Annotated in this window: 94 protein-coding genes, 4 pseudogenes and 1 riboswitch (1 of these 99 only partly in view); of the genes and pseudogenes, 33 read left to right on the top strand and 65 right to left on the bottom strand. The window is 73.5% G+C overall.

All coding sequences use genetic code 11. From position 1 onward, the window contains the following. Window positions 1-29 precede the first annotated feature (29 nt). The 3 genes and pseudogenes from ACOBQU_RS32645 to ACOBQU_RS32635 all read right to left on the bottom strand — a co-directional run bounded on the left by ACOBQU_RS32645 (window position 30) and on the right by ACOBQU_RS32635 (window position 3629). Window positions 30-1153 (bottom strand): annotated as a pseudogene (locus tag ACOBQU_RS32645) (glycosyltransferase family 4 protein). A 363-nt stretch (window positions 1154-1516) separates the two neighbouring features. Further along, on the bottom strand, window positions 1517-2935 hold the full coding sequence (locus tag ACOBQU_RS32640; protein ID WP_423632137.1) for a HEAT repeat domain-containing protein: 1419 nt from the start codon (window positions 2933-2935) through the stop codon (window positions 1517-1519). A gap of 301 nt (window positions 2936-3236) precedes the next feature. Next, window positions 3237-3629 carry an ankyrin repeat domain-containing protein gene (locus ACOBQU_RS32635; protein ID WP_423632135.1) on the bottom strand — a complete coding sequence of 131 codons (393 nt, stop codon included), beginning with the start codon at window positions 3627-3629 and terminating at the stop codon, window positions 3237-3239. A 478-nt stretch (window positions 3630-4107) separates the two neighbouring features. Between ACOBQU_RS32635 and ACOBQU_RS32630 the strand changes: the two genes are divergently transcribed. Both ACOBQU_RS32630 and ACOBQU_RS32625 read left to right on the top strand, forming a co-directional pair. Continuing rightward, window positions 4108-4302: a hypothetical protein gene (locus tag ACOBQU_RS32630; protein WP_030560547.1), complete on the top strand. Its 195-nt coding sequence runs from the start codon at window positions 4108-4110 to the stop codon at window positions 4300-4302. A gap of 66 nt (window positions 4303-4368) precedes the next feature. After that, window positions 4369-5945 (top strand): annotated as a pseudogene (locus ACOBQU_RS32625) (hypothetical protein). A gap of 135 nt (window positions 5946-6080) precedes the next feature. On the opposite strand, the gene ACOBQU_RS32620 reads toward ACOBQU_RS32625, so the two are convergent. After that, window positions 6081-7580 carry a PLP-dependent aminotransferase family protein gene (locus tag ACOBQU_RS32620; RefSeq protein ID WP_423632132.1) on the bottom strand — a complete coding sequence of 500 codons (1500 nt, stop codon included), beginning with the start codon at window positions 7578-7580 and terminating at the stop codon, window positions 6081-6083. Window positions 7581-7810: 230 nt separating this feature from the next. Between ACOBQU_RS32620 and ACOBQU_RS32615 the strand changes: the two genes are divergently transcribed. From ACOBQU_RS32615 to ACOBQU_RS32600, 4 genes are all read left to right on the top strand, one after another. Then, entirely contained in the window at window positions 7811-8509 is a 699-nt protein-coding gene (locus ACOBQU_RS32615; protein WP_423634856.1) for a YczE/YyaS/YitT family protein, read from the top strand. Continuing rightward, window positions 8506-9273: a glycerophosphodiester phosphodiesterase gene (locus ACOBQU_RS32610; protein ID WP_423632130.1), complete on the top strand. Its 768-nt coding sequence runs from the start codon at window positions 8506-8508 to the stop codon at window positions 9271-9273. Before ACOBQU_RS32615 ends, ACOBQU_RS32610 begins: the two co-directional genes overlap by 4 nt. Before the next feature lie 43 nt (window positions 9274-9316). Next, window positions 9317-10687: an MFS transporter gene (locus ACOBQU_RS32605; RefSeq protein WP_423632128.1), complete on the top strand. Its 1371-nt coding sequence runs from the start codon at window positions 9317-9319 to the stop codon at window positions 10685-10687. A 256-nt stretch (window positions 10688-10943) separates the two neighbouring features. Further along, window positions 10944-11318 (top strand): RNA polymerase-binding protein RbpA, encoded by a 375-nt coding sequence (locus ACOBQU_RS32600; RefSeq protein WP_030360404.1) that lies wholly within the window; start codon window positions 10944-10946, stop codon window positions 11316-11318. Window positions 11319-11425: 107 nt separating this feature from the next. Here ACOBQU_RS32600 and fxsA read toward each other — a convergent pair whose 3' ends face one another. From fxsA to ACOBQU_RS32580, 4 genes are all read right to left on the bottom strand, one after another. Beyond that, window positions 11426-11986, bottom strand: a complete 561-nt coding sequence (gene fxsA / locus ACOBQU_RS32595) for an FxsA family membrane protein (protein ID WP_423632126.1) — start codon at window positions 11984-11986, stop codon at window positions 11426-11428. 66 nt (window positions 11987-12052) lie between these two features. Next, window positions 12053-12853 (bottom strand): polyprenol monophosphomannose synthase, encoded by an 801-nt coding sequence (locus tag ACOBQU_RS32590; protein WP_423632124.1) that lies wholly within the window; start codon window positions 12851-12853, stop codon window positions 12053-12055. Window positions 12854-13398: 545 nt separating this feature from the next. After that, window positions 13399-15030 (bottom strand): amidohydrolase, encoded by a 1632-nt coding sequence (locus tag ACOBQU_RS32585; RefSeq protein WP_423632122.1) that lies wholly within the window; start codon window positions 15028-15030, stop codon window positions 13399-13401. A gap of 163 nt (window positions 15031-15193) precedes the next feature. Then, a complete protein-coding gene (locus ACOBQU_RS32580; RefSeq protein ID WP_423632120.1) occupies window positions 15194-15634 on the bottom strand; it encodes an Lrp/AsnC family transcriptional regulator in 441 nt (146 codons plus the stop codon). A gap of 346 nt (window positions 15635-15980) precedes the next feature. Between ACOBQU_RS32580 and ACOBQU_RS32575 the strand changes: the two are divergent. Continuing rightward, window positions 15981-16447: pseudogene (locus tag ACOBQU_RS32575) on the top strand (hypothetical protein). A gap of 27 nt (window positions 16448-16474) precedes the next feature. Here the strand turns inward: ACOBQU_RS32575 and ACOBQU_RS32570 are convergent. Together ACOBQU_RS32570 and ACOBQU_RS32565 are read right to left on the bottom strand one after the other, a co-directional pair. Continuing rightward, on the bottom strand, window positions 16475-17566 hold the full coding sequence (locus tag ACOBQU_RS32570) for a phosphotransferase family protein (protein ID WP_423632118.1): 1092 nt from the start codon (window positions 17564-17566) through the stop codon (window positions 16475-16477). Window positions 17567-17626: 60 nt separating this feature from the next. Beyond that, window positions 17627-18754, bottom strand: a complete 1128-nt coding sequence (locus ACOBQU_RS32565) for a hypothetical protein (RefSeq protein WP_423632116.1) — start codon at window positions 18752-18754, stop codon at window positions 17627-17629. A gap of 540 nt (window positions 18755-19294) precedes the next feature. Between ACOBQU_RS32565 and ACOBQU_RS32560 the strand changes: the two genes are divergently transcribed. Further along, entirely contained in the window at window positions 19295-19996 is a 702-nt protein-coding gene (locus ACOBQU_RS32560; protein WP_423632114.1) for a hypothetical protein, read from the top strand. On the opposite strand, the gene ACOBQU_RS32555 is transcribed toward ACOBQU_RS32560, so the two are convergent. Then, window positions 19959-21131, bottom strand: coding sequence for an acyl-CoA dehydrogenase family protein (locus tag ACOBQU_RS32555; protein WP_423632112.1), 1173 nt, complete (start codon window positions 21129-21131; stop codon window positions 19959-19961). The two genes, ACOBQU_RS32560 and ACOBQU_RS32555, sit on opposite strands and share 38 nt — an antisense overlap. Before the next feature lie 486 nt (window positions 21132-21617). Between ACOBQU_RS32555 and ACOBQU_RS32550 the strand changes: the two genes are divergently transcribed. After that, complete coding sequence (locus ACOBQU_RS32550; protein ID WP_423632110.1) at window positions 21618-22883, top strand: glycoside hydrolase family 18 protein; 1266 nt, start codon at window positions 21618-21620, stop codon at window positions 22881-22883. Between the two features lie 79 nt (window positions 22884-22962). Here the strand turns inward: ACOBQU_RS32550 and ACOBQU_RS32545 are convergent, their stop codons facing one another. After that, window positions 22963-23643: a TetR/AcrR family transcriptional regulator gene (locus tag ACOBQU_RS32545; RefSeq protein WP_423632108.1), complete on the bottom strand. Its 681-nt coding sequence runs from the start codon at window positions 23641-23643 to the stop codon at window positions 22963-22965. A 165-nt stretch (window positions 23644-23808) separates the two neighbouring features. On the opposite strand from ACOBQU_RS32545, the gene ACOBQU_RS32540 reads away from it, so the two are divergent. Genes ACOBQU_RS32540 through ACOBQU_RS32525 form a run of 4 tightly spaced genes read left to right on the top strand, consistent with a single transcriptional unit; the run spans window position 23809 to window position 26314 of the window. Further along, on the top strand, window positions 23809-24423 hold the full coding sequence (locus tag ACOBQU_RS32540) for a DUF6230 family protein (protein ID WP_423632106.1): 615 nt from the start codon (window positions 23809-23811) through the stop codon (window positions 24421-24423). Then, complete coding sequence (locus ACOBQU_RS32535; protein WP_423632104.1) at window positions 24414-25376, top strand: DUF6114 domain-containing protein; 963 nt, start codon at window positions 24414-24416, stop codon at window positions 25374-25376. The genes ACOBQU_RS32540 and ACOBQU_RS32535 overlap by 10 nt, the downstream gene beginning before the upstream one ends. Window positions 25377-25406: 30 nt before the next feature. After that, window positions 25407-25922: a hypothetical protein gene (locus tag ACOBQU_RS32530; RefSeq protein WP_423632102.1), complete on the top strand. Its 516-nt coding sequence runs from the start codon at window positions 25407-25409 to the stop codon at window positions 25920-25922. After that, complete coding sequence (locus ACOBQU_RS32525; protein WP_423632100.1) at window positions 25895-26314, top strand: hypothetical protein; 420 nt, start codon at window positions 25895-25897, stop codon at window positions 26312-26314. Before ACOBQU_RS32530 ends, ACOBQU_RS32525 begins: the two co-directional genes overlap by 28 nt. Here ACOBQU_RS32525 and ACOBQU_RS32520 read toward each other — a convergent pair. Further along, window positions 26292-26438: an SCO1431 family membrane protein gene (locus ACOBQU_RS32520; protein WP_423632099.1), complete on the bottom strand. Its 147-nt coding sequence runs from the start codon at window positions 26436-26438 to the stop codon at window positions 26292-26294. The two genes, ACOBQU_RS32525 and ACOBQU_RS32520, sit on opposite strands and share 23 nt — an antisense overlap. A 256-nt stretch (window positions 26439-26694) precedes the next feature. Between ACOBQU_RS32520 and ACOBQU_RS32515 the strand changes: the two genes are divergently transcribed. Continuing rightward, the gene (locus ACOBQU_RS32515; RefSeq protein ID WP_423632097.1) at window positions 26695-28185 is read left to right on the top strand and encodes a M1 family metallopeptidase; all 1491 of its coding nucleotides are present in this window, start codon (window positions 26695-26697) and stop codon (window positions 28183-28185) included. 62 nt (window positions 28186-28247) lie between these two features. Here the strand turns inward: ACOBQU_RS32515 and ACOBQU_RS32510 are convergent, their stop codons facing one another. Then, window positions 28248-29624 carry a peptidase C39 family protein gene (locus ACOBQU_RS32510; RefSeq protein ID WP_423632095.1) on the bottom strand — a complete coding sequence of 459 codons (1377 nt, stop codon included), beginning with the start codon at window positions 29622-29624 and terminating at the stop codon, window positions 28248-28250. 251 nt (window positions 29625-29875) lie between these two features. On the opposite strand from ACOBQU_RS32510, the gene ACOBQU_RS32505 reads away from it, so the two are divergent. The 3 genes from ACOBQU_RS32505 to ACOBQU_RS32495 all read left to right on the top strand — a co-directional run bounded on the left by ACOBQU_RS32505 (window position 29876) and on the right by ACOBQU_RS32495 (window position 35081). Then, complete coding sequence (locus ACOBQU_RS32505) at window positions 29876-30586, top strand: uridine kinase family protein (RefSeq protein ID WP_423632093.1); 711 nt, start codon at window positions 29876-29878, stop codon at window positions 30584-30586. A 472-nt stretch (window positions 30587-31058) separates the two neighbouring features. Beyond that, on the top strand, window positions 31059-32948 hold the full coding sequence (locus tag ACOBQU_RS32500; RefSeq protein WP_423632091.1) for an AAA family ATPase: 1890 nt from the start codon (window positions 31059-31061) through the stop codon (window positions 32946-32948). Between the two features lie 162 nt (window positions 32949-33110). Then, window positions 33111-35081, top strand: a complete 1971-nt coding sequence (locus ACOBQU_RS32495) for a sensor histidine kinase (protein WP_423632089.1) — start codon at window positions 33111-33113, stop codon at window positions 35079-35081. Between the two features lie 38 nt (window positions 35082-35119). On the opposite strand, the gene ACOBQU_RS32490 is transcribed toward ACOBQU_RS32495, so the two are convergent. Further along, the gene (locus tag ACOBQU_RS32490; protein WP_423632087.1) at window positions 35120-35290 is read right to left on the bottom strand and encodes a hypothetical protein; all 171 of its coding nucleotides are present in this window, start codon (window positions 35288-35290) and stop codon (window positions 35120-35122) included. 187 nt (window positions 35291-35477) lie between these two features. Here ACOBQU_RS32490 and ACOBQU_RS32485 point away from each other — a divergent pair, with 187 nt between their 5' ends. Continuing rightward, the gene (locus ACOBQU_RS32485) at window positions 35478-36227 is read left to right on the top strand and encodes a response regulator (RefSeq protein WP_423632085.1); all 750 of its coding nucleotides are present in this window, start codon (window positions 35478-35480) and stop codon (window positions 36225-36227) included. Window positions 36228-36401: 174 nt separating this feature from the next. Here the strand turns inward: ACOBQU_RS32485 and ACOBQU_RS32480 are convergent, their stop codons facing one another. The 10 genes from ACOBQU_RS32480 to ribD form a co-directional block, all read right to left on the bottom strand. Further along, window positions 36402-37469 (bottom strand): hemolysin family protein, encoded by a 1068-nt coding sequence (locus tag ACOBQU_RS32480; protein ID WP_423632083.1) that lies wholly within the window; start codon window positions 37467-37469, stop codon window positions 36402-36404. Then, entirely contained in the window at window positions 37466-38821 is a 1356-nt protein-coding gene (locus ACOBQU_RS32475; protein WP_423632081.1) for a hemolysin family protein, read from the bottom strand. Before ACOBQU_RS32475 ends, ACOBQU_RS32480 begins: the two co-directional genes overlap by 4 nt. Window positions 38822-39028: 207 nt before the next feature. After that, complete coding sequence (locus ACOBQU_RS32470; RefSeq protein WP_423632079.1) at window positions 39029-39481, bottom strand: PH domain-containing protein; 453 nt, start codon at window positions 39479-39481, stop codon at window positions 39029-39031. A 20-nt stretch (window positions 39482-39501) separates the two neighbouring features. Beyond that, window positions 39502-40350 carry an ATP phosphoribosyltransferase gene (gene hisG, locus ACOBQU_RS32465; protein ID WP_423632077.1) on the bottom strand — a complete coding sequence of 283 codons (849 nt, stop codon included), beginning with the start codon at window positions 40348-40350 and terminating at the stop codon, window positions 39502-39504. 108 nt (window positions 40351-40458) lie between these two features. Then, on the bottom strand, window positions 40459-40731 hold the full coding sequence (locus ACOBQU_RS32460; protein ID WP_423632075.1) for a phosphoribosyl-ATP diphosphatase: 273 nt from the start codon (window positions 40729-40731) through the stop codon (window positions 40459-40461). A gap of 35 nt (window positions 40732-40766) precedes the next feature. Further along, entirely contained in the window at window positions 40767-41252 is a 486-nt protein-coding gene (ribH, locus tag ACOBQU_RS32455; RefSeq protein ID WP_423632073.1) for a 6,7-dimethyl-8-ribityllumazine synthase, read from the bottom strand. Window positions 41253-41291: 39 nt separating this feature from the next. Further along, window positions 41292-42620 (bottom strand): bifunctional 3,4-dihydroxy-2-butanone-4-phosphate synthase/GTP cyclohydrolase II, encoded by a 1329-nt coding sequence (locus ACOBQU_RS32450; protein WP_423632071.1) that lies wholly within the window; start codon window positions 42618-42620, stop codon window positions 41292-41294. Further along, entirely contained in the window at window positions 42617-43222 is a 606-nt protein-coding gene (locus ACOBQU_RS32445) for a nicotinamide mononucleotide transporter family protein (RefSeq protein ID WP_423634855.1), read from the bottom strand. The genes ACOBQU_RS32450 and ACOBQU_RS32445 overlap by 4 nt, the downstream gene beginning before the upstream one ends. A 44-nt stretch (window positions 43223-43266) precedes the next feature. Continuing rightward, window positions 43267-43881: a riboflavin synthase gene (locus tag ACOBQU_RS32440; RefSeq protein WP_423632070.1), complete on the bottom strand. Its 615-nt coding sequence runs from the start codon at window positions 43879-43881 to the stop codon at window positions 43267-43269. A 2-nt stretch (window positions 43882-43883) separates the two neighbouring features. Continuing rightward, the gene (gene ribD / locus ACOBQU_RS32435) at window positions 43884-44948 is read right to left on the bottom strand and encodes a bifunctional diaminohydroxyphosphoribosylaminopyrimidine deaminase/5-amino-6-(5-phosphoribosylamino)uracil reductase RibD (protein WP_423634853.1); all 1065 of its coding nucleotides are present in this window, start codon (window positions 44946-44948) and stop codon (window positions 43884-43886) included. A 222-nt stretch (window positions 44949-45170) separates the two neighbouring features. After that, window positions 45171-45301, bottom strand: a riboswitch (FMN riboswitch). 242 nt (window positions 45302-45543) lie between these two features. Here ribD and ACOBQU_RS32430 point away from each other — a divergent pair. Then, window positions 45544-47874: a chitinase C-terminal domain-containing protein gene (locus ACOBQU_RS32430; protein WP_423632068.1), complete on the top strand. Its 2331-nt coding sequence runs from the start codon at window positions 45544-45546 to the stop codon at window positions 47872-47874. Window positions 47875-48056: 182 nt separating this feature from the next. Here ACOBQU_RS32430 and ACOBQU_RS32425 read toward each other — a convergent pair whose 3' ends face one another. Further along, window positions 48057-49223: an ROK family transcriptional regulator gene (locus ACOBQU_RS32425; RefSeq protein WP_423632066.1), complete on the bottom strand. Its 1167-nt coding sequence runs from the start codon at window positions 49221-49223 to the stop codon at window positions 48057-48059. A gap of 122 nt (window positions 49224-49345) precedes the next feature. Between ACOBQU_RS32425 and ACOBQU_RS32420 the strand changes: the two genes are divergently transcribed. The 6 genes from ACOBQU_RS32420 to ACOBQU_RS32395 all read left to right on the top strand — a co-directional run bounded on the left by ACOBQU_RS32420 (window position 49346) and on the right by ACOBQU_RS32395 (window position 61352). Beyond that, window positions 49346-50608, top strand: a complete 1263-nt coding sequence (locus ACOBQU_RS32420; protein WP_423632064.1) for an MFS transporter — start codon at window positions 49346-49348, stop codon at window positions 50606-50608. A gap of 269 nt (window positions 50609-50877) precedes the next feature. Further along, on the top strand, window positions 50878-56682 hold the full coding sequence (fxsT, locus tag ACOBQU_RS32415; RefSeq protein ID WP_423632062.1) for an FxSxx-COOH system tetratricopeptide repeat protein: 5805 nt from the start codon (window positions 50878-50880) through the stop codon (window positions 56680-56682). Between the two features lie 4 nt (window positions 56683-56686). Beyond that, complete coding sequence (locus ACOBQU_RS32410; RefSeq protein WP_423632060.1) at window positions 56687-57985, top strand: hypothetical protein; 1299 nt, start codon at window positions 56687-56689, stop codon at window positions 57983-57985. Further along, window positions 57982-59040 carry a hypothetical protein gene (locus ACOBQU_RS32405; RefSeq protein ID WP_423632058.1) on the top strand — a complete coding sequence of 353 codons (1059 nt, stop codon included), beginning with the start codon at window positions 57982-57984 and terminating at the stop codon, window positions 59038-59040. The genes ACOBQU_RS32410 and ACOBQU_RS32405 overlap by 4 nt, the downstream gene beginning before the upstream one ends. 150 nt (window positions 59041-59190) lie before the next feature. After that, a complete protein-coding gene (locus tag ACOBQU_RS32400) occupies window positions 59191-60567 on the top strand; it encodes a uracil-xanthine permease family protein (RefSeq protein WP_423632056.1) in 1377 nt (458 codons plus the stop codon). A gap of 101 nt (window positions 60568-60668) precedes the next feature. Then, window positions 60669-61352 carry a DUF5995 family protein gene (locus tag ACOBQU_RS32395; protein ID WP_423632054.1) on the top strand — a complete coding sequence of 228 codons (684 nt, stop codon included), beginning with the start codon at window positions 60669-60671 and terminating at the stop codon, window positions 61350-61352. 32 nt (window positions 61353-61384) lie between these two features. Here the strand turns inward: ACOBQU_RS32395 and ACOBQU_RS32390 are convergent, their stop codons facing one another. Both ACOBQU_RS32390 and ACOBQU_RS32385 read right to left on the bottom strand, forming a co-directional pair. After that, window positions 61385-63079, bottom strand: coding sequence for a flavin monoamine oxidase family protein (locus tag ACOBQU_RS32390; RefSeq protein ID WP_423632052.1), 1695 nt, complete (start codon window positions 63077-63079; stop codon window positions 61385-61387). A 47-nt stretch (window positions 63080-63126) separates the two neighbouring features. Further along, a complete protein-coding gene (locus ACOBQU_RS32385) occupies window positions 63127-63924 on the bottom strand; it encodes a carbon-nitrogen hydrolase family protein (protein WP_423632051.1) in 798 nt (265 codons plus the stop codon). A gap of 362 nt (window positions 63925-64286) precedes the next feature. On the opposite strand from ACOBQU_RS32385, the gene ACOBQU_RS32380 reads away from it, so the two are divergent. After that, window positions 64287-64892 (top strand): Repetin, encoded by a 606-nt coding sequence (locus ACOBQU_RS32380; protein ID WP_423632049.1) that lies wholly within the window; start codon window positions 64287-64289, stop codon window positions 64890-64892. A 75-nt stretch (window positions 64893-64967) separates the two neighbouring features. On the opposite strand, the gene ACOBQU_RS32375 is transcribed toward ACOBQU_RS32380, so the two are convergent. The 7 genes from ACOBQU_RS32375 to rpe form a co-directional block, all read right to left on the bottom strand. Next, on the bottom strand, window positions 64968-65423 hold the full coding sequence (locus tag ACOBQU_RS32375; protein ID WP_030360443.1) for an Lrp/AsnC family transcriptional regulator: 456 nt from the start codon (window positions 65421-65423) through the stop codon (window positions 64968-64970). Window positions 65424-65462: 39 nt separating this feature from the next. Then, the gene (locus ACOBQU_RS32370; RefSeq protein ID WP_423632047.1) at window positions 65463-66956 is read right to left on the bottom strand and encodes an amino acid permease; all 1494 of its coding nucleotides are present in this window, start codon (window positions 66954-66956) and stop codon (window positions 65463-65465) included. A 413-nt stretch (window positions 66957-67369) separates the two neighbouring features. Further along, on the bottom strand, window positions 67370-68812 hold the full coding sequence (locus tag ACOBQU_RS32365; RefSeq protein ID WP_423632045.1) for a GuaB1 family IMP dehydrogenase-related protein: 1443 nt from the start codon (window positions 68810-68812) through the stop codon (window positions 67370-67372). A 202-nt stretch (window positions 68813-69014) separates the two neighbouring features. Beyond that, the gene (locus ACOBQU_RS32360) at window positions 69015-69401 is read right to left on the bottom strand and encodes a barstar family protein (protein WP_423632043.1); all 387 of its coding nucleotides are present in this window, start codon (window positions 69399-69401) and stop codon (window positions 69015-69017) included. 32 nt (window positions 69402-69433) lie between these two features. Further along, window positions 69434-69877 (bottom strand): ribonuclease domain-containing protein, encoded by a 444-nt coding sequence (locus tag ACOBQU_RS32355; protein WP_423632041.1) that lies wholly within the window; start codon window positions 69875-69877, stop codon window positions 69434-69436. Window positions 69878-70031: 154 nt separating this feature from the next. Then, on the bottom strand, window positions 70032-71084 hold the full coding sequence (locus ACOBQU_RS32350; RefSeq protein ID WP_423632039.1) for a sugar-binding transcriptional regulator: 1053 nt from the start codon (window positions 71082-71084) through the stop codon (window positions 70032-70034). 109 nt (window positions 71085-71193) lie between these two features. Further along, a complete protein-coding gene (gene rpe, locus ACOBQU_RS32345; RefSeq protein WP_423632037.1) occupies window positions 71194-71880 on the bottom strand; it encodes a ribulose-phosphate 3-epimerase in 687 nt (228 codons plus the stop codon). Window positions 71881-72186: 306 nt separating this feature from the next. Here rpe and ACOBQU_RS32340 point away from each other — a divergent pair. Continuing rightward, window positions 72187-74252 (top strand): annotated as a pseudogene (locus tag ACOBQU_RS32340) (MMPL family transporter). Window positions 74253-74397: 145 nt separating this feature from the next. Here ACOBQU_RS32340 and ACOBQU_RS32335 read toward each other — a convergent pair. Further along, entirely contained in the window at window positions 74398-75825 is a 1428-nt protein-coding gene (locus tag ACOBQU_RS32335) for an RsmB/NOP family class I SAM-dependent RNA methyltransferase (RefSeq protein WP_423632035.1), read from the bottom strand. Between the two features lie 211 nt (window positions 75826-76036). Then, the gene (gene fmt, locus ACOBQU_RS32330; protein WP_423632033.1) at window positions 76037-76969 is read right to left on the bottom strand and encodes a methionyl-tRNA formyltransferase; all 933 of its coding nucleotides are present in this window, start codon (window positions 76967-76969) and stop codon (window positions 76037-76039) included. Between the two features lie 522 nt (window positions 76970-77491). On the opposite strand from fmt, the gene ACOBQU_RS32325 reads away from it, so the two are divergent. Beyond that, window positions 77492-78031, top strand: coding sequence for a hypothetical protein (locus ACOBQU_RS32325; RefSeq protein WP_423632031.1), 540 nt, complete (start codon window positions 77492-77494; stop codon window positions 78029-78031). A gap of 232 nt (window positions 78032-78263) precedes the next feature. On the opposite strand, the gene ACOBQU_RS32320 is transcribed toward ACOBQU_RS32325, so the two are convergent. Then, window positions 78264-80414, bottom strand: a complete 2151-nt coding sequence (locus ACOBQU_RS32320) for a primosomal protein N' (RefSeq protein ID WP_423632029.1) — start codon at window positions 80412-80414, stop codon at window positions 78264-78266. A 237-nt stretch (window positions 80415-80651) separates the two neighbouring features. On the opposite strand from ACOBQU_RS32320, the gene ACOBQU_RS32315 reads away from it, so the two are divergent. Continuing rightward, window positions 80652-81818 (top strand): helix-turn-helix domain-containing protein, encoded by a 1167-nt coding sequence (locus ACOBQU_RS32315; RefSeq protein WP_423632027.1) that lies wholly within the window; start codon window positions 80652-80654, stop codon window positions 81816-81818. Between the two features lie 902 nt (window positions 81819-82720). Here the strand turns inward: ACOBQU_RS32315 and ACOBQU_RS32310 are convergent. After that, a complete protein-coding gene (locus tag ACOBQU_RS32310; RefSeq protein ID WP_423632025.1) occupies window positions 82721-83476 on the bottom strand; it encodes a hypothetical protein in 756 nt (251 codons plus the stop codon). A gap of 35 nt (window positions 83477-83511) precedes the next feature. Between ACOBQU_RS32310 and ACOBQU_RS32305 the strand changes: the two genes are divergently transcribed. Both ACOBQU_RS32305 and ACOBQU_RS32300 read left to right on the top strand, forming a co-directional pair. Continuing rightward, complete coding sequence (locus tag ACOBQU_RS32305; RefSeq protein WP_423632023.1) at window positions 83512-84489, top strand: hypothetical protein; 978 nt, start codon at window positions 83512-83514, stop codon at window positions 84487-84489. 32 nt (window positions 84490-84521) lie between these two features. After that, on the top strand, window positions 84522-85646 hold the full coding sequence (locus ACOBQU_RS32300; protein ID WP_423632021.1) for a hypothetical protein: 1125 nt from the start codon (window positions 84522-84524) through the stop codon (window positions 85644-85646). Window positions 85647-85710: 64 nt separating this feature from the next. On the opposite strand, the gene metK is transcribed toward ACOBQU_RS32300, so the two are convergent. The 13 genes from metK to pyrR all read right to left on the bottom strand — a co-directional run bounded on the left by metK (window position 85711) and on the right by pyrR (window position 100544). Then, window positions 85711-86919, bottom strand: coding sequence for a methionine adenosyltransferase (gene metK, locus ACOBQU_RS32295; protein ID WP_423632019.1), 1209 nt, complete (start codon window positions 86917-86919; stop codon window positions 85711-85713). Between the two features lie 294 nt (window positions 86920-87213). Next, window positions 87214-88557 (bottom strand): bifunctional phosphopantothenoylcysteine decarboxylase/phosphopantothenate--cysteine ligase CoaBC, encoded by a 1344-nt coding sequence (coaBC, locus tag ACOBQU_RS32290; RefSeq protein WP_423632017.1) that lies wholly within the window; start codon window positions 88555-88557, stop codon window positions 87214-87216. Window positions 88558-88667: 110 nt separating this feature from the next. Beyond that, window positions 88668-88940: a DNA-directed RNA polymerase subunit omega gene (rpoZ, locus tag ACOBQU_RS32285; protein WP_003982715.1), complete on the bottom strand. Its 273-nt coding sequence runs from the start codon at window positions 88938-88940 to the stop codon at window positions 88668-88670. 26 nt (window positions 88941-88966) lie between these two features. Further along, window positions 88967-89530, bottom strand: a complete 564-nt coding sequence (gene gmk / locus ACOBQU_RS32280) for a guanylate kinase (protein WP_423632014.1) — start codon at window positions 89528-89530, stop codon at window positions 88967-88969. Between the two features lie 67 nt (window positions 89531-89597). After that, entirely contained in the window at window positions 89598-89924 is a 327-nt protein-coding gene (locus ACOBQU_RS32275; RefSeq protein WP_423632012.1) for an integration host factor, read from the bottom strand. 431 nt (window positions 89925-90355) lie between these two features. After that, a complete protein-coding gene (gene pyrF / locus ACOBQU_RS32270) occupies window positions 90356-91198 on the bottom strand; it encodes an orotidine-5'-phosphate decarboxylase (RefSeq protein WP_423632010.1) in 843 nt (280 codons plus the stop codon). After that, entirely contained in the window at window positions 91195-92301 is a 1107-nt protein-coding gene (locus ACOBQU_RS32265) for a quinone-dependent dihydroorotate dehydrogenase (RefSeq protein WP_423632008.1), read from the bottom strand. Before ACOBQU_RS32265 ends, pyrF begins: the two co-directional genes overlap by 4 nt. A gap of 204 nt (window positions 92302-92505) precedes the next feature. Then, on the bottom strand, window positions 92506-95823 hold the full coding sequence (gene carB, locus ACOBQU_RS32260) for a carbamoyl-phosphate synthase large subunit (protein WP_423632006.1): 3318 nt from the start codon (window positions 95821-95823) through the stop codon (window positions 92506-92508). Continuing rightward, complete coding sequence (carA, locus tag ACOBQU_RS32255) at window positions 95816-96973, bottom strand: glutamine-hydrolyzing carbamoyl-phosphate synthase small subunit (RefSeq protein WP_423632004.1); 1158 nt, start codon at window positions 96971-96973, stop codon at window positions 95816-95818. The genes carB and carA overlap by 8 nt, the downstream gene beginning before the upstream one ends. After that, on the bottom strand, window positions 96970-97569 hold the full coding sequence (locus tag ACOBQU_RS32250) for a hypothetical protein (RefSeq protein ID WP_423632002.1): 600 nt from the start codon (window positions 97567-97569) through the stop codon (window positions 96970-96972). The genes carA and ACOBQU_RS32250 overlap by 4 nt, the downstream gene beginning before the upstream one ends. Continuing rightward, on the bottom strand, window positions 97566-98852 hold the full coding sequence (locus tag ACOBQU_RS32245) for a dihydroorotase (protein WP_423632000.1): 1287 nt from the start codon (window positions 98850-98852) through the stop codon (window positions 97566-97568). The genes ACOBQU_RS32250 and ACOBQU_RS32245 overlap by 4 nt, the downstream gene beginning before the upstream one ends. 5 nt (window positions 98853-98857) lie before the next feature. After that, window positions 98858-99835 carry an aspartate carbamoyltransferase catalytic subunit gene (locus tag ACOBQU_RS32240; RefSeq protein WP_423631999.1) on the bottom strand — a complete coding sequence of 326 codons (978 nt, stop codon included), beginning with the start codon at window positions 99833-99835 and terminating at the stop codon, window positions 98858-98860. Between the two features lie 139 nt (window positions 99836-99974). Beyond that, on the bottom strand, window positions 99975-100544 hold the full coding sequence (gene pyrR, locus ACOBQU_RS32235; protein ID WP_423631997.1) for a bifunctional pyr operon transcriptional regulator/uracil phosphoribosyltransferase PyrR: 570 nt from the start codon (window positions 100542-100544) through the stop codon (window positions 99975-99977). A 249-nt stretch (window positions 100545-100793) separates the two neighbouring features. Between pyrR and bldD the strand changes: the two genes are divergently transcribed. Next, the gene (bldD, locus tag ACOBQU_RS32230; protein ID WP_016638847.1) at window positions 100794-101294 is read left to right on the top strand and encodes a transcriptional regulator BldD; all 501 of its coding nucleotides are present in this window, start codon (window positions 100794-100796) and stop codon (window positions 101292-101294) included. 217 nt (window positions 101295-101511) lie between these two features. On the opposite strand, the gene nusB is transcribed toward bldD, so the two are convergent. The 13 genes from nusB to ACOBQU_RS32165 all read right to left on the bottom strand — a co-directional run bounded on the left by nusB (window position 101512) and on the right by ACOBQU_RS32165 (window position 114406). After that, a complete protein-coding gene (gene nusB / locus ACOBQU_RS32225) occupies window positions 101512-101943 on the bottom strand; it encodes a transcription antitermination factor NusB (RefSeq protein WP_423631994.1) in 432 nt (143 codons plus the stop codon). Between the two features lie 2 nt (window positions 101944-101945). Further along, on the bottom strand, window positions 101946-102512 hold the full coding sequence (efp, locus tag ACOBQU_RS32220) for an elongation factor P (protein WP_289953504.1): 567 nt from the start codon (window positions 102510-102512) through the stop codon (window positions 101946-101948). A 51-nt stretch (window positions 102513-102563) separates the two neighbouring features. Further along, window positions 102564-103670, bottom strand: coding sequence for an aminopeptidase P family protein (locus ACOBQU_RS32215; protein WP_423631992.1), 1107 nt, complete (start codon window positions 103668-103670; stop codon window positions 102564-102566). Window positions 103671-103847: 177 nt separating this feature from the next. Beyond that, window positions 103848-104792 carry a Pro-rich N-terminal domain-containing protein gene (locus ACOBQU_RS32210; RefSeq protein WP_423631990.1) on the bottom strand — a complete coding sequence of 315 codons (945 nt, stop codon included), beginning with the start codon at window positions 104790-104792 and terminating at the stop codon, window positions 103848-103850. A 157-nt stretch (window positions 104793-104949) separates the two neighbouring features. Beyond that, a complete protein-coding gene (aroB, locus tag ACOBQU_RS32205; RefSeq protein ID WP_423631988.1) occupies window positions 104950-106038 on the bottom strand; it encodes a 3-dehydroquinate synthase in 1089 nt (362 codons plus the stop codon). Then, window positions 106035-106553: a shikimate kinase gene (locus ACOBQU_RS32200; protein ID WP_423631986.1), complete on the bottom strand. Its 519-nt coding sequence runs from the start codon at window positions 106551-106553 to the stop codon at window positions 106035-106037. The genes aroB and ACOBQU_RS32200 overlap by 4 nt, the downstream gene beginning before the upstream one ends. Next, window positions 106550-107734, bottom strand: coding sequence for a chorismate synthase (aroC, locus tag ACOBQU_RS32195; RefSeq protein ID WP_423631984.1), 1185 nt, complete (start codon window positions 107732-107734; stop codon window positions 106550-106552). The genes ACOBQU_RS32200 and aroC overlap by 4 nt, the downstream gene beginning before the upstream one ends. A 138-nt stretch (window positions 107735-107872) precedes the next feature. Continuing rightward, entirely contained in the window at window positions 107873-108703 is an 831-nt protein-coding gene (locus ACOBQU_RS32190) for a shikimate dehydrogenase (protein WP_423631982.1), read from the bottom strand. Beyond that, the gene (gene mltG, locus ACOBQU_RS32185) at window positions 108700-110349 is read right to left on the bottom strand and encodes an endolytic transglycosylase MltG (protein WP_423631980.1); all 1650 of its coding nucleotides are present in this window, start codon (window positions 110347-110349) and stop codon (window positions 108700-108702) included. The genes ACOBQU_RS32190 and mltG overlap by 4 nt, the downstream gene beginning before the upstream one ends. Window positions 110350-110474: 125 nt before the next feature. Next, on the bottom strand, window positions 110475-110948 hold the full coding sequence (gene ruvX, locus ACOBQU_RS32180; RefSeq protein ID WP_423631978.1) for a Holliday junction resolvase RuvX: 474 nt from the start codon (window positions 110946-110948) through the stop codon (window positions 110475-110477). Then, entirely contained in the window at window positions 110948-113617 is a 2670-nt protein-coding gene (gene alaS, locus ACOBQU_RS32175; RefSeq protein WP_423631976.1) for an alanine--tRNA ligase, read from the bottom strand. Before alaS ends, ruvX begins: the two co-directional genes overlap by 1 nt. After that, window positions 113617-113970 carry a DUF6167 family protein gene (locus tag ACOBQU_RS32170; RefSeq protein WP_423631974.1) on the bottom strand — a complete coding sequence of 118 codons (354 nt, stop codon included), beginning with the start codon at window positions 113968-113970 and terminating at the stop codon, window positions 113617-113619. Before ACOBQU_RS32170 ends, alaS begins: the two co-directional genes overlap by 1 nt. 7 nt (window positions 113971-113977) lie before the next feature. Then, entirely contained in the window at window positions 113978-114406 is a 429-nt protein-coding gene (locus ACOBQU_RS32165) for a DUF948 domain-containing protein (protein ID WP_423631972.1), read from the bottom strand. Window positions 114407-114625: 219 nt separating this feature from the next. On the opposite strand from ACOBQU_RS32165, the gene ACOBQU_RS32160 reads away from it, so the two are divergent. After that, a protein-coding gene (locus tag ACOBQU_RS32160; protein ID WP_423631971.1) for an ATP-binding protein crosses the window boundary here: on the top strand, window positions 114626-115343 show its start. It continues 1505 nt past the right edge of the window; 718 of the gene's 2223 nt are visible here — the first part of the coding sequence; it begins with the start codon at window positions 114626-114628; its stop codon lies beyond the right edge, outside the window.

Genomic DNA, 115343 nt, shown 5'->3' with positions numbered 1-115343 from the left:
CACCACGCCCCCGCGCTGCGTCTCCCGTGTCATGCGGCCACCGCCGTCCGCTCGGCGAGCACCTCTTCGTAGTGGCCGATGAGTTGCTCCCCCACGGCGTCCCAGGTGCGGTCCTCGACGGCGGCGCGTCCGGCGGCCCCGTACGCCGCCCGCAGGCCCGGGTCGGCGGCCATCGCCCAGACGGCGTCCCGTAGGGCGGCGGCGTCACCCGGGGGACGAGGCTGCCGGTGCGCCCGGGCACCACGAGGTCCAGCGGGCCGCCGACGGCGGGCGCGACCACCGGCACACCGCTGGCCATGGCTTCCTGCACGGTCTGGCAGAACGTCTCCAGGGGGCCGGTGTGCACGAAGACGTCCAAGGAGGCGAAGATCCGGGCGAGTTCGTCCCCGGTGCGGCGGCCGAGCAACCGGGCGCCGGGCAGCGCCATCCGCAGGGCGCCGTCGCTCGGCCCGTCCCCGACGACGACCACCCGCACCCCGTCGAGCCCGCACACTTCCGACAGCAGCTCGACGTGCTTCTCCGGAGCGAGGCGGCCGACGTAGCCGACGATCAGCTCGCCGTCCGGGGCGAGCGCGCGGCGTACCTCCGGATCCCGCAGTTCCGGCCGGAACCGCCGCGTGTCGACGCCGCGCGGCCACAGCCGCACCCGGGGCACGCCGTGCGCCACCAGGTCGGTGAGCGCGGCGGTGGACGGCGCGAGGGTGCGGTCGGCGGCGGCGTGCACGGCCCGGATGCGCCGCCAGGCGGCGGCCTCGCCGATGCCCATGTACGTGCGCGCGTAGCCGCCGAGGTCGGTCTGGTAGACGGCGACGGTGGGGATGCGCTGGCGCGCGGCGGCGGCCATGCCCCGCACGCCGAGCACGAACGGGCTGGCCAGATGGACGAGTTCGGCCCGGTGGGCGTTCAGCGCCCCGGCCAGGCGGCGGCTCGGCAGGGCCACCCTGACCTGGGGGTAGCCGGGCAGCGGCAGTGAGGGGACGCGGACGACGGGGCAGGGCGCCTCGTCGCCGGACCCGGTACCGGCCCCGGTGGCGGGGGCGACGACGAGGGGGTCATGGCCCCGGGCCACGAGCTGTCGCGCGGTCTGCAGGGCGCAGTGCGACACGCCGTTGACGTCCGGCGGGAAGGATTCGGTGACGATGACGACACGCATACCGCTGTTGTCGTCAGACGGGGCGTGCCCACGTCAACGTGGATCTTTCGAGACGAGGAACGTCCCATGAGCGTTGCGCTCCGCGGTGCCGCCGTACGCAGCGGTGCCGCCGTACGGAGCCGGGGCGCACGCGCCGGGCCGCTTGCCGCCGCTGGGCCTGCTCCCATCGCCGTACGCCGTCGGACCGCTCACCGCTCCCTCCGCGCCTGCCGCCGCCCGCCATCGCCCGCTGCGGGCGTGCGCCCGCCGCACCGCCACCCGGCGGCCACGGCGGGCGCACGAGGGGCACCACAGCGGGCACGAGGGACACGAGAGCTCTGTCGGCGTTCAGGCCGACGGGCACACCGCCCCGCCCCCGCGGCCTCACACCGCTGGCGCGTCCGGCCCGATCCGGTTCCGCACCGCCGACTGCACGTCGTCCTCCTCGGCGGGGTCGGCGGCGAGCCTGCGCAGTTGGGCGACGACGCGGGCGTCGCCGGTCTCGGCGTGGCGGGCGGCGACCTCGCGGGTGGACTCCTCGCAGTCCCAGAGGCACTCGACGGCGAAGCCGGAGGCGAAGGAGGGGTCCGTGGCGGCGAGCGCGCGGGCGGCGCGGCCGCGGAGGTGGGAGGAGGCGGTCTCGCGGTAGACGTGGCGCAGGACGGGGGCCGCGCAGGCGATGCCGAGGCGTCCCGCGCCGTCGACGAGCGGCCACAGGGCGGGCGCGTCCGGTCCGGCGCCGCGCACCGCCTCCCGTAGCGCGGCGAGGACCAGGGCGCTGTCCTGGGCGCCGCCGCGGCAGGCGAGGACGCGCCCGGCGGCGGCTCCGAGGGCGTCGGGGCGCCCGGCCCACTGGCGGGCCCGCTCGACGGCGGCGACGGAGCGCATCCGCTCGAAGGTCTCGGCCGCGACGTCCACGACGGCGGGGGACGGGCTCTGCGCCGCCTCTTCGATGAGGTCGAGCGCGTCGGGGTCGTGGGTGTCGGCCAGGTAGCGCAGGGCCGTGCCGCGGGCTCCGTCGGCGCCGTGCCGGGCGGCGGCGACGATCTCGGGGCGGTCCTCGGGTCCGGCGACGGCGCCCAGGCAGCGGGCGGCGGGCACGTGCAGGGCGGCGCCGCGCTCCAGGCCTTCCTGGGCCCAGGCGAGCACGGCCGCCACGCTCCAGCCGGGGCGCGGCCCGGATGGCTCCATCTGGCGCTGCCAGCGGTCGAAGGAGCCGCGCTCGCGGGCGGCCCGCACCCGGGCTCCGACGCCGGGGCGCGGGTCGTCGGCCCACAGTCGCCAGGGCCGGGGTTCGAAGGCGTCCCGCACGGCGGCGGCCAGGGCGGCCTCGCCCTCGGGGTCGTCGGGGAACCGGGCGAGCACGGGGGCCGCGAGGTCCCGCAGGCCCGCGTCGTCGTCGCGCAGCGCCAGCTCGTCCAGGGCCCAGGCCCAGTTCGCTCCGGACGCGGCGTACCTGCGCAGCAGCCGCAGGGCGTCGAGGCGGTCGTAGGACGCGAGGTGGCCGAGGACGGAGAGCGCGAGACCGGTGCGGCAGTCCTCCGTGACCAGGGCGTCCTCGGGGTCGAAGAGGTGGCGCTCGATGGCGTCGAGGTCGCCGTTCAGGTCCAGGTACAGGCGGGCGTAGTACAGCGAGCGGTTCTCCACCTGCCAGTCGTGCCGCGGGTCGTTCAGCACGCAGTGGTCGAGGGCGGAGAGCGCCTCGGGCCGGGGTGCGGTGAGCGCGTGCAGCGTGCCGTCGCCGCGGCCCCGCTGGAGCAGGCCGAGCAGCGTGCCACTGGGCGCTATGACCGGTTCGAACATGGGAAACACAGCCTCACATCAAGCGTCGACGCAACCGGGGATCTCAACTACCTGGCCGTGCGCCAACACGTCGGGCCGCCCGCCGTCTCTTGCTTGCTGAAGACCATTTTCCTCTGCCTCTCGTCGATGGCTCGGGGGATCCCGGACGCCAGGTCCGGGGCCGAGCCGCTCACGGCCGTGCGCTGCGGCAACTTCTGCCCCGACGTCGCGTCCGTGAATCACGTCGTCATGATGACCCAGCGGTTCCGCCCGCCGCGACCACATTTCCGGCGCCCCCGTCGCACCAGGTCGGCTACCCCGCTCAGGCGGCGCCGAACAGCGTGAGCAGCTCCGCCTTGCCGAACATCCGGGCGGTGTCGATGGCCGACGGCTGCCCCGCGGCCGGATCGGCGCCTCCGTCGAGCAGGGCCCGGACCACGTCGTCGGCGCCCTTGAAGACGGCTCCCGCGAGCGGCGTCTGGCCCTTGTCGTTGGCCCGGTTCGCGTCGGCGCCGCGCTCTAGGAGGGCGCGGACGGCGGCCGCGTGCCCGTGGTAGGCGGCCAGCATGACGAGCGTGTCCCCGTTGTCGTTGGTGAGGTCCGCGGAGACGCCCGCGTCGACGTACGCGGCGAGCGCCTGGGCGTCGCCGGTGCGCGCCAGGTCGAAGATCCTGCCCGCCAGCTCCACGACCTCGGGGTCGGGGGCTTCGCTCATCGTGCTGACCGCCTTTCGCGCTGCTTGGTGGACCGTGCTGTCCGGTGGTTCGTGCCGCTCAGTGACCCGTGCCCTACGGAGGGCCGTGCCGTCCCGCCGCCGCTCCGTACTGCGGCCGTACGAGTGAACCGACAGGGTACTGCCCGTCACGGCACCTGACCGACCGCGTGCACGGCGAAGCCCACACCGGGCGGAACGGGCCCCTCCGCCCCCCTGCCACCGTCTCGGCCACTCCCGCGGCCGCCAGCCCGGCACGCCGTCACGACCGCCACCCCGCCCCGGCCGTCACCCCGCCACCGCCGCCGTCACTGCTGTCACCGCTGCCACCCAGACACCCCGCCGCCGTCAGCCCGGACACGCGGAGCCATTAGGGGAAATATCGGGGATTTCCCCCATTTGCACCTCATTCCATATGGATACATGCTGTGAGCCTGGAAGTACTGATGGTGACTGTCCCCCTCGATCAGGAGAAACTCCCATGGTCCTGTCCATCTCCGGTGTCGTGCTGCTCGGCATCATCGTCTTCCTCTTCTTCCGCAAGGACGGGCTGAAGGCGTCCCACGCGCTGGTCTGCGCCCTCTTCGGCTTCTTCCTCGCGGGCACCGCCATCGCGCCGAGCATCAAGGCGGGCAGCGCGAGCCTCGCGAGCCTGCTCGGCGGGATCAAGTTCTGACGGTCGCCGACCGCCGACCCCTCACCACCAGGAGACCGACGTGGCCCGGCGCCCCCTCCCCGCATCCTGAGCACCGGCACGGCCCAGATCGCCCGGGGCCGGGAGCACCTCACCCGCAGCCGTGAGCTGGCCCGGTCGGCCGCGGACAGCGCCACCGACGTCCTCCATCCGCTCATCACGATCACCCGCGGACTGCGCCGCCTCGCCGGAGCCGGGCGGCGCAAGTGGGCGGCGACCCCCAAGGACCGCCGCGGCCCGCTGCTGTTCCTGGTGGCGTCCGTGATCCTCGTCGTCGCCCTCATTCCGTACGGTCCGCTGCTCGCCGTCATCAGCCTGATGGCGGCGGCGGCCTGGACCGGCCGGGAGCGCCCCGCGCCGGAGCCCACCGGCCCGGACGACGACCAGGTCCAGCGCCTGAGGTCCCTCTACGAGGCGCTGGTTCCGTACTTCTCCGTGCCGGAGGACCCGAGCCCGCTCTTCGCCCACGGCGGCGACTGGGAGCAGGCCTTTCCCGCGTACGAGTTCGACGACACGGGCCGGGTCTCCCATCTGGTGGTGCGCTACCCCGCGTACTTCACCGACGGCGAGCCAGCGTCCCGCGCGCGCATCGAGCAGTTGCTGCACGCCAAGTCGGGGCGCGGCCGCGAGTACCACTTCGCGTGGGACGAGGAGGGCAACGCGCTCACGGTGACGCTGCTCCCCCGCTGCCCACCGACATCGCCGCCCAGCGGTTCGTCACCTCCCCTGGCGAGACCGTGCTCGGCTTCACCGACCCCACCGCCGTCCAGCGCACGCTGCCGGTGACCGACGGCGAGGAGCAGCGCGACGTGCCCCCCGTGGTGTGGCGCACCGGCCCCCGCTCGACCGAGCCGCACCTGCTGGTCCTCGGCCAGCCCGGCAGCGGCACCACGACCCTGCTGCGCTCCCTCGCCCTCCAGGCCCTGCGCCACGGGGACGTCCTCGTCATCGAGGGCAGCGGCACCGGCGACCACGCGTGCCTCACCGGGCGCGACGGCGTCCTGGGGGTGGAGTGCGGGCTCTCCGGAGCGCTGACCAGCCTGGAGTGGGCCGCCCATGAGACGGAGCGGCGCCTGATCGCGGCGAACCGCGCCCGGCAGGCGGGCCACCCGCCGCCCGACGACATCAGACGCCCCCTGTGGATCCTGCTCGACCGCCCCGGCACTCTCGGCCACCTGGCCGCCGCCGACGGGCACCGCGACCCGCAGTCGCTGCTGTCCGTGCCGCTGCGGCACGGACGCGCCGCGGGCGTCACCGTCGTCGTCGCCGAGCAGTTCGACGCCCTGGACACCCTCAGCGACACCGTGCGCCAGCACACCCGCGCCCGGGTCGTCCTCGGCCCGGCCACGCCCGACCAACTGGACGCGGTCCTGGGCGCCCAGCCAGCCGCGCCACCCACGGCCCCCACGGCGGACCTGCCCCCAGGCCGCGGCTACGCCCGGCTCGGCGCGGGCCCGGTGCTCCGCCTCCAGGTCCCAGCGACCCCGGACCCGTACGACGACGCGACGAGCGAGGCGCACCGCCGAGCGGTCCTCGACCTGCTCCCGGAGCGCTCGAACCCGGCCGACGGCCCCCTCGCGGGGGCGCCGGAGCTCAGCGAGGAAGCGGCGGTCGCCGAAGGGTGACACCCGCCCCCGTACGGCACCCCACGGGCCCGCACAGCACGCCGCCCACCCCCGTACGGCACCAGACGTCCCCGCACAGCGCGCCACGCGCACCCACACGGCACGCCACGGGCGTGCGCCGCGCGGCGCACGCCCTCAGGCCACGAACGAATGCGTCGACTGCACCCCGGCGCCCGCCCCCGACTCAACGAGGCGCGCCGCCGCCGCGAGCCGCACGGCTGCCTCGTCGGCGACGGCCCCGCCGACCGTGAACGGCAGCCGCACATAGCCTTCGAAGGCGCCGTCCACGCCGAAGCGGGGCCCGGACGGCACCCGGACGCCGACGCGCTCGCCGACCTCGGCGAGGCGCGAGCCGGACAGGCCGCCGGTGCGCACCCACAGGGTCAGGCCGCCGCGCGGCACCTCGAACTCCCAGTGGGGCAGCTCCCTGCGGACGGCGGCGACCAGGGCGTCGCGGTTGTCGCGGGCCTGGGCCCTGCGGACGTCGACGGCCTCGCGCCAGCCGCCGGTGTTGAGCAGCCAGTTGACGGCCAGCTGCTCCAGGACGGGGGTGCCGAGGTCGGCGTACGCGCGGGCGGCCACCAGGCTGCGGATCACGTCGGGCGCGGCGCGCACCCAGCCGATGCGCATGCCCGCCCAGAAGGCCTTGCTCGCCGAGCCGACGGTGATGACGGTGGCGCCCGCGGGGTCGAAGCCGCAGACCGGGCGCGGCATGTCCACGTCGTCGTCCAGGCGCAGCTCGCTCATGGTCTCGTCGACGACGAGGACGGTTCCGGCGGAGCGGGCGGCGTCGACGAGCCCCCGGCGCTGGTCCTCGTCGGCGAGGGCACCGGTCGGGTTGTGGAAGTCGGCCACTACGTAGGCGAGGCGTGGCGCCGCGTCGCGCAGCACCTGCCGCCAGCGCTCCAGGTCCCAGCCGCCGAGCCCCTCGGACATGGCCACGGGCACCAGGCGCGCGCCCGCCTCGCGCATGAGCTGGAGGATGTTGGCGTACGACGGCGACTCGACGGCGATGCGCTCGCCGCGGCCCGCGAAGAGGTGGCAGATGGCGTCGATGGCGCCCATCGCGCCGGTGGTGACCATGATCTGCTCGGGCATGGTCGGTATGCCCCGCGCCGTGTAGCGCTCGGCGAGCATGGCGCGCAGGGCGGGCAGGCCCGCGGGGTAGTCGCCGTGGGTGTGGGCGTACGGGGGCAGCTCTTCGAGGGCGCCCTGGACGGAGCGGGTGAGCCAGGGCTCGGGTGCGGGCAGGGCCGCGCAGCCCAGGTCGATCATGGAGCCGAGCGCCTCGGGCGGCAGGGGCTCCAGGCCCCGCGCGGGCAGGGGGTTGCCCGCCGGTACGGCCGTCCAGCTGCCCGCTCCCCTGCGTGACTCCAGGAACCCCTCGGCGCGCAGCGCCTCGTAGGCGGCGGCGACGGTGGTGCGGCTCACGGACAGCGCGACGGCCAGCTCCCGCTCGGCGGGCAGGCGGGCGGCCACCGGGACGCGTCCTTCCAGGACGAGCAGCCGGATGCCGTCGGCGAGGGCGCGGTAGGCGGGCGGGCGGCGGGTGCCCGGGCCCGCGGGGCGCGGCTGCTGGGAGGTGAGCAGCCGGGCGAGCTGGGCCGATCCCACCGCCGATGTCCACTGAGCCATGATCCCAGTCCACCTTCATCGAATTGGCCATGGTTGGCGTCGTACGCCAAGCCACAGAGTGTCATGCGTCAGTCCACTACCACCACTGGGGGTATCCCTTGTCCACGGCGAAATCCGGCCCTTCGACCCCGCCGGATCCGGCAGACCCGGTGGATCCGGCGGACCCGGTGGATCCGGCCACGTCGGCGGACCCGGTCGCGCCAGCGGACCCGGCCGCGTCGGCGTCCCCGGTGCCAGAGGGCTCGGCGGCCCCCACGGAGCGGCCCGCGGCGCCGCGTCCCGGCGGCCGGAAGCTGCCGCGCCGCCTGACGCAGCTGTACGTGGGCCTCGCCCTGTACGGCGCCAGTTCGGCGCTGCTGCTGCGCTCGGGCCTCGGCCTGGAGCCGTGGAACGTGCTGCACCAGGGCCTGGCCGAGCGGACCGGGATGTCGATCGGCGTCGTACTGATCATCGTGGGCGCGGCGGTGCTGCTGCTGTGGATCCCGCTGCGGCAGCGGCCGGGCCTCGGCACGGTGTCCAACGTCTTCGTCGTGGGCCTCGCCCTGGACGGCACGCTGGCGCTCGTCCCGGACGCCCACGCCCTGGGGGTGCGGATTCCCCTCATGGTGGCGGGCATCGTCCTGAACGGCGTGGCGACCGGCCTGTACATCGCGGCCCGGTTCGGCCCCGGCCCGCGCGACGGCCTGATGACGGGGCTCCACCAGCGCACCGGCCGCTCCATCCGCCTGACGCGCACGTGCGTGGAGGTCGCGGTGGTCGTCACGGGCTTCGTGCTCGGCGGCACGCTGGGCGTCGGCACGGTCCTGTACGCGCTGACCATCGGGCCGCTCGCCCAGTTCTTCCTGCGTCTGTTCACCGTGCCCGCGCCGTCGGCCGGTGGCGCGGTGGCCGCCGGGGCGCCATCGCGGCGGGTGATACTTCAGCGGTGACCACGCGCGTACGCCATCCCTATCTCGACCATCCGGGGCCGCTGGCCTTCGCCCACCGCGGCGGGGCGGCGGACGGCCTGGAGAACACCGCCGCCGCGTTCCGGCGCTCCGTAGAGGCGGGCTATCGCTACGTAGAGACGGATGTGCACGCCACCGCGGACGGTCACCTCGTCGCCTTCCACGACGCCACGCTGGACCGGGTCACGGACGCCACGGGCCGGATCGCGGACCTGCCGTGGAGCGAGGTGCGCCGGGCGCGGGTGGCGGGCAGCGAGCCGGTGCCGCTCTTCGCGGACCTCCTTGAGGAGTTCCCCGACGTGCGCTGGAACGTGGACGTGAAGGCGGAGCCCGCGCTGCTGCCGCTGCTCGATCTGATCGAGCGGACCCGCTGCTGGGACCGGGTGTGCGTGGGCTCGTTCTCGGAGGGCCGGGTGGCGCGGGCGCAGCGGCTCGCGGGCCCCCGCCTTGCGACGTCGTTCGGCACGCGCGGCGTCCTCGGCCTGCGCCTGCGCTCGCTGGGCGTCCCCGCCACGCCCCGGATCTCGGCGGTGTGCGCCCAGGTGCCGGAGTGGCAGTCGGGCGTCCGGGTCGTCGACCACCGCTTCGTGCGCACCGCCCACGCGCGCGGCCTCCAGGTGCACGTGTGGACCGTCAACGAGGCGGACCGCATGCACGCCCTGCTCGACCTGGGGGTCGATGGCATCATGACGGATCACATCGAGACGCTGCGCGAGGTGCTCAAGGACCGGGGGACCTGGGTCTGACCGCCGACGGCGGCGGACCACGGGGAAGACGAGGGGTCACCGGTTGAGCACCGACACCGTGCGCGCGTCCGCGCCACGCGATCCGCAGGAGCCGCGGGAGGCCGCACGGCGCAGGCACGAGCAGCGCGGCTGGTACGTCTACGACTGGGCCTGCTCGGTCTACTCGACGAGCGTCCTGACCGTGTTCCTGGGGCCGTATCTGACGGAGGTCGCCAAGGCCGCGGCGGACGCGGATGGCCATGTGCACCCGCTGGGCATCCCCGTGCGGGCCGGTTCGTACTTCGCGTACGCGGTGTCGCTGTCCGTGGTGGTGTCGGTGCTGGTGATGCCGCTCGCGGCGGCCGCCGCCGACCGCACGGGGCGCAAGAAGCCCCTCCTCGGGGCGGCCGCGTACGTGGGCGCCGGGGCCACCGCGGCCATGTTCTTCGTCGCGGACGGCCGCTACCTCCTGGGCGGACTCCTCCTGATCGTCGCGAACGTGGCGCTCGCCGTGTCGATGGTGCTCTACAACGCCTATCTGCCGCAGATCGCGGAGCCCGAGGAGCGGGACGCGGTCTCCTCGCGCGGCTGGGCCTTCGGGTACGCGGCCGGGGCCCTGGTCCTGGTGGCGAACCTGGCCCTGTACCTGGGCCACGACCGCTTCGGGCTCTCCGAGGGCACGGCCGTGCGCATCTGCCTGGCGTCGGCGGGCCTGTGGTGGGGCGCGTTCACGCTGGTGCCGCTGCGGCGGCTGCGGGACCGGGGCGGGCCCGCGGCGGCCGGGCCCGGACAGGGACACGGCTGGCGGCAGCTGGCCGCGACGGTCCGCGACATGCGCCGCCACCCCCACACGCTCGCCTTCCTGCTGGCGTACCTCGTCTACAACGACGGCGTGCAGACGGTGATCACGCAGGCGTCGGTGTACGGCTCTCAGGAACTGGGCCTTGGGCAGTCGACGCTGATCGTGGCGGTCCTGCTGGTGCAGGTGCTCGCGGTGGCGGGCGCGCTGGCCCTCGGCAGGCTGGCGCGGGACCACGGGGCGAAGCGCGTGATCCTGGGCTCGCTGGTGGCGTGGACGGTGACGATCGGCGCCGGGTACTTCCTCCCGGCCGGGGCGCCGGTGTGGTTCTTCGTGCTCGCCGCCGGGATCGGGCTGGTGCTCGGCGGGACGCAGGCGCTGTCCCGCTCGCTCTTCTCCCATCTGGTGCCGCCGGGCAAGGAGGCGGAGTACTTCTCGGCGTACGAGATCAGCGACCGCGGCATGGCGTGGCTGGGCCCGCTGATCTTCGGCCTGACGTACCAGCTCACGGGGTCGTACCGGGACGCGATCGGCTCCCTGGTGGCCTTCTTCGTGATCGGTTTCGCGCTGCTCGCGCGGGTGCCGGTGCGCCGGGCGGTGCGGGCCGCGGGCAATCCCGTGCCGGACCGGATTTAACATCGGGCGGCGCGGGCCGGTAGTGTACGCCTTTGGCCTGCCAGGCGGACCGTTACTGCGCGCTGAGCACGCGGAAACGCGGAGTGACATCTGCTGCCAGATGTGACAAACCGGGCGCCTGTGGGTACAACAAGGGGCGGCATACGACGGCGACGCATGACCCGGAACGGGAATCTTTACCGCCGACCGGACGTTGTCCGGATGACGACGACAGCGACACCTGTCCTGTGGGCGACAAGCCCGGGAGGCACGATTCATGAGTGAGCGAGCTCTTCGCGGCACGCGCCTCGTGGTGACCAGCTACGAGACCGACCGCGGCATCGACCTGGCCCCGCGCCAGGCCGTGGAGTACGCATGCCAGAACGGACATCGTTTCGAGATGCCGTTCTCGGTGGAGGCGGAGATCCCGCCGGAGTGGGAGTGCAAGGTCTGCGGGGCCCAGGCACTTCTCGTGGACGGCGACGGACCGGAGGAGAAGAAGGGCAAGCCCGCGCGCACGCACTGGGACATGCTCATGGAGCGCCGTACGCGCGAAGAGCTGGAGGAGGTCCTTGAGGAGCGCCTCGCGGTTCTTCGCTCCGGTGCGATGAACATCGCGGTGCATCCGCGGGACAGCCGCAAGTCCGCCTAGGCGCGCGGCGATTCAGCAGTACGACGAGGGCGGGCCCACTGCGTTGCAGTGGGCCCGCCCTCGTCGTGTCGTCACCGGCAGGGGCCGAGCCCGTCCGGCGGTCGCCGTCAGCGGGGAAGCTGGGGGTCGTCCGGGCGCGGGCCGCGCGGGGGCTGGTCGTCGCGGATGACCTCGCCCTGCACCACCTTGCCGTCAGACTGCCGCATGCGGGCCTGCTGGAAGGCGTCCCCCAGGCCGCCCAGCTTCCGCTCGACGGCCCGCTCCGCGGACCGGCTGAGGGCCCTCTGCAGCGGCGGCACGAGCAGCAGCAGCCCGAGGGCGTCGGAGATCAGGCCCGGCAGGATGAGCAGCAGGCCGCCGAGCATCGTCAGGGCGCTGCCGCCGCCCTGGTCGGGCGCGGGGGCGAGCCCGCTCTGCTGCTGCCGCAGCGCCTCGCTCAGGTTCCTGAACGCGCGGCGACCGGCCCGCTTGATGACGTACGAACCGAGCACCAGGCCGCCCACGAGCAGCAGAAGCACCGTGACGCCGCTGGTCGCGCCCGCCACGAGGGTCAGCAGCCAGATCTCCAGGACCAGCCACGCGGCGACGCCGAGGGGCAGGAACCTGAGGGCGCGGGAGCGCCGGGGCCGGGCGGGGGTCGTGAAGGGAGGCGGTGCGCCAGTCGTCATGCTCCCAGTGTGCCTGGCCCCGCCTCAGACCGGGATAAGCGGGGTGATCAGGAGCGAGCGGGGCGATCAGCGGGGGTCGGCGGGCCTGCGGCCGATGACCTTGCCGACGCGCTCCCCCACACCCCACGCCGTGACCCGCCACAGCGCCTCGGCGACGATGTCCCGGCTCATCTTGCTGTCGCCCAGCTCCCGCTCGACGAAGGTGATGGGCACCTCCACCACGTGGTAGCCCGCCTTCACGGCGCGGCGGGCCAGGTCGACCTGGAAGCAGTAGCCCTGCGAGGCCACGTCGCCGAGGCCGAGGCCTTCGAGGGTCTCGCGCCGGAACGCGCGGTAGCCGCCGGTGACGTCACGGATCGGCACGTCGAGCAGGAGCCGGGAGTAGGTGCTGCCGCCGCGGGAGAGGAACTCGCGGGACCTGGGCCAGTTGACGACGCGCCCGCCGGGCACCCAGCGCGAGCCGAGCACCAGGTCGGCGCCCTTCAGGGCGGTGAGCAGGCGCGGCAGCTCCTCGGGCTGGTGGGAGCCGTCGGCGTCCATCTCGACCAGGACGCCGTAGCCGTGCTCCAGGCCCCAGGAGAAGCCCGCGAGGTAGGCGGCGCCCAGGCCCTCCTTGCCCTTGCGGTGCAGCACATGGACCTGGTCGTCGTCGCCCGCCAGCTCGTCGGCGATCTTGCCGGTGCCGTCGGGGCTGTTGTCGTCGGCGACCAGGACGTGCGCCTCGGGCACGGCGGCGCGCACCCGGCCGACGATGGCCTGGATGTTCTCCGCCTCGTTGTAGGTCGGGATGATCACCAAGGCCTGGCCGAGCGGGCCGAACTGCCGCCCCGCCTCCGCTGCTCCGCTGGTCCCGCCGCCGTTGCTCACTACTGCCCCTTCGTTCGTACGCAGGGGACCACCATAGTGGCCCGGGCCTGGGCGGTTGCGCCGCCACGGGCGTCGGGGGACCGGGCGGGCGCCGCGCGCGCAGGAGCGATCCTGCGGGTCGGGGCCCGGCACCCTTCGGGCCGGCCTGGGAACCGCTGGCTGCGGGTCGACCGAGAGCCGTTGTCTACTGAGCGTCCGGGCCCCACCCGGGTCGCACCGCCCCGAGCTCGCGAGGAGCAGGAGGGACGCCCTGTCCGGCGGTGACGTTCCCGCCTCCGCGTCGCAGGCACTGGACCTGGCTCCCTGTGGCGGTGCGCCGGTGCGGCACCCCGCCCGTGACCCAGCGGCGTTCGACGACCGCGTGGAGGGCTCGCCGGTCAGACGTCCTGTGGTGGACGCGGCCGAAACTACCCGTCGACGGCCGCCGTCTGTCAATAGCCCTCTGACCTGCGGTGCCGTCGTAGATCAGCAGGTCAGTGGCAAGGGGGCGGGGGCGGTGCGACGCGCCGCGTGGGCCCGTTCGGAGCCGCCCCGCCCCCGCCCGGTCACTCGTCCGGCCCCACGTAGACGGTGCGTCCGCCGACCACGGTGCGCAGGCAGACCGGCAGGTCGGCGCCGGGCGTGAGGTCGGGCAGGCCGGGGGTGCCGGAGCGCGGGTCGGTGGACCAGCGGGCCACCCGGTCGTCCGGCGTCTGCACGAGCAGCTCGCCGGTGCGCCACACGGCGTAGTCCGCGGGGGCGCCCGGCACCAGGACGCCCGCGTCGTCACGGCCGATGGCGCGCCAGCCGCCCCGGGTGTGGGCGGTGAACGCGGCGCGCACGGACACGCGGTGCTCCGGAGTGCGGTGGAAGGCCGCGGCGCGGACGGTGCCCCAGGGGTCGAGCGGGGTCACGGGGCTGTCGGAGCCGAAGGCCAGCGGCACCCCGGCGCGCAGCAGGGCCGCGTACGGGTTGAGGGTGCGGGCCCGCTCGGCGCCCAGGCGCTCGGCGTACATGCCGTCGCCGCCCCACAGCGCGTCGAAGGCGGGCTGCACGGACGCGGTGAGGCCGAACTCGGCGAACGCGGCGACGGTCTCGGGAGTGAGCATCTCGGCGTGCTCGACGCGGTGGCGGGCGGCGCGGACGCGGGCCAGGCCGACCGTGTCGGCGGCGGCGCGCAGGCCCTCGATCACGGCGGTCACGGCGGCGTCGCCGATCGCGTGGAAGCCCGCCTGGAGCCCGGCCCCGGCGCAGGCGACGACGTGGTCGGCGACGTCCGCGGCGGTCAGGTAGGTGTTCCCGGTGGCGTCGGCGTCGGCGTACGGCTCGTGCAGCCAGGCGGTGTGCGAGCCGAGCGCGCCGTCCACGAACAGGTCACCGGCGGCGCCCGCGGCGCCGAGGTCCCGCGCGCGGGCGACGCCGTCGGCGCCCCGCTCGCCCCAGTAGCCGACGACGCGCGGGCCCGCCTCCTCGGCGGCGAGGCGCAGCAGCGCGGTGAAGTCGTCCTCTCCGGAGATGGTGGGCCCCGCGCACTCGTGGACGGAGCCGATGCCGAGGGACGCGGCGCGGCGGAGCGCGGCGCGCTGGGCCTCGGCGCGCTGGAGCGGCGTGAGGGCGCCGTGGGCGGCGTCCCGGACCAGGTGGTGGGCGTCGGCGGTCAGCGGCCCGTCGGCGGCGAACCCGGCCGCGTCGGCGACGCCCGGCACCAGGTCGAGGAGCGCGGTGCTGACGACGGCGGAGTGGACGTCGATGCGCGACAGGTACAGCGGACGTCCGCCGGTGGCCTCGTCCAGCTCCGCGCGCGTGGGCGGCCGTCCGCCGGGCCAGCGGGCGGCGTCCCAGCCGTGGCCGAGCAGCACGCGGTCGTGCGGGCGCGCGGCGGCGTACGCGCGCACGAGGGCGAGCGCCTCGTCCAGGGTGCGGGCGCCGGAGACATCGAGTCCGGTCAGGGCGAGACCGGTGCTCGTCGTGTGCACGTGCGCGTCCGTGAACGCCGGGGTGACCAGGGCGCCGTCGAGGTGGACGACCTCGTCGACGCCGTCGGCGAAGGCGTCGGCGGCACCTTCGGAGCCGACCCAGGCGACCTGGCCGCGTTCGATGACCATCGCGGTCGCGAAGGGGTCGGCGGGGCTGTGGACTTCTCCGCCGCGCAGCAGGACGGTGCGCTGTCCGCTGTCGGGGGTGTGGCGCTCGCTCATGGGGAACAGTCTCGCGCCTGGGCGGGGGCGGCAGGTCGCCGGGGGTGGCCCGGGGCGCCCGCGCGGCGGAAGGCGGCGCGGGACGCGGCGTCAGCTCCAGGGCGGCAGGGCCCTCGTACGGAGTGAGTCAGATCCGGGGCCGCCGGGCCTCGTACGGAGTGAGTCAGATGCGGGGCGGCCGGGCCTCGTACGGAGTGGAGAGGACCACCGTCGTGTGCGTGGACACCCCGGCGAGCGAGCGCAGCCGGGCCAGGAGGTTCTCCAGCTCGTGGGGGGTGGCGACGCGGACCTTCAGCAGGTAGTTCTCGGCGCCCGCCACGCTGTGGCAGGCCTCGATCTCGGGCACGCCCGCGAGGCGCTCGGCGATGTCGTCGGGGGCGCTGGGGTCGAACGGCTTCACCGCGATGAACGCCGTGAGCGGCAGGCCCACGGCCTCGGGGTCGACGACCGCGGCGTACCCGCGGATCACCCCGCGCTGCTCCAGCCTGCGCACCCGCTGGTGCACGGCCGACGTGGACAGGCCCGTGGCCTTGCCCAGGTCGGTGTAGCTCATCCGCCCGTCCTTGACGAGCAGCTCCACGATCTGTCGGTCCAGCTCCTCCATGCGCAGAACCTACAGTGCCCTTGATCCCCACGGGTACTTGAGTGACGTCGAGCGAGCCTGAAGAACCGTTCCGGCGCCCCGCGCACGGGCCCACGGCCCCCCGAAGGGCGGCCCCGCCCTTCCGTAGGGGGCGTTCCACCGGAGCGTCCCGTACGCCACCGCGCGCGGGCTCCGCGCTCCGGCGGCGCCCCGGGCGCGGCGGCACCTTCACCCGGCATGTGACGAACGCCACATACAGCTGGCCGTGTCCGTAGAGATGCCGCGATTACCCGAAGGACCGGGCGGGAAGTGCTTGCTGTGGTCGAGGCCGCAGTGCCTTGTCGGCCCACCCGAGGGGGAGATTTCCATGCAGAACCTGAAGCGCCCCGGTCGTTCCGCGCGCCGCAAGCAGCAGTCCGTCGAGCTCGAGCCCGCGCCGGAGGGCGTCGAACCCGTCGACGCGCTCCAGGCGTCCGACGCCACCGCCGACGACGAGTTCGACCTCTACGACACCTTCGAGATGTACCGCGTGACCTGCCCGGACTGCGGGCAGCCCATCGCGCTGCTCGCGGACGAGGACATCCTGCCCGAGCACGCCCTGTGCCCCACTCCGTGGAACCCCTTCGGGCTCACCGTCTGCGCGGGCACGGGCCGCGCGGCGTCGGAGGCCGAGTCCGCCGACGAGTCCCCCTGCTCCAGGAGCAGGACACGGCCCTGCTGCTCACGCTGCCCCAGGGCCTGGACTGGCGCACCCAGCCGTTCTCGCACGTGGGCGGCCCCGGTTCGCGCCCGATCCGGGTGCCCCGGCAGCAGCCGCGCCGCGCCGCGGCCTGACCGCCCGTCACCTCGCGGTTCCCCGCCTCACCAGTAGTCGCCGCGCACCATCGCCGCGAGGCTGGCGCGGTGCGGGATCAGCGCGTCGGGGTCGTCCGGCGGCGTCACCTCCCCGAAGTGCACCTGGCGGTGGGCGACGCGCAGCATGACGATCGCGTGCCGCAGCGCGGCGTACAGGGTGAAGAAGTCCATGGCGCGCGGCCGGTGGCCGGTCAGCTCCGCGTACCGCTCCTCGACCCGGTCGCGGCGCAGGAAGTCCGGCAGCCCCGGCTGCCCCAGGCTCACCGTCAGGTCCTGGAAGAACCGGTGCAGGTACACGGTCCAGCCGAGGTCCACCTCGCGCGGGCCCGTGCAGGCCATCTCCCAGTCGAGGACGGCCACGGGTTCGAACCCGGCGTAGACGACGTTGCCGACGCGGGCGTCGCCCCAGTTGACCACGGTCTCGCCGGGGTCGCAGGGCCACAGCTCCTCGACGCGGGCGAAGGCGCTCTCGATGAGGGGTGAGCGCGGCAACCCGGTCACCACCCAGTCGTAGTAGGCGCGTTGGGCCGTGACGTGGCGGCGCAGCGGGTCGCCCTGGCCCGGGAGGTCCAGGAACGCGGCGCGGTCGAGGGGCGCCTGGTCGTGCAGGCGCGCGAGGACGCCGATCGTCGCGTCCTCCAGGCGCGTCCGCTCGGCGTCGCTCGCGGCGTGCAGCCAGTTGCCCTCGTACGTGTACGGCAGCACGTCCGGCGGCACCCGGCCGAAGGCGCGCTCCATGACGAAGAACGGCGCGCCGAGCGGCCCGGGGTCCTCCTCCAGCCAGAGCACGCGCGGCACGGGCACATCGGTGTGCTCGGCGACCAGGCGCATCGTGCGGTACTGCCGGGGCATGTCGTACACGGGGAAGACCGTGTACGCCGCCGGGTCGGCCGCCAGTCGCAGCACGCAGGCCCGGGCGGGCGGCCGGGGGTGGTCGACGGTGAACAGCAGGGTCTCGCTCGACATGCCGTTGGCCGCGGGCACGGACACGTCCACGGCCCGCGCGCCGGGCAGCTTCGTGCCGAGCCAGGCGGTGAGGCGGCGGGCCAGCTCGTCGGGGTCCCGGGTGGTGGTGCGGGGCCGGGGTGCCGTGGCCATGTGCGCGCTCCTCTCGGGGCGGCCCGCGGGCGCCGCGGGGCCGTGTGGCGGCGCGTGCGGTCAGGGCGCCACCGCGTCGAAGCCGGTGAAGCCGCTCGGGTCGTGGCGGCCGAAGGTGCCGTGCTCGAACACCCCGTGGCCGACGCGGCCGTCGAGCGTGCAGCGCGCCGCGTGGTCGGTCACGCCGTACCCGGCGAGGGGGTGGGCCGCCGGGTCCGACAGGTCGTAGGCGCGGCGGTCGCACCAGGACCGGCCGCGCCAGGTGCCGTGCTGCCAGTCGTCGGCGGGCGGATAGCCCGCGCCGACGGCGAGCGGCAGGGAGGTGAGAACCTCGACGCCCAGCTCCAGCGGCTCGCGGCCGTCGGGGCCGGTGAGGTGGACGACGGCGCTCCGCGGCTGCCGGGTGCCCCGCCGGTAGCTGATGTCGGCCCGCGGCCAGCCCAGTTGGCGGTCGCGGTGGCCGGGGCGGACGAGGGTGGCGTCGTTCAGGGTCCGGTAGCCGTCGGCGTCCTCCTGGACGATGACCATCAGGAAGCGGTCGTCGAACCGCACCGGGCACCAGATCCAGTGGAACCCCTCGGTGGCGAACTCCTCGGCCAGGCGCCCGCCGTCCTCACCGGGCAGGGGTCGCACGCCCCAACTGCGGTCACGGGTCGCCGTCCAGCGGTCCGCGGTGACCGGTAGGGTGTCACCGCCGACGCGGATCGTCCCTGCGCAGCGGCCCGCCTGCACGAAGCGGCGGCCTTCGAGCGTGAGGCGGCCACCGCGGCGCTGGACGTGGTGCGGCTCCCACAGCGCCGGGAAGTCGGCGGTCCAGGTGAGGTCGTACGCGAGCGAGTCGGCGTCGTCCGGGTCGGCGGCGCAGCTGAGGCGCAGCGTCCGCAGCGGTTCGTCGACGGCGATGCGCAGCGGGCCGACCGCCAGGTCCGTACGGTCGTCGCCCAGCGCGTCGGACGCGCGTACGGCGTGCACCGTATCGCCGATGCGCAGAGTGGCGTACGCGTCGATGACACCGGTGTTCGGATAGACACCCAGACCGAGGACGAGCAGGGCGCGGCCGTCGTGGTCGAAGACCTGGAAGATACAGCGGTCGTAGGCGTTGCGGTCGCCGGTGGCGACGTGCTTCATCGACAGCGGCACCTGGTGGACGGGGTACTCGTCGAGCGGCACGGGACGGTCGTCCGGCACGGCACACCTCCCCGGGAGCAGGGCAGTTGACGGCGCCCGGGTCTTGCGGCGCGCAGTTGACGGTACGTCAGATGCCGTGCCGGGGCCATACGCGTGCCGGGTCCGCGCCCCCGGCTCGCCCCGGTTTTGTCCGAGCCCCTCGCGCGCGGCGGCGCGGGCGCGGTGCGGCGCGCGCGGCCCGCGGCGGCGCGGCCTGAACTCACGCTCGATTCGACCCGATGGTGACCTGCTCGCGGTGGCGCGCGTTGGCCGGACATGACGACCCCCACACATGCTCCGTCAGGCCACCGCAGGCGGGCGCTCACGTCAGGTCCCGGTTCCGCAGAATCGGTTCCTCGCCCGTCCCAGTATTCACCACAGCCGCCGTACGCACAGTCGCCTCCCTATGCCCCGCAGCCGCAGCCGTCCCCTCCCCCGCCCCAGCCGACCCAGCCCCAGGACCCGCCGATCTACCGGGCCCTGCTGCGCCACTGGGCCGAGCGCGGCCGGACGCTGCCGGGCCGCCAGGACCCGGAGTGGGTGCGCCTCGCGGAGCCCACCGTGCGGACGGGTCAGTTCGGCGGGCGGTTCGGGATGGCCCGCGAGCCGTGGTTCGGGGACCGGCGCGCGACGCCGTTCGGCGAGGGGCAGGGGGCCTTCGGCGCGGGCGGGAGCGGCGGCGGGCAGGGCACGTACGGCGCGGGGGGCAGCGGACAGAACGCGTACGGCGGCGACAGGGGCAGCGAACAGAGCGCGTACGGCAGCGGCGGGCAGAGCGCGTACGGCGGGCCCGTCACCGGCTCGTACCGCCCCGGTGACGGCGGGGGCGCCTTCGACACCGGCGGGGGCGGGCAGCCGTACCAGGCGGGCGGCGGCGGGCAGTTCGGGCCGCCCCGGGAGACCTCGTTCGCGCCGGGCACGGGCCCCGCGCGGCACCCGGGCGGCGGGGACACCGGCTACGGCGAGCGCCGGGACGCGCCGCCCGCCGCGGGCGGGGAGGCGGCGCTCGGCGCGGGCGGGGACACCACGTACAGCGCGGGCGGGGACAGCGCGTACGGCGCGGGCCGCGACGGTCGGTACGGATCGCCCCGCAGGCCCCTGGCCGACCCCGCCCGGGACGGCCGCCACGAAGGGCGGGCCGAGCCCCGGCCCGCCCCGGAGTCCGTCCCGGACACCACGTTCGGCTTCCGGCTGCCCTCTCCGGAGAGCGGTCCGGACCCGCGGGTCAGCGCGAGTCAGGACCAGCGAGGTGACGGGCGATGACCATCCGCTGGATCTGATTGGTGCCCTCGACGATCTGGAGCACCTTGGCCTCGCGCATGAACCGCTCGACGGGGAAGTCCGCGGTGTAGCCGTAGCCGCCGAGGACCTGTACGGCGTCCGTCGTCACCTTCATCGCGGCGTCCGTGCACAGGAGCTTGGCCATGGCGGCCTGCTTGGAGAACGGCCTGCCCGCGTCCCGCAGCCGGGCCGCCGCCAGATACAGCGCCCGTCCGGCCTCGATCTGCGTCGCCATGTCGGCGAGCATGAAGCGCAGGCCCTGGAAGTCGGCGATGGGGCGGCCGAACTGCCGCCGCTCCTTGGCGTACCCGAGCGCCGCGTCGAACGCCGCCTGGGCCACGCCGATCGCGCACGCCGCGATCCCGAGCCGCCCCGAGTCAAGGGCGGAGAGCGCGATCGCGAAGCCCTGCCCCTCGTCGCCGACGCGCCGGGCGTCCGGCACCCGTACGCCGTCGAAGTGGAGCTGCGAGGTGGGCGAGCCCTTCATGCCCATCTTCTTCTCGGGCGCGGCGGCGCTCAGGCCCTCGGCGTCGCCCGGCACCAGGAAGGCCGTGACGCCGTGCGCGCCCTCGCCGCCGGTGCGGGCGAGGACGGTGTAGAAGTCCGCGACGCCGCCGTGCGTGATCCACGCCTTGGTGCCCGTGATGACCCAGTCGTCGCCCTCGCGCACGGCCCTGGTGCGCAGGGACGCGGCGTCCGACCCGGAGGACGGCTCGGAGAGGCAGTAGGCGCCGAGGAGCCCGCCGCCGAGCATGGCGGGCAGGTGCTCGGCCTGCTGGGCCTTGCTGCCGTAGCCCGCGAGCGCGTGGCAGGCGAGGGAGTGCACGCTGACGCCGAGGCCGACGGTCAGGCGCGCGGCGGCGAGTTCTTCGAGGACCTGGAGGTACACCTCGTACGGCTGGTCGCCGCCGCCGAAGGCCGAGTCGTAGGGAAGGCCGAGCAGGCCCGCCTCGGAGAGCAGCGCGAAGAGTTCGCGCGGGAAGCGGCCCGTCTCCTCCTCGGCGGCCGCGTGCGGGGCGATCTCCCGTTGGATCAGATCGCGTACGAGTGCCAGCAGGTCCCTGGCCTCCTCGGTGGGAAGCTGACGCTCCACCGGCTGCGGGGCTGCCTCGGGCATCGTGCTCACCTCTCCCTTGTCGTCCCTCGTCGCCCGTTGTCGGACGCTTGCTGCGGACACGCGCACGGGGTGTGGCGCCGCCGCCGGGTAGCCGCCGGGCCGATGGTGCCCCTCCGGGTCTCGGAAGCGGCTGACCAGCGGCTGCGGCGCGTCGAGTATGCCTGATCGGCGGCATGGCGTCACGGGTTCTCCCGTACGGCATCCGATCTTCGCCGGGCGTTGTCCGGTCCAGCGGTACGCGGGGCCGTACGCCCCCGGCGTGGACACAAGCGGAATCCGGATTGGTCCGAACCATTGACGCACTGGTCTAGTCCTCCTAGAGTCCAGCGCCATCGGGTTTTCCGCGTTCATGCCAACTCGCCGGGCCGCGGCGGCGGCCGTGGCGGCGGGGCCGCCGCGCGGAGGCCCCGGCAGGTCACAGCAGCACGACTCTCTCCGTTCGCTCCATCCCCCACACGTTCCCCCTCCCCCCACGAGGAGACAGCGATGCCACGACCGAACCGTCCCCGCACAGGCGTGAAGGCGCTTGTGGCCAGCGCGTGTTGTGCCGTCCTCGGCGCGGGCCTGCTCGCTGGCGCGGGCACCGCCACCGCGGACCAGCAGACCGCGCGGACCAGCAAGGACACCGCACCGGCCGCCGAGGCCAAGGCCGGGTCCCGCGTGGTCGGCTACTTCACCGAATGGGGCGTCTACGGCCGGAACTACCACGTCAAGAACGTCGAGACGTCCGGCTCCGCCAACAAGCTCACGCACATCAACTACGCCTTCGGCAACGTCCAGGGCGGCCGGTGCACGATGGGCGACGCCTACGCCGCGACCGACAAGGCCTACGGCGCCGACCAGAGCGTCGACGGCGTGGCCGACACCTGGGACCAGCCGCTGCGCGGCAACTTCAACCAGCTGCGCAAGCTCAAGAAGAAGCACCCGAACCTCAAGATCCTGTGGTCCTTCGGCGGCTGGACCTGGTCCGGCGGCTTCACCCAGGCCGCCCAGAACCCCCAGGCCTTCGCCCAGTCCTGCTACGACCTGGTCGAGAACTCCAAGTGGGCCGACGTCTTCGACGGCATCGACATCGACTGGGAGTACCCCAACGCCTGCGGCCTGACCTGCGACACCAGCGGGCGCGCCGCGTACAAGAACCTGATGGCCGCCGTGCGCGCCAAGTTCGGCCCCAACTACCTGGTGACGTCGGCGATTCCGGCCGACGCCGCGGCGGGCGGCAAGATCGACGCGGCGGACTACGCGGGCGCCGCCCAGTACGTCGACTGGTACAACCCGATGACGTACGACTTCTTCGGCGCCTGGGACGCCAAGGGACCGACGGCGCCCCACTCGCCGCTCAGCTCCTACCCCCGCATCCCGAAGCCCGACTGGCACTCGCAGGCCACGATCGCCAAGCTCAAGGGCCTCGGCATCCCGTCCGACAAGCTGCTGCTCGGCCTCGGCTTCTACGGCCGCGGCTGGACCGGCGTCACGCAGAAGGAGCCGGGCGGCACCGCGACCGGCCCCGCGCAGGGCACCTACGAGCAGGGCATCGACGACTACAAGGTGCTCAAGACCAAGTGCCCGGCCAACGGCACGGTCGGCGGCACGGCGTACGCGTACTGCGGGAACAACTGGTGGAGCTACGACACCCCGGCGACCATCGCGGGGAAGATGGCCTACAAGAACCAGCAGGGCCTCGGCGGCACCTTCTTCTGGGAGCTCAGCGGCGACACCGCCAACGGTGAGCTGATCAAGGCGATCAACTAGCCGCCACGGCACGTGAGTCAGGGGTGGACGCCCGGCGGGCGTCCACCCCTGACTCGTGTACGCGCCCGCGCGGGTCCGCCTACAGCTCCTCGCGCGGCGGGGCCGGGCAGCCCGGCTCGAACTCCTCGATGACGCGCAGCGTCTCGCCGAGGGTGCGCACTAACAGCTCGCGCACGGTGTCCCGCTCCAGCTCCTTGTGGCTCCGCGGGCCGATCCAGTCGAGGGTGATCCCCTCCACGCTGCACAGCCAGCCGAGCAGCGCGGTGCGCGCGAGCGGCGGGATCTCCCGGCGGCCGTACGCCCCTTCGGCGATCGTGCCGATCATGGCCTCGCGCACCCCGTCCCGTATGGCGTGCACCTCCGCGTCGAAGCCGACGCCGCCGCTCACGATCGTGCGGTACGCCGCCTGGTGGTGCTCGGCGTAGCGCAGATAGCCGTCGATGGTGCGGTGCACCCGCTGCACGCGCGGGAGTTCGGTGTCGCTGCCCGCGCGCTCGACGAGGTCGGCGACCGAGTCCTCGATGATCGCAAGGTAGTAGCCGCGCTTGGACTTGAAGTAGTAGTAGATCAGGCCCTTCGCGACCCCCGCGTGGCGGGCGATGTCGTCCATCGAGAGCGCGTCGTAGGACGTGTCGGCGAACAGCTTCCGGCCGATGGCGATGAGTTCGGCGCGGCGCGCGTGCGAGCGGTCGGTGGCGCGCGCACGCGGCCGCTCCGGCTCGGAGGAACGATCGGCACCGCGCTGTTGACTATTATTCAATTTCGGCCCTAGTCTCCAACTGCCTCGGAAATAGCCGCAGTATGGCAGACCCCTGTGTTCCGTCCGGCCCGCTGCGGCCCTTCGGCGGCGCTCCGCCACGCACTCCCCCCTGCACACTCCTTGCACGCTCCCCTTGCGCACGCGACGACGTACGGGAGGACGACAGTGAGCACAGCACAGCGGTCCCTGGGCGAGGGCAGAACCAACTGGAAGAAGGCGGCCGTGGTCGCGCTGCCCGCGTTCGTCGCGGTGGGCGCGATGGCGTCGGTGATGGCCGAGGGCGCGCTCGCCGCGTCCTTCGCGGTCTCCGGCACCAGCTTCCAGGTCTCCTCGGGCAAGCTGACCAGCAAGGGCCTGGCCAGCTACGTGGAGACCGACCGCAGCGTCGACGGCAAGGGCCACCCGGTGGCCCTGCTCGGCATCGGGGACGCGACGCTCTCCGACATCTGCCAGGCCGCCGAGGTCAAGACGCCGCTCGGCACGGTGGTGTTCAAGCTGACCGCGGGCGGCGACGCGGGCAACGTGACCGCGAGCAACCTGGTCATCGACGGCGAGGACCTGGTGGGCGACGCCCGCTTCGGCACCGCGCAGATCGGCCGGGACGCCTCGACGCTCGACGAGGTGTCCGGCGTCAAGGGCGAGAAGGGCAAGTTCGGCCTCCAGGCCGGGAACATCGAGGTGTCGAAGGTCAGGTCCCACGCCTGGTCGGCGACCGGCGGGAACTTCCGGCTCAAGGGCATGCGGCTCGACGTCAGCCTGGGCGGCGGGAAGTGCTTCTGAGCGGGCCCGGGGCGCCGCGCCCCGGGGGCTGGCTCGACGAGCGGCTTCCGCTGCGGGAGGCGCGCCGGGTGTTCCGCCGGTGGCGGCGCACCCGGCCCTTCTGGGGCGGGCTGCTGCTCGTCCTGGGCGGCGCCGAACTGCTGGTGGTGCCGCTGTCGCCGCTGACCGTCCTGGTCAGCCTGGGGATCGGCGGCATCGCGGCGATCGGCATCGGCATCGCGCTGGTGGTCGCCGGGGTCTTCCTGTGGGTGCTGCCGGGCGCCCACCACTACGTGTCGGTCAACGCGCTGATCCTCTCGGTGCTGTCGTTCGCGGCGACCAACCTCGGCGGGTTCCTGGTGGGCATGGTGCTCGGCATCGTGGGCAGCGCGCTCGGGTTCGGCTGGACGCCCGTGGCGCAGGACGACCAGGAGGCGACGGGCGCGCCGAAGGTCCGCGACGGGCAGGGCACGCGGACCCTCGCCGTGCTGCTTCCGGTGGTCCTCGCCGGGGCGGCGCTGTGGGGCGCGGTCCCGGCGCGGGCCGCTGCTCCCGGCGACGGCGCGGTGGCGGCCCGGACCCCGCCGACGGTGACGACCACGCTGTTCGCGCCGCGGGGCTTCATCGTCGCGGGCGTCCGGACGGTCCCCACCGCGGACGGCCCGCTGAAGGTGATGGTCCTGCGCATGGACGCGGCCTCGCTCACCGACTACCGCCTGCGGACCCGCGACGGCTCCAGGGAGCTGTCGCTCGCCGCCGACACGTTGGACCTGCGCGGCAAGGTGACGCTGTACCTGACCAAGTTCCGCGGCTGCGTCGAGGGCCTGCTCTGCATCACCTTCACGCCCGACAGGCTGCCCGTGCCACCGCTCGTACCGCCCTTCGTGTTCATGACGGACGTCAGCGCCGAGCAGGCCCTGGTCACCTCGGACGTGATCGACGCGGGCGGCCTCAGCCTGCGGGCGCACCCCTGAACCGTCTCCGGCAGGTCCTGGGAGGTCACCGTGGTCCAGATCCAGGCCGCGCTGTTCTGGGCGTACGCGGTGGGCGCGGGCTCCGCGCTCGCCGCGGGACGCCAGTTGCGGGTGTGGGAGCGGATCAACGCGGGCGAGGGCCCGCGCACGCGCAGCCGCGCCGCCAACCCGTATCTGGCCCTGACGCTGCTGTTCGCGGCGGTGCTCATGGTGCCGACGGGGCTGTTCCTGCTGTGGCAGAACCCGTCGTGGGCGACCATGCACGTCGCGCGCGGCCACGACGGGCTCTGGGCGGGCTTCGTGCTGCTGTACGCGGGCGGCATCCCGGTGGCCGCCGTCCTCGGGTTCGTCGCGGCGCAGGCCCTGGTCCTGGTGGGCGCGGGCTACGGGGCGTACCTCCAGTGCGTCGGCGGCCACTTCCTGCTGTTCGGGACGCTGGTGCACGGCTGGGACGGCAGCGGCTACGAGCGGTTCCTGTCCCCGGGGCGCGCGACCACGCCGACTGGGCGGAGGACAGCGTGGTCAACAACGCCCTGGACTTCCTGACGTCCGGCACGTTCCTCGCGCTGCTCGTCTTCGGCGCCGCGGTCGTCGGCACGCTGCTGGTGACGCAGGTCGGCTGGCTGCTGGAGGGCTGGGCGCTGCCGGGCGCGGACGCGGACCGGGGGGTGCCGCGCGTCCTGGCCGTCGCCATCGCGGCGGCCGGGGTCTACGGCTTGCCGTTCGCCGGTGCCGTCATCGCGAGCGTCCTGGTGCGGCTGCTCGGCGCCTGGCTGGGGCTTGCGCTGTTCGCGGTGGTCGCGGGCGTCGTGCTGCTCGCGCGGCGCTCGCCGGTGCGGCGGCTGTACGGCCTGGTGGGCGTCCCCCGCGGGCACTGGCGGGCGGACCCGGCCGCCTCCGCCGGGGCGGCTCAGGTCACAGCAGACCGACCTGAGTGACGAGCATCGCGAGCACCACGACGAGCGTCCAGCCCAGGAGGTGTTCGAGGAGCTTGGGCCCGTCCTCCTTCGGGCCGCCCGTACGGGCCCGGGAGACGGTGGCGGTGGCGGAGCTCGCGGTCATGGCAACTCTCGGTGGATCGTCCGGCAGTGGCTTCCCCCACTGGCCCCTCCACCATGCCAGCGAATCCGCCGGTCACGGGAGAGACGTTGGTCACCCGGGGGCCCGCCCGGCGGACACCGGGCGAACACCGGCGGCTCACCCGGCCGGGTGCCCGGCCGCACCCGTACGGCCGCTCGGCCACAACTGACGCCGGGGGTCGCGCGTCTAATTCGGCGTACGTCGCACGTCCGCGCGCCATCCGACCGAAAGGTTTCCGATGAGTACGTTCACGACGCCCCGCCGCAGAGCGCGGCTCGCCCTCGCGGCGGCCGTCACGGTGGCGGCCGCCCTCACCGGACCGGTCTCGTACGCCACCACCACCCCCACGGACCCCACGGACGCCAAGCCCACGCCGGGCGCCCCCGGCCTCGGCGACCCGATGTTCCCGCTCGACGGCAACGGCGGGTACCGGGTCGACCGCTATCTGCTCGACTTCGACTGGCAGGCCCCGAAGACGCCGTTCGCGGCGACGGCGACCGTCAAGGCGACCGCCACCCAGTCCCTGTCCCGCTTCAACCTCGACTTCGGCGGCAACACCCTGCACGCGGTGACCGTCGACGGCCGGGCCGCGGGCACCGCGCGCGACGGCGACGAGCTGACCGTCACGCCCAAGACGCCGATCGCCAAGGGCCGCGCCTTCACCGTCAAGGTGAGCTACACCGCCGACCCCACGCAGATCAGGCACCGCGACGACGCCATCGAGGACTACGGCTGGATCCCCACGCCCGACGGCACGGTCGTCTACCCGCAGCCCAACGGCGCCCGGCTGATCTTCCCCGCCAACGACCACCCGAGCCAGCGGGCCCCGATCACCTTCCGCATCACCACGCCGAAGGAGCTGACGGCCGTCGCCAACGGCAAGCTGGTCGACCGGAGCGCCAGGCCCGGCGACCGCGTGCGCTGGACGTACGACTCCGAGCAGCCGCTCTCCACCCAGCTCGTGCAGCTCGCGATCGGGAAGTTCACCCTCGACGAGCGCACGGGCCCCGGCGGCCTGCCGATCCGCGACGTGGTGCCGGACGCACTCGTCGAGCCGACCGCGAAGTACCGCAAGCTCACCTCGGACCACCTGGCCTGGCTGCAGGACAGGCTCGGCCCCTACCCGTTCAACCGGTACGGCGTCCTCGTCGGCGACACCGACCTCGGTGTCGCCCTGGAGACCCAGACCCTCTCCCTCGTACCGAAGGCCGACCTGCTCGGCACCCAGGTCGACGCCGAGCGGAACCTGGTGCACGAGCTGGCCCACCAGTGGTTCGGCGACAGCGTCGCGCTCGCCAGCTGGTCCGACCTGTGGGTCAGCGAGGGCCACGCCCGGTTCTACGAGCGGCTGTACTCCGAGGCGCACGGCGGCGACAGCTTCGAGGCGGCGATGAAGGCCGCGTACAAGGCGCACGACCAGTGGCGCAAGGACTTCGGCGCACCCGCCGAGCCCACCGAGCCGAACCTCTTCAAGCGGATGCGCTACGACGGCTCCGCGCTCGTGCTGTACGCGCTGCGCGAGAAGGTCGGCGACGCCACCTTCGAGAAGATCGAGCGGGCCTGGGTCAGCCAGTACCGCGGGAAGACCGCGAGCACCCAGGACTACGTCGACCTGGCGTCGAAGGTCGCGGGCGAGGACCTGGCGGGCTTCCTGAAGCCGTGGCTGTACGGGCCGAAGACGCCGCCGATGCCCGGCCACCCGGACTGGGTGGTGGACCCGGCGACCTGAGCCTCCCGGGCGCCCTGAGCGCGGGCCCCGCCTCCGGCAGTTCCGGGCGGCGGGGCCCCGCGTCAGCGCACGCCGACCGAGGCCAGCGCCGCGAGCTGGGCCTTCGTCGGCCGCAGCGGGAAGTACAGGTAGCAGACGCCGCCGGTGCCGGGGACGACGTTCCCGGCGGCGTTCCTGCGCTTGGTGCGCAGCCACACGTTCTCGAACTCGCGCCGCCGGTAGACCCGGCGCACCGCCGCGTTGCTGGGCGAGGCCGGGTCGTTGGCGACCACGTCCCCGTCGGCGGTGAAGCCGATCACGGTCATCAGATGGCCCGCCGTGCCGTAGCCCGCGCCGGTCAGCTCCTCCTTCAGGAACGACTGGGAGGTGATGACGGGGATGCCCGCGGCGATCAGCCGCTCCGCCTCGGTGAGCGAGGCGAGCCGGGTGACGACGCCCTGCGTGTCGGGGTACGTGGCGGCGTACGCGGCGTTGAACGGCCAGTTGCCGCAGCCGCCGTACTGGTGGTCGTAGGTGAAGCGGGCCGCGTGGCACACCTGCGGGTCGGCGTAGGACGGGTCGACCCAGGCGAGCTGGTCGGCGGTCGGCTCGCGGCCCCAGTACTCCAGGACCATCTGGGAGGAGGTGGGGCTGCACCAGGCCTCGCCGCCGTTGTCGTACTCCGGGTACTGGCCCTTGTGGATCTCCTGCGAGTAGCGCGGCACCGCCAGCTCCCTGGCGAGGCCCGGGGTCGAGGCGGGCACCGTAAAGCGGTCGGGCACGGCCGAGGCCATGGCGCCGAGCCGCCACACCGTGGGGGTGAGGGCGGTGCCGGGCGCCCGGTACAGGGTCAGGCGCAGGCGGTAGGCGGTCAGGCGCTGGGGCGCGGCGGTGTCGTCGATCGCCACGGTGTCCGTCCAGACGGAGGACGTGCCGTCCCGCTGGCCGTCGACCGAGGTGCGGCGGATGACGGGGGCGCCGGGGTCCTCCCGGTCGTCGCCGGAGGTCCAGCGGCCGAGGACGTACCAGGGCGTCCTCGTGCCGTCGGTGTAGCGGCCCTCCACCTCGACCTGGATCCAGGTGCCCACGGGGGTGCGGGCGTTCCAGGAGGCGATGACCTCGGTGGCGGCCACGGCGGGGCGGTGCACCGGGCCGGTCCACCGGGCGTACTCCCAGGTGCTGGTCCTGCCGGTGTGCGGGTCGGCGTAGGAGACGGTGCCGAGGGGCCGGGCCAGCTCGACGCCCGCGCGGGGCCTGGCGACGGTGCGGGTGCCGTCGGCCGTTCCGGCGGCCCAGTCCTTGGGGGTGGTCCAGAAGCGGTTGTCCACCTGGCGGTCGGCGCGCGGCGGGCGTGGGCGGGCGGCGGGAGCGGCCGGGGGTGTCGAGGCTGCGGCACCGGCGGTGGTGGCCGCGGCGACCGCGACGCCCGCCGCGGTGGTGAGCATTCTTCTGCGGGACATGCTGTCCATGGTCGGGCCCCCAGTCGGCGTGGGTTCCGGCGCCCGCCGGGCGGCGGTGGCCGCCAGCCGGACGATGATGGTCAGGTGCACGACAGTGCGCCCACCATGACCGCTCCCTGGTGGGTTCCACCAGCGTCCCGACACCGAAGACCCCGACCACCATTGGCCTCTACCACTGGCATGACCTGGGCCGGTGCCCCGCACCACGGCGACCACCCGGGGCACGGCCCCTGCGCCTAGGCTGTCGGGTGATGACAGAAACGCACCGCGAGCCCCCGGCGCCCCTCCCGGCGCCACCCCCGCCGCCCGAGCCGCCCGAGCCGTCCCTGGCCCGCCTCGCCGACGCGCTGCGGCGGCTGCCGCCGTCCTGCGGCCCGGTCCGCCTGGTCGCCGTCGACGGGCACGCGGGCAGCGGCAAGTCGACCTTCGCCGGGCGGCTCGCGGCGGCGCTCGGCGGCGCGCCGGTCCTGCACCTCGACGACATCGCCAGCCACGCGGCCCTCTTCGACTGGACCGAGCGGCTGCGGCACCAAGTGCTCGACCCCCTGTCCCGGGGCGAAGCGGCGCACTACGCGGCGTACAACTGGACCGCGCGCCGCTACGGCCCCGCGAACCGCCCCCTGCCGCCCGCCCCCGTCGTCCTCCTGGAAGGCGTCGGCGCCGGACGCCGGGCGCTGCGCCCGTTCCTGGCGGCACTGCTGTGGATGGACCTGCCGCGCGCCGACTCCTGGGCCCGGGGGCGCCGCCGTGACGGACCGGCACAGCGTGACTTCTGGGACGGCTGGGAGGCCGCCGAACAGCGCCATTTCGCCGCGGATCCGTCCCGGCCCGCCGCACGCCTGCTGGTACGGGAGGTTTCCGAGGGACACTCCGAGGGATACGAGGTGCTGGCGGGGCCCGCTGGAACCGCAGCCGAGGCCCAGATCATCACGGAGGGTGAGGGGCGGTCGGCAGCGCGCTGAACCCGGCCCACCGGTAGCCAAGCGTCCGTTCCGGACGGCATGGCCAGTTTTCGCCAGTGCCCCAACTCGGCTTGACCCAGGGGGCTTACAGGACTTACGTTCTCAATGTGCGGCCTTTCGGGTCGCCCCGCAGCGCGAAGCCCCCGGTTGTTCCCCGTGATCGGGGGCTTCGTTCTGCCCGGACAGCTCCCCCGGCGGACGCCGCCAGGCGCCGGACGCTCACCCTCGGTGACCATCGCGCCCCGGCCGACGAGCGGCTTTCCGCAGGCCCCGCCGCCGATCCCACCGTGCGGCACCCTACGGCCGGGCCCCTTGCCGCAGGTACGATGCCTCTCGGTGCTACCGACGGACGGCGGCTGCCCGCACCCGGTGAACTCCCGTCAACTCCCGTCCACGGCACGGCGGTTCAGCACAGCCGACGGGCGAGGGGCCCGGCGGCGCACCAGCGGGGGCACGGTTTGTGGGGGACGTGATGGACTTCGGCACGCAGGGCCCGACCGCCCCGGCCGACCTCGCCTGGCTGCGGGGCGTCGACGCCTACACCATGGGCGCCTATCCGCAGGCCGAGGAGGAGTTCCGCGCCGCGGTGCGGATGGACCCGGCCATGGCGGACGGCTGGCTCGGCCTGCACGCGCTGCGCGTCGACACGACCACGGCGCTGCTGAGGATGTTCCAGCACCGGGACCGCTTCGGCGAGCAGCGCGCCCGGCACCGGCGCACCCTCAACTCCTGGTACTGGCTCGGCTGGTGGGTGCAGCCCGTCCTGGAGTCCACCCGCGACCTGCTGCTGGCGCACGCCTCGCACTGGCTCGACGGCCGCCACGTCCCCGAGCTGGACCGGGCGCTCGCCGGGCTCCCGCCCGTCGACGCCGACGGCCAGGTCCGCTTCCTGCACGCCTGCCGCGCCTATCTGGTCAAGGACTGGGAGCAGTTGGCGCGGCACACCGACCCGCTGATCGACGACCCCATGCTCGGCATCGAGGCGGGCCTGTTCGGCGGCATGGCCCGGGTCCGCCTGGAGATGTACGGACAGGCCGAACCGCTGCTCTCCGCCGCCCTCATGCGGTGCCGCAGCGAGCAGCCCCAGCGCAAGGAGCTGCGCTACTGGCTCGCCCGCGCCCACGAGGGCACCGGCCGCTCCGCCGCCGCCCTGCCGCTGTACCGCGCGGTGCACCGCGTCGACCCCAGCTTCATGGACACCTCCGCCCGGCTCGCGGCGATCGCCGAGGGCGACGGCTACGACGACGGCGCCGACCTCGCCGCCGTCTCCCTGCCCGGCCTCGGCCAGGACGCCCTCGAATCGCCCGACGGCGTCGACGCCCTGTTCGGCGCCGAGGGCCGCGACCTGAAGGTCACCGAGCCCGAACTGCCGCCCGGCGGCGGCCCGGTCGACCCCGAGGTCCCCGGCGACACCGGCGCCGTGCGCGAGAAGGCCGTCATCCCCGTCAAGCCCGCCCCGCCCCAGCCGCCGCCCGGCCCCACCGACCCCGAACTGCTCGCCGACGCCCTCGCCGAGCTGGAGCGCATGGTCGGCCTCGAACCCGTCAAGCGCCAGGTCAAGGCGCTGTCCGCGCAGCTCAACATGGCCCGTCTGCGCGCCGCCCAGGGCCTGCCGGTGCAGCCGCCGAAACGACACTTCGTCTTCTCCGGTCCCTCCGGCACCGGCAAGACGACCGTCGCCCGCATCCTCGGCCGGGTCTTCTACGCGCTCGGTCTGCTCGGCGGCGACCACCTGGTGGAGGCCCAGCGCGCCGACCTGGTCGGCGAGTACCTCGGCCAGACCGCCGTGAAGGCCAACGAGCTGATCGACTCGGCCATCGGCGGCGTCCTGTTCGTCGACGAGGCGTACGCCCTGTCCAACTCCGGTTACGGCAAGGGCGACGCGTACGGCGACGAGGCCCTCCAGGTGCTGCTCAAGCGCGCCGAGGACAACCGCGACCACCTGGTGGTGATCCTCGCCGGGTACCCCGAGGGCATGGACCGCCTCCTCGCCGCCAACCCCGGCCTGTCCTCGCGCTTCACCACCCGCGTCGACTTCCCCTCGTACCGGCCCCTGGAACTCACCGCGATCGGCGAGGTCCTGGCCGCCGAGAACGGCGACGTGTGGGACGAGGAGGCCCTGGACGAGCTGCGCTCCATCAGCGGCCACGTCGTCGACCAGTCCTGGATCGACGAGCTGGGCAACGGCCGGTTCCTGCGCACGCTGTACGAGAAGAGCTGCGCGTACCGGGACCTGCGGCTCTCCGGCTACCCCGGCGAGCCGTCCCGCACGGACCTGGCCACCCTCCGCCTGCCCGACCTGATGCAGGCGTACGGCGAGGTCCTCTCCGGCCGGGGACCCACGGGGCCGCCCGGGGCCTGACCCCGGCCCCTGGACCCCCTGGGCACGCCCAACGGCCCATGGCCTACCAGCCGCCCCGCGCGGCGCCGGAAACGGGCGGGCGGGTAGGAACTCCGTCATCCGTTAGAGGCGTTTGGCGTCCAACCCCTCCGCCCCCGGCGAGAACTCCGCGATCCTGCCCGGGTGACCACCTGGCTGGCATGGGGCTTCTTCGCCACCACCGTGGCGATGATCACCGCCGGAGGGGCCCTCTGGGCGGCGACCGACTTCGGCTTCCAGCTCGCCGTGGACAGCTTCGTGCTCACGGACACCGTCCTCGCCCTGGTCTTCGCCACCAGCGGCGCGCCCGTCGCCTGGCGCCGCCCCGGCAACCCCATCGGCTGGCTGCTGCTGTGCGGCGGCGCCGCGCACGCGACCACGGTCCTGGCGCTCGGCTTCCTCGCCCTCGGCCTGCACGACGGCTGGGGCGAGGGCGCGCTGCGCGTCGTGGTCACCGTGGCCCTCGCCGGATGGCCGCTCGGCCTGCGGCTGTTCGTGCCGATGGCGCTGCTGCTGTTCCCCACCGGCCAGCTGCCGGGCCCGCGCTGGCGGCCGGTGGCGTGGGGCACCGCCGGGATCGGGGTCGTCTTCTGGCTGTGGAGCGTGACCACGCCCCACCCGTACGTGGTCGGCGGGCCGTCCGGCTATCTGCGCGTCCTGAGCTGGCCGCCGCTCGAACCATACCGGCCGCAGACCGACCTCCTCGGCATCTTCTTCCCCCTGCTCATCGACCTCGCCGCGCTGGTCGTGCGCTACCGCTGGGGCGACGAGCGGCTGCGGCGGCAGATGCTGTGGCTGATGCTGGCCGTGCTGTGCGCGGTGCCCTGGTGGCCGCTCGGCATGAACGCGGAGGCGCTCCAGGTGTTCATCGTGGCCCAGCCCCTGGCGATCGCCGTCGCCATCCTGCGCCCGCAGGTCCTGGACATCCAGTGGGTGGTCTCCCGGGCCCTGCTGTACCTGGCGCTGTCGCTCGGGGTGCTCGGGGTGTACACGGCCGTGGTGCTGTTCCTGGACCGGGTGCTGCGCGACACCTTCCACCTGGGCGGCGCCGCGCTCGTCGCCGTGGGCGTCGCCATCGCCTTCCACCCCGTGCGCGGGCGGCTCCAGCGGATCATCGACCGGCTCCTGTACGGGGACCGGGGCGACCCGGTGCGCGCCCTCGACCGCCTGGGCGCCCGGCTCTCCACCGAGGCGGGCCTGGACGAGCTGCTGCTCACCGTCCGCGACGCGCTGCGCCTGCCGTACGCGGCGCTGCGCCTTCAGGGCCGGGCGGTGGCCGTGTCCGGCATCCCGCCGCCCGGCTGCACGGTGGTGCCGCTGCCCGCCCCCGGCACCCGGGGCGCCGAGCTGGTCGTCGGGACCCGCCGCGGGCAGGCCCGGCTGAGCACCGAGGACCTGCGCGCCCTGCAGATCCTGGTCGTACCGCTGGGCGTCGCGGTGCGGGCGACCGTCCTGTCCGAGGAGCTGCGGTCCTCCCGGGAGCACCTGGTGTCCGCCCGCGAGGAGGAGCGCCGCCGCCTGCGCCGCGATCTGCACGACGGGCTCGGCCCGACCCTCACCGGTCTCGCCTTCACCGCCGACGCCGCCCGCAACCTGGTGCGCGCGGACCCCGGCACCGCCGAGCGGCTGCTCGACCAGCTCCGCGGGCACGCCAGCGGCGCCATCGACGAGATCCGCCGCCTCGTGGAGGGCCTGAGGCCGCCCGCCCTCGACGAGCTGGGCCTGGTCGCGGCCCTGTCCCGGCAGGCGGAGCGGCTCAGCCACCGCGAGGGCGGCGCCCCGCTCACCATCACCGTCGACGCGCCTCGGTCGCTCCCCCGGCTTCCGGCCGCGGTCGAGGTGGCCGCGTACCGCATCGCGACCGAGGCGCTGACCAACGCCGCCCGGCACTCACGGGCCGACCACGCGCTGGTCCGCATCCGCGTCGACGGCGACCACGACGGGCTGCGCATCGACGTCACCGACAACGGCGGCCCGCCCGCCGGTCCGTGGCGGCCCGGAGTGGGCCTGTCCACGATGGCCGAGCGGGCCGCCGAACTCGCCGGCTGGTGCCACTGCGGGCCGGGCCCGGACGGCGGGGAGGTTTGCGCCGTCCTGCCGCTGCGCCCGCGGTAGCACCCGCACGGCTCCATACGGCTGAGTGCCTGGCCACATCAGCCGTACAGGCTCCAGAGGAGCCGCAGGGCGAACTCCCCGACGGCGACCCCACTCGTCGCCCCGTCACCTCCTTCCGCCGCGGCGCCGAGACTGATCCCCGTGAAGCCGATGAAGAGGGCAGCGGCGGCGAGCGTGGCCATGCCGACGTTCTTGTAGCTCCGGTTCATGGCGTTCCTTTCGGGGAGTGCCGGTGCGGCAGTTACGGAAGGTCGGCTGTCCCTTCATGCCCCACAGGGTGCCCCGCGCGGGCACCCGCGGGTCAGGGAGCGTCATCCGCCGGGCGCCGGGAACGCCTCCCGGGGGAACTGGGTGCACGACCCCGGGACAGCGGGGCGCGCGCCCGCGATGATGTGAGTGACGGAACTCGCCCGTGCCGACCTGCCGTTGGGAGCCCGCGCCGTGCCGATGCCCGCCGAGCCCACCGTGTCCCCCCGCTCCCCGGGGGCCCCGGAGTCACCCGCGCTCACCGTGGTCCTGGCCGACGACCATCCCGTGGTGCGCGGGGGCCTGCGGGCGCTGCTCGGCTCCATCGCGGGGATCACGGTGGTCGGCGAGGCGGCGGGCGGGCGCGACGCGGTGCGCGAGACGCTGCTCCACCGGCCGCGGGTGCTGGTCGTCGACCTGGAGATGCCGGACCTCGACGGGGTCGCCGCGACCCGCGAGGTGCTCGCGTCGGCGCCCGACACGGCGGTGCTCGTCCTGACGATGTTCGAGGACGACGAGTCGGTGTTCGCGGCGATGCGGGCGGGCGCCCGCGGATACATCCTCAAGGGCGCCACGCAGGACGAGATCGTCCGGGCGGTGCGCTGCGTCGCCGCCGGTGAGGCCATCTTCGGGCCCCGGATCGCCCGCCGGGTCGCCGAGTGGATGGCGCGGCCGCGGGACGCGGCGGCCCGGTCGCCGTTCCCGGAGCTGACCGCGCGGGAGCTGGAGGTGCTCGACCTGATCGCCGCCGGTCTCGCCAACCCGGCGATCGCCCGGCGGCTTCAGCTCGCCCCGAAGACGATCAGCAACCACATCTCGGCGATCTTCATAAAGCTCCAGGTGGCCGACCGGGCGACGGCCATCGTGCGGGCCCGCGAGGCCGGGCTTGGCCGGTCCTGAGCGGGTTCATCGCGGGTCCGGGCCGGGGGCCTTGAGCGGGTTCATCGCGCTGCGCGCGGGTCCGGGCCGGGGGCCTTGGGCGGGTTCATCGCGCTGCGCGCTCGTCCTCAATCGCCGGACGGGCTGTAGTTCGCTCGTCCGGCGCTTGAGGGTGCCGCTCGTCCCGTTGCGGGGTCAGCTCACCAGTTGCCTGCCCCGGTCCGGGGCCGTGCGGGGGACCGTGACGCGGTGGGTGGGGTCCTTGACCTCGCCCACGAGGAGTTCCAGTACGTCCTCCAGGGCCACCAGGCCGAGGACCCTGCCGGTGGGGTCGGCGACCTGGGCCAGGTGGGTCGCGGCGTGGCGCATCACCGTCAGGGCGTCGTCCAGGGGCAGTTCGGCGCGCAGCGTGGTCATCTGGTGCCAGACCCGCTGCGGCACCGCGCGGTCGGTGTCCTCCAGGTCGAGGACGTCCTTCACGTGCAGATAGCCCATGAAGGCGCCGCCCTCCGCCCGCACCGGGAAGCGGGAGTAACCGGTGCGGGCGGTGAGCTCCACGACCTGGTCCGGGGTGACCGAGGGGTCCACGGTCACCAGGGACGCGCTGTCGAGCAGGACGTCCGTGACGGGGCGCGAGCCCAGCTCCAGGGCGTCCTCCAGGCGTTCCTGGGCCTGCGGGTCGAGCAGCCCCGCCTGCCCGGAGTCCTCCACGAGGCGGCCGAGTTCCACGCTGGTGAAGACCGCCTCCACCTCGTCCTTCGGCTCGACGCGGAACAGCCGCAGCACGACGCGGGCGCACGCCCCGAGCGCGGCCGTCACCGGACGGCACAGCCGGGCGAAGGCCACCAGGGCGGGGCTGAGCCACAGCGCGGTGCGCTCCGGAGCGGCCATCGCCAGGTTCTTCGGGACCATCTCGCCGATGACGAGGTGCAGGAAGACGACGACGGCGAGCGCGATCACATATCCGAGGGGGTGGATCACGCCCTCGGGCAGGTGCGCCGCGGCGAACACCGGCTCCAGGAGGTGCGCCACGGTCGGCTCGGCGACCGCGCCGAGCGTCAGCGAGCAGACCGTGATGCCGAACTGGGCGGCGGCCATCATCTGCGGCAGGTGTTCCAGCCCGTACAGGACCTGCCGTGACCGCTTGGTGCCCAGCGGCTCGATCTGGCTGCGGCGCACGGACACCAGCGCGAACTCGGCCCCGACGAAGAAGCCGTTGGCGAGCACGAGCAGCAGCGCGAACAGGAGTTGCAGGGCGCTCATCGGACGGCCTCCGCGACGCCCGCCGCGGCCCGCGCGGGTTCGGTACCGGCGCCGGTGCGCACGAGCCGTACCCGCTCCGCCCGGTTGTGGCCGACCTGCCGCACCGACAGGCGCCAGCCGGGCAGGTCGGCGCGGTCGCCGGGGGCCGGGATGCGGCCGAGCAGGTCGGCGACGAGACCGGCCACGGTCTCGTAGGGGCCTTCCGGCACCTCCAGGCCTATGCGCTGGAGCGTGTCGACACGGCAGCCGCCGTCGGCGTCCCAGGCGGGGCGGCCGTCCTCGGCGGGGGCCGCGGCCAGCTCCGGCAGGTCCTGGCCGTCGTGCTCGTCGCGGACCTCGCCGACGAGTTCCTCGACGATGTCCTCCAGGGTGACGACTCCGGCGGTGCCGCCGTACTCGTCGACGACGACCGCCATCGGCTGCTCGCTGCGCAGCCGCTCCAGGAGGGGCTGCACGGGCAGCGTCTCCGGGACGAGCAGGGGGCTCTTGGCGATGTGCCCGACGGGCGTGCGCAGTCGGCGGTCCGCGGGGACGGCGAGGGCGTCCTTGAGGTACACCACGCCGACGACCTCGTCGATCCGCTCGCGGTAGACCGGGAAGCGGGACAGGCCGGTGGCGCGGGTCAGGTTGACGACGTCCTCGGCGGTCGCGGAGGCCTGGAGGGCGCTGACCTTCACGCGCGGCGTCATCACGTGCTGCGCGGTGAGGCCGCCGAGCGACAGGGTGCGTACGAACAGGTCGGCGGTGTCCTGCTCCAGGGCACCGGCGCGGGCCGAGTGCCGGGCGAGCGAGACGAGTTCGCCGGGGGTGCGGGCGGAGGCCAGCTCGTCGGCGGGCTCCACGCCGAGGGCCCGCACGACACGGTTCGCGACGGCGTTGAGACCGGCGATGACCGGCCGGAACAGCCGCGCGAAGGCGTGCTGGGGGCCCGCGACGAACCGCGCGACCTGGAGGGGCCGGGACACCGCCCAGTTCTTGGGCACGAGTTCGCCGATCACCATCTGCACGGCGGAGGCCAGCAGCATGCCGACGGCGACGGAGACGCCGGGCACGGCGCCGTCCGGCAGCCCGGCCGCCGTGAACGGGCCCGCGAGCAGGTGCGCCAGGGCCGGTTCGGCGAGCATGCCGATGACCAGGGAGGTGAGGGTGATGCCGAGTTGGGTGCCAGAGAGCTGGAAGGAGAGTTCCTTCAGGGACGCCACGACCGTGCGCGCCCGGCGGTCGCCCTCGGCGGCGGCCCGCTCGGCGTCCGGCCGCTCCACGGTGACCAGGCCGAACTCGGCGGCGACGAAGAAGCCGTTGGCGAGGATGAGCAGGAAGGCCGCTCCGAGGAGCAGCAGGGGGATGGTCATGGTGCCGCCGCCTCGTGTCGCGCCCGGTGCGGGCGGGTCCCCGTATGTCGGGAGGGGGCGGCGCAGGTACTACAGGACGATCCGTCCATCGCCGGAGAGGGTCACTCCTCGGGTAGCAGGAGCCCCTGGGGGCGGTCGGCCCGGCAGGGGCGGGGCGGCACACCGGGCCTGCCCCGCCACCAGATTAATCACGTCACCCGGCGGAGGTCAGCCGCCGGTGCCGGTGGAGCGCGCCTCGGCGAGGGCGCGCAGCGCGCGGGCGTCGCTGATGGCCTGCTGCTTGGCGATGCCCGGCTGGATGCCGAGCGCGGGCAGGCTGGTGCCGTCGCTGAGGTCGAGGAACACCCAGGGGTCGCCGGGACGCAGGTTGACCCGGACGATCTCGGCCCAGTCCAGGCGGCGCCGGGTGGCGATGTTGACCACGGTCACGCCGGACTCGTCGGCGGTGACCTTGGGCCGGGCGAGCAGGACGAGGGCTCCGGACAGGAGCGCTCCGGTGAACACGAAGCTGATCCGCTCGCCCGGGTTGAGGGCGGGCAGGATCACGGCGATCACCACCAGGACCACGAAGATCGCGACGGCGGCGGTGAGCAGCACGGCCCGGGTGCGGCCCGGCCGGAAGGTGACCGGGAGCCGGGGCACGGCGGTGGACTCTGTCATGACGGCGCTCTCCTGCCCGGTCACAGGCGGCAGGCGTGGATGGCCGTGGTCAGGATGGCCCGCGCGCCGATGGCGTACAGGTCGTCCATGACGCGCTGGGCGTCCTTGGTGGGGACCATGGAGCGGACGGCGACCCAGCCCTCGTTGTGCAGCGGCGAGATCGTCGGCGACTCTAGGCCGGGCGTGAGGGCGACGGCCTGCTCCAGGTGCTCGGCACGGCAGTCGTAGTCCATCATCACGTACGTACGGGCGACCAGGACGCCCTGGAGGCGGCGCAGGAACTGCTGCACCTTGGGGTCGTCGGCCTCGGCTCCGGTGCGCCGGATGACCACGGCCTCGGACTTCATGATCGGCTCGCCGAAGACCTCGAGGCCCGCGTTGCGCAGGCTGGTGCCGGTCTCCACGACGTCCGCGATGACCTGGGCGACGCCCAGCTCGATGGCGGTCTCGACGGCGCCGTCGAGGTGGATGACGGAGGCGTCGATTCCGCTGTCGGCCAGGTGCTTGGCGACGATGCCCTCGTACGAGGTGGCGACGGTGCGGCCCGCGAGGTCGGCGAGGCCGGTCGCGGTGCCGGGCTTGGCGGCGAAGCGGAAGGTGGAGCGGGCGAAGCCGAGCGGCAGGATCTCCTCGGCGCTGGCGCCGGAGTCGATCAGCAGGTCGCGGCCGGTGATGCCGATGTCGAGCTTGCCGGAGGAGACGTAGATGGCGATGTCGCGCGGGCGCAGGTAGAAGAACTCGACCTCGTTCTCCGGGTCGACGATGACGAGTTCCTTGGACTCCCTGCGCTGCTGGTAGCCCGCCTCATGGAGCATCGCCGACGCAGGTCCGGACAGTGAACCCTTGTTGGGGACGGCGATGCGCAGCATGAGGTCGGCTTCCTTTGCGTGAGACTGCCTGAGACGTGCGGGGGTCGTGCGGGGGGCGTGCTGGGGAATGGAACGGGTGCGGGGCGCTGAGCGGGGACGACGTTCGCTCTACAGATGGGCGTACACGTCGTTGAGGGTGATGCCCTTGGCCACCATCATCACTTGTACGTGGTACAGGAGCTGCGAGATCTCCTCGGCGGCGGCCTCCTTGCCCTCGTACTCGGCGGCCATCCAGACCTCGGCGGCCTCCTCGACGACCTTCTTGCCGATGGCGTGGACGCCCTTGTCCACCAGTTCCGCGGTGCGGGAGGTGGCCGGGTCGCCGTGGGCGGCCTTCTGCTGGAGCTCGGTGAACAGCTCCTCGAACGTCTTCTTGGACATGATGCCGTTCACTCTACGCGCCCGCGGGGCCCCGCTCAGCGCCAGGGCTCGGAGACGGTCCGCAGGGTGGCCGCGGTCGCCACGGCCGCGGTGACCGCCTCGTGGCCCTTGTCCTCGGTGGAGCCCTCGATGCCCGCGCGGTCCAGGGCCTGCTCCTCGGTGTCGCAGGTCAGGACGCCGAAGCCGATGGGCACGCCGGTGTCGACGGACACCTGGGTGAGGCCGTGGGTGACGCCCTGGCACACGTAGTCGAAGTGGGGGGTGCCGCCGCGGATGACGACGCCGAGCGCGACGATCGCGTCGTAGCCGCGGCCCGCGAGGACCTTGGCGACCACCGGCAGCTCGAAGCTGCCGGGCACCCTGAGCAGGGTCGGCTCGTCGATGCCCAGTTCGTGCAGGGCGCGCAGGGCGCCGTCGACGAGGCCGTCCATGACCTTCTCGTGCCACAGGGCGGCGATGACGGCGACCCGCAGGTCGCCGCAGTTCTTCACGCTCAGTTCGGGGGCACCCTTGCCGCTCACGCGCTTCTCCTCGGGGTGGTGTGATGTGTCGTACGTCGACTACTGGTTGCCGCAGGCGGACATGTCCGTGGCGTCGAGCCAGGGCAGGTCGTGGCCCATGCGGTCGCGCTTGGTGCGCAGGTAGCGCAGATTGTGCTCGCCCGCGGTGACCGGCATGGGCTCGCGCGCGATGACCTTGAGGCCGTGCGCGGTGAGCGCCTCCGTCTTGTCGGGGTTGTTGGTCAGCAGGCGCAGGCTGCGCACGCCGAGGTCGTGCAGGATCCGCGCGCCCGCGCCGTAGTCGCGGGCGTCGGCGGGCAGGCCCAGTTCGAGGTTGGCGTCGAGGGTGTCGCTGCCGCGCTCCTGGAGTTCGTACGCCCGCAGCTTGGACATCAGGCCGATGCCGCGGCCCTCGTGGCCGCGCAGGTAGACCACGACGCCGCGCCCGGCGGCGGCGATGCGCCGCATGGACTCCTGGAGCTGGGGGCCGCAGTCGCAGCGCAGGGAGTGGAAGACGTCGCCGGTCAGGCACTCGGAGTGGACGCGCACCAGGACGTCCTCGCCCTCGCCGACGTCGCCGTGGACGAGCGCCACGTGCTCGACGCCGTCGGCGGTGGAGCGGTAGCCGTACGCGGTGAACTCGCCGAAGGACGTGGGCAGGTGGACCTCGGCCTCGCGGCGGACGGTGGGCTCGGCGGAGCGGCGGTAGTCGATGAGGTCTTCGATGGAGATGATGGTCAGTCCGTGCTTCCGTGCGAAGGGGATCAGCTGGGGCAGCCGCAGCATGCGCCCGTCCTCGCCCGCGATCTCGCAGATGGCCCCGGCCGGGCGCAGGCCCGCGAGCCGGGCCAGGTCGATGGCGGCCTCGGTGTGCCCGTCGCGGGCGAGCACGCCGCCCTCCTTGGCGCGCAGCGGGAAGATGTGGCCGGGGCGCACGAAGTCGTCGGCCCTGGCCTTGCCGCCCGCGAGCATCTGGAGGGTGGTGGCGCGGTCGGCGGCGGAGATGCCGGTGGTCACGCCGTGCGCGGCGCTCGCGTCGACCGAGACGGTGAAGGCGGTCTTCATGGACTCGGTGTTGTCCTGGACCATCTGCGGGAGCTGGAGCCGGTCGAGCTCGTCGCCCTCCATGGGGGCGCAGATCAGGCCGCGGCACTCGCTCATCATGAAGGCGACGATCTCGGGGGTGGCCTTCTCGGCGGCGATGACGAGGTCGCCCTCGTTCTCCCGGTCCTCGTCGTCGACGACCACGACGGGGCGGCCCGCGGCGATGTCGCGGACGGCCAGCTCCACGGGGTCGAGGCAGAGGTCCTCGGAGTTGTCCGCCGTGTAGTAGAAGGGGTGCACGGGACCGGCGGCTTCCGGGGCGGCGGGGGGCTCTTGCGTGGTCATGCCGGGGCTCCTTCGATGGCGGGCTGCTGCGGGGTGACCGTGCGGCGCGACCGGAGCCACCAGTCGCGCAGCCCCCAGAGGACGAGGGCCAGGTAGACGACGTACACGAGTCCGGAGAAGGCGAGGCCGCTGGAGAAGGCGAGCGGCACGCCGACGACGTCGACGAGCAGCCAGGCGAACCAGAACTCGACCAGGCCGCGCGCCTGGGCGACCATCGCGGCGAGCGTGCCGACGAATATGTAGGCGTCGGGCCAGGGGTTCCAGGACAGCTCGGGCACGGCGGTGAACAGGGCGCCGACCGCGAGGGTGCCGACGGCGGTGCCCCCGGCGAGCAGGGCGCGCTCCTTCCAGGTGGCGAAGCGGACGGCGATGGAGCCGTCCTGGGCCTTTTGGGTGCCGCTGGTCCACTGCCGCCAGCCCCACAGGGCGACGCCGATGACCAGGAGCTGCTTGCCGACGCCGCCGGAGAGCTGCGCGGAGGCGTACGCGGCGACGAGGATCAGGCCGGAGAGGAACTGGGCGGGCCAGGTCCACACCGAGCGGCGCCAGCCGAGGGCCAGGGCGATCAGGCCGATGGTGTTGCCGATCATGTCGGACCACATGATGTGCTGGCCGAAGGCCGCGAAGGCCTCGGAGTTGAGCCAGGTCACCGGGGGTCCTCCTCGGTCGGCGCGCGGTGGCCGAGCAGGCGCTCCACGTACTTGGCGATCACGTCGACCTCCAGGTTGACCGGGTCGCCGGGCTGCTTGACGCCGAGCGTGGTCAGGGCGAGCGTGGTGGGGATCAGGCTGATGGTGAAGTAGTCGGGCCCGGCGTCGACGACGGTCAGGCTGACGCCGTCGACGGTGATGGAGCCCTTCTCGACCACGTACCGGGCGAGGTCGGCGGGCAGGGAGACCTTGACGATCTCCCAGTTCTCGGAGGTCTTGCGGTCGACGATGGTGCCGGTGCCGTCGACGTGGCCCTGCACGATGTGCCCGCCGAGCCGGGCGCCGACGGCGGTGGGCCGCTCCAGGTTGACCTTGGAGCCGGGGGTGAGGGCGCCGAGGCTGGAGCGGTTCAGGGTCTCGGCCATCACGTCGGCGGTGAACTCGTCGCCCTCGTGGTCGACGACGGTCAGACAGACGCCGTTGACGGCGATGGAGTCGCCGTGCTTCGCGCCCTCGGTGACGACGGGGCCGCGCAGGCGGAAGCGGGAGGCGTCGCCGAGGTCCTCGACGGCGGTGACCTCGCCCAGCTCTTCGACGATTCCGGTGAACACGCTCAGTGCTCCTTCGTTGCGACGGTGGCGGTGATGCGCAGATCGGGTCCGACGCGGACGGCCTCGCTCATGTCCAGGCGCAACGCGTCGGTGACGGTGGTGATTCCGCCGCCGGTCAGGGCGGCGGGGCCCGCGCCGAGCAGGGCGGGCGCGAGATAGCCGACGACGCGGTCCACGGCGCCCGCGGCGACGAAGGCACCCGCGAGCGTGGGGCCGCCTTCGAGCAGGACGGAGCGGACGCCGCGGGCGTACAGGGCGGCGAGCAGGGCCGTGATGTCCAGGCCCCGGTCGGCGCGGGGCAGGCGCACCGCTTCGGCCCCGGCGGGGGCCTGGGCGTCCTCGGCCACCGCGACGAGCGTGGGGGCGGCGTCGTCGAGGACGCGGGCGCCGGGCCGCACGGCCGTGCCGTCGGTGTCGACGACGACGCGCAGCGGCTGGCGGACCCCGGCGTCGGCGAGGGGGCCGCGGACGGCGAGGTGCGGGTCGTCGGCGCGCTGGGTGCCGGAGCCGACGACGACGGCGTCGCACTCGGCGCGCAGCCGGTGGACGTCGGCGCGGGCCTCGGCGGAGGTGATCCAGCGGCTGGTGCCGTCGGCGGCGGCGGTGCGGCCGTCGAGGGTGGCGGCGTACTTCCAGGTGACGTGGGGGCGGCCGGTGCGCACGGCGGTCAGCCAGGCGGCGTTGCCCGCCGCGGCCTCGGCTTCGAGGAGGCCCGCCTCGACGTCGACGCCCGCCGCGCGCAGGGTGGCGGCGCCGCCGGTGGCCTGCGGGTTCGGATCGCCGACGGCGTAGACGACGCGGGCGATTCCGGCGTCGAGGAGGGCCTGGGCGCAGGGGCCGGTGCGGCCGGTGTGGTTGCAGGGTTCCAGGGTGACGACGGCGGTGGCGCCGCGGGCCTTGTCGCCCGCCGCGCGCAGGGCGTGGACCTCGGCGTGCGGGCCGCCCGCGCGCTGGTGGTGGCCCTCGCCGACGGTCTCGCCCGCGGCGTCGAGGATGACGCAGCCGACGACCGGGTTGGGGCTGGTGGAGCCGAGCGCACGCGCGGCGAGCGCGATCGCGTGCCGCATGGCGGCTGCTTCGGCCTGGGTGGCCACCGGGTCCTCCTGCCTCTTCGGGCACGGACTCCGGGGCGCGTCGATGACGACGACTGCGTACGAACGAGAACACCGAGGGGGCCGATGGCGCCGGGTCCTCATCGCGAGGACACCCGTCCCCTCGCGGGAACGGGTCCCGTTCCTCGGCGGAACGAGCCACTACGGCGTCATGGCACACACGGGTGTGCCCGCTCGCCGCGCACTGCCTCCCATCCGGACTTTCACCGTCGGTCCAGGAGTTTCACCTGGTCAACCGGTCACTGGAGGTGACCGGGTCGCGGACTTTAACCGCCGGTTCGGAATTGCACCGACCCCGGAGTGCGCTGCTTCTGGTACGAGGCCAGTGTGCCACGCCGGGTAGCGGCCAGGCGGGTGACGTCCTGTGGGGTGGCTCACAGGACCCTCCACTCCCCGGCAGACCCCAGATTGGTCCATACCTATTGACGCTCTGGTCTAGTCCTTTTAACGTCTGCGTCACTCCGCGGAGAGGCCCGGCCGGTGTGCGCACATCGTGGGCCGCCGTCCCCCGTTCTTCGTGCGCCACCGAGCCTCCCCAGGAGGAACCGACGTGCCCACCCCCACTCGGGCGAGACCCACGCTCTTCGCGACCGGCGCCGCCGTCGCCGGTCTGCTCCTCGGCACCCTCGCCACCACCGCCTCGCACGCCGCGGACACCTCCGCCGCGGCGGGGGCCGCCGCCGACGCGGCCTGCCGCCCCGACGGCCTGTACCAGACGCCGGGCGTCGACGTCCCCTACTGCTCCGTCTACGACGCCGACGGCCGCGAGAAGATGGGCGCCGACCACCAGCGCCGCGTGATCGGCTACTTCACCAGCTGGCGCGACGGCCGCAACGGCGAGCCCGCCTACCTCGTCCCCGACATCCCCTGGGACAAGGTCACCCACCTCAACTACGCCTTCGCGCACGTCGGCAAGGACAACAGGATCTCCGTCGGCTCCGACGGCGAGAAGAACCCGGCGACCGGCCTGACCTGGCCGGGCGTGGCGGGCGCGGAGATGGACCCGGCGTACCCCTACAAGGGCCACTTCAACCTCCTGAACAAGTTCAAGAAGAAGCACCCGAACGTCAAGACGCTGGTGTCCGTGGGCGGTTGGGCCGAGACCGGCGGCTACTTCGGCGACGACGGCAAGCGCGTGGACTCCGGCGGCTTCTACTCGATGGCCACCAACGCCGACGGCTCGGTGAACCAGGCGGGCATCGACACCTTCGCGGCGTCGACCGTCGAGTTCATCAGGAAGTACGGCTTCAACGGCGTCGACATCGACTACGAGTACCCGACGACCATGAAGGACGCGGGCAACCCGCTGGACTGGCAGCTCGCCAACGGCCGCCGCGCGGGCCTGGTCAAGGGCTACGCGGCGCTGATGAAGGCGCTGCGCGAGCAGCTCGACCGGGCGGGCGCGGCCGACGGCAGGCACTACCTGCTCACCGTCGCGGCCCCCTCCTCCGGCTATCTGCTGCGCGGCATGGAGACCTTCCAGGTCCAGAAGTACCTGGACTACGTCAACATCATGTCGTACGACCTGCACGGCGCCTGGAACGAGCACGTGGGCCCGAACGCCTCGCTGTTCGACGACGGCAAGGACAGCGAGCTGGCCGCGGCCGGGGTGTACGGCAGCCAGCAGTACGGCGGCATCGGCTACCTCAACGCCGACTGGGCGTACCACTACTTCCGCGGCTCGATGCCCGCGGGCCGCATCAACATCGGCCTGCCGTACTACACCCGCGGCTTCAAGAACGTGCAGGGCGGCACCGACGGCCTGTGGGGCAAGGCGGCCACCACGAACTGCCCGGCCGGTTCGGGCCTGACCAAGTGCGGTGACGGCGCGGTCGGCATCGACAACCTGTGGCACGAGAAGGACGCGGGCGGCAAGGAGTCGCCCGCCGGTTCCAACCCGATGTGGCACGCCAAGAACCTGGAGAAGGGCGTCGTCGGCGACTACGTCACCCGGTACGGCCTGCCCGCCGACACCAAGCTCACCGGCACCTACGCCCGCCGCTACGACTCCACGCTGGTCGCCCCGTGGCTGTGGAACGCCGAGAAGAAGGTCTTCCTGTCCACCGAGGACGAGCAGTCGGTGAAGGCCAAGGCCGACTACGTGGTCGACCGGGGCATCGGCGGCACGATGATCTGGGAACTGGCCGGTGACTACTCCTGGAACGCCGCCAAGGGCCAGTACGAGGTGGGGGACACGCTCACCACGGCGATGTACGAGAAGTTCAAGTCGGCCGCCCCGTACGGCGCGAGGGTCGCGGGCAAGGAGCTGCCCAGCAAGGCCGTGGACATCGGCGTGGAGTTCGGCGACTTCAAGCTCGGCGACTCCAACTACCCGATCACGCCCAAGCTGCGGATCACCAACAACACCAAGACGGCGCTGCCCGGCGGCACGGAGTTCCAGTTCGACTACGCCACCTCGGCCCCGGCCAACGCCTCCGACCAGTCCGGCTTCGGCACGAAGGTGATCAGCACCGGGCACTCCGGGAACAACGTGGGCGGCCTCAAGGGCGACTTCCACCGCGTCTCGCTGAAGCTGCCCGGGTGGCAGACGCTGGCGCCGGGCGCGTCGGTCGACCTGTCGTTCAACTACTACCTGCCGGTGTCGACGCCCTCGAACTGGACGGTGAACATCAACGGCACGACGTACGCCCTCGCCGGTGACCTGGCGCGCGGCACGACGGTGGTCGAACCCGGCACAGGCGGCGGCCCGACCGACCCGCCCGGCGACTGCGCCGCGCCCGCGTGGAGCGCGACGGCGGAGTACGGCTCCGGCGCCACCGTGTCCCACAAGGCGCACACCTGGAAGGCCAAGTGGTGGACCAAGGGCGAGGAGCCCGGCACCAACCAGTGGGGCGCCTGGCAGGACCTGGGCGCCTGCTGACCCCCCGGGCCGCCTGACGGGTCGGCCCCTTCAGACGCCCGGCGGCGGGAAGACGTGCCCTTGCCCCGCCGCCGGGCTTCCACGAGGACGGGGGCGCAGAAGCGCCCCGAAGGGGCGCGGGGAACGGCGCGAGCAACCACGACGCCCCCGCAGACGCGAGCCCAGCCCCGCCCCCACGGCGCTCACGTACGGAAGATCTCCTCCTGCGCCGCGTCCCGCGCGGTGAGCAGCGCCCCCCGCAGCACCGCCGCACCCCCCAGCGCGCTGGCGCGCACCTCCGTACGCAACGGCGACATCGCGGCGACCCGCTCCGCGACGCGGCCCGCGAGGGCCGCGCCCCCCTCCCGGCCCAGCTCGCCGCCGAGGATCACGCACCCGGGGTCGAGCACGGCCGCGACCGACGCCACCCCGATGGCCACCCGGTCGGCGAGCGCGTCCAGGAACGGCGCGTGCCCGGCGTCCACGGCCTCCCGCACCAGCGCCGCGGCGGCCAGCTCCCCCGCGCCGGGCTCCGCCTTGATGCCGTGCTCCGCGGCCAGGTCGGCCACGGCTCCCGACCCGGCGAGGGAGTGGAACCCGCCGTCGCAGGCGGTGGCGGACGGCAGCCCGCCCGTGCCGGGCACCGGCAGGAAGCCGATCTCGCCGGTGCCGCCGGAGGCGCCGCGGCGCAGGGCGCCGTCCAGGACGACGGCCGCGCCCGTGCCCGCGCCGAGCCACAGGAGCACGAAGGTGTCGCGGTCGTGCGCGGCACCGCCGCGCTGCTCGGCGCGCGCGGCCAGGTTGGTCTCGTTCTCCACCAGGACGCGGGCCGGGAGCCGGTCGGTGAGGGCGGCCACCAGGCGGCGGTGCCAGGCGGGCAGGCCCGCCGAGTCCCGCAGGTCGCCCGTGGCGGGGTCGATGAGGCCGGGGGCGCCCACGCCGACGGTGTGCAGCCGCGTGGCGCCGCCCGCGCGCGCCGTGCGCTCGACGAGGGCGACGGCCCGCTCGACGGCGGACCCCGTGCGCGTGGTGCCGCCGATCGGCAGCGACGCCTCGGCGAGCTTCTCCCCGAGCAGGTCGGCGACGGCGACGGAGACCCCCTCGGTGCGCACGTCGAGCGCGGCCAGGTGGGCCCGGTCGGCCACGATGCCGTACAGCCGCGCGTTGGGCCCCCGGCGCCGCTCCCCCGCCTCGCCCACCACCGTGATCAGACCGGCGCCTTGAAGGCGTTCCACGAGGTCCGCCACGGAGGGCCGGGACAGGCCGGTCAGCTCCTTCAACTGGCCTGCCGTCAGGGGCCCCTCGCTCTGGAGCAGGCGCAGGGCGAGCCGGTCGTTGATGGCCCGAGCGGTGCTCGGAGATGCGGGCATGGCCGGACCTCTCGTCTGTTGGTCGCCTGAAATTCCGGTTTCCCGGGTCTCTTTTATCAGGCAAGGTTCCTGATAGTTTACTGCGGCGGTCCAGGACGGGACCGTGATGAGGGGTGAAGTGGATGAGCGAGCAGCACCGGGGCGCCCAGGTCGCGCCCAGTACGCGGCAGTTGGGCCGGGCCCGGCTCGCCGTCGCGGTCATCTTCTGCGTGCACGGCTCGGTCGCCGGGTCGTTCGCGACCCGGGTGCCGTGGATCCAGGACCACGCGGACGTCAGCGCGGGCCTGCTCGGCCTGGCGCTCGCCTTCCCGGCGATCGGGGCGTCGGTGGCGATGCCGCTGGCGGGCTGGCTGAGCCATCGCTTCGGCGTCCGCGCCGCGCTGCGGGCGCTGCTTGCGCTGTGGACGCTCGCGCTCACGCTCCCCTCGCTCGCGCCGAACGTGGCCACGCTGTGCGCGGCGCTCTTCGTGTACGGGGCGACCTCCGGCATGGCGGACGTGGCGATGAACGCGCTCGGCGTCGAGATCGAGAACCGCCTGGAGAAGTCCATCATGTCGGGCCTGCACGGCATGTGGAGCGTCGGCGCCCTGATCGGCTCGGCGGGCGGCACCATCGCGGCGCACCTGGACGTGGACGCCCGTCTGCACCACGCGCTCGCCGCGGCCGTGCTCACCGCGCTCGGCCTGATCGCCTGTCAGGGCGTGCTGGAGCTGGGCGCGTCGCCGGACGAGGAGCCGCCGCCGCGGTTCGCGCTGCCGCCCAAGTCGGCGCTGCTGATCGGCGCGGTCGGGTTCTGCGCGGTGTTCGCCGAGGGCGCGAGCCTCGACTGGTCGGCGGTCTACCTCAAGGACGTGCTCGACTCCTCCGCGGGCCTGGCCGCGGCGTGCACCACCGGCTTCACGCTGACGATGGCCATCGCGCGGCTCGTGGGCGACAAGGTGGTCGACCGGTTCGGCTCGGTGCGCACGGTGCGTGTCGGCGGCCTCCTCGCCGCGCTCGGCGGCCTGTTCGTGGTGACGGCGCCGCACGCGGCCCTGGCCATGACCGGCTTCGCCCTGATGGGCCTCGGGATCGCGGTCGTCGTCCCGCTGGCGTTCGCCGCGGCCGGGCGCAGCGGCCCCAATCCCAGCCAGGCCATCGCGGGCGTCGCCACCATCACGTACACCTCCAGCCTGATCGCCCCGTCGGCGATCGGCACCCTCGCCGACGCGACCAGCCTGGTGGCCTCCTTCTGCCTGGTCACGGCCCTGGCGTGCGGGCTCATGGTGTGCGCCGGGGTACTGCGCACGGACGGCCGCCCGACGACGCGGGGAGCGGGAACGGACGCCGCGGGGACCGGGGCCGAGGCGGCAGCGGTGGAGCGGAACGCCGAGCCGTCCCCGTGACCGCCGGAGGCCGGGTCATCGCCGTACCCGTAGGCACACGTACAGGCACAGGCCCGTAGGCACACACAGGCACACAGGCAGGGCACACACCGGCACACGCGCAGGGCACAAGCACAGGCGCCTGAGTGCGGAAAGGCCCGCGGGGCGCGCCGCGCCGTCATGTCTCCCCGTCACATGACAGTGCGTCGCGCCCTGAACTACCATGTGCCATCGGCGCGTTGGGGGGACGCCGCCCGCGTGCGAACGGCGAGTGCGCCCGGGAGGCGGATGTGATCACGGCGGAGCGCCCGCACCAGTCGGAGGCGGTCGAGCAGTCCGACTCCGACATCCTGGTCCCGCGCCGCACCCATCCGCTCACGGACACCGGCGGCAACCCGCACACCGAAGACCGCGCCGTCGTCCCGCCCGACGCCGTGGCCGCCGCCACCACGATCGACGCGCCGCCCTCCTTGGACAACCTCCCGCAGGGCCCCACCGACGCCTTCGTCGGCCGCGGCGGCGCCCTGGACGGCATCCGGCGCGCGCTCGAAGCGGGCGAGGGCGTCATCAGCCAGCCGCAGACCCTGCACGGCCTGGGCGGCGTCGGCAAGACCGCCCTCGCCCTGCACTACGCGCGCACGCGCCGCCCCGACTACCGCCTCATCTGGTGGATCGTCGCCGACAGCCGCGAGCAGATCGACGCCGCCCTCGCCGACCTGGCCGTCTTCCTCCACCCGGGCTGGGCCCTGACCGCCCTGCCGAGGCAGCAGACGGAGTGGGCCCTGCTGTGGCTCCAGGCGCACCGCGACTGGCTGCTGATCTTCGACAACGCCGAGGCCCCCGCCGACCTCAACCCCTACCTGGGCCGCCTGCACGGACACGGGCACCAGCTCGTCACCAGCCGCCGCGCCGACGGCTGGCACACCGCCGCCCACCCGCTGCGCCTGGACGTGCTGGCGTCCGACGCGTCGGTCAACCTGCTGTGCGGCCTGGCCCTGCCGGGCCGCGAGCCGACCCGCGAGCAGCGCCGGGAGGCCGCCGAACTGGCCCTGGACCTCGGCCACTTACCGCTCGCCCTCGCCCAGGCGGGCGCCTACCTGCGCCAGACCGGCACCTCCTTCGCCGCGTACCGCGCCCTGCTGACCCAGTCGCCCGGCACGGTCCTCGACGCCCTCGCGGCGCCGGACGACGCCAGCCGCACCATCGCCCGGATCTGGCGGGCCACGCTGCGCGCCGTCGACCGGACCGACCCGCTGGCGGCGACCCTCCTGCACACCCTGGCGTGGTACGCGCCCGAGGCCGTCCCCCGCGACGCCCTGACCCCGCTGGCGAGCGCGGACCCCGCCGCCGTCGAGCACGGCGAGCCGCCCACCGGCCCTCCGCCGCCCCCGGCCACCGCCGCCGACATCGACCGCGCCCTGCGGCTGCTCGCCGAGTACAACATGATCACGCTCACCGGCCAGGACGTCACCGTCCACCGCCTGGTGCAGAAGGTCCTGCGCGCCCCCGCGCCCGGAGCCGACGCGGCGGACTCCCGGCACCGCTCACGGCTCGAGACGGGCCGCGCCTGGGCCGAGGCGGCGATGGCCCGCGCGCTGCCCGAAGGGCCCCGCACCGACCGCGCGGCCCAGGCGCGCTGGCAGGCGCTGCTCCCCCACATCGCGGCGCTGGCCGCCACCCGCCCGCCGCGGCCGTGGCCGCGCGAGGCGACGGTTCTGCTGTACGAGCGCGCGGCGCGGGAGCTGATCGAGCGCGACCAGCGGCTCCTCGCCATCCCCCTCCTCGAAGCCGTGGTGGACGGCTTCACGCGCCTGCGGGGACGCGAGCACGCCCACACCCTCGACAGCCGGGACGCCCTCGCCGACGCGCAGAGCAGGGAGGGCGACCCCCGCCGGGCCGTGGAGCTGTGCCGCGCGCTGATCGCCGACCGGCGGCGGGTGTGCGGGCCCGACGACCCGGCCACCCTGGCCAGCCGCCACACCTACGCGCACGCGCTGCGCAAGGCCGGTGACCACCGGGCGGCGGCCGAGGAGTTCACGGCGGTCGCCGAGGACCGGGCCCGGGTGCTCGGCGCGGACCACCGCGACACGCTCGCCAGCCGGGACGGCCTCGCCTACGCCCTCCAGCTGGCCGGAGACCACCGGCGGGCCGTCACCGCGTACGAGGCCGTGGTCCACGACCGCACCCGGCTCTTCGGCCCGGACGACCCGTCCACGCTGACCAGCCGCAACAGCCTCGCCTACGCCTGCCGCTCGGCGGGCGACCACCGTCGGGCCATCGCCCTGTACGAGGCGGCCATCGCGGACCGCACCCGGGTGCTCGGGCCCGACCACCCGGACACCCTCACCAGCCGGGGCTGGCTGGCCCACGCCCAGCGCGTGGCGCAGGACCACGCGGCGGCCGTCGCGGGCTTCACCGCGATCGTGGCCGACCGCACGCGCGTCCAGGGCGAGGACCACCCGGACACCTTCGACAGCAGGGCCGACCTCGCGTACGCGCGCCAGTGGTCCGGGGACCCGGCGGCCGCCGTGCGGGAGCTGGACACCCTGGTCGCGGACCGCTCACGGGTGCAGGGCGCGGACCACCCCGCCACGCTCGACGCCCGCGAGCTGCTGGCGTCCGCGTGCGGCTCCGACGGCGACCACCGGCGCGCGGTCGCCCTGTACGAGGGCGTGGCCGCGGACCGCGCGCGGATCCAGGGCGCCACGCACCCCGACACCCTCCAGGCCCGCGACGAACTCGCCGACGCCTACAGCGAGGCCGGAGACCACGCCCGCGCCGTCCGCCACGCCCTCGCCTCGGTGTCCCGCCGCGGACGGACCCAGGGCACCGACCACCCGGCGACGCTCCAGGCGCGGCTCGACGTGGCCTACGCCCACCGCCTGGCGGGCGACCACGCGCGGGCCCTCACCTGGTGCGAGCGGGTCGTCGCGGACGCGACCCGGCTCCTGGGCGCCGACCACCACGACACGCTCAACGGCCGCCGCCAACTGGCGCTCATCCGGCGCCTCGCCCGCGACCACGCTGCGGCCGTACCGGAGTTCGCGGCCCTGGTGGCCGACCGCACCCGCGTCCAGGGCCCGGACCACCCCGCCACGCTGAACGCGCGCTCCGACCTGGCCTACGCCCGCGACCTCGCGGGCGACAGGGCCGGTGCGGTGCGCGGCTTCGAGGAGCTGCTCGCGGACCGCGTCCGGCTGCTCGGCCCCAACCACCCGGACGTCCTCAACACCCGGTCCTGGCTGGCCCTCGCCTGCCGCCACGCGGGCGCCCACCGCCGGGCGATCACGCTGTACGAGGAACTCCTCGCCGACCGCGTCCGCCTCCAGGGCCCCCGGCACCGGGACGTCCTCTCCGGCCGCGAGATGCTCGCCCTCGCCTGGACCGCCGAGGGCGACCACCGCCGGGCCGCGGAACTGCTCGGCGAGGTGGTCGCGGAGCGCACCGAGGCGCAGGGCGCGGACCATCCGCAGGTGCTCAACGCCCGCTTCAACCGCGCCACCGCCTTCCGGTCGGCCGGAGACCACCCGTGGGCCGTCGCCCTGTACGAGCAGCTGGTCGACGACTACGCCCGCGTCCTCGGCCGGGACCACCTGGACACGCTGGGCTGCCGCAACGGCCTCGGCTTCGCACGCCAGTTGGCCGGTCAGCACGAGAGCGCGGTGCGGGACATGGAGGCGCTGGTCGCCGACCGCGAGCGCGTCCAGGGCCCGGACCACCCGACGACGCTGGTCAGCCGCGCGAACCTCGCCTACGCCTGCCGCGACGCCGGTGACCACGCCCGCGCCCTGCGGCTCTACGAGGAAGCGATCTCCGACTGCGTGCGGGTGCACGGCCCCGACCACCCCACCACGCTCACCCGCCGTGAGGACCTCGCCGACACCTGCTGCGCGGCCCGGCAGTTCGCCCGGGGCGTCCGGCTCTACCAGGAGCTGCTCAACGACCGGCGCCGCGTGCAGGGCGCGGACCACGTGAGCACCCTGCTCACCCGGGAGCTGCTGGCCCAGGCGTGGCTGAACGCGCGGCAGTACCGCGACGCCCTGCGGGAGTTCGAGGCGCTGGTCGCCGACCGCGTCCGCGTCCAGGGCCCGGACCACCCGGCCGCCCTGAACAGCCGCGCGAACCTGGCCCGCACCTGCCGCCTCTCGGGCGACCACCGCCAGTCCGTGCCCCGCTACGAACAGCTGGTGCGCGACCGCACCCGGATCTACGGCCCGGACCACCCCTGCGTGCGCATCGCCCGCTGGAACCTGGCCGTCGCCCTGCGCGCCGCCAAGGACTACCGCCGGGCGATCCCCCTGTACGAGCAGGTGGTCGACGACTACGCACGCGCCTGCGGCCCGGAGCACCTGGACACGCTGGCCTGCCGCAACGGCCTGCACTACGCCCGGCAGCTGGCCGGTCAGCTCCAGGAGGCCGTGCGGGACCGGGAGGCCATGGTCGCCGACCGGGTCCGCCTCCACGGCCCGGACCACCCCACGACGCTGGTCAGCCGGGGCAACCTCGCCCACGCCTGCCACAACGCGGGCGACCACGCCAGGGGCGTACAGCTGCACGAGGAGCTGCTCGCCGACTGCGTCCGCGTCCACGGCCCGGACCACCCGACCACGCTCCAGCAGCGGGTGTACGTCGCCGACGCGCACGTCTTCGCGGGCGCGCACCACCGCGCGGTCGCCCTGTACGAGGACCTGGTCGCCGACCACGAGCGGGTCCTCGGCCCCGACCACCCCGACACCCTCGACGTCCGGCGCTGGCACGCCTGGGCCTGGCAGTGCGCCGGGGACTACAGGCGGGCCATCCCCCTGTACGCGGCGGTCCTGGCGGACCACACGCGCGTCCACGGCCCGGACCACGTCGACACCCTCGCCTGCCGCAACGCGCTCGGCCACGCCCGGCAGCTGGCCGGTCGGCACGAGGACGCGGTGCGGGACATGGAGGCCCTGGTCGCCGACCGCACGCGCCTCCAGGGCCCGGACCACCCCTCGACCCTGGCCAGCCGCGGCAACCTCGCCTACGCCCTGCGCGGCGCGGGCGACCACGCCCGCGCCATCCGGATCTACGAGGACGTGGTCGCCGACCGGGCCCGCGTGCTCGGCGCCGACCACGACACCACCCTCGCCTCCCGCAGCGCCCTGGCCCTCGCCCTCGCCACGGCGCTCGGCGGATCCCCCGGGCCCGCCGTGTCCCTGTGCGAGACGCTCGTCGAGGACCACGCCCGCGCGTTCGGCGCCGAGCACCCCGCGACCCTCTTCAGCCGCGAGCGCCTGGCCTACGCCTGCCTCCTGGCGGGCGACCCGCACCGGGCGATCGCCCTGTTCGAGGCCGTCATCGCCGACCGCTCCCGGATCGTCGGCCTCGGCCTCCCGGACACGGCGGACGGCGTCGCCGAGGCGCACGAGCAGGGCCGGGCCGCCCTGGCGACGGTGACCGCGTGCGCGGAGCGCATGCAGGACCAGGGCCACCCCACCGCCATCGACGCGCTCGCCAGGGCGTACGGCGAGGCGGGCGACTGGTCCCGGGCCGCGGAGCTGTACACGGCAGTCGCCGCCGGGCGCGGCGAGGTCCAGGGCGACGCCCACCCGGACACGCTGGAGAGCCGCACCGGGGCGGTCCTGGCGCGGGCGGCGGCCGGGGACGTGCCGGGGGCGTCCGCGGCGGCGGCGCGGCTGCTCGCGGACTGGGAGCGGACGCTCGGCCCCGACCACCCGCGGGTCCGGTCGGTCCGGCGGCAGCTGGCGGCGCTGCGGTCCTCGTGGGCGCTGCGGCTGCGGCTGCTCGACGACGAGGTGCGGGCCGGGGAGCCGGTCCGGGTGGAGGTCAGGGTGGAGCAGTACGGCGCGGCGCCCGCGCCGGAGCTGCCGGTGCTGCTGCTGGTCGCCGCCGCCCGCTCGGCCGCCACGGTGGAGCCGCCCGTCGCGGAGTACGTGCCGGGGGACGACCCGCCGGTCTTCACCTTCACGGCCGCCGAGCCCGGCGCGCACCGCCTGCGGTTCACGGTGTACGACCGGGACTTCGGGGTCGCGCTCCAGGACGTGGAGACCAGCGTCGACGCGGAGGCCCCCGCCCTTGACGCAGCCGAGCCCGGGAGGAACTGAGCAGGTGGCCAGAGAGCTCGTCGCGGACGTGATCCACAACCCTTCGCTCGACTTCACGGCCATGCCGCCGCGGCAGCACAGACCGGACAGCCAGGTCCGCGCCAAGGAGCCGCTCGACCTGCTGGTGAGCCTGAGGCAGAACGGCCCCGACCGCCTGCACCTCACGGCCCTGGTGCCCGCGCGGCGCACGCCGAAGAACGGCCTGCCGCAGGCCTACCTGACGGTGTCGGCCACGGAGGTCCTCCAGATGGCGGCGCGGCTGCGCGCGGTCTGGCGGGACCAGCTCGTGCACCACCAGGTGTGCGACGCGGACGGGATGCCGCTCGGCGGCTATCCGTTCAGCGACGCGGTGGACCTGTCGGCGGACACCGAGCACGCCGCGGCCTCCCGGCGCCTCGCGGACGACCTCGCCGACGAGGGGCGGCACTTCCTGGAGCGGCTGCTCGCGGGCCCGGACCGGCAGCTCGCCGTGGTGCGGGAGCTGCTGCTCGACGCGCTGGTCAGCGAGGAGGGGCTGCGCGTCAACTTCGACTCGGACCTGCACCTGCCCTGGCCGATGCTCGCCGTGGAGCCGCCGGACGCCACGGAGCCCTGGCACGGCTTCCTCGGCTACCGCCACCAGGTCGAGCAGACCGGGGACGCCCTGGACGCCTACCCCGCGTCGCAGAGCCGGGCACTCAGCCACGCGCTGCCCGTGACCAGCCTCAACACCGATTCCACGCTGGACAACATCGGCCGCGCCCCCGAGGTGCGCAAACTCCTCGAGGAGCGCTCCCGGCTCACCGTACGCACCGAGTCGCGGGCGTTCCTCGACGACCTGGCCGCGCCGGTGCTGCACGACGACGTCATGTACTTCTGGTGCCACGGCGCCTTCGTCGACAACGGCTCGCCGCAGCCGCACCTGGCCGTCCGGCTCTCCGACGACCGGCCGATCGACGCCGAGCTGGTCCTGCGCAAGCGCCGTCGCCACCAGGGGTCCACGGACGCGCTCTTCCACCCCTTCGTGCTGCTGAACGCCTGCCACACGGGCCAGACGTCCCCGGAGCCCGGGCTCAAGCACCTCGGGGGCGTCCTGGTGCGGCTGGGGGCCGACGGGGTGCTCGGGCCGCAGATCGAGATCCCGCAGCTGTTCGCGTCCGAGTACGCGTTCGCGTTCCTCGACCGCTATCTCAGCGGGGCGTCCACGGCGGGCGAGATCGCCATGGACCTGGTCCGGCACTACACCGACGACCTGCGCAACCCGCTGGCCCTGACCTACTCCCTGTACTGCGGCATCGACAGCAGGCTGGAGACCGCGCTGTGACCCGGCCCGCGCCCGCCGCCGCCCGGGGCGGCCCGGCCCCGGTGCCCGCCGTCCTCCACCTGGACGAGCGGGGGCGACTGCGCGCGTCCGCGACGGGCGCCCCCGTCCGCCCGGACCGCGTCGCCGAGCACCTGTCCCGCGTGCTGCGCGTCCCGGACCGGGCGACCGACCTGTATGTGTACGTCCACGGCTGGCAGACCGCCCCGGACAGCGCCGTGCGCAGCGCGACCCGGCTGCTGCGCGGGGCGCACGCGCTCGCCTCGGCGCGACCGGGCCTGTACGCGGGGCTCGCCGGGGGCTACCAGCCGTGGTGCGTGGTGGTGTGCTGGCCCTCCTCCAGCCTGCCGAGCCTGGCCGGGTACCGCCGCGTCCGGGACCGCGCGCACGCGATGAGCGCGCCCGGCACCGGGCACGCCGCGCACGTCATCGGCCATCTCCTCGGCTATCTGGACGCCCACCGGACGGACCCGGCCGACCCGAGGGTCCTGGCCAACCGCAACGGGCAGTACCTGCACCTGGTGGGGCACTCCTTCGGCGGCCGGTTCCTGTGCGAGGCCGTGCAGTGGGCGGCCGATCCGCCCGGCGGGCCGCGGGTCCTGGGCTGGAGCACCCCGGTGGACCCGCGGCGCCCGTTCACCGTGGACAGCGCCCTGGTCTTCCAGATGGCGGCGCCCCGCGACAGCTTCGACGCGCTGTTCCCCGCGCTGTTCCGGCAGGACGGGCGGCCCGCCGCGCCGCTGCGGGGCCCCCTGGTCCTGACGCACTCCCGGTGGGACCGCGCCACGGGCTTCTGGCACCTGCGGGCGGAGGCCGCGCCGGGCATCGGCCACTCCGGCGCGGGCACGGCGCCGGTGCCCCAGTTCTCCACCCAGCTCCTCGCCGTCGACGAGCCGTACCGGCGGCAGGTCCTCGACCACCGGATCGTGAACGTCGACGCGGGCTGGCGCTTCCGCGGCGGCCGGACGGCCCGCCTGTCCCCCGCGGGCGCGCACTCCGACTTCCACCACCCCGAGTCCTCGCACCTGCTGCTCAGCCTCTCCGCGCTGTCCCGCTGAGCGGCCCCCACCTGCGGCGATCAGATAGGCGAACACCGGTCACGGGCACGTCCGAGGGCACCGCACCGGCACGGCCCGGGCGGACGTCGCACTTATGTCGCATTAACATGTCGACGCTGATCGTTCCCGCGCACAGAAAGCGAACTCACCATGGACCTCGGCGTGCGCTGGAAGCTGCACGGCGACGGGCGGACGCCCGCGCCAGGGGCGGTCGTCCGCCCCGACGAACGGCTCTCGTGGCCCCGCACGTTCGGGCTCGGCGCCCAGCACGTGGTGGCGATGTTCGGGGCGTCGTTCGTCGCCCCCGTCCTCATGGGCCTGGACCCGAACCTCGCGATCATGATGTCCGGCGTCGCGACCGTGATCTTCCTGCTGGCCACGCGCGGCCGGGTGCCCAGCTACCTCGGCTGCTCGCTGTCCTTCGTGGGCGTGGCCGCGGTGATCCGGGCGCAGGGCGGCTCCAGCGCGACGGTGACGGGCGCGGTGTTCGTGGTGGGCGCGGCGCTGTTCGTGGTGGGCCTCGCCGTGCAGCGGTTCGGGGCGCGGATCATCCACGCCGCGATGCCGCCGATCGTCACCGGCGCGGTCGTGATGCTGATCGGCTTCAACCTGGCACCGGTGACGGCGGCGACGTACTGGCCGCAGGACCAGTGGACGGCGCTGCTCGTGATGCTGTTCACCGGTCTGGCCGTGGTGTGCCTGCGCGGTTTCTGGTCCCGGGTGGCGATCTTCCTCGGCCTGGTCTTCGGCTACGCCCTGTCCTGGGTGCTCGACTCGGTCTTCGGCAAGATCCACTCGGCGGACGGCTCCGGGAAGGTCACCGACCACTGGCGCCTGGACTTCTCGGCGGTCGGCGACGCGGACTGGATCGGCCTGCCCTCCTTCCACGCCCCGAGCTTCGAGTGGTCGGCGATCCTGGTCGCCCTGCCCGTCGTGATCGCGCTCGTCGCCGAGAACGCGGGCCACGTCAAGGCCGTCGGCGAGATGACCGGCGACGACCTGGACGGCAAGCTCGGCACCGCGATCTCAGCGGACGGCGCGGCGTCCATGCTGTCCACGGCCGTCGGGGGGCCGCCCAACACGACGTACTCCGAGAACATCGGGGTCATGGCCGCGACCCGGGTCTACTCCACCGCCGCGTACTGGGCGGCGGCCGCGTTCGCCCTGCTCTTCGGGCTCTGCCCCAAGTTCGGGGCGGTCGTCGCCGCGATCCCCGGCGGCGTGCTCGGCGGGATCACCGTCATCCTGTACGGCATGATCGGGCTGCTCGGCGCGCAGATCTGGATCAACGCCAAGGTCGACCTGCGCAACCCGCTGAACCTGGTCCCCGCGGCGGCGGGCATCATCATCGGCGTCGGCAACGTCTCCCTGAAGTTCACCGACAACTTCTCCCTGAGCGGCATCGCCCTCGGCACCATCGTGGTCATCACCGGCTACCACGTGCTGCGCGCCCTCGCGCCCGCGCACCTGAAACGCCAGGAGCCCCTCCTGGACGCCGGGACGTCGTCGTACGACGACCGGGCCTAGCCCTCGCGGGGCGCCCCGGCGGGGACACCGGCGTAACCCGATCCGGGGAAGGCGCCGCCCGGCGCCCCCACGGGCGGCGGCCCGGCTGGGACCCTGCCCCCATGGCGACGCAGTCGAAGTCGAAGAGTGTGGACGAGGTAACGGCACGCATGCGCGCCCTTGACGCGCGCTGGCCCCGCCAGGACGGCGTCGCCGTCTTCAACCGCGTGTACCTGACGGTGACCCAGGAGGTCGGCCACCACGTCGTCGGCGGCGCGTTCCCGGACACCGTGGCCGCCGTCACCCTGGACGTCCGCTTCGCGGAGCACTACCTCGCGGCGGTGGACGCCGTGGCCGCCGGACGGCGGCCCCCCTCCTGCTGGCGCCCCCTGTTCCAGCTGCGCCGCCACCCGGGCGTCCGCCCGCTCCAGTTCGCGTTCGCGGGCATCAACGCGCACATCGGGCACGACCTGGCGCTCGCCGTGGTGGACGCCTGCCGGGACCTCGGCTGCGAACCGGCCGACCTGGAGGATGAGTTCGACCGCGTCGGCGACATCCTCGTGGCCCTTGAGGAGCGCGTCCGCGAGGACCTGATGCCCGGGCCCGACCTGCTCCAGGTCGCCGATCCGCTGACGCATCTGCTCGGCGCCTGGAGCCTGGAGCGGGCCAGGGACGCCGCGTGGGCGGCGGCGCGTGCGCTGTGGGCGCTGCGCGGACTCCCGGGCGTCGCCGGGGAGTTCCGCGACCGCCTGGACGGGGCCGTAGGCCTCGCCGGGCGGATGCTGCTCACGCCCCTGCCGGACTGACCCCGGCCGCGCACCGGCCGGGGTCGCGCGGCTCAGTCCTCCGGCAGCTCCACCGGGGCGATCTCGTCGTAGAGGTCGCCGGGGCCGGGGTTCGTCGGGTCGGTCTGGCCGCCGAGGTGGTGCATGACGCCCCACACGGCGTTCAGCGCGGTCGTCACGGCGCCCTCGGCCCACCCGGCCGTCCAGGAGATGTCGTCGCCCGCGAGGAAGATGCCGCGCTTGTCCTCGGGCAGCCGGTCCTGCATGAAGTGCGTGAACAGGCGCCGCTGGTAGCGGTAGTGGCCGGGCAGGTTGGCCTTGAACGCGCCCATGAAGTAGGGCTCGTTCTCCCAGGACACGGTCACCGGGTTGCCGATGATGTGCTTCCTGATGTCGACCTTCGGGTAGATCTCGCCGAGCGACTTGAGCATGACCTCCATGCGCTCGTTGGCCGACAGCGGCAGCCACTTCAGGCTGTCGTCGCACCAGGTGTACGACAGGCAGATGACGGCGGGCTTGTCCGGGCCGTCGTCGAGCAGATAGGTGCCGCGGGTCATGCGGTCGGTGAGCGTCATCGACATGACGTCACGACCGGTCTCCTCGTCCTTGTCCAGCCAGAACGGCCGGTCCACCGGCACGAAGAGCTTGGAGGACTCCATGTAGTGGGTGCGCTCCATCGCCGTCCAGTGGTCGATGGGGAACAGCGAGTCGTCGCACTCGATCTTGGAGAGCAGCATCCAGGACTGCGCGGTGAAGATCGCCGCCTTGTAGGTGCGGATGTCGCCGTTGGCGTCGGTGACGGTGATGTGGTTGCCCGCGGTGCGGTGCAGCCGGGTCACGGCGGGCCGCGGCGCGCCGCCCTCGTGCAGCGACGCCAGCGAGGTGCCCTGCGCCCAGTGCACGATCTTCTGCGGCTCGCGCTCCCACAGGCGCAGCGGCAGCTGCTGGGAGCCGCCGACGATGCCGCGGTGGTGGTCGTCGGCCTCGGTGTAGACGACGCGCAGGATCTCCAGGATGGAGTTGGGGAAGTCGGTGTCCCAGCCGCCGGTGCCGAAGCCGACCTGGCCGAAGATCTCGCGGTGCCGGAAGGACCTGAAGGCCTCGGACTCGCAGAGGAAGCCGTAGAAGGTCTGGTTGTCGAGCTTCTCGACGAGCCGCGCCCAGATCTCGCGGATGCGCGGCACGTCGCGCTCACGCAGCGCGCGGTTCATGTCGGAGAAGTCCGCGCCCTCCTCCAGGCAGTCGTTCCACGCCTGGGCCACGTCACGGTAGACCTGCGGCAGGTCGTCGATGGTCTCGGCGTAGTGCGACTCGCCCTTGAGGTCGACGACGGTCGACGGCGTGGCCTCGGCCAGCGGGTTGGGGAACGGCCGGGTCTTCAGGCCCACCAGGTCGATGTAGTGCTGGAGCGCCGTGGACGACGGCGGGAAGCGCATCGCGCCCATCTCGGCGGTCAGCGACTCGTCGCAGCCCTCGAAGCCGACGGTGCGCAGCCGCCCGCCGATCTGGTCGGCCTCGTACACGACGGGCTTGAGGCCCATCTTCATCAGTTCGTACGCGGCCACGATGCCGGACAGGCCGCCGCCGACGACGGCGACCTCGGTGCCGTGCTCGGTCGCCGGTATCTGGCCGAGCCCGGCCGGGTGCGCGAGGAAGTCGTCGTACGCGTACGGGAAGTCCGGCCCGAACATGGTGATGGGCGGCTGGGCGTCGGTGTGCTGGACGGCGGTGGGCACCGTGGACGTCATGGGGTGCGGACTCCTTGCGGCAAGGTACGAACGGTGGTGCGGGGGGCTCAGATCAGGGAGGCGTACAGACCGGGGCGGCGGACGCGCAGATAGGGGTTGGCCTCGCGGGACGCGGCCAGGAACGCCGGGTCGGCGTCGGCGAACACCAGCTCGTCGCCGCGCCCGGCGCGGACGCGGGCGACGCCGTCGGGTCCGGCGAGCGTGGAGAGCCCGACGAACTCGAACTCCCCCTCCTGGCCGACCCGGTTGACGTACGCGACGTACAGCTGGTTCTCGAAGGCGCGCACCGGCACGACGGACTCGGCGACGAACTGGAAGGGGTGCATCTGCGCCGTCGGCACCAGCAGCAGGTCGGTGCCCGCGAGGGCGTGGGCGCGGACGTTCTCCGGGAACTCCACGTCGTAGCAGATCATCAGGCCGATCCGGACGCCGTCGAGGTCCGCCTGGACGACGGCCTGCTCGCCGGGCGTGAAGTGGTCGCGCTCGAAGCAGCCGAACAGGTGCGTCTTGCGGTAGTTGGCGAGCCGGGCGCCGTCGCGGCCGATCAGCTGGACGGCGTTGAAGACGTGCTCCCCGTCGCGCTCCGGATAGGCGTAGGCGATCGCGAGGCCGTGGCGTACGGCGATGTCGGCGACCGCGCCGGCCGCCTCGCCGTCGGCGGGCTCGGCCAGGCGGGGCACGTCGGCGCCGATCGCGTAGCCGGTCAGGAACATCTCCGGCGTCACCAGGAGCCGCGCCCCGGCCGCGGCGGCGCGGCCCGCGGCCTCGTCCAGGGCCTTGAGGTTGGCGGCGACGGAGCCGGGACGCCCGGAACTCTGGAGCAGGGCGGTGCGCAGCGGCGGCATGGCGGACCTCGGGGACGCGGGGGCGGGGGCGGGTTGAACCGGATAGACCGTACGTTTCGCGGGAGTGACGGGACAAGACACGACCGTTGCGCCCCACCGTGCGATGTGTTGCGCGTACAGCGCCCGTGGCGGCGATTCGTTGCGCGGCGGCGTCAAGGTGGCGTAGGGACGGCGTACGGGGCGCGTCCGCGCGGCGACCGCGTGGTAGCGGGGTCAGCCCTGGGGCGCAGGCGGGCGCCGCGGGGCTCCCCCGCGCGGGGGAAGCGGAGAGCAGCCTTGGGCCCGACGTGCCGGACCCCCGCTCCGGGAGATCGTGAAGCCACCCGGAACGACCGGGCCTCACCACAGACGGAGGGCTTCCCATGAGCCGCATCACCTTCACCCGCTCCAGCACCCGCGCCCTGGCCGTGGGCGCCGCGCTCCTGGTCACCGCGGGTGCGGCGGGCGTGGCCGTCGCGTCGGGCGACGACGTCACGCATCCGGCGCCCGCCGCCAAGGAGCGGGCCGAGCCGCGCGAGGCGGCGGCGCTGACCGGCAAGGCCAAGCTGTTCCGCAAGACGACGGAGGACGTGACGTTCACCTTCGACGCGCACTTGGCCAAGCGGCACAACGGCGACCCGGGCAAGGCGACCGGCACCTTCGAGTTCGTCCACCTGGACCGGCCGGGCGGCGAGGGCGGCTGGGCGAAGGGCCGGATCGACTGCCTCCTGACCGGCGGCAAGGTGGCGTCGGCGACCGGCATCATCACCAAGTCCAACATCAAGAAGATGGTGGGCAGCCGCGTCGGCTTCAGCGTCCACGACCAGGGCAAGAACGACCGTCTCGGCTACAGCTGGGCAGCGATCGGCGGCCCCGACGGCACCAAGAAGCTGACGAAGTGCAATAGCGCGGCTCCCTTCGAGAAGGTCAAGAAGGGCACGGGCGACTTCCACGTGACGCCGTGGAACCCCCCGTACCCCACGAAGTAGCCGCGTGGGCCGCAGGCACTGAAAGGGGCGCGGGGAACTGCGCGACCAGCCACGACGCACCCGCAGCGAAAAGAACTAGGCAGGCGACCCCGAAGAAAACCGCCGCATGAGCGGCGAAAGCACCAGCACCGACTTGGTCCGCTCAACAAATGGCTCCCCCGCAATGCGCTCAAGCACCCGCTCGAAGTGCCTCATATCGGCAGCGAAGACCTGCACGATCGCGTCCGCCTCCCCCGTAACGGTGGAGGCGGACGCGATCTCCGGGTACCGCTCAAGCCCCCGCTGAATCGCCTCCGGCGAGGTATTGCGGCGACAGTAGATCTCGATGAACCCCTCGGTCTCCCAGCCCAGCGCGGCCGGGTCGACGCGGACGGTGAACCCGGTGATCGCTCCGGTGGCCCGCAGCCTGTCCACGCGGCGCTTCACGGCGGGCGCGGACAGGCCGACGAGCTGGCCGATGTCGGCATAGGAGCGGCGGGCGTCCTCGGCGAGGGCGTGCACGATGCGTTCGTCGAGATCGTTCAGTCGCACAGGGGGTCGTTCACTTTTCTGCGTATCGCTTCACGCGAGTCACTTCACTGGGGAGGCCTCCCCGGTGAGGGGCTCGGTCTCCAGACGGGAGCGGCGCATCCCGTACAGGAAGTAGAACACGAGCCCGACGACCATCCAGACACCGAAGACCTTCCAGGTCGCCGCGTCGAGGTTGTACATGTTGTAGGCGCAGAAGCCGAAGCCGAGGACCGGGAAGAGCCAGCCGAGCGGCACCCGGAAGGTGCGCGGCATGTCGGGGCGGGTCCGGCGCAGGACGACCACGGCGATGTTGACCAGGCCGAAGGCGAAGAGCGTGCCGATGCTGGTGGCGTCGACGAGCTTGCCGAGCGGGATGACGGAGGCCAGGGCGCCGCAGAACAGGGACACGATGACGGTGTTCACGCGGGGCGTGCCGGTCTTGCCGCTGACCTTGGCGAAGGTGGTGGGCACGAGGCCGTCGCGGGACATCGCGAACAGCACGCGGGTCTGGCCGTAGAGCACGGTCAGGACGACGCTGGCGATGGAGATGACGGCACCGGCGGCGAGCAGCGTGCCCCAGAAGGTCTGGCCGCTGACGTCGTTCATGATCGCGGTCAGGGACGCCTCGGAGCCCTCGAAGTCCTTCCAGTTCCAGGCGCCGACGGCGACGGCGGCGACCAGGACGTACAGGGCGGTGACGATGACCAGCGAGAGCATGATCGCGCGGGGCAGGTCGCGCTGCGGGTTCTTGGCCTCCTCACCGGCGGTGGAGGCGGCGTCGAAGCCGATGTACGAGAAGAACAGGCTGGCCCCGGCCGCGCTGACCCCGGCGACGCCGAGCGGCATGAAGTCGGAGTAGTTGCCGGACTTGAAGCCCATGAAGCCGACGGCGCAGAACAGCACCAGGGCCGCGATCTTCACGATGACCATGATCGTGTTGGCGCGGGCGGACTCCTTGGCGCCGCCGAGCAGGAAGACCATGGCGAGCAGCACCACGATCAGGCCGGGCAGGTTCATGATCGCGCCGTCGGCCTCGCCGGGCGCCGCGGAGAGGGCGTCCGGGATGGTGACGCCTATGGTGCCGTCGAGCAGTTCGTTCAGGTACTCGCCCCAGCCGACGGCGACGGCCGCGACGGACACGCCGTACTCCAGGACCAGGCACCAGCCGCACACCCAGGCGACCAGCTCGCCCATGGTGGCGTACGCGTACGAGTACGAGGATCCGGCGACCGGGATGGTGCCCGCCAGCTCGGCGTAGGACAGGGCCGAGAACAGGGCGGTGAGACCGGCGATGACGAAGGAGACCGTCACGGCGGGACCGGCCTTGGGGACGCTCTCGCCGAGGACCACGAAGATGCCGGTGCCGAGGGTGGCACCGATGCTGATCATGGTGAGCTGCCACATGCCGAGGCTGCGGCGGAGCGTGCCGCCCTCGCCCTGGCCGCCCTCGGCGACCAGGCGGTCCACCGGCTTGCGCCGCATGATTCGGGTGCCGAGTCCACCGGTGCCCTGGGGGCGGGGGCGGGTCTGCGGGGGTGCGCCCTGGTCGAGCACGGGCTCGCTCCTTATCGCTGCCGGTCAGGGTGGTCGGGAACCACGGCAGCCCGCACCGATCACGGGAACCACCGAGCAGGCAGTCCCCGCCACGCCACGTACAGCGCCAGACTCTAAGCGGTTCCGCTTCTCCGTCGAAATGCAGCAACGTTGCGCACCGGCACATGATCGTTGCGTGAGCACCGAAGGGACGGATCTTTATTGCGCCGTCCCTTTCGTCCGTTGCGTGTCACCCGTTTTGTCCGCTGTGCCGAACGTCGTCCGTTCCCGGTCCCGCCGCCCGCGGCTCGGTCCCCGTACGCCGCCCGTCGGCCGATCCGTATTCCGTTTGTGATCTTCGCGCGGCACGCGCGCGACGCCGACGGCCCCCGCGAGCGAACTCGCGGGGGCCGTCGGTGAGTTGTGCGGAGCCGTCAGCTCCAGCTGGCGTGCAGCGGCTTGCCCTCGGCGTACCCGGCGGCGGACTGGATGCCGACGGTGGCCTTCTCGGCGAACTCCTCCAGGGACGCGGCGCCCGCGTACGTGCAGGAGGAGCGGACGCCCGCGATGATCGAGTCGATCAGGTCCTCCACACCGGGGCGCTCCGGGTCGAGGAACATGCGGGAGTGCGAGATGCCCTCCTCGAACAGCGCCTTGCGGGCCCGGTCGTAGGCGGACTCGTCGGCCGTGCGGTTGCGCACCGCGCGGGCCGAGGCCATGCCGAAGGACTCCTTGTACAGGCGGCCGTTGGCGTCCTGCTGCAGGTCGCCGGGGGACTCGTAGGTGCCCGCGAACCAGGAGCCGATCATCACGTTCGAGGCGCCCGCGGCGAGCGCCATGGCCACGTCGCGCGGGTGGCGGACGCCGCCGTCGGCCCACACGTGCTTGCCGTACTTCTTGGCCTCGGCGGCGCACTCCAGGACGGCGGAGAACTGCGGGCGGCCCACGCCGGTCATCATCCGCGTGGTGCACATGGCGCCGGGGCCGACGCCGACCTTGATGATGTCGGCACCGGCCTCGATGAGGTCGCGCACGCCCTCGGCGGCCACGATGTTGCCCGCGACGATCGGCACCTGCGGGTCGAGGGCGCGCACGGCCTTGACCGCGCTGATCATCGACTCCTGGTGGCCGTGCGCGGTGTCCACGACGAGGGTGTCCACGCCCGCGTCGAGCAGCTGCTTGGCCTTGCCCGCCACGTCGCCGTTGATGCCGACGGCGGCGGCGACGCGCAGCTTGCCGTCGGCGTCGACGGCCGGGGTGTAGAGGGTGGCGCGCAGGGCGCCGGTGCGGGTGAGGATGCCCGCGAGGCGGCCGTCGGCGTCCACGGCCGGGGCGTAGCGGCGGTTGGCGCCGTCCAGCTTGTTGAAGGCGTCGCGCGGGTCGATGTCCGCGTCGAGCAGCAGCAGGTCCTTGGACATGACCTCGGACAGCTGCGTGAAGCGGTCCACGCCCGACAGGTCGGCGTCGGTGACCACGCCGACCGGCCGGTGGTCCTCGTCCACGACGACGCCCGCGTTGTGGGCGCGCTTGGGCAGCAGGGCCAGCGCGTCCGCGACGGTCTGCGTGGGGGCCAGGACGATCGGGGTGTCCAGGACGCGGTGGCGCGTCTTCACCCAGGAGATGACCTCCGTGACCACCTCGATGGGAATGTCCTGCGGAATGACGACGAGGCCGCCGCGGCGGGCGACGGTCTCGGCCATGCGACGGCCCGCGATCGCCGTCATGTTCGCCACGACCAGCGGGATCGTGGTGCCCGTGCCGTCCGGCGAGGCGAGGTCGACGCCCTGGCGGGAGCCGACCGCGGAACGCCTCGGGACCATGAAGACGTCGTCGTACGTCAGGTCGTACGCAGGCTGGATGTCATTGAGGAAACGCACGTGCTGCTCATCCCAGTCGATCAGAGGTGGCCCCCGGACCGGACGGCCGGGGAAAAGCACGTACTTCATTCTCCCATGCCGGACCGGTGACACCTCCTGGGACGATCCCCCAGGCACCCGGTAGCCGCCTGGTGAGATCCTCCAAGCCGCGCCCCACCAGCCGCGGGCGCGCCGCGCCACCGGGCGAGGACGGCGCCGCGGCTCAGCCCGGCGGGCCCAGGACCAGCACGACCTCCAGTGCCGTGGCCGTGCCGCGGCCCTGCTCGACCGCCGCCGCGAAGACCTCCTGCGCGGTCTCCCACTCGTGCGGCGCCGCCTCGGCGTAGTCCCGCCAACCGGACACCAGGATCAGGCGGCCCGGGGCGGGCGGCGCCCAGGACAGGTCCGTGAGGCAGTCCGCCAGCGCGTCCCAGTTGCGCCCGAACCAGTCGGGCAGCGCCAGCGCGGCCGCGCATCGGTCCATGAAGGCGGCCTTGCCGCGCACCCCGCTCAGGTCCAGCGCGACGGTGCTCCAGCCGGTGCCGCGCACGGCGTCGAGCACCGGCGCGAGCGGCCGCCGCCCGGGGCCGCCCGTGTCGTCCGCCGTCATCCCAGCCTCGCCTTCCTCGCCGTACCGCCCGGTCATCTCAGCACCGCCCGGAACGACGCGTAGTGGTCGTCCGTGTAGTACAGCTCGCGCTCCCGGCCGGTGACGAGCCGTCGCGCGCCCCGGTCCCGCTCCCCCGGCGTACGGACGGTGTACTCGTGGTAGTAGCCACGGGCCCGGCGCGGCAGTTCGCCCTCGAAGTTGCCGAAGACCGTGCCGTCCTTGGCGTACGGGAAGGGGCCGCCCCGGTCGATGAGCCGCAGGGTGTGCCGGGCCTCGGCGGGCAGGTCCGCGACCGCCACCGTGCGCATGCCGCGCGCCCAGGCGGGCGTGGACATGGACGGGGACCTGGACGTGGACGGGGACGTGCCGCCGCCCCGGTCACCGGGGTCCTGCTCGGTGCCGCCGCAGCCGGTGAGGAGAGCGGCGAGGCAGACCAGGAGCGCGCACAGCGCGCGGCCACCGACCCGGAAGATCATGCTCCAGATGCTGCCACAGCCCCCGCGCCCGGGCGCGCGCCCAGGTCCGAACGGTCCTCTCCGCCCTCACACCGGCGATCGGCTCCCGCACCGCCCGCGCCCTTCCCGCGCCGCGCCCGGCTCCCGGCCCGCTCAGGCCCCGTCCGGCCGTGGCTCACGCCCCGTCGGGGTCCGCCCGGTCGAGGGCCGGGCGCGGCGCGGTGCCCGCCGTCAGGAGGTGGTCGGCCGCCGCGGTGTCCGTGACCAGGCTGGTGACCAGGCCCGAGCGGAGCACCGCGTCGATCGCGGCGGCCTTGCGCGCGCCCCCGGCGATCGCGACGACCTCCGGGATGCGGCGCAGCCGGTCCGCCTCGACGGTGATACAGCGCTCGCCGAGGTCGCGGCCCACGCGGCGGCCCTCGGCGTCGAAGAGGTGCGCGGACATCTCCGCGGCGACGCCGAGCGAGGCGTAGTGGGCGCGCTCCTCGTCGGTGAGCATGTCGTGCACGGTGGAGATGCCGGGCTCCCAGGAGCCGATGGACACCGCGGCGACGGTCACCTTGTCGAAGTACTCGAAGGCCCGGGCGATCCCCGTCTGGTGGCGCAGCGCGGCGGCGGTGGCCGCGTCCGGCAGCAGCATCGGCGCGTAGATGGGGTGGGCGTCGCCGCCGGAGACCTGGGCGGCGCGGCGGACGGCCTCGACGGAGCCGCGCTCCGCGGTCCCCGCGTCGTACACGCCGGTGAGCTGCACCACCGTGCACGGCGGCAGCGAGTCGAGGGCCGCCGCCATGTGGATGGTGGAGCGCCCCCAGGCGAGGCCGAGGACATCGCCCTCGGTGACCAGCTCGCCGAGCAGCCCCGCCGCGACCTCGCCCAGGTTCTCGGGGTCGGGCGACTCGTCGCTGTCGTCGGCGGGCGTCGGCGACTCGACGACGACGGCGTGCCTGAGGCCGTAGCGGGCGCGCAGCGCGTCGGAGCGCTCGGCGTCCAGCTCCGCGGGCACGCGGATCTCGATGCGGACAAGGTCACGTTCGAGGGCGGTCTCCAGGACCCGCGCCACCTTGAAGCGGCTGACGCCGAACTCCTCGGCGATCTGGATCTTGGACTTTCCCTCTAGATAGAAGCGGCGGGCCATGGCCGCCGCCTGCACCAGCTCCGCGGGTCCCATCCGCATGGCTGACCGACCCGCCGACATGGCCGACACGGCGCTCTCCTCACTGCTGTTCACTGCGTTCGTACACCTGGATTCGCTCGGATTCGCTGTTCATCCTTGCAGATCCGGCGTACTTGATCAGCCCTGCTCGGCCGCGTTCACGTTCCCGTGGCCAAGTGGTGGCTCAGTGGCCGCATGCCCACGCGGCGGACGCCGTGGCCGACTCCGCCTGGGCGCGCAGGGAGCGCACCGCCTGAGCGGGGTCTTCCGCTCCGTACACCGCGGATCCGGCGACGAAGACGTCCGCGCCCGCCTCGGCGCAGCGCTCGATGGTGGAAGCCGAGACTCCGCCGTCGACCTGGAGCCACATCTCAAGGCCGTGCTTGCTGATGAGCTCGCGGGTGCGGCGGATCTTGGGGAGCATGATGTCGAGGAAGGCCTGGCCGCCGAAGCCGGGCTCGACGGTCATGATCAGCACCATGTCCAGCTCGGAGAGCAGGTCCTCGTACGGCTCGATGGGCGTCGCGGGCTTCAGCGCCATGGAGGCGCGGGCGCCCTTGGCGCGGATCTCGCGCGCGAGCCGCACCGGCGCCGCCGCGGCCTCCGCGTGGAACGTGACGGATCCGGCCCCCGCTTCGACGTACTGCGGGGCCCAGCGATCCGCGTCCTCGATCATCAGGTGGCAGTCCAGGGGCGTGTCCGTCGCCCGGGCCAGGGACTCTACGACCGGCACCCCGAGGGTGAGGTTCGGTACGAAGTGGTTGTCCATGACGTCGACATGGAGCCAGTCTGCGCCGTCCACCGCCTTGGCCTCCTCGGCGAGGCGGGCGAAGTCGGCGGACAGGATGCTGGGGTTGATCTGCGCGGCCATGCCTCAAGACTGCCATGTCCCGCGGCCCCGTCCCGCCCCGGTCCGGCCAACTCGCGCACCGGGCCGAAGGCGGCCTCCCGCGCCCCCGCGCCCCGTGCCATGCTGGCGGACCGGCAGCGCGTGGGGCGGCAGGGAGCGGCCATGCCAAGGAAGCCGAAGTCTCGCAGGGCGCGGACGGGGTGGGGGTCCCGCGGGGCCTGGACGGGAGGGAAGGACTACGGGTCCCGGTCGGGCTGGAAGGCCCGCGGGTACCGGACGGGGTGGAAGGCCCGCGGGGCCCGGTCGGAGCGCAAGCGGCGGGCGCACATGGGAGTGGCCCGGCTGGTCTGCGGGCGGCGGACCAAGTGGCTGGTGGTGGTGTTCTGGCTGGTGGTCCTCGTGCTCGCGGCGCCGCTCGCCCAGCGGCTCTCCGACGAGCAGGACAACACGACCTCGTCCTGGGTGCCGCGCTCCGCGGAGTCCACCCAAGTCCTCGACGCCGCCGAGGACTTCAGGCCCGAGACGATGCCCGTCGTGGTCCTGTACGCCCGCGAGGAGGGGCGGCTGACGGCCCGCGACCGGGAGCGCGTCGACGAGGGCGTGCGCGGCCTCAGGCAGCTCCACTCCCACTGGATCCGCGGGGACGAGACCCGCGGCCCCGTCACCGCCGAGAGCGGCGGCGCCGCCCAGGTGTACGTGCCGCTCACCATGAACAACGAGACCTTCAGGGACCTGCCGGACGCCGTCGACGACGTCCGCGACACGGTCGGCGGGAGCGCGGACGGCCTGGACGTGTACATCACGGGCCCGGCCGGGGTGAACGCCGACTCGGTGGCGGCCTTCGCCGAGATCGACTCGACGCTGCTGCTCGCCGCGGGCGCCGTCGTGGTGGTCGCCCTGCTGATCACGTACCGCAGTCCGGTGCTCCTGTTCGTCCCCCTGGTCTCGGTCCTGGTGGCGCTGTACGGCGCGCAGGCCCTGATCTGCCTGCTCGCCCGGCACGCGGACCTGACCGTCAACGGCCAGGCCGCGGGCATCCTCACGGTGCTGGTCTTCGGCGCGGGCACGGACTACGCGCTGCTCCTGGTCGCCCGCTACCGCGAGGAGCTGCGCCGCCACCGGGACCGGCACGAGGCGATGGCCCTGGCGCTGCGCCGGGCGGGACCCGCGGTGATCGCGTCCAGCGCCACCGTCGTCCTGAGCATGCTGGTGCTGCTCACGGCGGAGATGAACTCCACGCGGGGCCTCGGTCCCGTCGCCGCGATCGGCGTCGGGGTCGCGCTGCTGGCGATGCTGTCGCTGTTCCCGGCGCTTCTGGTGGTCTGCGGGCGCTGGCTGTTCTGGCCGAAGGTCCCGCGGTACGGTTCCGCGGACCCGGCGGAGCAGGGCGTGTGGGCGCGCACGGGCCGCCGTATCGCGCGTCGGCCCCGCAGGGTCTGGGTGCTCACCTCGGTGGTGCTCGCCGCCCTGGCCGTCGGCCTGGTGGAGTTGCGGGCGGCGGGCGTCAGCACCGAGGACGCGTTCCTCGACAAGCCCGACTCGGTCCGGGGTCAGGAGGTCACCGCGGAGCACTTCCCCGCGGGCAGCGGCGATCCCGTGGTCGTCGTCGCGAACAAGGCGCGGGACGGCGAGGTCCGGCGCGCCGTGGCGCGGACGCCCGGAGTGAACGGGGACAGCGTCACCGTCCCCCGGGCACCAAGCCCGAGCACGACGGGAAGGTGCTGTTCGAGGCGGTCCTCACCGATCCGTCCGACAGCCGGGCGGCCAAGGACACCGTCGAACGGGTCCGCGAGCGGGTGCACGCCGTGCCGGGCGCGGACGCGAAGGTCGGCGGCGGCACGGCCACGCTGCGCGACATGGACGCGGCGACGGTCCACGACGACAAGCTGGTCATCCCGCTGGTGCTGCTCGTGGTGCTCCTCATCCTGGCGGTCCTGCTGCGCGCGGTCGTCGCGCCCCTGCTCCTGATCGCGACGGTCGTGCTCTCGTTCTCCGCGGCGCTGGGCGTCAGCGCGCTCGTCTTCCGCCACGTCTTCGGCTTCCCCGGCGAGTCCACCGACTTCCCGCTGTTCGTGTTCGTCTTCCTGGTGGCGCTCGGCATCGACTACAACATCTTCCTCACCACCCGCATCCGCGAGGAGGCCCGCCGCCAGGGCACCCACCGGGGCGTCCTCACCGGCCTCGCCGCGACCGGCGCGGTCATCACCTCGGCGGGCCTGGTCCTCGCGGGCACCTTCGCCGTCCTCGGCACCATCAGGATCGTCGCCTTCGTCGAGGTCGGCTTCGCCGTAGCCCTGGGCGTCCTCCTGGACACCTTCGTGGTCCGCTCGATCCTGGTCACGTCCCTGCTCCTGGACACGGGCCCCAAGGCATGGTGGCCAGGCAGGGAATAAGCCCGTCCGGCGGACCACCAAGCCCGTCCGGCGTTTGAGGACGAGCCGCGAAGCGGCAAAAAAAGGGGGGTCCTGGGGCGCAGCCCCTAGTTTCGGGAAGGGGCGGGCCTGGGGCGCCCCGCGAGGGCACCCGAGACCCGCACCCTCACGCACCCCGCCGAATGACCGCCAGATACATCGCGTCGGTGCCGTGCACATGAGGCCACAGCTGAACGTCAGGCCCCTCCCCCAGCCCCGGCACCCCGGGGAACAGCGGCCGCGCGTCGACCAGTTCGGCCCCGCCCCGCTGCTTGAGCACGTCGTCCACCACGGCCCGCGTCTCCGCCAGATGCGGCGAACACGTGGCGTACCCCACTACACCGCCGACCCGCACGGATTCCAACGCGCTGTGCAGCAGCGCACGTTGCAGTGGCGCGAACCCCTCCAGGTCCTCCGGCCGCCGCCGCCACCGCGCCTCGGGCCGCCGCCGCAGCGCGCCGAGCCCCGTGCAGGGCACGTCCATCAGGACGCGGTCGAAGCTGCCGGGCAGCCACGGGGGGCGCGTCCCGTCGGCGGCGATGACCTGGTAGGGACCAGGGTTCCCGGCCAGGGCCCGGGCGACCAGGCCCGCGCGGTGGGGCTGCTTCTCGGAGGCCAGCAGCGTCGCGCCGCGCTCGGCGGCGAGCCCCGCGAGCAACGCGGCCTTGCCGCCGGGCCCCGCGCACCCGTCGAGCCACCGCGTGTCCCGCCCTTCGAGGGGCGCGTTCGCGAGTGCGAGCGCCACGAGCTGGCTGCCCTCGTCCTGCACCCCGGCGTCCCCGGCGCGCACGGCGTCGAGCCTGCCGGGCTCCCCGCCCTCGGTGAGCCTGACGGCGTACGGGGACCAGCGGCCCTCGACGGCCTGCTCCCCGAGCGCGTCGAGCAGCTCACCGGCGGTGCTCCGGCCGGGCCGGGCCACCAGCGTCACCTCGGGCCGCTCGTTGTCGGCCTCCAGCAGGTCCTCGATGCCCGCGCGGCCGCCGCCGAGCGAGTCCCACAGGGCCGAGACGACCCAGCGGGGGTGCGAGTGCACGACGGCCAGGTGGTCCTCGGGGTCCTCGTCGTAGGGCGGGGCGACCTTCGCGAGCCAGCCGTCGAGGTCGTCTTGGGCGACCTTGCGCAGCACGGCGTTGACGAACTTGGCCCGCCCGTCGCCGAGCACCACGCGCGCCAGCTCCACCGACGCCGACACCGCCGCGTGCGAGGGGATGCGCGTGGCGAGGAGCTGGTGCACGCCCATGGCGAGCACGTCGAGGACCGGCGGGTCGACCTCGCGCAGCGGCCGGTCGACGCAGGCCGCGACGATCGCGTCGTACGTGCCCTGCCCGCGCAGCGTGCCGTACACCAGCTCGGTGGCGAGCGCCGCGTCCCGCTGGGCGAAGTCGCCCTTCTCCTGGGCCTTGCGCAGCAGCGGCGGCAGCACCAGGTTCGCGTACGCGTCGCGCTCGTCCACGGCCCGCAGCGCCTCGAAGGCGAGGATCCGGACGGCGTCCTTCTGCGGTCGGCGGTAGGGCTTGCCGGGCTTGCGGGGGCGGCGTGTGGCCTTGTCGTTCAAAGGTGCTCCGCTTAAGGGGTACGAGCGTGGGTGCGCGTCCGGGGGTGTACGCGGGGGTGCGTGTCCGAGGGATACGCGCGGGGTGTGCGCCGGTGTCCGTCGGAGTGCGGCGTACGCCGGACCTCCTCAGCCTACGTCCGCCGGGCCCGGCCGCCCACTCGCCGCCCGCGCCCGGCGGGGGGCCGGGGGTGCCGTCGGCCGGGCGGGGGTGCTACGCGCCGAGGCGCTCGCCCGGCGCGATCCGCACGCCACGCGCCCAGTCCGCCGCGGCCATCGGCTTCTTGCCCTGCGCCTGGACCCACAGCAGCTCCACGGCGTGCGACCCCGTGCCCACGTACAGGTTCTTCTTGCCGACGGACAGCTCGCCGGGCGCGAGGTCAGTGCGGTCCTGGACCGGCACGGCCTGGATCAGCTTCAGGCGCTCACCGCGGAAGACGGTCCACGCGCCGGGCGCGGGCGTGCAGCCGCGCACCACCCGGTCCACGCGCAGCGCCGGGGCCGCCCAGTCGACGCGGGCGTCCTCCACCGTGATCTTCGGGGCGAGCGTGACACCGTCGGCGAGCTGCGGCACGGCGGTCAGCGAGCCGTCCTCGATGCCGTCCATGGTGGCCGCGAGCAGCCCGGCGCCCGCGAAGGCCAGCCGGGTCAGCAGGTCACCGCTGGTGTCGGTGGGCCGGACCTCCTCGGTGACCGTGCCGTAGACCGGCCCCGAGTCCAGGCCCTCCTCGATCAGGAAGGTGGAGGCGCCGGTGATCTCGTCCCCGGCCATCACCGCGTGCTGCACGGGCGCGGCGCCGCGCCAGGCGGGCAGCAGCGAGAAGTGCAGATTGACCCAGCCGTGGGCGGGCACGTCCAGGGCCACCTTCGGCAGCAGCGCGCCGTAGGCCACCACCGGGCAGCAGTCCGGCGCGATCTCCCGCAGCCGGTCGAGGAACTCAGGGTCACGCGGCTTCGCGGGCTTCAGCACCTCGATCCCGGCCTCCTCGGCGCGCTCGGCCACCGGGCTCGCGACCAGCCTGCGGCCGCGGCCCGCCGGGGCGTCGGGGCGTGTGACGACGGCGGCGACCTCGTGCCGTCCGGAGGCGATCAGGGCGTCCAGGGAGGGGACGGCGACCTCGGGGGTGCCTGCGAAGACCAGCTTCACTGGGTGGTACCTCGGTTCTCTGGGGGTCGGCGGCGCGGTCACCGGCGGCGACGCGGCGGGCGTGGACGGCGACGCACCAGTCTATGACCGCTGCCGGAACGGGGCGCGGGCGTGCCCGGTGACGACCGGAGAGTGCCCGCGGCCACTTCCCCCGGGGGCGTACGCACAGCCGTGCGCCCTGCGCATATGCGTATACGCCCCGAGACCGTGACCCCTCACGACGTGGCGCGTTGGTCAAGAGAAAGTTGACCACGAAGGGGCCACCACGCGGCCCGCTCCCCGCACCAGATTCACCGCACCAGCCAAACCCCCACGGGCCACCGCCCGTTCCCCGCCCGGACCCGCCACGCAGACAACCTCGTCCCCCTCCCCCTCCTTACTTCCCTCCCCGCTCCCGTCCCACCCCTCACACCTCATCCCGTCCCTCATCCCGTCCCTCCTCCCTCACCTCCAACCCCTCACCTTCAACCAGCTCAACTCCATCAACCCCGATCCCTCAACGCCGGTTCGAGAGGCTTGTTCATGGCCGACCACGCAACCCACGACGCCCAGGCACGGGCCAGCCTGCACCTCCTGGTGCGGGACATCGAGCGGGTCCGCCGGCAGGTGGACGCACTGCGCACCCTCACCGCCCAGCTCGGCAACGTCTACCGCCCGCGCCGCTCCAGCCCCTCCGCGGGCTTCGTCGTGTACGGGCGCGCGCCCGCCCCGACCGTCCGCCTCGCCCAGGAACTGCGGGACAGCGTCGAGACGCTGGTCACCGCCGCGGTCGACTTCGACCGCTCCCTGGGCTTCTCGTGGGACGCGGTCGGCTCCGCGCTCGGCGTCACCAAGCAGGCGGTGCACCGCCGGTACGGCGCCCGCCGGGCCACGGCACAGGCCACGGCCACCGAGCCGGAACGCACCACCGAGCCCACCCCCGCCACACGCCCGGTGCCCGTCGGCACCACGCTGCCGTCGGTGCCCGCCGCCCGCGCCATGCCGACCCAGCCGACGGCGGGCAGCCCCGCCCTCCGCGACGACGTCCGCCCGAGCGCCTTCCCCGGCCCGCGCAACGGCTGACCCCCACAGCTGCCCCCGCCCCGCTCACCACGGGCCGGGGGCAGCCGCGCATCTCAGCCCGTCCGGCGTTCGAGAACGAGCCACGAGGCGGCGAGACCCTTCAAGCCCGTCCGGCGTTTGAGGACGAGGCGCGCAGCGCCAACTAAGGCGGGGTGCCAGGGGCGGCAGCCCCTGGTTTCGGTGAAGGGGCGGGCCTGGGGCGCCCCCGCGAGGCCCCCGCCCCCACCACCCGTCACCCAATGTCCCCCGGATCAATCCGCACCCGCACCCCGGCCTGCGCCCCCGCCCCCCGGGCCATCCGCGCCGCCTGCGCGGACTTCAGCGCACGGGCCAACGCCGCCCCACTCCCCGGCGGCACCCGCACCAGCGCCCGCTCCCACCGCTCCCCCGGCGGCGGATCACCGGGCCGCCGCGCCCGCCCCGGCTCCGTGGACGGCATCGGCACCGGCCCCAACACCTCGGCGTCCGGCGGCAGTTCGACCTGCCCGAGGAAGTCGGCGAGGGACTCCGGCGCACCGGCCACCGCCGCCATCCGCGACACCGGCGGAAAGCCCAGCTCCGCCCGCTCCGCCAGCTCCCGGACCGCGTGGCCCACCGGATCCCACCGCACCAGCGCCTGCACCGGCCGCAGCGTCGGCTCGGCGACGACCACGACGGTGCCGCCCGCCCCCTGGTCCCGTACCAGCGCGGCCGCGCCGATCCAGCGCCGCAGCGCGTCCTCGCCCGCCCGCAGGTCGGGCCGCCCGAGCATGGCCCACCCGTCGAGCAGCAGCGCGGCGGCATAGCCGCCCTCCGCCACCGGCTCCGCCCCCGGCGTGCTCACCACCAGGGCGGGCGCGGCCCCCACCGTGTCCAGGACCTGCTCGCGCCCCGACGTCCGCACCGGCACCGCGGGAAACGCCCGGCCCAGCTCCTCCGCGGTGCGCCGGGCGCCCACGACCTGGGCGCGCAGCCGGAAGCCACCGCACTCCTGGCAGTGCCAGGCCGCCTCGTCACGCCCGCACCAGGCACACACCAGCGCCCCGGAGTCCCGGGCCTCAAGCGGTCCGGCGCAGTGGCGGCAGCGCGCGGGCTCCCGGCAGCGCTCGCACGCCAGCCGGGGCACATAGCCGCGCCGGGGCACCTGCACGAGCACCGGGCCGCGCTTCAGCCCCTCGCGGGCGACCTGCCACGCCAGGGAGGGCAGCCGGGCCGCGCGGGCCGCCTCGTCCCGCGCGAGGTCGTCGTCCCCGACCGTGCGCACCAGCGGGGCGGCGGCCCGCACCTGCTCGCGGTCCGCGGCCACCGGCAGGGCCCAGCCGCTCTCCACGAGCTGCGCGGCCTCCACCGTGCAGCTCCAACCGCCCAGCAGGAAGCCGCACTTGTCGCGTGCGGCACGCAGCTCAAGGACCTCCCGGACGTGCGGGAACGGCGCGTTGTCGTCGCTGTGGCTGCCGTCGCCGTCGTCCCACACGACGACGAGGCCCAGATTCCGCACGGGCGCGAACATGGCGGCGCGGGTCCCGACGACGGCACGCACCGAGCCGCGGCGCACCGCCAGCCACTGCGCGTACCGGCGCTCCGGACCGGCGTCGGCGGTCAGCAGCGCGTGCTGCCCCTCGCCGAGCAGGGCCCGCAGCGCCGCGTCCACCCGCGCGGCGGGCCGCCCGGCCGGGACGACGACGAGCGCGCCGCGCCCCGAGGCGAGCGTCGCCTGCACGGCGCGGGCGATCTCCTCCGCCCACAGCGGCCCCGGCAGCGCGGTCCACACCGCCCGCGGCGCCCCGCCCGCGGCCAGCTCCGCGAGGAACTCGGGCCCGCGCGCGTACCTCCGCCAGGAACCGGCGTCCGGCGCCTCGGGCGGCGCGGGCGCGGGCGGCGACGTCCGCTTCTCGGCCCGCGCGTGCCGGGGCGGCACAGCCAGCTGCAGCACGTCGGCGAGGCTCCCCGCGTACCGGTCGGCCACGGCCCGGGCGAGCCCGAGCAGCTCCCCGTCGAGCACCGGCTCCGGCGACACGACCTGCGCGAGCGCGGCGAGCGGTCCGCTGTAGTCCGACTCGGCGCACCGCTCGACGAGGAACCCGTCGATCAGCCCCCCGCCCTCGCGCCGCCCGTCCCGCACGTTCCGCGCCCCGGCCCCGAACCGCACCCGCACCCGCACCCCCGGCTGCGCGGCCTCGTCCAGCTCCTCGGGCACCGCGTAGTCGAAGTACCGGTCGAGGTGCAGCACGCCCTTGTCCACGACGACCCGCGCCACCGGCAACTCCTTGGCCAACGCGGCCCCCCGCCACGTACGCGGCTTGGCCTTCGGAGCCTTGGCCTTGCGCACACTCTCCCGGATGAGCGCGAGCTGCTCAGGCTCGGTCCCACCGGACCGTTCGACGTTCTCGTTCTCGCTGCTCACGCTGCATTCCTACCAGACGGGACGGACAACGAAGCGGGGCCAGGACGCCCCGCGGGACCCGCTGGGCCCACCCCTCCCACCTGGCTGGTTTCGCCTTCTCGACACGCGGCGCGGGGCCGGTTTCCCTCCCGATGAGGAAACGGGAAACGTTCCATTCGCCTTGTTCGGCCCCGTCGGCTGCCACACGCTGAATCGCGGCGCTCACCGGCTGACGGCCGGAGAGTGACGGAGGTAGAAGTGCTGGATCGGACACGTGACTTCGGGCCGGAGCTGCGCAGGAGGCGCCTGGACGCCCGGCTCTCGCTGGCCCAGCTCGGTCAGCGCGTGCACTACAGCAAGAGCCAGCTCAGCAAGGTGGAGCGCGGGATCAAACGCCCGACGCCCGAGCTGGCTCGCCTGTGTGACACGTGTCTCAAGGCGGACGGGGCGCTGGCCGCCCTGGTGCCGGTCCCGTCGCCCACGCCTTCTCGCCCTGCCCCTGGCCCTGACCACGACGGTGAGGTGTGGTTGATGCACTTGGACAAGGACGGTTCGAGCACGTTCCAGACGGTGACGCGGCGCGGCGTGATCGCCGCGGGGGCCACGTCCGTCCTGGCGATGCACACGGAGGACGGGCTGTGCCAGCCCTCGCCCGGCGACGCCGCGGAGACCGTCGTGGACGCGGCCCGGCTGCTCTTCGACCAGTTCCGGCGCCTCGGTCAGGCGTCCGGCCCCGCCAGTGTCCTGCCCGCCCTGATCGCCCAGACCCACAGCCTGGAACAGCTCGCCGTACGAGCGGGGCCCCGCACCCGGCGCGCGCTGCTCCTGATCGCGTCCCGCTACGCCGAGTACGTGGGATGGATGGCCCAGGAGTGCGGCGCGGACCCCACAGCACTGTGGTGGACGGACCGGGCCGTGCGGCTCGCGGACGCGGGTGACGACCCCGACCTCGCCACGTACGCGCACGTCCGCCACTCGCTCATCAGCCTGTACCGCGGAGACCTCGACCGAGCCACCCAGCTCGCCGAGCGGGCGCTGCGCAGCGACGCGCCCGCACGCATCCGCGGGCTGGCGGCGCAGCACCTGGCGCAGAGCACCGCCGTCGCGGGCGACTACGACACCTGCATGCGCAGCCTGGACGAGGCACGCGACCTGCTCGCACGCGACGCCGCCGACCCCGGTCGGCCCGTGCTCGGCACCTCGCACCTCCCCGACGTGGTCTCGATGTTCACGGGCTGGTGCCTGTACGACCTCGGCCGCCCCGCCCAGGCGGCCGCGCTGCTCGACCGGGAGACCGCGCGGATCCCCGAACACGCCTTCAGGACCCGGGGGCGCTACAACGTCCGGCGCGCCCTGGCCCACGCCGCAGCGGGCGACATCGACCACGCCTGCGCACTCGCCGCGGACGCCCTCACGAGCCCTTGATCTGGCGGTCGCGCTCCTCTGGGCCGCCCCTTCCTAGAGAGGACTGAGACATGCACGAGATCTTCATCAACTACCGCACCAAGGGCGGCAAGGAGCTCGCCCACATGTGCCGCCGGGCACTGACGGACAGGTTCGGCGCGGACAGCGTGTTCCTCGCCGGGCAGTCCATCGAACTGGGCCGCGACTACACCGAGGCGCTGTCGCAGGCGGTGCGCCGCAGCCGGGTCCTCCTCGTGATCGTCGACGAGCGCTGGCTCGACGCCCCTGACCCGCGGCGGCCGGGCCGACGGGCGCTCACCAACCCGAGGGACTGGGTGCGGCGCGAGATCGAGGAGGCCTTCGACTCGGGGGTGGTGGTCGTCCCCCTCCTGACGAGCCGCCATCTGGAACAGCTCGCCCCCCACCGGCTCCCCAAGCCGATCGCCCAACTCGCCGCCTGCCAGTACGCACGCGTGCAGCTGCGTACCTTCGACACGGACCTGACCAGTCTGGGCGACCGCCTGTCCCAGCAGGTCCCGGGCCTTGCCGCGCTCGACCGGCGAAGGAGCGGTCAGGACAAGAACCAGCCCGAGCAGTCGACCACCATCCGAAACAAGCAGCAGAGCGGCGGCATCGGGCACATCAGCGGTTCGGTTGGAACGGGAACGTTCGTCGGCCAGTCCCAAGGTCCATTACACACGGGCAGTGGCGACATAGTCACCCACCATCACGAGAACGGCGACGGGACCACCTATCTCGCGGGCGACAACCACGGCGGCGTGGGCCACCGCTTCGATCGACGCGACCCGCGCTTGTCTAGAGCAGGGCAGCCGGTAGCGGAAGACACCGGCACATACGTGAAAGAGGCACACGGCCCGGTGCACGGGGGTGAGGGGCCGCAGTTCAACTTCTACATGACGGTGTCAGCTCCCGTGACGCCACGCCGGGAACAAGGGCGCCGACGGCCCTGCACCGCTGCCGGGGGCGTTCGCACCCACCTCTGCCGACGCTTCGTTGATCCACTCCACCACGCAGGGGGGCATGAAGGTGTACGACCGGCACACACAACGCTGCCCGACGCCCCGGACGACGAGGCGTCCACCGCTCTGGACCCCCGGGACATCGGCTCCGGTGACCGGCTCCTGCTCGACCTCTCCGAGGCCGACGAGTCCCGGTACGTGACCGTGCAGGAAGAGCTGCTCGGCTTCCGCGACCAGCTCATCCGGCTCGACGCCCACCTCGTCGTGGTGCTGCCGCACCACCTCGGCTACCTGCTGCGCGACGACCTCAGGCACCTCACCGCCGAGATCGGCCACCCGTCGGCGAAACGGGTGCTGGCCCGGCATCTGCGCTGCGAGAACATCCAGCCCACCCCGGACGACCTCCAGGACGGCGAACTCACGGCCTACACCGGCCGGGCGCCCCTGCGCGACATCGCGGCGCTCGCCGACGGCATCAGACGGCAGCGTGACACAGGGGGCCCGGAACGGGGCTTCGCCCACTGGCTCGCCGCGGCCCTCGCCGAGAAGCACGACCAGACCGTGCGCGTCGCCGCCGACATCGCCGCCGAGCACAGCGGGCGCCGCAGGGCGCTGCTGCTGTCGCTCGCGATGTTCCACGGCACCACGCCGGTGACGGTGCTGCACGCAACGAACGCGCTGCTGGAGGTCCTGAGCCATCCGCAGGACGACACCCCCGCCTCGACCGCACCGACTTGCACGCGGAGTTCAGCGCGATCGGTGCCGAGGTCAGCGCCGACAGCCGCGTCCGCTTCCCGCTGCCCGGCTACGACAGCGCCGTGCGCAGCCACTTCTGGACGTATCTGCCGGACGTCCGCCGACAGCTTCGCGACTGGTTCCAGCTGTGCATGGCGGCACCGGACCTCGACGTGGCCGAACGCGGCCCCGCCGTCAAGCGGTTCGCCGACCAGGTCCTGCGCTGTGACCGCCCCGAGGACCTTCGGTGGCTGGTGGACCGGTGGACCCGCGGCGGCACCTCCACCCGGAAGGTCGCCGACGCCGCGCAGCTCCTGGCCCACGGCCTGGCCGACGACCAGCACGGCCGGTACTTCCGCCAGCAGGTCTACGACTGGTCCAAGGCGCCCGACACCAGCCCCGGCCTGGGGCAGGTACTCGTGCTGGTCTGCTCCAACGTCATGGCGCGCAGTCACCCCGACCAGGCCCTCGTACGCCTTCACCACCTGGCCCGCCGGGCCAAGGGCCAGGTGCTCGCGGACGCCCGGGACGCCACCCTGCGCCTCGCCCGCTCCGACAACCGCCTGTACCGCCGCATGCTGGAGCGGCTGGGCACCGGCATGGCCCAGGGCCAGTGGGGGGACAGCGACAGCGTCCTGTTCCTGTCACTCGCCGACCCGGTTCGCCTCATCCGGTCCGCGTCCGTCAGGGCACTGCTGGCCCGGGGCTGGTCCGAGGCGTTGCACCGCCCCGAGCAGCACTGGGCGGTGCCCGTGTCGCACTGGCTCAACGCCTGTGCCACGGACGCCGTCCATCGCACGCTGATCCTCGATGTCCTCGCCACGGCCTGCGCGCCGGACAGCCGCACGTCGGGCCTCGTCTACCGGGTCGCGCGGCGCTGGCGGCACGAGAGCCCGGCGTTCCCGGCCGAACGCGCGGACGTCCTCGCCCAGCTGCTGCACACCATCAACGCCCGCCAGGGCATCGAGTCGTACTGATCCGCCGTCCGACGACAATTCGGGGGTTCACCATGGGTTCCGGCCAGAAGACGATGACGCTGTTCGTCACCGTCATCCTGGGGCTGGTCGTCGTCATCTTCGGGCTGAGCGCGGGCTGGCCGCGCTGGGCCTGGCCCGTCACGGCCATGGCCCTCCTGGGCACCGCGGCGGTCACGCACCGCGCCCTGTGCCGTACGTCCCGCAGGCCGCTCTCCGACCCCCTGCCGGGGTTCGACCCGGATCTCCTCGCGCCGTGCGCACCGGGTCCGGAGCAGCGGGTCACGCACGTGGCCCTGCCCAGCGCGGTACCCGACTACGACTTCTCCTTCTCCGCCACGGTCTGCTGGAGCGAACGGGAGGCCGCGGAGGACGCCCCGGCGATCAACGCCGCGGGTCTGGCCGTGGACGCGATCCTTCAGCGCGCGCGGGCGCTCACCTCCCAGCAGCCGCCCACCCGCAGCGCGTTCGTCCAGCACCAGCTCAACGGGGCACTGGGCACGATGCGCGAGGACGCCACCGGTCGCGTCATGGCCATGGCACATGACGTCTCGCTGAGCCTGCCGGAACACGACCGTGAGCGTCTGTCCAAGCTGTCGGACGTCCGCAAGGACGAGGACGTCTGGGAGCACGAGCGGAACTACGAGCGGAGCAAGCGGGCCTACCTCGGCGACGACGTGCTCAAAAACACGGGCAGCGCCGTGGTGTGGTGGCTGTCGCGCAACGACGAGGAGGTGGAGGGCACCGTCGACCGGATCGGCCTGCTGGCCCGGCTGTCGGCGGCCGCGAACAACGACACCGTCGCGCCGCCCTTCGAGCACCTCGTGCCCCCGTCGGCATCGCCGTACGCGAGCGACCCCATGGACCTCGGCCGACAGGGCCCGCCGGACTGGGGCGCACCGTCGCCTCCCTACGGCCCGGACGGCGATCCGGCACCGGCCCAGGACACGGCGGGCTCCGGCATGATCGACTCGATCCTGGCCTGGTTCGGGCTCTCTCGCGAAGACCCGGAGGCCGACCTCTTGGCCGAACGGTTCATGAACCTCGCCAGAGCCCACGGCAGGATGGACGTCGTCGAGGAGTTCCGACGGTACTTCGGACACCCCGGGCCGGGCGGAACCGACGACGACGGTACGAAGCCCACGGACCCGCCCGGCTGACGCAGCGAGGCCCGGCGTGCCGTCAGGCGGCGCCGGGCCTCGGCCGAAGCGTGCGGCTTGCGGACTACAGGCCCGCGGCCTTCCGCAGCGCGTCCACCCGGTCCGTCTTCTCCCAGGTGAAGTCGGGCAGGGCGCGGCCGAAGTGGCCGTAGGCGGCGGTCTGGGCGTAGATGGGGCGCAGCAGGTCCAGGTCGCGGATGATCGCGGCGGGGCGGAGGTCGAAGACCTCGCTGATGGCCTGCTCGATCTTGTCGGTGTCGACCGTGTTCGTGCCGAAGGTCTCCACGAACAGGCCCACCGGCTCGGCCTTGCCGATGGCGTAGGCGACCTGGACCTCGCAGCGGGCGGCCAGGCCCGCGGCGACGACGTTCTTGGCGACCCAGCGCATCGCGTACGCCGCCGAGCGGTCCACCTTGGACGGGTCCTTGCCGGAGAAGGCGCCGCCGCCGTGGCGGGCCATACCGCCGTACGTATCAATGATGATCTTGCGGCCGGTCAGGCCCGCGTCACCCATCGGGCCGCCGATCTCGAAGCGGCCGGTGGGGTTGACCAGCAGGCGGTAGCCCTCGGTCTCCAGCTTGATGCCGTCGTCGACCAGGGCCTTCAGCTCCGGCTCGACCACGAACTCGCGGATGTCGGGAGCCAGCAGCGAGTCCAGGTCGATGTCCGAGGCGTGCTGCGAGGAGACCACCACCGTGTCCAGGCGGACCGCCTTGTCACCGTCGTACTCGATGGTGACCTGCGTCTTGCCGTCGGGGCGCAGGTAGGGGATGGTGCCGTTCTTGCGGACCTCCGACAGCCGCCGCGACAGGCGGTGCGCCAGATGGATCGGCAGCGGCATCAGCTCGGGCGTCTCATCGCACGCGTAGCCGAACATCAGGCCCTGGTCGCCCGCGCCCTGCTTGTCCAGCTCATCCTCGTCGCCCTCGACGCGGGACTCGTACGCCGTGTCGACACCCTGCGCGATGTCGGGCGACTGCGCGCCGATGGACACCGACACGCCACAGGAGGCGCCGTCGAAGCCCTTCTTCGACGAGTCGTAGCCGATCTCCAGGATCTTCTCGCGCACCAGCTGCGCGATCGGCGCGTACGCCTTGGTCGTGACCTCACCCGCGACGTGCACGAGGCCGGTCGTGATGAGCGTTTCCACGGCGACCCGCGAGGTGGGGTCCTCCCGCAGAAGCGCGTCGAGAATGGTGTCGCTGATCTGGTCAGCGATCTTGTCGGGGTGACCCTCGGTCACGGACTCCGAGGTGAAGAGACGGCGGGACACATCGCTCCCTGTGGTTGCAGCGGCTGCTGGCTGATCATTGGCGAACGGGCCGAGAGCTGCGCTCGACGTCGTCCGAGACCAGTTTATCGGTCGCGCTCGGCCGCGTGGTCACGTGTCTCGCCACATGGGAGCCCTGTGACCTGCGGCACTGCATTGTGCGACACGGTCAGCGGTCTCCACCAGAGGGCGTGGCGCCCCGTAATCCCGGGGTCTTCCCGGGTTTTTCGGGGGTTTCACGGGTTCGTCCCGCCTGGCGGGACACCGGCCCCCGGTGGTCGACCGACGCGGGGACCGTCAGGCGAGTCGCGGAACGACCAGGTCCCAGACGGTGTCGGCGAGATCGTCCTTGGGGCCGTACGGGACCGGGGTCTCGCTGCCGTCGGCGCCGAGCACCACGGCCTCGTTCCGCTCAGAGCCGAATGTCTTGCGCTCGCCGACCTCGTTCACGACGAGCAGGTCACAGCCCTTGCGCGCGAGCTTGGCGCGGCCGTTGGCGAGGACGTCGTCCGTCTCGGCGGCGAAGCCGACGACCACCTGGCCCGGGCGCGGCCGGTCGCCCGCGATCTCGGCCAGGATGTCCGGATTGCGGACGAGGGCGAGAGGGGCGGGCTCCTCGCCGTCCTTCTTCTTGATCTTCCCGGCGGCGTAGGCCGCCGGGCGGAAGTCGGCCACGGCCGCCGCCATCACCACGGCGTCGGCGTCGGCGGCCGCCTTCAGGACCGCCTCGCGCAGCTGAAGGGCCGTGCCGACGGGCACGACGTCGACGCCCGCCGGGTCGGGCAGCGCCGCGTTGGCGGCCACCAGGGTCACGCGGGCGCCGCGGGCGGCCGCGCTGCGGGCGAGGGCGTAGCCCTGCTTGCCGGAGGAGCGGTTGCCGAGGAAGCGCACCGGGTCCAGGGGCTCGCGGGTGCCGCCCGCGCTGACGACGACGTGGCGTCCGGCGAGGTCCTGACCGCCGGTGCCGCGCTTGAGGACGCGGCGTACGACCTCGAACAGCTCCGCGGGCTCGGGGAAGCGCCCCTTGCCGGTGTCGACGCCGGTGAGGCGGCCGACGGCGGGCTCGACGACGAGGGCGCCGCGGCGGCGCAGCGTGGCCACGTTCTCCTGCGTGGCCGGGTGCTCCCACATCTCCGTGTGCATGGCCGGGGCGAAGACGACGGGACAGCGGGCCGTGAGCAGCGTGTTCGTCAGGAGGTCGTCGGCGAGGCCGTGGGCCGCCTTGGCGAGCATGTCGGCGGTGGCGGGCGCGACGATCACGAGGTCGGCGCCCTGCCCGATGCGCACGTGCGGCACCTCGTGGACGTGGGACCAGACCTCCGTGGACACCGGGTTCCCGGAGAGGGCGGACCAGGTCGCGGCGCCCACGAAGTGCAGCGCCGACTCGGTCGGCACGACGCGGACGTCGTGGCCGGACTCGGTGAGCCTGCGCAGCAGCTCGCACGCCTTGTAGGCGGCGATCCCGCCGCTGACGCCCAGCACGACCCGCGGCTTGCCCTGCCGGTCTTCCCGGACCTCCCGGGCTTCCCGGGCTTCCCCGGCTTCCCGGTCTTCCCCGGCTGCCCGGTCCTCCCGGGGGTCGCGGATCTCGCCGCTCTCGCCACTCTCACCGGACATGTCGCTCTTGTCGGCCTTGCCCACGGTACCTCCCCGCACTCTGTCGCGCACGCCGCGTCGGCGGCGTACGACTCCATGACACACCACAGGCCCGGCAGGTGCTCTGCCGGGCCTGTGGTGAACGACTTGGACGCTTACTGCGCCGGGCCCTCGACGGCCTCGGACGTCAGCAGGCCCGCGTTGATCTCGCGGAGCGCGATCGACAGCGGCTTCTCGTGGACGTGGGTGTCCACGAGCGGGCCGACGTACTCCAGGAGGCCCTCGCCGAGCTGCGAGTAGTACGCGTTGATCTGACGGGCGCGCTTGGCGGCGTAGATCACGAGGCTGTACTTCGAGTCGGTGGCCTCAAGCAGCTCATCAATCGGCGGGTTGATGATGCCCTCGGGCGCGGTGATGGAAGAGGACACTCTCTGCCTTCCGAAGGGGGTGAAGATCAAACAACTTTCATCAAGGCTAGCAGTTCGCGCGCGACATCCTCGACCGAGGTGTTGACAAGCGTCGTATCGAACTCCGACTCCGCGGCCAGTTCGACGCGCGCGGCCTCCAGCCTGCGCTCGATCACCTCGGGGGCCTCCGTCCCGCGGCCGGTGAGCCGACGGACCAGCTCGTCCCAGCTCGGCGGGGCCAGGAAGACCAGCTGGGCGTCCGGCATCGACTCGCGGACCAGCCGGGCGCCCTGGAGGTCGATCTCCAGGAGGACGGGCTCGCCCGCCTCCAGGCGCTCCAGCACGGCCTGGCGGGGCGTGCCGTAGCGGTTGCCCGCGAACTCGGCCCACTCCAGCAGCTCGCCGTTGGCGATCAGCTTGTCCATCTCGTCGTCGGAGACGAAGAAGTACTGGACGCCGTGGCGCTCGCCGGGGCGCGGCTTGCGGGTCGTCGCCGAGACCGAGAGCCAGACCTCGGGGTGTTCCTTGCGCATATGAGCGACGACCGTGCTCTTGCCGACCCCTGAGGGGCCGGAGAGCACGGTCAGCCGCGGACGTACGTCCGGGGGCACGGGGGTCGTCCCCGGGATGTTGCAGCCATGCAGCGATTATCCAGGTTCGCGGGAGTGCCCGAGACCGTCAGCTGGCAGCACTGCTGCCAAACTCACGCTCGAGCGACGCGATCTGGTTGGAGCCGAGGCCGCGGACACGGCGGCTCTCGGAGATCCCGAGGCGCTCCATGATCTGCTTGGCGCGGACCTTGCCCACGCCCGGCAGGGACTCCAGGAGGGCGGAGACCTTCATCTTGCCGATGACGTCGTTCTCCTGGCCCTGCTTGATGACCTCGTGAAGGGAGGCGCCGGAGTGCTTGAGTCGATTCTTGACCTCGGCCCGCTCCCGGCGAGCCGCGGCGGCCTTTTCGAGCGCGGCTGCGCGCTGTTCAGGGGTAAGGGGCGGAAGAGCCACGCCTACGTCACCTCGAAGATCGAACTGTCGGATACGGACCGGTGAGGAACCTAGTCGCCCCACACCAGGGGAGCAACGTGCAACGCGCTTGCCCGTTGGCTCTCGTCGGAGACTAGCGGCCATGGCCGCCGGAGTCAGCGAGAACAAGCGAAAAGTCCTGGTCAGCCTCCGCTGAGCCCGACATAACGGGCAATTCTCCCCTGATTTGGCCGGGTGTCGCGTAAGCAACGCGTTAGTAGGGCGCGTGTGTGCCGTGCCCCGGCACGACCGCGTGGGGGCGGCGGGACGCTCCGCGCGCGGTACGGCGCATATGCAACCGCCCCCGGTGCCGGTCGGCGGCACCGGGGGCAGCGGGGGCACCGGGGGCAGAGGGCGGGCTCCGGGGGCGGACTCCAGGGGGCGGCCAGGGGGCGGACTCCTGGGCGGGGCGGCTACGCCCCCGTCACGGCCCGCCGCACCTCGTCCGCGAACCCGGCGGCGGCCGCCCGCAGCGCCTCCGCGTCCGGCCCCGCCTTGAGCACCCCCCGGCTGACGTTCGGCACCACGTTCCGCACCGCCGGGCCGAAGACCGCGGGCAGGTCGGCGGGCGTGGCGCCCTGCGCGCCGATGCCGGGTGCGAGGAGCGGGCCGTTGATGTCGAGGTCGAACGACGACAGGTCGCCGAGCGTGGCGCCGACGACCGCGCCGAAGGAGCCCATGGGGGCGGCGTCGGCGTTCTCGCGGGCGAGGTGGGCGAGCATGGTCGCGCCGATGGTGGCGCCGCCCTCGGGGCGGACGGCCCGCTGCACCTCGGCGCCCTCCGGGTTGGAGGTCAGGGCCAGCACAAACAGCCCCGTACCGCTCTGGCGCGCCAGGTCCACGGCGGGGCGCAGGGACTCGTAGCCGAGGTACGGCGACACCGTGAGGGCGTCGGAGAACAGCGGCGCGTCCGGGCGCAGGAAGGCCTCGGCGTAGGCGGCCATGGTGGAGCCGATGTCGCCGCGCTTGGCGTCCATGACGACCAGGGCCCCGGCGGCGCGCAGCTCGGTGACGGCCCGCTCCAGGACGGCGACGCCGCGCGAGCCGAAGCGCTCGAAGAACGCCGCCTGCGGCTTGAAGACGGCGACCTGGTCGGCGAGGGCCTCCACGGTGGTGCGCGTGAAGGTCTCCAGGCCCTTGACGTCGTCGTCGAGGCCCCAGGCGGCCAGGAGCGAGGCGTGCGGGTCGATGCCGACGCACAGCGGCCCGCGGGTGTCCATGGCGTGGCGCAGGCGGGCGCCGAAGGGCTCGGTCATGCGGACTTCCTCACGTCGGCGCCGACCGCGTCGGCGAGCGTGGCGTACGGGGATGCGGCGAGCCGGGCGGCGAGGCCCTTGTGGACGGCGCGCTGCCAGAAGGGGCCCTGGTAGATGAACGCGCTGTAGCCCTGCACCAGGGTGGCGCCCGCGAGGATGCGCTGCCAGGCGTCCTCGGCGTTCTCGATACCGCCGACGCCCACGAGGGTGATCCGGTCGCCCACGCGCGCGTAGAGGCGGCGCAGGACCTCCAGGGAGCGCTCCTTCAGGGGGGCGCCGGACAGGCCGCCGGTCTCCTTGACCAGCTCGGGGGCGGAGGCCAGGCCGAGGCCGTCGCGGGCGATGGTGGTGTTGGTGGCGATGATGCCGTCCAGGCCCAGCTCGACGGCGAGGTCGGCGACCGCGTCGACGTCGTCGTCGGCCAGGTCGGGGGCGATCTTGACGAGCAGCGGGACGCGGCGGTCGGTGACGGTGCGGTCGGCGGCCTCGCGCACGGCCGTGAGCAGCGGGCGCAGCGACTCGGTGGCCTGGAGGTTGCGCAGGCCCGGCGTGTTCGGCGAGGACACGTTGACCACCAGGTAGTCGGCGTGCCGGGCCAGGCGCTCGGTGGACTTCACGTAGTCGGCGGCGGCCTCGGCCTCCGGGACGACCTTGGTCTTGCCGATGTTGACGCCGACGACGGTCCGGAAGACCTCGTCGCGGGCCGCCAGGCGCGCGGCGACGGCCGCGGAGCCGTCGTTGTTGAAGCCCATGCGGTTGATCAGGGCGCGGTCCTCGACCAGGCGGAAGAGGCGCTTCTTGGGGTTGCCGGGCTGCGGCTCGCCGGTGACGGTGCCGATCTCGACGTGGTCGAAGCCGAGCATGGCCATGCCGTCGACCGCGACGGCGTTCTTGTCGAACCCGGCGGCGAGCCCGAAGGGGCCGTGCATGCGCAGGCCGAAGGCCTCGGTGCGCAGCTCCTTGTGGCGCGGGGCGAGGGCGGCGGCGACGAAGGTGCGCAGGACGGGGATGCGGGCGGCCAGGCGGATCCAGCGGAAGGCGAGGTGGTGAGCCCGCTCCGGATCCATCCGCCGGAAGACGAGCCGGAAGAAGAACGTGTACATGTGGTGTCCTCATAAGGAGGGGGACACCGCGTTCGGTGTCCCCCTCACGAGCTGCTAGGCGAGCGTGGCGAAGTCGGCTGCGGTACGGGAGCGCCCCGAAGGGCGCGGGGCCGTGTCGATATGCGGCTCCGCCGCGTGGGCGCGACCAGCCACGACGGAGTCGCGGACGGACGACGGCACAGCGCAACCCATCCCGCGGAGCGCCTAGTCGCGGTCCGCGGACAGAGCCGTCAGGTGCCGCGCGTGTTCCTGGAGCGAGCGCACGCCCACTCCCCCGTGGTGCAGGGCGTCGATGCCCTGGACGGCGGCGGCCAGGCCCTGGACCGTCGTCAGGCACGGCACGGAGCGGGCGACGGCCGCGGTGCGGATGTCGTAGCCGTCGAGGCGGCCGCCGGTGCCGTAGGGGGTGTTGACGATGAGGTCGACCTCGCCGTCGTGGATGAGCTGGACGATGGTCTTCTCGCCGCGCGGACCCTCGCCCTCGGACTGCTTGCGCACGACGGTGGCGTTGATGCCGTTGCGCTTGAGGACCTCGGCGGTGCCGGAGGTGGCGAGCAACTCGAAGCCGTGGGCGACCAGTTCGCGCGCCGGGAAGATCATGGAGCGCTTGTCGCGGTTGGCCACGGAGATGAACGCGCGGCCCTTGGTGGGCAGCGGACCGTACGCCCCGGCCTGCGACTTGGCGTAGGCCGTGCCGAACACCGAGTCGATGCCCATGACTTCGCCGGTGGAGCGCATCTCCGGGCCGAGCACGGTGTCGACGCCGCGGCCCTGGATGTCGCGGAAGCGCGACCAGGGCATGACGGCCTCCTTGACGGAGATCGGCGCGTCGAGCGGCAGCTCGCCGCCGTCGCCGGTGGCCGGGAGCAGGCCCTCGGCGCGCAGCTCGGCGATGGTCGCGCCCAGCGAGATGCGGGCGGCGGCCTTGGCGAGCGGCACGGCGGTGGCCTTGGAGGTGAAGGGCACCGTGCGCGAGGCGCGTGGGTTGGCCTCCAGGACGTACAGGATGTCCCCGGCCATCGCGAACTGGATGTTGATCAGGCCGCGCACGCCGACGCCCTTGGCGATGGCCTCGGTGGAGGTGCGCAGGCGCTTGATGTCGTGGCCGCCGAGCGTGATCGGGGGCAGCGCGCACGCCGAGTCGCCGGAGTGGATCCCGGCCTCCTCGATGTGCTCCATGACACCGCCCAGGTACAGCTCGTGGCCGTCGTAGAGCGCGTCCACGTCGATCTCGATGGCGTCGTCGAGGAAGCGGTCGACGAGGACCGGTCGGTCGGCGCTGATCTCGGTGGACTCGGCGATGTACGCCTGGAGGCGGGCCTCCTCGTACACGATCTCCATGCCGCGCCCGCCGAGCACGTACGAGGGGCGGACGAGGACGGGGTAGCCGATCTCGTCGGCGATCTCCTTGGCCTCGGCGAAGGTGGTGGCGGTGCCGTGCTTGGGCGCGGGCAGGCCCGCCTCGGCGAGGACGCGGCCGAAGGCGCCGCGGTCCTCGGCGGCGTGGATGGCCTCGGGCGAGGTGCCGACGACCGGGACGCCGTTGTCCTTCAGGGCCTGGGAGAGGCCGAGGGGGGTCTGGCCGCCGAGCTGGACTACGACGCCCGCGACCGGGCCCGCCTGCTGCTCGGCGTGGACGATCTCCAGGACGTCCTCCAGGGTGAGCGGCTCGAAGTAGAGCCGATCGGAGGTGTCGTAGTCGGTGGAGACGGTCTCGGGGTTGCAGTTGACCATGACGGTCTCGTAGCCCGCGTCGCTGAGCGCGAAGGAGGCGTGCACGCAGGAGTAGTCGAACTCGATGCCCTGGCCGATGCGGTTGGGGCCGGAGCCCAGGATGATCACGGCGGGCTTCTCGCGCGGCGCGACCTCGGACTCCTCGTCGTAGGAGGAGTAGAAGTACGGGGTCTTCGCGGCGAACTCGGCGGCGCAGGTGTCGACCGTCTTGTAGACCGGGCGGACGCCGAGCGCGTGCCGGACCTCGCGGACGACGTCCTCGCGCAGGCCGCGGATCTCGGCGATCTGCGCGTCGGAGAAGCCGTGGCGCTTGGCGTCGGCGAGCAGCTCGGGGGTGAGTTCGTCGGCGGCGGTCAGCTCGTCGGCGATCTCCTTGATCAGGAAGAGCTGGTCGACGAACCAGGGGTCGATCTTCGTGGCGTCGAAGACCTCCTGCGGGGTGGCGCCCGCGCGGATGGCCTGCATGACGGTGTTGATCCGGCCGTCGGTGGGGCGCACGGCGGCGCGCAGCAGGGTGTTCTTGTCGCCGGGCCTGCCGGTGAAGGTGAACTGGCTGCCCTTCTTCTCCAGGGAGCGCAGGGCCTTCTGGAGGGCCTCGGTGAAGTTGCGGCCGATGGCCATGGCCTCGCCGACGGACTTCATCGTCGTGGTGAGCGTGGAGTCAGCCTGCGGGAACTTCTCGAAGGCGAAGCGCGGGGCCTTGACGACCACATAGTCGAGCGTGGGCTCGAAGGACGCCGGGGTCTTCTCGGTGATGTCGTTGGGGATCTCATCGAGGGTGTAGCCCACGGCCAGCTTCGCGGCGATCTTCGCGATCGGGAAGCCGGTGGCCTTGGAGGCCAGCGCGGAGGACCGCGAGACGCGCGGGTTCATCTCGATGACGATGACGCGGCCGTCGGCCGGGTTCACCGCGAACTGGATGTTGCAGCCGCCGGTGTCGACGCCGACCTCGCGGATGATCGCGATGCCGACGTCCCGCAGGATCTGGTACTCGCGGTCGGTGAGCGTCATCGCGGGCGCGACGGTGATGGAGTCGCCGGTGTGCACGCCCATCGGGTCGAAGTTCTCGATGGAGCAGACGACTACGACGTTGTCGTTCTTGTCGCGCATCAGCTCCAGCTCGTACTCCTTCCAGCCGAGGATGGACTCCTCCAGGAGCACCTCGGTGGTCGGCGAGAGGGTGAGGCCCTGGCCCGCGATGCGGCGCAGCTCGTCCTCGTTGTGCGCGAAGCCGGAGCCCGCGCCGCCCATGGTGAAGGAGGGGCGGACGACGACGGGGTAGCCGCCCAGTTCCTCGACGCCGTTCAGGACGTCGTCCATGGAGTGGCAGATCACCGAGCGGGCGGACTCGCCGTGGCCGATCTTGGCGCGGACGGCCTCGACGACCTCCTTGAACAGGTCGCGGTCCTCGCCCTTGTTGATCGCCTCGACGTTGGCGCCGATCAGTTCGACCCCGTACTTGTCGAGGACGCCCTGCTCGTGCATGGAGATGGCGGTGTTCAGGGCCGTCTGGCCGCCGAGCGTGGGCAGGAGCGCGTCGGGGCGCTCCTTGGCGATGATCTTCCCCACGAACTCCGGGGTGATCGGCTCGACGTACGTGGCGTCGGCGATCTCCGGGTCGGTCATGATCGTGGCCGGGTTGGAGTTGACGAGGATGACGCGCAGGCCCTCGGACTTGAGGACGCGGCACGCCTGGGTTCCGGAGTAGTCGAACTCCGCGGCCTGGCCGATGACGATCGGGCCGGAGCCGATGACCAGGACGGACTGGATATCGGTGCGCTTAGGCACGCTGGCCCTCCATGAGCGTAACGAAGCGGTCGAAGAGGTACGCGGCGTCGTGCGGACCCGCGGCTGCTTCGGGGTGGTACTGGACGCTGAACGCGGGCTGGTCGAGGAGCTGGAGCCCCTCCACCACCTGGTCGTTGAGGCACACGTGGGAGACCTCGGCGCGTCCGTAGGGGGTGTCGGAGACGCGGTCGAGCGGGGCGTCGACGGCGAAGCCGTGGTTGTGCGCGGTGACCTCGACCTTGCCGGTCGTGCGGTCCTGCACGGGCTGGTTGATGCCGCGGTGGCCGTACTTCAGCTTGTACGTGCCGAAGCCGAGGGCGCGGCCGAGGATCTGGTTGCCGAAGCAGATGCCGAACAGCGGCGTCTTCCGCTTCAGGACCTCCCGCATCACGGCCACGGGGCCGTCGGCGGTCGCCGGGTCACCGGGGCCGTTGGAGAAGAACACGCCGTCGGGGTTGACGGCGTACACGTCCTCGGCGGTCGCGGTGGCGGGCAGCACGTGCACCTCGATGCCGCGCTCGGCCATGCGGTGCGGGGTCATGCCCTTGATGCCGAGGTCGACGGCGGCGACGGTGAACTTCTTCTCACCGATCGCCGGGACGACGTACGCCTCCTTGGTGGCGACCTCGGCGGACAGGTCGGCGCCCTTCATCTGCGGCTGCGCCCGCACCTTGGCCAGCAGGTCGGCGTCACTGGCGATGGCGTCTCCGGAGAAGATGCCGACACGCATGGCGCCGCGCTCGCGCAGGTGGCGGGTGAGGGCGCGGGTGTCGATGCCGCTGATGCCGACGACGCCCTGACGCCGCAGCTCCTCGTCGAGGGAGCGCCGGGAGCGCCAGTTGGAGGGCACCCGGGCGGGGTCGCGCACGACGTACCCGGAGACCCAGATCCGCCCCGACTCGGGGTCCTCGTCGTTGACGCCCGTATTCCCGACGTGGGGGGCGGTCATCACGACGACCTGGCGGTGGTACGACGGGTCGGTCAGGGTCTCCTGGTAGCCGGTCATGCCGGTGGAGAAGACGGCCTCGCCGAAGGTCTCCCCCACGGCCCCGTAGGCGCGGCCGCGGAAGGCGCGGCCGTCCTCCAGGACGAGTACGGCGGGAGGCGCCACCTTCCTCTGCGAGGCGTTCTCCTGGGTGGAGGTCGTCATCGTGCGCCTTCCGTTTCCGTCGTGCTGTGGTTCTCGGTGCTGTCGATCATGTTGTTGATGGCTTCGACCCAGGCGGCCTGCTCGGCGGCGTGGTCCGAGCGGAAGCCGGAGTCGAGGAGCTTGTCGCCGTGCGCCCAGGTGACGATCAGCAGACCGCCCTCGGCGAGGACCTTGCCCGCGATGCCCTTGTCGAGCCGGGCCTCGCGCAGGGCTTCCCTGGGGATGAAGAAGTCCCGCGCCCCGGGGCGTACGACGTCCAGGCCCGCGTCGGTGAGGGTCAGCTCCACCCGGCTGCGGGTGCCCAGGCCGTGCGCCACGATGCGGTCCAGCCACTGGCCCGCGGTGGTGGAGCCGTGGTAGCGGCCGGTCAGCTCAAGTTTCGTCGCACCGGGCTCTGACGGCGCGCTGGGGAGCTCCGGCAGGTCGCTCTGGAGGGTGCCGCGCCACTTCCAGCCCTCGCGCATCAGCCAGTAGACGAGCGCGATGAAGAGCAGGATGCCGACGACCCAGCCGATCCGGGCGGCCCAGTCGGTGACCTGCGCCGACTTCTCGTCGGCGGCGAGCTGGGTCAGGGCGAGGGGGTGGTGTGCGTTCACTGGAGCTTCCCGTCGACGAGCGTGGCCCGACCCCGGAGCCAGGTGTGCGTGACGCGTCCCGGCAGCTCACGGCCCTCGTAGGGGGTGTTGCGGCTGCGGGAGGCGAAGCCCGCGGGGTCCACGGCTCCACGGTATGCCGGGTCGACGAGGGTGAGGTTCGCGGGCTCGCCCGCGGCGATCGGGCGGCCCTGGCCCGCGGCCTGGCCGATCTCGGCGGGCTTGACCGACATCCGCTCGGCCACCCCGGCCCAGGTCAGCAGGCCCGTGTCGACCATCGTGTGCTGCACGACCGACAGGGCGGTCTCCAGGCCGACCATGCCCATGGCGGCCGCGGCCCACTCGCAGTCCTTGTCCTCGTGCGGGTGCGGGGCGTGGTCGGTGGCGACGATGTCGATGGTGCCGTCGGCGAGAGCCTCGCGCAGGGCCATGACGTCGGCTTCCGTGCGCAGCGGCGGGTTGACCTTGTAGACCGGGTTGTAGGTGCGCACCAGCTCGTCGGTGAGGAGCAGGTGGTGCGGGGTGACCTCGGCGGTCACGTCGATGCCGCGGGACTTGGCCCAGCGGACGATCTCCACGGACCCGGCCGTCGACAGGTGGCAGATGTGCACCCGCGAACCGACGTGCTCGGCGAGGAGGACGTCCCGGGCGATGATCGACTCCTCGGCGACCGCGGGCCAGCCGCCGAGCCCCAGCTCCGCGGAGACGACACCCTCGTTCATCTGGGCGCCCTCGGTGAGCCGCGGCTCCTGGGCGTGCTGGGCGACGACACCGCCGAACGCCTTCACGTACTCCAGGGCACGCCGCATGATCACGGCGTCGTCGACGCACTTGCCGTCGTCGGAGAAGACCGTGACACCGGCGGCCGACTCGTGCATGGCGCCCAGCTCGGCGAGCTTCCTGCCCTCCAGGCCGACGGTGACGGCGCCGATGGGCTGCACATCGCAGTAGCCGGACTCCTTGCCCAGCCGGTAGACCTGCTCGACGACGCCCGCGGTGTCGGCGACCGGGAAGGTGTTGGCCATCGCGAACACGGTGGTGTAGCCACCGCTGGCGGCGGCGCGGGTGCCGGTGAGGACGGTCTCGGAGTCCTCGCGGCCGGGCTCGCGCAGATGGGTGTGCAGGTCGACCAGGCCCGGCAGGAGCACCTTGCCGTCGGCCTCGACGACGGTGGTGCCCTCGGCGGCGAGCCCGGCGCCGACGGCCTCGATGGTCTCCCCGTCGATCAGGACGTCCTGGGGCTCGCCGCCGAGCACCTTCGCACCACGGATCAGGATCTTGCTCATGGGTCTTACTTCTCCTCGGTACGCGAGTGGGTGACGGCGGGCTCGTTGCCGCCCAGCAGCAGGTACAGGACGGCCATGCGGATGGAGACGCCGTTGGCGACCTGCTCGACGACCGTGCAGCGGCCGGAGTCGGCGACCTCGGCGGTGATCTCCATGCCGCGGACCATGGGGCCGGGGTGCATGACGATGGCGTGCTCGGGCATCTTCGCCATGCGGTCGGCGTCCAGGCCGTAGCGGCGCGAGTACTCGCGCTCGGTGGGGAAGAACGCGGCGTTCATCCGCTCGCGCTGCACCCGCAGCATCATCACGGCGTCGGACTTGGTGAGCGTGGAGTCCAGGTCGTACGACACCTCGCACGGCCAGTGCTCGACGCCCACCGGGATCAGGGTGGGCGGCGCGACCAGGGTGACCTCGGCGCCGAGGGTGTGCAGCAGGTCCACGTTGGAGCGGGCGACCCGGCTGTGCAGGACGTCGCCGACGACGGTGACGCGCTTGCCGTCCAGGCCCTGGCCGAGGCCCGCGTCGGGGCCGATCAGGCGGCGGCGCATGGTGAACGCGTCCAGCAGGGCCTGCGTGGGGTGCTGGTGGGTGCCGTCACCGGCGTTGATGACGGGCGCGTCGATCCAGCCGGAGGTGGCGAGCCGGTAGGGGGCGCCGGACGCGCCGTGCCGGATGACGACGGCGTCGACGCCCATCGCCTCCAGGGTCTGGGCGGTGTCCTTCAGGGACTCGCCCTTGGAGACGCTGGACCCCTTGGCGGCGAAGTTGATCACGTCCGCCGAGAGGCGCTTCTCGGCGGCCTCGAAGGAGATCCGGGTACGGGTCGAGTCCTCGAAGAACAGGTTGCAGACCGTGCGGCCGCGCAGCGCGGGCAGCTTCTTGATCGGCCGGTCGGCGACGCGGGCCATCTCCTCCGCGGTGTCGAGGATCAGGACGGCTTCGTCGCGGGAGAGGTCGGCGGCCGAGATGAGGTGTCGCATCATCGGGTGGGCTCCGTAGGGGGATTTCAGGTGTGCCGGGCCTGGGTCACGTCCCTGGGCGGGCAGGCGGGCGCGCCGCGTGTACGGGCGCGCGTCAGCTCGCGCACGGACCTGAGGCGGGTCGTACGAGGGGGAGCCAGCGTCAGCCGGCCGCGGGCTCCGGCTTGGCGCCGAGCAGCACGGCGTCGCGGCCGTCCTCCTCGGCGAGCTGGACCTTGACCGTCTCCCGCAGCGACGTGGGGAGGTTCTTGCCGACGTAGTCGGCGCGGATGGGCAGTTCGCGGTGGCCGCGGTCGACGAGGACGGCGAGCTGCACCGCGCGCGGGCGGCCGATGTCGTTCAGGGCGTCGAGGGCGGCGCGGATGGTGCGGCCGGAGAAGAGCACGTCGTCGACGAGGACGACCAGGCGGCCGTCGACGCCGTCACCGGGGATGTCGGTGCGGGCGAGGGCGCGCGGGGGGTGCATCCGCAGGTCGTCGCGGTACATCGTGATGTCAAGGGAGCCGACCGGGATCTTGCGGCCGGTGATCTCCTCGAGCTTCGCGCCGAGCCGCTGGGCGAGGAAGACGCCCCGGGTCGGAATGCCGAGCAGCACCACGTCGTCGGCGCCCTTGGCGCGCTCCACGATTTCGTGGGCGATACGGGTCAACACCCGTGCGATGTCCGGGCCTTCGAGAACGGGCCGCGGCACACCGGAGGCATGCGTGTCCATGAAAACGGACCTCCTTCTCCGCCTCACGGGACGGACTTTAAAGGACGTCGAATGTACGCCTAATCCCGCCATCCAGCGGGCCAGGCGTCTTTTACGGTACCAGCCACGGCAACGCGGCCCCTCCCCGCCCCTCGGAAGGGGCCCTCGGACCCATTCGGCTTGACGCAGCCAAGTAACGCTGCGTAACCTCACAGTGAGTCACCAGCCGCGCGGCGGAGCCGCACGTTGTCACAGCGTCCGGGGAGCTATATGTCCAGCGAATACGCCAAACAGCTCGGGGCCAAGCTCCGCGCCATCCGCACCCAGCAGGGCCTTTCCCTTCACGGCGTGGAGGAGAAGTCCCAGGGTCGCTGGAAGGCCGTCGTGGTCGGGTCGTACGAGCGCGGCGACCGCGCCGTGACCGTGCAGCGCCTCGCCGAGCTGGCGGACTTCTACGGCGTTCCGGTGCAGGAGCTCCTGCCGGGCACCCCGCCCGGCGGTGCCGCCGAGCCGCCGCCCAAGCTGGTCCTGGACCTGGAGCGCCTGGCGCACGTCCCGGCGGAGAAGGCGGGCCCGCTCCAGCGATATGCCGCCACCATCCAGTCCCAGCGCGGCGACTACAACGGCAAGGTGCTCTCCATCCGCCAGGACGACCTGCGCACCCTCGCCGTGATCTACGACCAGTCGCCCTCGGTGCTCACGGAGCAGCTCATCAGCTGGGGCGTGCTCGACGCGGACGCCCGCCGCGCCGTGGCCCACGAAGAGGTCTGAGCGGCCCCCTGACGGGGCCCGGGGAGAAACGTGCCGCCGGGGTGGCCGGAAACCCATGAGGTTTTCCGGCCACCCCGGCGGTTTTTCGCGCTCCCGTCAGCGGTGTTCACCCGTACGTCCGCTTGGCCGTGCCACCGAGGGAAAACGCGAAGGGCCCGCGGCCGTGATGGCCGCGGGCCCTTCGAAGCGCTGCTGGGAACGGCGGAACGAGAACCGCTCACGCCTCCCGGCGCAGGCTCGGCTTGAGGTCCTTGAAACGACCGAGGAGCCCATTCACGAAAGCGGGCGAATCGTCGGTCGAGAACTCCTTGGCGAGCTGAACGGCCTCGTCGAGGACGACCGCGTCGGGCGTACCGTCCACCCAGACCAGCTCGTAGGCGCCGAGCCGCAGGATGTTCCGGTCGACGACGGGCATCCGGTCCAGGGTCCACCCGACGGCGTACTGGGCGATCAGCTCGTCGATGCGGGCCGCGTGCTTCTCGTAGCCCTCGACCAGCTCCATCGTGTACTCGCTCACCGGCGGCTGCCGGGTGTCGGTCCGCGAGTGGCGCACCCAGTCCGCGAGCACGGTGAGCACGTCGACGCCGCGCTGGTCGGCCTCGAAGAGGATCTGGAAGGCGCGCTTGCGGGCCGTGTTACGGGCGGCCACGGTTAGCTGTTCACCCGGCCGAGGTAGCTGCTGTCGCGGGTGTCGACCTTGATCTTCTCGCCGGTGGTGATGAACAGCGGCACGTTGATCTGGTGGCCGGTCTCCAGGATGGCGGGCTTGGTGCCGCCGGTGGAGCGGTCGCCCTGGACGCCGGGCTCGGTCTCCTGGATGGTCAGCTCGACGGCGGCGGGCAGCTCGACGAAGAGCACCTCGCCCTCGTGCTGCGCGACGGTGGCCTCGAAGCCCTCGATCAGGAAGTTCGCGGCGTCGCCGACGACCTTCTTGTCGATGTGCAGCTGGTCGTAGGTCTCCATGTCCATGAAGACGAAGTAGTCGCCGTCCATGTACGAGAACTGCATGTCGCGCTTGTCGACAGTGGCCGTCTCGACCTTGACGCCGGCGTTGAACGTCTTGTCGACGACCTTGCCGGAGAGCACGTTCTTGAGCTTGGTGCGCACGAATGCAGGGCCCTTGCCGGGCTTGACGTGCTGGAACTCGACGACGGACCAGAGCTGGCCGCCTTCGAGCTTGAGCACCATGCCGTTCTTGAGGTCGTTCGTGGAAGCCACGGTTGCGGAATCTCCTGGACTGACGTGGACGACCCCGGGCACGTGCCCGCGCTAGAGCGCGAGCAGCTCCTTGGTCGTGATGGTGAGTAGCTCGGGTCCGCCGTCCGCTTCGCAGCGGACGACGAGCGTGTCATCGATCCGGACTCCGCCCCGGCCCGGGAGGTGGACCCCCGGTTCGACGGTGACCGGCACGCAAGCGTCCAGTTTACCCATGGCCGCGGGCGCCAACTGCGGGTCCTCGGTGTTTTCGAGCCCCACGCCGTGTCCGGTCCCCGGAGCCAGCCCCTCCGAGTACCCCGCGGCGGCGAGCACCTGCCGGGCCGCGCGGTCCACGTCCCGGCAGGCCGCACCGGGGGCGAGGGCCTCGCGCCCGGCCCGCTGGGCGGCGAAGACCACGTCGTACAGCTCGATCTGCCAGTCCGCGGGCGTGGTGCCGATGACGAAGGTGCGGCCGATCTCGCTGCGGTAGCCCCGGTAGCAGGCGCCGAGGCACACGGAGAGGAAGTCGCCCTCCTCCACGCGCCGGTCCGTCGGGCGGTGCCCAAGGCGCCCGGAGTGCGGCCCGGTGGCGACCGACGTCGGGAACGCCGGGCCGTCGGCGCCGTGGTCGACGAGGCGGCGCTCCAGCTCCAGGGCGAGATGCCGCTCCGTGCGCCCCACCAGGATGGATTCCAGCAGCTCCCCCAGCGCCTGGTCGGCGATCTCGGCGGCGATCCTGAGGCAGGACAGCTCCTCCTCGTCCTTGACCAGGCGCAGCTGTTCCACGCCCTGGGCGAGGTCGGTGAAGCGCAGCCGGGGCGCCACCGACGCCAGCGCCCGGTGGCGGGCGACGGTCAGGTGGTGCTCCTCGACGGCGAGCGCCTCGACGCCCTGGGCGGCGGCCTGACCGGCGCCCGCGACGGCCGGGTCGCCGTCCGGCGCCGGAAGGACGTGCAGCCGCAGGCCCGCATCGGGCCGTGCCGCGCCGGGCTCGTCCTCGGGCGGGCGGGCGCACAGCAGCACGTCCTCACTCCCGCCGAGCAGCAGGACGGCGCCGCGCGGGGCCGCGCCAGCGAGATAGCGGACGTTGGCGGGCCGGGAGACCAGCGCCGCCGCGCTGCCTCCGGCCGCGCACCGCTCCCTGAGCCGCTCCCGGCGGGCCGCGTACACCTCTGACATGGGGCCGAGCCTAAGAGCGGCCCGGTGCCGGGGCCGGTTCAGCGCGTCCGACCGGGCGTCAGGGCCGCGCGGACGAGGGGCGGGGCCGGGATCGTTGACAGCGGCCCGCGGGGCGGTGGCCGCGCGCTTGAGCCTCCCCTTCGGCGGGCCGCGGCCACCGGCGCGGCAGGCCCCGGGCTACCACTTGGGCGGGCTCGTCAGCGCCCGGGCCAGGACCTCGTCGAGGAGGCGGGCCGTCGCCGGGACGTCCAGGTGGGAGTTGTCGATGATGGGCAGGCCCGAGCCGTACCACCCCGCCATGCGGCCGTGGATGCGGGCGACCTCCTCGTCCGTGAGGCGGCGGTTGCCGCTGCGCTGGGCGTTGCGCTCCAGGACGACCTCCAGGCCCGGCAGCAGGACGACGGGCAGCAGGCCGGGGCCCACGTGCCGCTTCCAGCCGCCGAGGCCGACGACCGGCCGGTCCGGGAAGACGGCGTCGTCTAGGACGCAGGAGATCCCGTTGGCCAGGAAGTTCCGCGCGGCGAAGCCGCAGGTGCGGCGGGCCAGGCGGTACTGCGCCTCGGAGTTGTCGTTCCACCCCGCCTGGGGGTCGGCGAAGCCGGAGCGGACCCACTCGCGGACGTCGTCGAGGCTGATGTGGGCGGTGGGCACGCGGCGGTGCTCGGCCCAGTACTTCGCGACGCTGGTCTTGCCCGCGCCCGCGGGGCCGATGAGGAGCACGGCGAGGGTCGTGGAGCCCGTGTCGGCGGGGGCCGCGTCCGGCGGGGGGCTCGGCACGGCGACGGGGCCGCCGGGCGGGAGCTGGATGTGGCTGGTGACGTCCCGAGGCGGCGGGGCGGGGGCGTGCGGGGCGGCCGGAGGGTGGGGCGCCGCCGGGGCGTGCGGAACGTGCGGGGCGACCGGCGCGTGCGGGGCGCCGTGGCCCTGCGGGGCGCCCGGGGCCTGCGGAACGGGAGCCGGTCCCGGCGGGTGCGGCGCGGGACCGGAGGGGGCGCTGGCGAAGCCGGGCGCGAAGCCCGGCTGGGGGGCGCTCGGGTGGTGCGCGGCCGGGGACCAGCCGGTGGCCGGTCCGTGCCCCGGCTGAAGGGGCGGCGGCGACGGAGACCCCACTGCGTGCTGCATCCGGTGCCACTCCGTCTCGTACGACTGACCTGGTAGGGGCGGCGGGGCCGCCCGTACCGAACGGTACCGTCCCCGGCCGACGTTGTGTGAACGGCCGGGGAGGCCGCGGAGTGCCCGTGGCTTGTTCGAATCGCCCGCGGGCGGACGGATCGGACGGTCAGTCGGCGACTTCGCCGTACGCGGCGAGCAGCACCGCCGGGTCCGGGCCCTCCAGGACGGTCGGCTTGGCGAGGCCGTCGAGGACGATGAAGCGCAGCAGGTCGCCCCGGGACTTCTTGTCGACCTTCATGGTCTCCAGGAGCTTGGGCCACTGGTCGTAGCGGTAGCTGAGCGGCAGCCCGACGGACTCCAGGACCGTGCGGTGCCGGTCGGCGGTGGCGTCGTCGAGGCGTCCGGCCAGACGGCCGAGTTCGGCCGCGAAGTGCATGCCGACGGCGACGGCGGCGCCGTGCCGCCACTGGTAGCGCTCGTTCTTCTCGATGGCGTGCGCCAGCGTGTGGCCGTAGTTCAGGATCTCGCGCAGGCCCGACTCCTTCAGGTCGCCGGAGACGACCTCCGCCTTGACCCGGATGGAGCGCTCGATCAGCTCGGCGGTGTGCGGCCCTGCGGGCGTGCGGGCCGCCTGGGGGTCGGCCTCGATCAGGTCGAGGATGGCCGGATCGGCGATGAAGCCCGCCTTGATGATCTCGGCGAGCCCGGAGACGTAGTCGTGCACGGGCAGCGAGTCCAGGGCGGCCAGGTCGCACAGCACCCCGGCGGGCGGGTGGAAGGCGCCCACCAGGTTCTTGCCCTCGGCCGTGTTGATCCCGGTCTTGCCGCCGACCGCCGCGTCCACCATGCCGAGCACGGTCGTGGGTACGGCGACCCAGCGCACCCCGCGCAGCCAGCTCGCCGCGACGAAACCGGCCAGGTCGGTGGTGGCGCCGCCGCCGACGCCGACGATCACGTCGGTGCGGGTGAAGCCGGACTGGCCGAGCGCCTTCCAGCAGTACGCGGCGACCTCGGCGGTCTTGGCCTCCTCGGCGTTCGGCACCTGGATGGCGACGGCCTCGTAGCCCTGGTCCGCGAGGTCCTGGCGCAGTGCGTCGCCGGTCTCGGCGAGCGCCTCGGGGTGGATGACGGCGACGCGCTTGGCGGCACCGACCAGGCCGCCCAGCTCGCCGAGCAGCTGCCGCCCGACCAGCACGTCGTACGGCTCCGTGCCCGCGGTGCCGCCGACGTGGATGCGGGTCACTGCCTCGCTCATGCTGCCTTCAACTCCAGTGCGTCCAGGACCGCTTGCGCGACCTCTTCGGGGGTGCGGCCGTCGGTGGCGACGACGGCGCTGGCGACTTCTTCGTACAGGTGGCGGCGCGCGTCCATCAGCTCGCGCCACTGCTTGCGCGGGTTGACCGCGAGCAGCGGGCGCGCGGCGCCCAGGCCGACGCGGCGCACGGCCTCCTCGACGCCCATCGAGAGGTAGGCGACGGGCAGGTCGCGCAGCAGCGCGCGGGTGCCCGCGTCGAGGATCGCGCCGCCGCCGAGGGCGAGGACCCCGTCGTGCCCGGCGACGGCGGCCCGCACGGCCGCCCGCTCCAGGTCGCGGAAGTGGTCCTCGCCGTCCTCGACGAAGATGTCGGCGATCTCGCGGCCCTGGGCGGCCACGATGTCCGCGTCGGTGTCGCGGTAGGCCACGCCGAGTCGCTCGGCGAGGAGCGCGCCGACGGTGGTCTTGCCCGAGCCCATCGGTCCGACGAGGACGACCTTGGGGCCGCCGCTCACCGGATCTGGAGGTGGTCGAGGTACGACTCCACGTTGCGCCGGGTCTCCGGGACGCTGTCGCCGCCGAACTTCTCGGCGACCGCGTCGGCGAGGACCAGCGCCACCATGGCCTCGGCGACGATCCCGGCGGCCGGGACCGCGCACACGTCGGAGCGCTGGTGGTGGGCCTTGGCGGCCTCGCCGGTGGCGACGTCGACGGTGGCGAGGGCGCGCGGGACGGTCGCGATGGGCTTCATCGCGGCGCGCACGCGCAGCAGCTCGCCGGTGGTGAGGCCGCCCTCGGTGCCGCCGGAGCGGCCGGTGGCGCGCTTGATGCCGTCGTCGGTGGCGACGATCTCGTCGTGCGCCTTCGAGCCGGGCACGCGGGCCAGCTCGAAGCCGTCGCCGACCTCGACGCCCTTGATGGCCTGGATGCCCATGAGCGCGGCGGCGAGCCGCGCGTCGAGCCGCCGGTCCCAGTGCACGTGCGAGCCGAGGCCGACCGGCACGCCGTACGCCAGGACCTCGACGACGCCGCCGAGGGTGTCGCCGTCCTTGTGGGCCTGGTCGATCTCGGCGACCATCGCCTTCGAGGCGTCGGCGTCCAGGCAGCGCACCGGGTCGGCGTCCAGCTTCTCGACGTCGGCGGGCGTCGGGTACACGCCGTACGGGGCCTTGGCCGCGGCCAGCTCCACCACGTGGGAGACGATCTCGATCCCGGCCGTCTCCTTCAGGTACGACCGGGCGACGGCGCCGAGCGCGACACGCGCCGCGGTCTCGCGGGCGGAGGCGCGCTCCAGGATCGGGCGGGCCTCGGACACACCGTACTTCTGCATACCGGCCAGGTCCGCGTGGCCGGGCCGGGGGCGAGTCAACGGCGCATTGCGCGCCAGCTCAGCGAGTTCGGCCGGGTCGACGGGATCGGCCGACATGACCTTCTCCCACTTCGGCCACTCGGTGTTGCCCACCATGATCGCGACGGGCGAGCCCATGGTCAGGCCGTGCCGGACGCCGCCGAGAAAGGTGACCTCGTCGCGCTCGAACTTCATGCGGGCACCGCGTCCATAGCCGAGGCGCCGCCGGGCCAGGTGGTCCGCCACCATCTCCGTGGTGATCGGCACACCGGCGGGAAGACCCTCCAGCGTCGCCACAAGTGCGGGTCCGTGGGACTCCCCCGCGGTCAGCCAGCGCAACCTGCTCAACGGTGCTCCTCATGCTCGCGCCTGGAACTGCGACGGCGCGACCGGGTGCGCGGCCCTGGCCCGCCTCCCCCTGATCCTCCCACGTCCGCGGGGCCCGCTCGGCGCCGGTCCAGAAAGCGGACGGCGCCGGGCGCCGGATCAGCGCTCGGCGAGCGCCCGCTCCCCCGCCTTGCGCATCGCGTCCAGCGGCGCGGGGGCGCGCCCCGTCATCTGCTCGACCTGGAGCACCGCCTGGTGGACCAGCAGGTCGAGACCGCTGACGACGGCCCCGCCGTACGCCGACCAGCGGGCGGCGAGCGCGGTGGGCCAGGGGTCGTACAGGACGTCGAAGAGCGTGGCGGGGCGCTCCGGCACCGCGTGGGACAGGGCGTCCGTGCTGCCCGCGGGCGTGGTGGCGATCACCAGCGGCGCCCGCAGCGCCTGCTCGGCGTCCGCCCAGTCGGCCGTGCTGACCTCGACGCCTAGCCGCTCGCCCCACTGCCGCATCTCGGCGGCGCGCTCGGCGCTGCGGACGTACGCGACGACCTCGCCGGTGCAGATCCGGGCGAGCGCGGCGAGGGCGGAGGACGCGGTGGCTCCGGCGCCGAGGATCGCGGCGGACTCCACCTGCTCGATGCCGCGCTCGCGCAGCGCGGCGACCATGCCGGGGATGTCGGTGTTGTCGCCGGTGAGGCGCCCGTCGTCGGTGCGGACCACCGTGTTGACGGCCTCCACGGACGCGGCGGTCCCGCTGACGGCGTCCAGCAGCGGGATGACCGCGCGCTTGAGGGGCATCGTGAGCGAGAGCCCCGCCCACTCGGGCCCGAGCCGCTCGACGAACCCGGGCAGCGCCGCCTCGTCGACCTCGAAGCGGTCGTAGGACCAGTCGGTGAGGCCCAGTTCGGCGTAGGCGGCGCGGTGCAGCACCGGCGAGAGGGAATGAGCGATCGGCGAGCCGAGAACCGCGGCCCGACGCGTGTGCGCGCTCACTGTCCGTTCTGCTCCTTCAGGTATTTCTCGCGGTTCCGGTTCTGTTCCTCGTTCGTCTCCGCGAAGAGCGTCTTGTCCTCGCTGACGGACACGAAGTAGTACCAGTTGCCCTTGGCCGGGTGCAGCGCGGATTTGATGGCGACCTCACCGGGGTTGCCGATCGGTCCGGGCGGCAGGCCCTTGATCTTGTAGGTGTTGTACGGGTCGCTGATCCTCCGCAGGTCGTCGACGGACCCGATGGCGAGCTTCGACTGGCCCTTGAGGTAGTTGACCGTCGAGTCGAAGTCGAGCAGGCCGTACGTCTCGGTGTTGCCGGTCTTGAGGCGGTTGTAGACGACCGTCGCGACCTTCTCGAAGTCGTGCTTGTACTTGCCTTCCGCCTGGACGAGGCTGGCGACGGTGACGACCTGGAGCGGGTTCTTCAGGTTGAGCCGCTGCGCCGCGGACTGGACGCCCAACTCCTCGTACTTCTCGGTGGCTTGGGCCACCATCTTCTTCAGGACGTCCTCGGGCTTCTGGCCCTTGGCGACCGGGTAGCTGGACGGGTAGAGGAAGCCTTCGAGCGGGTCCTTGACGTCGCTGCCGAGGTTCGCCGACGCCCACTGCGGAAGTCCGAGTTTCTTCCATTCCCGGTGGGCGACGTCCTTGGTGGTGCCCGGTTTCAGATTCAGCCGCTCGTCGATGTTCGCGTACACCCACACATTCCGCTTTCCTTCCGGAATGATGAGGTTGTTGCGGCTCTTCGGGCTGAGCATGAGTTCGACGGCGCTCTGGGCGGACATATGCTTCCTGAGCACATAGACGCCCGCCTGAATGGACTGGCCCTTCGGGTGCTTTCCCTGGGCGGAGACGAAGGCGTCGACGCTCTTGACGACTCCGGCCTCCTTGAGCTTCTGGCCGATGGCGTAGCCGCCGGAGTTCTTGGGGATGTCGACGGTGGCCTGGCCGGAGCCCTCGCCGGAGTAGTCCGGGGCCGTGCCGAAACGATCCTGGTAGAACTGGTACCCGAAGTAGCCGACGCCTCCGAGGCCGCCCGCGAACACCAGGGTCACGACGAGGCAGGCACAGCCGTTGCGTTTCTTCTTCGGTTTCCTGCCGCCGCGGCCGCGGCCGCGCCCCCGGCCGCGCTCCTCGTCGAGGCCGTCGTCCTCGTCGTCACCGCCGCCCGCGAAGAACGCGTGCTCCCCCTGGTCGGGCCCGGGGTCCCAGCCCTCCTCGGGTTCCGGTTCCGGTGCGGGGCGCCGCTGGCCCGGCGGCTCGGGGGGCGGGTAGGCGTCCGGGGTGCCGTAGAAGTCGGGGCGCTCCTCGGCGTAGCCCCCGGGCTGGCCGCCGTAGGGGTCCACGGGGTCGCCGCCGTAGGGGATCTGGCCGTGCGCGCCGCTGTCCCAGCCGCCGTCCTGCGGCTGGCCGGGGCCCCCGTACTGGGCCTGCGGGGCGTACCCCTGCTGTCCGGCGTAGTCGCCGTACGCGTCCTGGGGGTGGCCCTGCTGCGGGTGCTGCGGCTGCTGCTGCGGGTGGTACTGCCCCTGGCCGCCGTAGGGGGACGGGCCGCCCGCGGGCGCCTGTCCTCCCCATCCGCCGTCCCCGTACAACGGGTCCTCCGGATGCCACGGTTCGGAGCCTTGGCCCCGGCCATACTCAGTCATCGATCCCCTACGAGCCGCGAGGCGGGGGCCACGGCCCGGACGCCGGGCCAACCGTTCCGCCTCTTGATGCTGTGCGGCGACTGTTCGAACGCCGCCGCACCGCGCGGAACGTTACCGTATCGCGATCAGATGACCACTTCGACGCCCTCGCCGGGAGCGGTCCCTGACGCCCGTTCGGACTCCAGGGCCTGCTGGAGGATGATCACGGCGGCCGCCTGATCGATGACAGACCTGCCTTTTTTGGACTTCACGCCGGAGGCGCGCAGGCCCTGGCTGGCCGTCACTGTGGTCATCCTCTCGTCCACGAGCCTCACCGGAACGGGGGCGATGCCCCGGGCCAGCTCCTGGGCGAAGGCGCGGACCTTGACGGCGGCCGGGCCCTCGCCCCCCTTGAGGGAGCGAGGGAGCCCGACGACGACCTCGATGGGTTCGTACTCCTCGACGAGCTGGCGCAGGCGACGGTGGGCGGCCGGGACGTCCCGGCCCGGCACCGTCTCGACCGGCGTCGCGAGGATCCCGTCGGGGTCGCACGAGGCGACCCCGATGCGGGCGTCCCCGACGTCGATCGCGAGGCGGCGGCCCCGGCGGACGGTGCTCATCAGGCGGTTTCGCCGACGAGGCGCTCGACGGCGGCGATGGCGTCGCCGATGGCGGCCACGTTCTGGCCGCCGCCCTGGGCGACGTCCGGCTTGCCGCCGCCACCGCCGCCGAGGGTCTTGGCGGCGGTGCGAACCAGGTCACCGGCCTTGAGGCCGCGCTCACGGGCGGCCTCGTTGGTGGCGATGACCGTGAGCGGCTTGCCGTTGGCCGAGGTGAACAGGGCGACGACGGCCGGGCGGTCGCCCGGGATGCGGCCGCGCACGTCGAGGACCAGCTTGCGCAGGTCGTCGGCGCCGGTGCCGTCCGGGACCTGGCCGGTGACCAGGGCGACGCCGTGGACGTCCTTGGCGCCCTGGGCGAGCCCGGCGGCGGCCGCCAGGACCTTCTCCGCGCGGAACTTCTCGATCTCCTTCTCGGCGTCCTTGAGCTTGGCGAGCATGCCGGAGATCTTCTCGGGCAGCTCCTCCGGGCGGCCCTTGACCAGCTCCTGGAGCTGGGCGACGACCGTGTGCTCCTTGGCGAGGAAGTTGTAGGCGTCCACGCCGACCAGCGCCTCGATGCGGCGCACGCCGGAGCCGATGGAGGACTCGCCGAGCAGCTTCACCAGACCCAGCTGGGCGGTGTTGTGCACATGGGTGCCGCCGCACAGCTCCTTGGAGAAGTCGCCGATGGTGACGACGCGCACGCGCTCGCCGTACTTCTCGCCGAACTCGGCGATGGCGCCTGCCTTCTTGGCCTCGTCCAGGGACATGACCTCGGCCTGGACGTCCAGCTCGCGGGCGAGGACCTCGTTGATCTTCTGCTCGACGTCGGTCATCACGGCCGTGGGCACGGCGGACGGCGAACCGAAGTCGAAACGGAAGCGGCCCGGCTGGTTCTCGGAACCGGCCTGGGCGGCCGTCGGGCCGAGGGCGTCGCGCAGGGCCTGGTGGGTGAGGTGCGTGGCGGAGTGGGCGCGGGCGATGGCGCGGCGGCGGTGGGCGTCGATCGAGGCCCACACCGGGGCGCCGACGGTGACCTCGCCGACCTGGACGACGCCCTTGTGGACGTGCACGCCCGGCACCGGCTTCTGGACGTCGCGGACCTCGATGACGGCGCCGCTGTCCAGGCGGATGCGGCCGGTGTCGCCGATCTGGCCGCCGCCCTCGGCGTAGAACGGGGTGCGGTCCAGGACGACCTCGACCTCGTCGCCCTCGGTGGCGGCGGGCGAGGAGACGCCGTTGACGAGCAGGCCGACGATCACGGCCTCGTTCTCGGTGAGGCTGTAGCCGGTGAAGTCCGTGGCGCCCGCGTTGTCGGCGATCTCGCGGTAGGCGCCCATGTCGGCGTGGCCGGTCTTCTTGGCCTGGGCGTCGGCCTTGGCGCGCTCCCGCTGCTCCTTCATCAGGCGGCGGAAGCCGTCCTCGTCCACGGTCAGGCCCTGCTCGGCGGCCATCTCCAGGGTGAGGTCGATCGGGAAGCCCCAGGTGTCGTGGAGCAGGAACGCCTTGTCGCCGGGCAGCACGGTGGAACCGGCGGCCTTGGTCTCGGTGACGGCGGTGTCGAGGATGTTGGTGCCGCCCTTGAGGGCCTTGAGGAAGGCGGCCTCCTCGGCGAGCGCGACGGTCTCGATGCGCTTGCGGTCGGTGATCAGCTCCGGGTACTGCTCGCCCATGGTCGTGATGACCGTGTCGACGAGGTCGGCGACGACCGGGCCGGTGGCGCCGAGCAGGCGCATGTTGCGGATGGCGCGGCGCATGATGCGGCGCAGGACGTAGCCGCGGCCCTCGTTGCCGGGGGTGACGCCGTCGCCGATGAGCATCACGGAGGTGCGCATGTGGTCGGCGACCACGCGCAGGGAGACGTCCGAGCCGTGGTCGGCGCCGTAGCGCACGCCGGTCAGCTCGGTGGCCTTGTCGATGACGACGCGCAGGGTGTCGGTCTCGTACATGTTCTGCACGCCCTGGAGGATCATCGCCAGGCGCTCCAGGCCGAGGCCCGTGTCGATGTTCTTCGACGGCAGGTCGCCGAGGATCGGGAAGTCCTCCTTGCCCTGGCCGGGGCCGCGCTCGTACTGCATGAAGACCAGGTTCCAGATCTCCACGTAGCGCTCGTCGTTGACGGCGGGGCCGCCCTCCTCGCCGAACTCCGGACCCCGGTCGTAGTTGATCTCGGAGCAGGGTCCGCAGGGGCCGGGCACGCCCATGGACCAGAAGTTGGGGCCCATGCCCAGGCGCTGGATGCGCTCGGCGGGGACGCCGACGACGTCGCGCCAGATGCGCTCGGCCTCGTCGTCCTCCTTGTAGACGGTGATCCACAGGCGCTCGGGGTCGAGGCCGTAACCGCCCTTGTCCTGGGGCGTGGTGAGCAGCTCCCAGGCGAGCTTGATGGCGCCTTCCTTGAAGTAGTCGCCGAAGGAGAAGTTGCCGCACATCTGGAAGAACGTGCCGTGCCGGGTGGTCTTGCCGACCTCTTCGATGTCCGGCGTGCGCACGCACTTCTGGACGCTGGTGACGCGCGGGGCGGGCGGCTTGGTCTCGCCCAGGAAGTAGGGCTTGAAGGGCACCATGCCCGCGGGGACGAGGAGCAGCGTCGGGTCGTCCGCGATCAGCGACGCCGAGGGCACGACCTTGTGGCCACGCTCCTCGAAGAAGCTCAGCCAGCGGCGGCGGATTTCAGCCGACTCCATCAGTGGTCCTCATTCCGGTTGTACGAATACGTCGTGTCCGTCGACTGCGCGAGGGACTTGGGGGTCTTGTCGGTGGCGGGCTCGACGATCGCGAGGCGGCGCTGGGCGGGCAGCTCGGGGTCGACCGGGGCGTTCAGACCGAGGGCGTCGCCCAGCTCGGCCTCGCGCTCGGCCATGCCGTCGCGGACGTCGAGCGCGAAGTCCTTGAGCCGGTGCCCGGCCTCGACGGCCTTGTCCGCGGCGCGCGCGGCGAGGCTCTCCGGGGTGAGCTGCTTCAGCTTGCGGTTGACCTTCGTGGTGGCCCACACGCCCGCGGCCGCGCCCGCGGTGAACCAGAACGTACGGCGGAACATCGCTGCGTCAGTCCTTCTTCCGCTTGCCCCGTCGTGCGGACGGGAGGGTGCGGCCCACGATCACCGTACGACGGGACGGTTTGGCGGGCACTTCCTTGCGACCGAGGGCCCGGCGCACCCCGTAGCCGAAGGCCGCGACCTTGACGAGGGGTCCGCCGAAGGTCGAGGCCACGGTGGTGGAGAGCGCCGACGCGTTCGACGTGACCTCCTGGACGTCCGATGCGATGGCGTCCACGCGGTCGATCTGGGTCTGTGCGGAGCGCACCGCCGCCGAGGCGTCGGCGAGCAGCGGCACGGCCTGCTCGGTCACATCCGCGACGAGCTTGGTGGTCGCCCTGAGCGTCTGCGCCAGCCTCGCCAGCGCCACCGCCAGGAAGGAGACCAGGATCGCCCAGAAGACGGCCACCAGGATCCCGGCCACCTCTCCACCGGACACTGTGCACCGCTCCCTGAGACACCGCCCCGGATCCGCTGAGGGTTCCCCCTCCGGGTTCCGGGGTCGTCGAACGTCGAAAAGTAGTGCTCCGACCCTATCGCGCCGGGGCCCGCGCTCCGTACCGCATTAGCGCACGCGGCCCGGGAAGCGGATGCCGTGAACCGGGCACGGACAGAGAGATTGTACGGAGTGCGTACGCATGAGTACGCTCCGTTCCCCATGCGACGCCCTCAGCACCCCGACCGGGGTCGGAACGATTCCGCGGCCGCGCCCGGCACGCCGGGAGACCCGCCCGCCGTGCCCGGGAACCTGCCCGCGGAGCTGACCGCGTTCGTCGGGCGCTCCGCCGAACTCGCCCGGCTGACCGAGGCGTTGGCGAGCGCGCGGCTCGTCACGGTGACCGGCGTCGGCGGGGTGGGCAAGTCGCGGCTCGCCGTGCGGGCGGCCGCCGCCGTCCGGCCGCCCGACGGGGCCTGGCTGGTGGAGCTGGCGTCGGTGCGGGACGCCACGCTGGTGGAGCACGCCGTGGCGAGCGCCCTGGAGCTGACCGACCACACCAGCAGGGCGCCGCGCCAGGTGCTGCTCGACCGGCTCGCCGGGCGCGAGCTGCTGCTGGTGGTGGACGGCTTCGAGCACCTGGTGGACGCCGCCGCCTCGTTCGTGCGGGAGCTGCTGCTGCGCTGTCCGGGCCTGAAGGTGCTCGCGGCGGGCCGCAGGCCGCTCGGCACGCTCGGCGAGCATGTCGTTCCGCTCGCGCCGCTGCCGGAGGCGGAGGCGGCCGAGCTGTTCGCGGACCGGGCGGCGGCCTGTCTGCCGGGCTTCTCGCTGGACTCGCTCGACGGCGCGGCCCGCGCGGACGTCCTGGAGCTGTGCCGCCGCCTGGACGGCATCCCGCTCGCCGTGGAGCTGGCGGCGGGGCGGCTGCGGGCGCTGTCGC

It is taken from the genome of Streptomyces sp. G45 (genome assembly GCF_049542095.1).
In the GTDB taxonomy this organism is placed as follows: domain Bacteria; phylum Actinomycetota; class Actinomycetes; order Streptomycetales; family Streptomycetaceae; genus Streptomyces.
This window is presented reverse-complemented; position numbering and strand designations above follow the sequence as displayed.

Coding starts and splice junctions, on each gene's coding strand:
- pyrF (WP_423632010.1), bottom strand. CDS start 91,198: ATGACCGAGCCCTTCGGCGCCCGCCTGCGCCACGCCATGGACACCCGC.
- hisG (WP_423632077.1), bottom strand. CDS start 40,350: ATGCTGCGCATCGCCGTCCCCAACAAGGGTTCACTGTCCGGACCTGCG.
- ACOBQU_RS32245 (WP_423632000.1), bottom strand. CDS start 98,852: ATGAGCAAGATCCTGATCCGTGGTGCGAAGGTGCTCGGCGGCGAGCCC.
- ACOBQU_RS32580 (WP_423632120.1), bottom strand. CDS start 15,634: ATGGAGGAGCTGGACCGACAGATCGTGGAGCTGCTCGTCAAGGACGGG.
- ACOBQU_RS32395 (WP_423632054.1), top strand. CDS start 60,669: ATGGCGACGCAGTCGAAGTCGAAGAGTGTGGACGAGGTAACGGCACGC.
- ACOBQU_RS32600 (WP_030360404.1), top strand. CDS start 10,944: ATGAGTGAGCGAGCTCTTCGCGGCACGCGCCTCGTGGTGACCAGCTAC.
- ACOBQU_RS32355 (WP_423632041.1), bottom strand. CDS start 69,877: ATGATCTTCCGGGTCGGTGGCCGCGCGCTGTGCGCGCTCCTGGTCTGC.
- ACOBQU_RS32325 (WP_423632031.1), top strand. CDS start 77,492: ATGGCCGACCACGCAACCCACGACGCCCAGGCACGGGCCAGCCTGCAC.
- ACOBQU_RS32385 (WP_423632051.1), bottom strand. CDS start 63,924: ATGCCGCCGCTGCGCACCGCCCTGCTCCAGAGTTCCGGGCGTCCCGGC.
- ACOBQU_RS32515 (WP_423632097.1), top strand. CDS start 26,695: ATGAGTACGTTCACGACGCCCCGCCGCAGAGCGCGGCTCGCCCTCGCG.
- ACOBQU_RS32505 (WP_423632093.1), top strand. CDS start 29,876: ATGACAGAAACGCACCGCGAGCCCCCGGCGCCCCTCCCGGCGCCACCC.
- ACOBQU_RS32520 (WP_423632099.1), bottom strand. CDS start 26,438: ATGACCGCGAGCTCCGCCACCGCCACCGTCTCCCGGGCCCGTACGGGC.
- ACOBQU_RS32400 (WP_423632056.1), top strand. CDS start 59,191: ATGGACCTCGGCGTGCGCTGGAAGCTGCACGGCGACGGGCGGACGCCC.
- ACOBQU_RS32445 (WP_423634855.1), bottom strand. CDS start 43,222: ATGTGGTCCGACATGATCGGCAACACCATCGGCCTGATCGCCCTGGCC.
- bldD (WP_016638847.1), top strand. CDS start 100,794: ATGTCCAGCGAATACGCCAAACAGCTCGGGGCCAAGCTCCGCGCCATC.
- ACOBQU_RS32380 (WP_423632049.1), top strand. CDS start 64,287: ATGAGCCGCATCACCTTCACCCGCTCCAGCACCCGCGCCCTGGCCGTG.
- ACOBQU_RS32585 (WP_423632122.1), bottom strand. CDS start 15,030: ATGAGCGAGCGCCACACCCCCGACAGCGGACAGCGCACCGTCCTGCTG.
- ACOBQU_RS32460 (WP_423632075.1), bottom strand. CDS start 40,731: ATGTCCAAGAAGACGTTCGAGGAGCTGTTCACCGAGCTCCAGCAGAAG.
- pyrR (WP_423631997.1), bottom strand. CDS start 100,544: ATGGACACGCATGCCTCCGGTGTGCCGCGGCCCGTTCTCGAAGGCCCG.
- fxsA (WP_423632126.1), bottom strand. CDS start 11,986: ATGACGACTGGCGCACCGCCTCCCTTCACGACCCCCGCCCGGCCCCGG.
- rpe (WP_423632037.1), bottom strand. CDS start 71,880: ATGGCCGCGCAGATCAACCCCAGCATCCTGTCCGCCGACTTCGCCCGC.
- ACOBQU_RS32425 (WP_423632066.1), bottom strand. CDS start 49,223: ATGCCCGCATCTCCGAGCACCGCTCGGGCCATCAACGACCGGCTCGCC.
- ACOBQU_RS32510 (WP_423632095.1), bottom strand. CDS start 29,624: ATGTCCCGCAGAAGAATGCTCACCACCGCGGCGGGCGTCGCGGTCGCC.
- ACOBQU_RS32300 (WP_423632021.1), top strand. CDS start 84,522: ATGGGTTCCGGCCAGAAGACGATGACGCTGTTCGTCACCGTCATCCTG.
- ACOBQU_RS32555 (WP_423632112.1), bottom strand. CDS start 21,131: ATGCCCGAGGCAGCCCCGCAGCCGGTGGAGCGTCAGCTTCCCACCGAG.
- carA (WP_423632004.1), bottom strand. CDS start 96,973: ATGACGACCTCCACCCAGGAGAACGCCTCGCAGAGGAAGGTGGCGCCT.
- ruvX (WP_423631978.1), bottom strand. CDS start 110,948: ATGAGCACCGTCCGCCGGGGCCGCCGCCTCGCGATCGACGTCGGGGAC.
- ACOBQU_RS32620 (WP_423632132.1), bottom strand. CDS start 7,580: ATGGCTCAGTGGACATCGGCGGTGGGATCGGCCCAGCTCGCCCGGCTG.
- ACOBQU_RS32630 (WP_030560547.1), top strand. CDS start 4,108: ATGGTCCTGTCCATCTCCGGTGTCGTGCTGCTCGGCATCATCGTCTTC.
- ACOBQU_RS32450 (WP_423632071.1), bottom strand. CDS start 42,620: ATGACCACGCAAGAGCCCCCCGCCGCCCCGGAAGCCGCCGGTCCCGTG.
- ACOBQU_RS32500 (WP_423632091.1), top strand. CDS start 31,059: ATGGACTTCGGCACGCAGGGCCCGACCGCCCCGGCCGACCTCGCCTGG.
- ACOBQU_RS32215 (WP_423631992.1), bottom strand. CDS start 103,670: ATGTCAGAGGTGTACGCGGCCCGCCGGGAGCGGCTCAGGGAGCGGTGC.
- mltG (WP_423631980.1), bottom strand. CDS start 110,349: ATGACTGAGTATGGCCGGGGCCAAGGCTCCGAACCGTGGCATCCGGAG.
- ACOBQU_RS32390 (WP_423632052.1), bottom strand. CDS start 63,079: ATGACGTCCACGGTGCCCACCGCCGTCCAGCACACCGACGCCCAGCCG.
- ribD (WP_423634853.1), bottom strand. CDS start 44,948: ATGCGGCACGCGATCGCGCTCGCCGCGCGTGCGCTCGGCTCCACCAGC.
- ACOBQU_RS32635 (WP_423632135.1), bottom strand. CDS start 3,629: ATGAGCGAAGCCCCCGACCCCGAGGTCGTGGAGCTGGCGGGCAGGATC.
- ACOBQU_RS32570 (WP_423632118.1), bottom strand. CDS start 17,566: ATGGCCACGGCACCCCGGCCCCGCACCACCACCCGGGACCCCGACGAG.
- ACOBQU_RS32490 (WP_423632087.1), bottom strand. CDS start 35,290: ATGAACCGGAGCTACAAGAACGTCGGCATGGCCACGCTCGCCGCCGCT.
- ACOBQU_RS32420 (WP_423632064.1), top strand. CDS start 49,346: ATGAGCGAGCAGCACCGGGGCGCCCAGGTCGCGCCCAGTACGCGGCAG.
- ACOBQU_RS32265 (WP_423632008.1), bottom strand. CDS start 92,301: ATGTACACGTTCTTCTTCCGGCTCGTCTTCCGGCGGATGGATCCGGAG.
- ACOBQU_RS32640 (WP_423632137.1), bottom strand. CDS start 2,935: ATGTTCGAACCGGTCATAGCGCCCAGTGGCACGCTGCTCGGCCTGCTC.
- ACOBQU_RS32550 (WP_423632110.1), top strand. CDS start 21,618: ATGCCACGACCGAACCGTCCCCGCACAGGCGTGAAGGCGCTTGTGGCC.
- ACOBQU_RS32240 (WP_423631999.1), bottom strand. CDS start 99,835: ATGATGCGACACCTCATCTCGGCCGCCGACCTCTCCCGCGACGAAGCC.
- ACOBQU_RS32360 (WP_423632043.1), bottom strand. CDS start 69,401: ATGACGGCGGACGACACGGGCGGCCCCGGGCGGCGGCCGCTCGCGCCG.
- aroB (WP_423631988.1), bottom strand. CDS start 106,038: ATGAGCGAGGCAGTGACCCGCATCCACGTCGGCGGCACCGCGGGCACG.
- ACOBQU_RS32475 (WP_423632081.1), bottom strand. CDS start 38,821: ATGACCATCCCCCTGCTGCTCCTCGGAGCGGCCTTCCTGCTCATCCTC.
- ACOBQU_RS32210 (WP_423631990.1), bottom strand. CDS start 104,792: ATGCAGCACGCAGTGGGGTCTCCGTCGCCGCCGCCCCTTCAGCCGGGG.
- ACOBQU_RS32170 (WP_423631974.1), bottom strand. CDS start 113,970: ATGTTCCGCCGTACGTTCTGGTTCACCGCGGGCGCGGCCGCGGGCGTG.
- ACOBQU_RS32470 (WP_423632079.1), bottom strand. CDS start 39,481: ATGACAGAGTCCACCGCCGTGCCCCGGCTCCCGGTCACCTTCCGGCCG.
- ACOBQU_RS32310 (WP_423632025.1), bottom strand. CDS start 83,476: ATGGCTCAGGACCTCCAGCAGCGCGTTCGTTGCGTGCAGCACCGTCAC.
- alaS (WP_423631976.1), bottom strand. CDS start 113,617: ATGGAGTCGGCTGAAATCCGCCGCCGCTGGCTGAGCTTCTTCGAGGAG.
- ACOBQU_RS32480 (WP_423632083.1), bottom strand. CDS start 37,469: ATGAGCGCCCTGCAACTCCTGTTCGCGCTGCTGCTCGTGCTCGCCAAC.